Genomic DNA, 115343 nt, shown 5'->3' on the forward strand with positions numbered 1-115343 from the left:
TAGAAAATAATGGCTATCGAGTTGTTGATTTGGGAAAAGATGTGGATCCTACAGACATTGTGGCAGCGGTTGAACGTGAAAACGCATCGGTAGTAGGAATTTGCTCTTTGATGACGACGACTATGCCTATGATTGATGTCACAATACAGGCTATTCGTGACGCTGGTTTATCATCAAAAGTTATCGTTGGGGGCGCTGTTTTAACTCAGGAATATGCTGATAAAGCAGGCGCTGATAGCTACGCTAAAGATGGAATTAGTGCTGTTAATATTGTTAAACATCTATTAGGTGATGCTTAATTACAAGACGTTGATAGTGGCTTACAGTCTAGTTAGTTTAGATTTGATGGTTAGCTATAACTAAATTAATAGAGTAATAATAGGATAATTTTAGTGAATTAATAATAATTGTAGTAAAGATATAGTTAGAGAGAGTTGGGGATAGAATGGTAGTATCATTACGAGATAAACATAAAGCAGGTCAATTTACGATTACGGTGGAATTGGATCCACCTAAAAGTGCATCAGTAACAAAAACATTTAAAGAAGCGGCCCAATTAATGGACAGAGTCGATGCTATTAATATTGCAGATTGCCCTATGGCAAAATTGCGGATGAGTCCTATAGCTTTAGCACATTTAATTAAATATCGGGCACAAATAGATACAATTTTTCATTTGACTTGTCGTGATCGTAATATTTTAGGGTTACAAGCTGAGTTGCTAGGCGCAGCAGCGTTAGGAGTAGATAATATTCTAACACTTACCGGTGATGAACCAGCTCGTGGTGATCATCCAAAGGCACAGCCTGTATTTGAAGTAGATTCTATGGGTTTATTGAAAATTGCTCATACTTTAAATTCTGGCTTTGATTTAGCGGGAAATCCATTAGATGAAGCTACTAATTTTTATATTGGTACCACAGGAAATCCTGGTGCAGATGATTTAGAGGCTGAAAAGGGAAAAATTATTCGTAAAGTAGAAGCTGGCGCTAATTTTATTCAAACTCAGCCAATTTACAATTTAGAAAAAGCTAAACGATTTATTGATATGGTGGCCCCATTAGGTTTGCCTGTCATGTTAGGTTTGATTCCTCTGAAAAGTTTTAAAATGGCCAATTACTTACATACAAAAGTACCAGGTATTTCTTTAACAGATGATATTTTAAAGCGAATGGAGCTAGGTGGTAAAGAAGCCGGGTTAGAAATTGCCTTAGAGACTCTATGGGAGATTAAAAAAATCGCTCATGGTGTTCATATTATGCCTCTTAATGACATTCAGACAGTGCTCTATTTAATCGATCATATTTAGGTTTTAACTAAATAAATTAAAGCATCTCTTAAAGATTGCTCTTTGAGAGATGCTTTTGTTTGATTTAGTTTTGTTTTAGTTATAATAGTGGTAGAAGCTGATGTATTACTATGTTTCACGTGAAACATTTTTATTAAAAGTGTGAAATTATTGGAATTTACAAGTTTTTATCTGGTGAGTATGGTATAATATTTTGTGTATTTAATATTAAGAAACTGAGGTGAGCCTGTGGGAAAAATTATTGCCATTACAAATCAAAAAGGTGGCGTAGGAAAGACAACAACATCTGTTAATCTAAGTGCGTGCATTGCTAAATTAGGCAAAAAAGTATTGCTTATAGATATGGATCCACAGGGGAATGCTTCCAGTGGTCTTGGTATTGATAAAGATAATTTAGATTCGTGTATTTACGATGTACTTATTAATGATATGGCTGTAGAGGATGTAATTGTTCCTACAGCTATTAAAAAGCTTAAAATTGCGCCAGCATCAATTGATTTAGCCGGTGCTAGTGTTGAATTAGTTGGTCTATCTAAACGAGAATATATACTAAAAAAAGCATTAAAGTCGATTAAAGATGAATTTGATTATATATTTATCGATTGTCCACCATCATTAGATTTGCTGACTTTAAATGCATTAGTAGCCGCTAATGGCGTATTGATTCCCATTCAAAGTGAATTTTATGCGTTAGAAGGGGTTAGTCAGTTAATGAACACGATTAATCTAGTGAAAAAATCATTGAATGAAAAATTAGATGTAGAAGGTGTTCTTTTGACTATGTTTGATGGACGGACTAATTTATCAATTCAAGTAGCGGATGAAGTAAAAAAATATTTTACTACAAAAGTATATAAGACGATTATTCCACGAAATGTTCGTTTAAGCGAAGCGCCTAGTTATGGGGAGCCCATCATTATTTATGATCCAAAATCAAAGGGAGCCGAAGTCTATATGAAGTTAGCGAAGGAGGTTTTGAAAAATGCCTAGAGATAGTAAGAAAAAAGGTGGTCTAGGTAGAGGTGTTCTTTCGCTAATGCTACAGGAGACAGCTAACGAAGCGCTAGAGGAAACAAAAAATAAAACTACAAAACAGAATAATGGTCTAGTAGAACTTGCTTTGACAGAGATTGAGGCGAATCCTAATCAGCCACGTCGTCATTTTTTAGAAGATGAAATGGCTACGTTGGTAGAATCTTTGAAACAACACGGCTTAATTCAACCGATTGTAGTGAGTAAACAAGGCGAGAAATATCAAATTGTAGCTGGTGAACGACGTTGGCGAGCAGCTCAATTGGCTGGCTTTAAAACAATTCCTGTAGTGATAAAAGATTATAGTACGGAACAAATTACAGAAATTGCTTTAGTAGAAAACTTACAACGTCAAGATTTGGATCCTGTAGAAGAAGCATATGCTTATAAACGGCTAATGGATACCTTTAAAAAGACACAGGAAGATATTGCCAGTCGTCTTGGCCGGAGTCGTTCTCATATAGCTAATATGATTCGCTTGTTACAGTTACCGGATTTTATTTTGACCGATTTATCGGTGGGAGATATTACAATTGGACAAGCAAGACCTTTATTAGCTTTGAAAAATAAAGAACTACAAAAAGAAGCTTGGCAATTGATTAAAGAAAAAGAGTTAACAGCGCGACAAGTAGAAGTTTTAGTAAAACAGTTATTAGAGGGGAAGGATAAAGCAACTAAAGCGGTTAAAACTAATCCCCATAATACAGCAGAATTACGAGCCATTATGGATCGTTTAAAAGTAAGTTTAGGTATGCCAGTAGATATCAAAGTAAGAGCTGGTAAGAAGGTACAAGGGAAGATGGAGATTGCCTTTAAGAATGAAGAAGAATTGGCATATCTTATTGAATATTTAGAGGCCCAACGTATGGGTGAAGTTAAGGGAGCTTCCCCTGCACAAACAGAATCTGAAGATACAGATTCAATTTCATTTCACGTTTAACACGTATAATAGAGGCAGGTAAGTAAGAAGCTATGACAACAATGGAACAAACACCAAAAGCAAATCGAGTTCATATCGGCTTTTTTGGTCGCTGTAATGCAGGTAAATCAACACTGATTAATATGTTAACAGGGCAACCAATTGCTCTTGTTTCTGATGTAGCAGGGACAACAACAGACCCAGTAAGTAAGGCTATGGAGATTTTACCGCTAGGACCAGTGGTTATTACTGATACGGCAGGCGTAGATGATACGTCTGAACTAGGGCCTTTGCGCATTGGTAAAACAAAAGAGTTACTACCTCGCATGAATATGGCTGTATATGTATTGAAAACAGAGGATGCACCATCTGAAGACGATATAACGTGGCTTAGTTTGTTACAACAAAAAAAAGTGACAACCTTATTAGTTCTTAATGAAGTTGAAGGGTATGAAGCTGAGGCCTATATGGCTAAATATGCTAATGAATTAAGTAGCTTTAAATTACCTTATATAGGGGCTAATTTGTTGAGTAATGACAAGCAAAGTGCTATTTTGAAGCAGTTGGGTACTATGAAACCAAAGGATCAAGAAGACGAACAGAGTTTACTTGCTGGTCTAGTAGAACCTCATGATCTTATTTTATTAGTGTGTCCCATTGATTCAGCAGCACCGAAAGGTCGACTTATTTTACCGCAAGTACAAATGATTCGTGAAATTTTAGATACCCATGGAATGAGTTTGGTCGTACAGACAGAAGAAGTGGCTACGGCTTTAACAAAATTAAGTGTTAAACCTAAATTAGTCATTACCGATTCTCAGGCTTTTGATGCGGTAGCGGCGCAGGTGCCAGAAGATATACCTTTAACATCTTTTTCTATCTTAATGGCTCGTTTTAAAGGGGATTTAAAGACCTTAGCAGCTGGTGTAAAAGCTGTTAAAAATTTAAAATCGGGGGCGAAAGTTCTTATTAGTGAAGGATGTACACATCATCGTCAATGTGACGATATTGGCAGCGTAAAAATTCCTCGTTGGCTTAAACAGGCCGGTTATGAAAACTTAGATTTACAATGGACTAGTGGTGGCGCTTTTCCTGATGATGTGCGCACCTTTGATTTAATTATTCATTGTGGTGCTTGTATGTTGACTCGTCGTGAAGTTTTGCGCCGTTTGGACGTTTCACAGGAACAAGGTGTTCCTATTGTAAATTATGGCGTGCTAATTGCGTCATTACATGGTATACTAGACCGTGCACTCAGTCCGTTTGTGGCTGAATTATAAGAGTGTAAATTCATTATATCCGTATAATTTAAAATAGAAAGGCAAATCATGCTAGAAAATATGCAACTTTGGATCGTCATTGGGGGCGGTTTATTACTTATTGTATTATTTCTCTATTGCCTCGTATTGCAGAGTAAAATAAATTCGCTTAATAAACGATATGAATATTTTATGCGCGGTGAAAACGGCAGTAGCTTAGAACGAAAATTATCCGTAGAAGTGAAAGAATTACGGGATGCAGCAGAGTCTATTGAAAACTTATTTCAACAACAACAAGCTATTCAGACGACGCAGCATAATACGTTTCAAAAAATTGGCTTTGTTAAATACAATGCCTTTGAAAATATTGGGAATGACTTGTCTTTTTCCGTTACTTTATTAGATGGTAATAATAATGGGATTTGTATTTCCAGTGTATATGGTCGTAGTGAATCTCGAATTTTTAGTAAACCAATTGTGAAAGGGAAAAGTTTGGCGAGTCTTTCACAAGAAGAAATGGAAAGTTTACAAGAAGCACTAGGCAGTAAAAGTAATGAAGAAGCTTTAATTAGTGCATCTGTGGTAAAATAATAAGATAGGGTATTTATTAGATTATGATGTAAGGTTTGATGAGAAATAGTTTAATATATACTGTATGGTTAATTGTTAGTTAGATAGTAGTTGTAAGATAGGATGTGGTGACAGTATGAAAATACCAGACTTTCTGGCACAACAAGTGCAAAGTCAGGGAGATTCGTACACGTTGCAAATGACTAAAAAACAATTGCGTTTAGTTGTGGGCATTATTGTTGCTATTATAGTGGTGACCCTTATTTTTGGTATTTGGGGCATTACACGACAAGCAGAAGTTATGCAACTTAGACAACAAACACAATTACAAACAGAACAATTAAAGTTATTGCAGCAAAAGACAGAAATTTTAGACAAAAAAATGGAATCGCTTGATCAATTGGATAAAGAGATTCGTCAGATGGTAAAAGGTTCTGAAAGTGGAACTATACCACAAGGTGGTGGCGAAGCACAGACACCAACAGCCAATACGGATAAAGAGGAGCCTGGCGGTGTTAATAAGGCGCAAACCAATGCTAGCGCGACGTCAGTTACAAGTTTGTCAGCTAAATTATCAAGACTCGATAGACTAGCTCAACAGCGTATGGCTTCGTTTTATATGTTACGTAATATTTTACGTGACGGTGCAGGGCAAAATATTCGTGATTTACAGTCTGTTGCCTTTGCTTCTAATAATCCAGGTTCATCTACGACAATGCCATCCATTTGGCCAACAAAAGGGGTAATTACTTCTAATTTTGGTGGCCGTGTGGATCCTGTATATGGTGGCTCTGCCAGTCATGAAGGGTTAGATATTGCCAATGATTATGGTACGCCAATTATAGCGACCGCGGCTGGTACGGTTACGTTTGCTGGTAGCACCAGTGGTGGTTATGGCAATTTAGTTGAAATTGATCATGGTAATGGCTTTGTCACGCGGTATGGACATACATCTGTCGTATTAGTTCATGAAGGTATGCAAGTAAAACAAGGTGACACAGTTGCTCTTATGGGAAGTACTGGTAAGAGTACGGGGAGTCACTTACATTACGAAGTTAATATTAATGGTGTAGCTGTAGATCCTATGCTATTCTTACCAATTCAATAAAATAGATATAGAATAGAGATATAGCTATTTAGGGATTTTATGATTTAAATCAGTCTCATTTAATGCTGGTGTCATGTGAAATGGACATGACGCCAGCATTATTTTTTTGAAATATACACTTTTTATATAACGAGAAACAAACAGATGTGGTAAAATAATACTATAGCATGATGTAAAGGAGGTCTATGATGAATACGTATGTGCAAGTCTATACGGGTGATGGTAAAGGTAAAACGACAGCAGCCATGGGTCTTGCTATTCGCGCTTTAGGTGCTGGCAAAAAAGTATTATTTTTACAATTTATGAAATCTAAAGTATATAGTGAGCATAATATTTTACCAACCTTGCCAAATATGACCTTAGAAACAGTGGGTAAGCCATTTTTTATTATCCAAGAAGGGGTAAAATCAAAAGAAGAATTAGCGCGTTGGGGTGACGAAGTTGTTGTGTTCCCCGTAGGTAAACCACCAGCTGATTATGTAGCCTTAATTGCTAAAGGGATGGAGCGGGCTAAGGCCGCCGTTGCTTCTGGTGAGTATGATTTAGTCGTTCTGGACGAATATGTAATGGCCTTATTCTTTGGCTTAATTACACGCGAAGAAACAGAAGCATTATTAGCACATCGTTCGGCCAATACAGAAGTTGTATTTACCGGTCGTGGGGCCCCCGATTGGTTAATCGAACAAGCTGATTTAGTTACTTCTATGGATGAAGTAAAACATTATTACCAACAAGGTGTATTAGCACGATTAGGTATTGAAAACTAAAAATATAATTAATTTTGATAAAATAAAGGATTTTCTTATTGTTATGGAGAATACTTAGAAGAATGCCTTTTTGAGGACTCAAAAGGTTAGCGGATATATAGAAAACCGCAAGAATTATATTAGGAGGGTAGGTGTTGCCTGTGACCGGATTAGCCATAGTGCTACTGGTTATTTTTATTCTGATACTTGTTGCTATCTTTAATCCTATCAGCTATGCTGTGGAAGTGGTAACTCGCAAACCGTATAAATTCCGCTTTTATATTCAGTGGTGGGGAAAGATATTCCGCATACACTTCGTATATGAACAGGGAAAACCGTTTTTTAAAGAAGTATACATTTTACGGAAAGCTAAATTGGGTGCCGTACGAGATTATGAAGATTGGCTATCTCGTCGTGTAGCAGAAGAAACGGAAGATCCTGAAGAATCTAAAGTATATGAAGAGGAATTAGAGCCTTATCGAACACCAGTAGAAGAAAAGCCTATGGAAACGGTAAAAGTGGTGAAACAAGTTCGTTTTGATGCGGAAGGAAATCCGATTGAACGAATTGAAGAAACCATGGAAAAACCAATAGAATCTACTTTTGGTAGTGGCACAACCAAAGAGGCCACTAATGGTTCTGATACAGCGAAAGACACTGATACTACTGATACTGAAACGGCAACTAAGACAGAAGCAAAAGCTAAAAAAGAAGAAGACCCTCATAAACGTTGGTGGTTAAAACATGTAACGAATGGTGCTTTATATGAAAAGCTATTATTGGTAACAAAGCGTTGCTATAACCATTCAAAACCAAGATATTGCCATATTGAAGGTCAATTTGGTACGGGTGATCCTTATAAAATGGGATTAACAGCAGCTGCCTTATATTCTATTTGGCCTGAAAAAATGACCCATGTAGAGTTAAGTTATGTAGAACCTATTTGTAAAGGTAGTTTTGAAATTCGTGGACACATTAGTCCTGGTGTACTTGCTTGGTATGGTACATTATTTGCTGTTTCAAAACCAGTTAGAGCCTTGCTAGTTGATGCTGTAAAAGCCGGTTTACGTTATCGTAAAGCTCAAAAAGCGAAGAAACAGGCAGAGGTTAATAGTGAATCTAAAGATAATACTATGGTAGCATAGTATTTAGAATAGAATGACATTGGAATTAATGAGTGTGAAGTACACAGGCACTAAGGAGGATACTCATGGAAAATAAATGCACGTTTATTAAGGATAATTTAGAACCTATTTTTGAAAAATTTAAAGATATGATTAAAGTGGAAACAGTTGTTGGTGAAGCCATTCAGATTGGCGATGCAACACTCGTTCCTTTTGTAGATGTTACTATGGGTTTTGGTAGCGGTGGCGCTGGTAAAGCTGATTGTGGTGGCGCTGGCGGTGGTGCTAAATTAGAACCAACGGCGATTCTTGTTATTAAGGGCGAACGTGTTGAATTATTTAACATTAAAGGTTCTGCTAAGTATAGTGGCTTTGATCGTCTTATTGGTATGGTTCCTGAAGTTATCTCCAAGTTAAAGAAAGATAAATATATTTACATCAATGAAAATGATGCGAAATAAGAAATAATCGTTATATTTGACTTAAATAGTCTAAAATTAGTAACTTCATGTGAGATTCATTATCAATAGGTAAGATGTATACATAGACAAAATAAATGTCATAGAAAAGAGAATTTGTTTTGTCATGTATTGTAGTTTACTCACATTTTTGTTACTATAAAGGATATAGAGTAATGTAAGCTCTAGATTTGTAAGGAGGTCTTTGGGACATGAATTTTAAAAAGAATCTTGCTGCTTTAGCAGTTATTGGAACAATTGGTTTAGGTGCAGCTAGCGCTGCTAACGTTGGTGTAGTTAACATGAGTCAGGTTATGCAATCCTATCCTGGTTATGGTGCTATCCAAATGCAAGCTCAGAAAGTTCAACAGGAATATGCGCCTAAACTTCAGAAATTAGAAACTGAAATTAATGGCATTAAAGATGAAAAAGCTAAACAGGAAGCTATTGATAAAAAATATGCACCAGTAGCTCAAAAATTCAACGAAGAAATGAATAAAATCTTCGCTCCTGTAGATAGCAAAATCCAAGAAAAATTGGATCAAGTACGTGCTCAGAAAAACTTACCGTTCATCGTAGCTAACCCTACTGTAATCGTAAGCATTGAGCCAAACTCTACTGCTGAAAACGTTACTGATGATGTAATTGCATTGTTAAAATAATAACAGTTAATTAAACGCAGTATAGGGGCTATCAATATTGATAGCCCCCTATTTAAAAAGGCGAGTCAAGGATAATCTTGGCTCGCCTTTTGGGTTATATAGTTATAGGTTATATAGCTATATTTGGGGTATTTTTGCTCTATACCTTTATTTTTATTCTGGTTTATTAATTAAGGTAACAACAAATTCGCTATCGTCCACTAAGGTAGCTTGAATAAAATTATCACCATTAAATTGAAGTACAGTCCCTGGTGTTAAGATATGGTGCTCTTCTTGGTTAAGCTGTACATCGACTTTGCCTTTTACGACTGTAAATACAACATTTGCTTCAGGGTGGTTATGGTTTTCTACTTTTTCCCCAGCTTTGCCACCTTTTTTGACAACGATAAAGTTAGGACCTTGGAATAATAGACCAAGCTCTTTTTTTTCAGTACCTATCATGGTTAACCTCCTTTGATACATTGTTAGAAATCTTGCCGACAGTACGTTGCGTTTCACACCATAAGGGAAAGGTAGTTAGTGAGAAAGCAATGGAACACCTGCCGGCAAGGGATATATAATTATTAGCTTATAGAGTGACTTTAAAATAGAGGGGGTTTAAGCATGTACAATTTTGTACTGAGGAAACTCCCCATCAATAAGTTCAACAGCAAATTTAAAATGAGGGTCCGCAGCGCTAATAAACCCTTGGAACCAAGCTTGGTAAGCGGCCATCATAAAGGTTTGATCTACACCTGCTTTAGCCCAGTTTGCTTTTTGATTAGCATGACTACCTTCCCATACAAATTCAGTATCTGTATCAGCTAATACCGTATCACCACCATCGCAAGGCATACCATTTAAATAATAATTTTGCATGATTTGATAAATTTCTTGAGGGCGATGCTCACCCTGAGCAAGCTCATCAGCAGCTACTTTACCACAAGCGGCACCTTGGGTTACAAAAGCGGTTAAAATAGCTTCTTCCACTTCGGTGCCCGCACAATCTAATAAATCTTTAATAAAGTTAGCTTCACGTACTGTAGCAATTTCAATTTGATTTTGTAACCAGCCGTGAATATTATTATGGTCAATAATCATCTGTAGATTACGATCGGCAGGGATTGGCTTGCCATATAAATCAAGAGCTACAAAGTGCAATTCATCGGCTAAATCACCAACGGCTTTTTGAGCTTCTTCATAGACTAATTGTTCGCGCTCAATAACCAGGCGGATTTTTTTATATAACCAAAAATGGATGTGACCTAATACTGCTGACATATTTATGCTCCTTTGCGAATTTTTTCTAAACGAGTTACTAATTCATTTACATCAAAACCATGGATAGCGGCAGCTTGCGATAATGGTTCGGAGGTAGCTGATGGACAGCCAAGACAGCCCATACCAATTTCTTGTAGGGCAGGAATGGTATTTGGATAGACTTCAATAATTTCACGAATGATTGAATTTTCAGTAATAGGGTCACCTAGATTTAAGCCTTGTGTGCCATTAGCCCCTAGGCCAGGTAGATTTACAAGTGGTTCGTTAGCATTTGGATTAGCGGCAGTAGCGCTAATATTCACTGGTGTTGCGCTAGGTTCAGCCACCGTTTCAATATCACCTAATACGGCTTCTTTAAAAGCATCAAGACCAATGCGGTCAATGAAGGCACCAATGCGTTCAATATGAGCATTTTCTTTATAGAAAGTAATCATGCGATCGACTAAGGCGAGTACTTCTTTTTCTGTAGCTACTTCAGCAATTAAATCACCAAAGCGAGGATGAGCGCCAGCACTGCCACCAGCGTATACTTGCCAGCCATTGGCTGTACCGATGACCCCGATATCTTTAGTAATTGATTCAGAACAAGAATTAGGGCAACCTGATACGCCCATTTTCATTTTAGAAGGCATTTCTTGCGATACATACAATTTATCGAGTTTCATGCCAAGGCTTACGCTATCTTGCTTTGCACGTTTACAGAAGGTGGTGCCAGGGCAAATTTTTACGCTGCGCACACGGTTGGATGTAGTGTAAGCCGGCGCCATACCTAACATATCCCAAGCTTTGTCTACATCTTCTTGTTTTAAATTGGTAATCATGATGCGTTGACCGCCCGTGATTTTAAGTGTTGCTTTGAATGTATTGGCTACATCAATAAATTTTTGAAGCATTGCTGGTTGTACGAAACCACCAGGAATGCGGGGTGTAATAGCGTAACGGCGTTGTCCGTTACGAATGCGTTGTAAGTTACCTGCTACTTGAGCCATATTCATCGTCCTTTCCCTTGACGGCACTTCTTTACGAGTGCGTTACTTCTACGTATAATTAAAGAGTAGTGACTCGCACAACTTTGTGAGTCACCACTTCGTGTTTACATGTTCATTATAGGCTATGTGACATGATTTGTATGTAGCCAGTGCTACATTTTTATTTTTTTAGATATATTTTTAAAATGATTCGTAATTGCAGTTTAGTCATATATGTTTGATAAACTCAGGAACGTCCATACTTAGCTAGTAAAGACGTATGGGGCGTTGATATATGATTAACTGGCAGCTAGTGATATATATTGAGGCAATCATGAAGCAATTATATGAAAAAGTTCTTACAGGGCGTTTTGTGACAAGACCTAATCGGTTTGTAGTCCATTTGGCCATGGATCACTTAGACGGTGAGGTCGTGGCGGCTCATCTACCAAATCCTGGGCGTATGTGGGAACTTTTATATCCTAATGTAAAATTTTATGTAGTTCATCACCCAAAGGCTGGTGCTAAAACACAGTATCGAGTGATTGGCATTGAGCGTGATGGCGTTCCTATTATGTTAGATACAAATTACAGTAATGATGTGGCGGAGTATCTAATTAGTACGAAACAGATCCCTGGTTGGGAACAGTGGGGCGTCGTGCGCCGTGAATATACGGTCGGGCAAAGTCGCTTTGATCTCCTTTTAACTAACGATAAGGGAGCCTCTTTTTTACTTGAAGTTAAATCTTGTACGCTTTTTAGTCGTCATGGCGCTATGTTTCCTGATGCCATTACGGAACGAGGGCGGAAACATTTATTACATTTGCAACACTTGCAATCGGAAGGCTATCATACGGGGGTGTTATTTCTTGTACAATGGGAATATGCTCAGTGGTTTTTGCCTGATTATCATACGGATTTAGCCTTTGCTCAGACATTTGCTGAAGTGGCTGGCGATTTGGACTGGAAGGCGATAGCCCTTCGTTGGACTGCTGAGTTTACAATGCCGACAGTGATTCGTGAGTGCTATTATGAGAAGGCTTTGGTAGAGCAGGAAGGTCAGGATCGAGGCGATTACTTAGTTGTGCTACAATTGCCTGAAACGAGGGAGTTAGATATTGGCAGTAAAGGGCCTATGCATTTTGAAGCGGGATATTACACCTATGTAGGTTCGGCGAAAGCAAATTTATCAAAACGATTAGAACGGCATAAACGAAAACGTAAAAAATTACATTGGCATTTAGATTATTTCCGTTCTCATTGTGACATCATTGCTACGGTGCCAATTCGTAGTAGTGCTGATTTAGAATGTGAGTTAGCAAAGGCTATGAAACAGCTTGATACTTGGGAAGTAAAGGGCTTTGGTTGCAGTGATTGTGACTGTACGAGCCACCTCTTTGGTACAAGCTATAATCCGATTCATAATAAAGACTTTATGGATATGGTAGAAGATTTTCGTATGAATCGACTTGATGCACGGTTTGAAATTCGTGAAGGTTTCATTGAACCATGAATTAAAGTGTGTATTTTTCAGGTAAAGCCTTAAGAAGTAGCATTATACCGCTAAAAATGCTATAATATAAGTTGCTAATAAAATAAATTAATAGATTATACTTACGATTAGTTATTATTAAATGAGGTGAGACTGTGGAGGAAACGACCTGGAGTCATGGGAAAATTGAGCCTATCCAGATTGATAAAGAAATGAAGAGCTCCTATATCGATTATGCTATGAGTGTAATCGTTATGCGTGCCTTGCCGGATGTTCGTGATGGTCTTAAACCAGTGCATCGTCGCATTTTGTATGCTATGCATGAAACAGGCATGGCCCCAAATAAGCCCTATAAGAAATCGGCCCGTATCGTCGGGGACGTACTAGGTAAATATCATCCTCATGGGGATAGTTCAGTATATGATGCAACTGTGCGCTTAGCACAAGATTTTAATACGCGCTACCTCTTGGTAGATGGTCATGGTAACTTTGGTTCTATTGATGGTGACTCAGCAGCAGCTATGCGTTACACTGAAGTTCGTATGGCTCGTATTACCACAGAAATGTTGGCAGATATTGACAAAGATACCGTTGATTTCATGCCAAACTATGATGAGTCCTTACAAGAACCGACGGTGTTACCAGCAAAGATTCCTAATTTATTGATTAATGGTTCCGCTGGTATTGCCGTAGGGATGGCTACGAATATTCCACCGCATAACTTAAATGAAGTAGCAGATGGCTTAATTATGCTTATTGATAATCCGGATGCTGATGTAGCGGATTTAATGACGGCGATTAAAGGGCCTGATTTCCCAACGGGGGCTTTGATTCTTGGTCGTGAAGGCATTAAAAAGGCCTATACGACAGGTCGTGGTAGCATTAAGATGCGTGCCCGTGCTACCATTGAAGAAATGAATAAAGGGAAGCACCGTATCGTTGTCACAGAGATTCCATATCAGGTTAACAAAGCGCGGGTTATTGAAAATATTGCGGAATTAAGCCGTGATAAAGTCATTGATGGCATTACAGCGCTTCGCGATGAAAGTGACCGTCGTGGGTTACGCATTGTAGTAGAACTACGTGCTGATGTACAACCAGATATCGTGCTTAATAAATTATATAAACATACGCAATTGCAAGATACCTTTGGCGTTATTATGTTAGCTTTGGTAGATGGTCATCCAAAAGTGTTGACACTCAAAGAAGTGTTGACTCATTATTTGAATCATCGGTTAGGTGTTATTGTACGCCGTACGCAATTCGAATTAGCTAAAGCTGAAGCCCGTGCTCATATTTTAGAAGGGTTACTCATTGCTCTTGACCATATTGATGAAGTTATCGCCACAATTCGTGCTTCTGAAACAGATGATATTGCGAAAAAGGCGTTAATTGAAAAATTTGGTTTATCTGAAAAACAAGCTGTTGCTATTTTGGATATGCGTTTACGCCGTTTAACTGGCTTAGAACGTGAAAAAATCGAAGACGAATATAAACAACTTGAAATTCTTATTGCTGACTTGAAAGCGATTTTAGCGAGTGAAGACCGTCAACGTGGCATCATCAAAGATGAATTGACGGAAATGAAGCAAAAATACGGTGATGAACGTCGCAGTGAAATTACGATTGATACGTCAGAACTTGATGTAGAAGATTTAATTGCTGACGAAGAAATGGTAATTACCTTAACGCGCCAAGGTTACATTAAACGCATGAATGCTAATGTATATCGCAACCAGCATAAAGGTGGCGTTGGTGTAGTTGGTATGAAGACTAAAGAAGATGATTATGTCGTACAGATTTCTCATGTACGGACTCATAATACGCTTTTATTCTTCACAACAGCTGGTCGGGCCTATCGCTTGAAAGGCTATGAAGTGCCAGAAGCATCGAGTCGTAATTCACGAGGTACTGCCATTATTAATGTGTTACCACTTAATGTAGGGGAAGCGGTGACGACGATGATTGATATGGAAACGGTAAATCATGACTTGAATCTGTTCTTAGTGACGAAACAAGGCGTGGTGAAACGTACGTCCATTGAAGAATATCGCAATATTCGTCGTAGTGGCCTCAATGCGATTTCCTTAGGTGAAGAAGATCGTTTAATTGCCGTTTGCTTAACGACCGGTGGTCAAGACATTCTCTTAGGAACTCGCAAAGGTATGGCGATTCGTTTCAATGAAGAAGATGCACGTCTTATGAAACGTTCGGCACAAGGTGTTCGTGGTATTAAGCTCAACGCTGGTGACGAAGTAGTCGGTGCTGGTGTTATTACGGAGTCTGGTGAAGCTTGTCAAGTATTTACTATCAGTGAAGAAGGGTTTGGTAAACGCAATAGTGAAGATGCCTATAGCCTTCAAAAACGTGGTGGTAAAGGAACGAAAAACTTCCGTATTACCGATAAGACAGGTGATGTAGTTGCCGTTGAAATTGTAACGGATAATGATGAAGTAATGTTAATTTCAGAACAAGGCAAGATTATTCGCTTTGATATGAAAGACATTGCGATTAAGAAAGGCAAAGCGATTTCTGGTGTGAAGACACAAAGTCTTGATGCTGGTGATAAAGTCGCCTCGGTTGCGATTATCGCTAAGGAAGAACTAGAAAACGAAGAAAATAGTTTATTCTAATAAACTAGGGGTGTACTCATATTAATGGTGCCCCAATATAAGAAAGGCTATAACCAAATGCAGGGTTACTATCCAGCATCTAAGTTATAGCCTTTTTGTTATAACATACTATATACACATTCGAGTAAGGTTAATGCAAGCAGTATATTAATTAAGCGAAAATGACGAGTATAAATTCGCTGCAATGCTAATCCGGCAGCAATCCAAGAACCTGTAGCAATACAACCCATGGACGCAATGAAGATATTAGCTGCTATAAGCCAAAATAATTCGGTTGTGACAGGTACTATATAGCCTGTAAGGGCTGTAATACCGAAGATATAGATTTTTACATTGACAAATTGTAGTAGAAATCCTTTTAAAAATGAGGCAGATTGCGTGTCTGTCGTTGTTTGTGGCTTGCTCGTGGCAATCATAAAAGCGAGCCATAAAATATAGAGAATGCCTATATATTTTATGATGGTTAGTAGGTTTGGAAAGTGGCTACCCAAAAAGAAGACGAAGAGACCACAAATAATTTGGACAATGAAATACCCTGCAAAGATTCCAAAAAATAGGGGCTTGCCTTTTAACCAGCCATATACATTGGTCGTATTAAGGGCTAAAATATTACCTGGGCCAGGTGTAAACGCATTAATCATACAATATAAGATAAAATTACCAATCACATATGTTGACATGATACCCTCCTAATTAATGTAAAGTGTGCGAGTGAATTGCATGTAAAATTTAGAATTAGTACTTAGTAGTTAGTAGTTAATAGTTAGCACTTAGTACTTAGCACTTTTTAAACACGCGATTGTTAAATATTATATTAGTTAAGAGAATATCATAAAATAGATTTTAATAGGTAATACATTAAAAATGAGGCTAAACATAGTTTTAAACTATGGATAGCCTCTAGTACATCTTCATAAGATATAGTATGTTTCATAACCCTATATTTTAAATAGGGCCGCTTATAATGTTTCGTATTGTTTTAAGGCTTCTACATAGTAAGTCGCTAGGGGTGATAGTTTTTGATTGGCTAATTGAATATAGCCAATTGTCATGGTTTCTTCAACAGCTAACGGAATGGCTATTAGGGCATCACCTTGTAAATAACTAGGCATAATACCACTGGAAATTGTATAGCCATCTAGGCCTATTAATAAATTGACTACAGAGGCACGATCACTAACGCGAACAATTTTATCGTTTGGTAAGGTACTGAGAATTTCTTCAGCATAATATTCTGATTCATAGGCTCCTTGGAGAAAATTAAGGCGCGCATAGGGTTTTAGATCTTCTAGGGTTACGAATTCTTTATGGGCGAGTGGATGATGGCGTCGTAAAAACACATGAGGTTTAGTAGTGAATAAAGGGGTAAAGGTTAGTTGGCGTTGCGTAATCTCTTTACGAAGTACCGTCTCATTATTAGCACTCAAATATAGAATGCCTAAGTCACTGAAGCGATTTTTTACATCTTCTAATATTTGATAGGTTCTCGTTTCATTTAAAATAAATTCAAAACGATCATCACCAAATTGTTTAACCATATCTACAAAGGCATTGGCCGTAAAGGTATAATGTTGTGTAGATACAGAGAAGCGAATTTTTTCAGGTTGATTATTAATAAATTTATCTTCTAGTAAGTCCATTTGTTGACAGACAGAGCGGGCATAGCCAATAAATTGTTGACCAAATTGGGTAAGGACAACACCACTATGTTGCCGGATGAATAAAGTTTCTTGGAGTGTTTTTTCAATTTCGTGCAGTGCATTTGATAGACTCGGTTGCGAGATATATAAACGCCGAGCTGCTTCTGTAATTGAGGCTGTTTCTGCAATCATAAGAATATATTTTAATTGTTGTAATGTCATAATAGCTCCTTAAATCATAGGCAGATTGGGTAATGGCACTAGGTGTTAATACTGTATTTTATACGCTAGTAATCAATAATAGTGAATTTATTTATAATATGATAGTACCAAAGAATTCTCTTTTGCACAATTTTATGGTACAATACATATATATAGAATGAGATATATAGATATAGTTTGTTTTACAAAGTAGTATTATGTAGTATAATAAAAGAGTTCGCCCTTATAAGGGGAGGCTTGGGAAATTTGAATATATAGTATTGTAGGAGGCGAGTCCTATTTTAGAATTTAAACGTTTTGAATTAAAAGATAAACCAGTAATTGATGATTATTTTGCAGAACATCATTATGAAGCTTCGGATTGTTGCTTCACAACTTTATTTATGTGGCAGGATGCTTATGGCATTCAGTGGGCAGAGGAAGATGGCGTACTCTTTATTAAAGGGGGCGGCAAGCGTGAACCATTTATGCTACCACCTTTTGCCGGTAAAGATGCTAAATTTGTAGATGGCCTTGAAATGGCTAAAGAGTGGTTTAAGGTTAATAATTTGCCATTCCGTTTAAAAGGGGTTAATCCTATTATGATGGAACGGATGAATACCTTATGCCCTGATTGTTATGAATTTACACCGGACAGAGATAATTTTGAATATATTTATAAGACTCAGGATTTGATTTCCTTGTCTGGTAAAAAGTTACGTCAGAAGAAAAATCATTTGAATCAGTTCCGCATGCAATATACCAATTATGAATATATGCCGTTGACGGATGATATTTTTGCTGATTGTATTGCTACGGCAGAGTCTTGGGTGGAAACTCATCATGAAGAAGGCATTGAAGACGAATTAGAAGCTATTAAACTGTTATTCCAGCATTGGGATGAATTAGGTCTTGTAGGTGGTGCGATTAAATTGTTTGGTCGTATTGAAGCCTTTACCATTGGGCAGATGCTCAATGACCGTATGGCTTTAATTCATATTGAAAAGGCAAACCCTACGATTCGTGGGCTTTATCAGGCCATTAATAATGAATTTATTCGTCATGAATTTGCAGAAACAGAATTTGTAAATCGTGAAGAAGATATGGGCTTACCAGGTCTTCGCAAAGCGAAAGAATCGTATAATCCAGATCATTTTGCAGAAAAATATGATGCAGTGTATGCTGACCAATGTCCCGTTGAGGCATAAAGGCTAGAGGAGTCCGAGGGGACTCCTCTTTTTGCATATATGTTTTTGTATATTGTAAATATAAAAGTTAGTATGAGGTGACGTATGGAATTTAGAATAGCAACTGCGCAGGATACAGAGGCGGTTAAAAATTTGTGGGCCTACTGCTTTGAAACAGCGGACGACCCATTTTTTCAATATTATTTTTCAAAAGCATATGAGCCAGAACATACAATGGTAGGTTATGAGGGCGATTTATTAGCCAGTATGGTTCATTTGCGCCAATACACCTTAGCTGTGCGTGGTGCTCAGTTACCAGTGAGTTATATGGTAGGTGTAGCTACTGATCCTGTGGCTCGTCGAGGTGGTATTGGGGGCCAGCTTTTGTTATCTTCTTTAGAAGAATTAAAACAGAGAGGCCAAGGACTGACGATTCTTATGCCATCAAAAGCTGCTTTTTATCAGCAATATGGCTGGGAATTATATGCGCACCAATGGGTGCAAACTTTGCCTTTAGAAGAACTACGACCTTTGACGGATAAGACGTTGCATTTTGGTTTAGTGCATTCAGACGATGAGTGGTCAAAGCTTGCACCGGTATATGAGACCTATACGAAAGGGGTATCTGGGTATGCTATCCGTGGTGAAAAAGAATGGCGCCGTTTGTTAGGCAGCTTTTTTGCAGAAGGCGTACGTGTAGCTTATGTAGCTGATGAAGCTGGGCATATTGAAGGCTATGCGGTGTATCGCTTAGGGGCTGAAGAGATTCCCGTTACGGAGTTTGTGTATACCTCTCGTCGAGCTCAGAAAGGTCTTCTTAATTATTTGTATAATCATCGTTCGCAAGGGAGTTCCATTCGTTGGAATGAAGGAATGCAAGATGAATCATATATTTTCCATCCTAATGGCAAAACAGGCCATACGACTATGCCTTACATGATGAGTCGTATTGTGGATGTAGTGACGGCTATGGCTAGTGTACCAGCCCATATTGATGGCCATTGGTCACGCATTTCAGCTGTTTCAGAAGGAGGCACGTATACATTCATATTAGGCGTGAAGGATTCGTTAGCTTCTTGGAATGAGGGAACCTATGAGGTGACAGTTCAGCACCAAGGTACTGTACAGGCGAAGAAGGTAGCGGATGTTGTAAATAATGATGTTGATGTAGTGATGGCAGTGGGCGCTTTAAGTTTAATTCTTATGGGCCGCATGACAGCTAGTGAATTAGCCTTTGAAGGAAAAGTGAGTGGTAACGACACTGTATTGGCTATGTTAGATCGAATATATCCAAAGCAAAAAACATATATTAATGAATGGTGGTAATGTAGACGTATTCGCTAGTGGTATGATACCCCTTAAAATGTCCACTGTGTTGCCGAATTGAAAACCTTAGCGTTCATAAAGACGTGTTATAATGGACGTATGATTTAATACATTAAAAAGCATGGAGGACCAAATGAAAGATTTATATTGTATGTTAGAGAGAGAGGTACTACCTGCTTTTGGTTGTACAGAACCGATTGCTTTGGCGTTTGCAGCGGCTAAAGCAGTAGAGGTTTTGGGGACATTTCCAACGAGTTTACATGCTGATTGTAGTGGCAATATTATTAAGAATGCTAAAAGTGTGACCATTCCTAATGCAGAGGGGCGCACTGGGTTTTATTATAGTTTGATTCTAGGGGCTATCGTAGGTGATGCGTCTAAAGAATTAGAAGTGCTAGAAGGCTTAACCAGTGCTGATGTAGCAAGGGCTGATGATTTATTTAATAGCAATTTCTGTACCGTTTCATTAGCAGAAGGCGTTGCTAATTTATATATTCAGGTAAGGGCTAGCACAGAAGAACATGAAGTCATAGTGACGGTACAGCAGAAGCATACGAATATTACTCATATTGAAAAAGATGGGGTTGTATTATTAGACATTCCTATGGAGCAAGTGCTGGCTGATGAGTTACAAATGACTTTTGATGATTGCTACGAATTCGCAGAAGAAGCGGATTTGAATCGGTTGAAAGAACTATTGAGTCGTCAATTTTCATATAATATGGCGATTGCCGAAGAAGGTATGAAAAATGCATATGGTTCAAATATTGGTAAATTAATCATTGAAGAATCAGCATCTATTGCAGATAAAGCACGGGCCTATGCGGCTGCTGGCTCAGATGCGCGTATGGGTGGTTGTAGCATGCCAGTGATGATAAACTGTGGCAGTGGTAATCAAGGTATCACTTTGTCTGTGCCTATTTTGGTATATGCTGAAGAATATAATGTGTCTGAAGAACGTCGATATCGTGCGTTAGCATTGGCTAATGTATTGGCTCTTTATATTAAACATGATATTGGGCGTTTGAGTGCTTATTGTGGTGTAGTAAGTGCGGCCTCTGCAACAGCAGCGGGCATTGCTTATATGCTAGAAGAATCAAAGGACGTTGTTTGGGAAACGTTATCCAATGCGCTAGTAGGGACGTCGGGTGTTGTGTGTGATGGTGCTAAAGCATCTTGTGCTATGAAGATTGGCATGTCCTTAGGTAATGCGTTATTATCCTATCGTCAGGCGAAAACAAATAATAGTTTCAAAAATGGCGATGGTATTGTAAAGGGTTCTATTGATGAAACAGTGCATACGGTAGGGCGTATTGCTCGTGATGGGATGCGTGAAACGGACATTGTTATTTGTGGCAAGTAGAGTATTAAGTATTTGGTGGAGAGGATGAGAGTTATGAGCAAAACAGTATTTATTACAGGTGCTACCTCTGGGATTGGGCGAGCTACAGCAGAAGCCTTTGCTAAAGCAGGGTACAACTTATTGTTGTGTGCTCGTCGTTTAGATGTGTTAGATAATCTAAAAGCTGAGTTTGAACCAGAATTTAAAATCAAGGTCACTACGTTTGCCCTAGATGTGACAGATCGTCAGGCGGTTAGTACCATAGTACCTAAGCAGATTGAAGCGGTGGGAGGCGTAGATATTCTCGTGAATAATGCAGGGCTTGCTCAAGGGTTAGATTCTTTTGAAACGAGCTCTATTGATGATATGGAAACCATGATTGATACCAATGTAAAAGGGTTGCTCTACGTATCACGCACAGTATTGCCATTTATGATTGAAAAAAATCAAGGACATATTATTAATTTAGGGTCAACAGCGGGTATTTATGCCTATGCTAAAGGCGCTGTATATTGTGCGACTAAGGCGGCGGTTAAGACACTAAGCGATGGTATCCGTATTGATACGATTGAAACGGATATTAAAGTAACGACGATTCAACCAGGGATTGTAGAAACGCCATTTAGCGAAGTTCGTTTTCATGGAGACAAAGATAAGGCGGCTGCGGTATATGCTGGCGTAGAAGCTTTGCAGGCTGAAGATATTGCTGAAATTATTGTATTTGCTGCTACACAGCCAAAACGTGTACAGATTTCAGATATTACGATTATGGCCAATCAGCAAGCTACAGGCTTTATGATTGCGAAGAAGTAAGCTAATTTTATGTATAGACGCCTACTAGACCCTAAATTTGGTATAGTTGGCGTCTTTTTATAAGGAGGCTGTAGCTATGAGTTCATTGTCGATTGTAGAGAACTTTAAGATGTGTATGACTAAAAAATACATGACTTTTCAAGGTAGGGCTAGTCGTGGTGAATATTGGAAGTTCGTTTTAGTACAATTTATTATTATGTTAATTGTAGGTATTGTGGTCTGGGTGTTTACTTTTGATGAAGATACGATTGATACGATTAGTACAATTGCCGCATTGCCATTTTTATTACCGTCTTTGGCAGTTCAAACACGACGTTTGCACGATCTAGGTCGCAGTGCATGGTGGTTATTACTTCATTTAGTGCCATATGCAGGATCCTTTGTATTATTTATTTTCTCTATTATGAAAGGTAAACCAGAGACTAATGAATATGGGCCTGTGCCAGATTATTCTAATTATTTTTAAATATTCTGAAAAATATGGAAATTAAAAAAATCTCTTGACAAAGTATATGTGTTTATGAGAGAATAACACACATCAAATGAAATAAGCGATGAACAGGTATAAAGAGCTATTGAGTTGCTTACAGAGAGTTGCCGGTTGGTGCGAGGCAATAGAACAAATAGTATCGAAACTCCCCTGTGAGCTTTGTGGTTGAATATTAGTAAGCCATGACGGTAGTTCCGTTATAACTACAAGAGAACCAACTAGGGTGGTACCGTGTTATAGTTTATGATGCCCCTGGAACACAGTAATGTGATTCCAGGGGCTTTTTTGATACTTTCATTTTTTATTTTATGATGACTTTGTATCAATCGTATCAGCTATATGTATCAACTTATGACGCCCCTGGACGTGCAGTTAGTCTGTGCATCCAGGGGTATTTTTTATTGAGTGAGAAGAGAGATTGGTGCTATGAAGGAGAGAGCATAGCACCTGCATTGAGAAAGATGAGAGGTAATTTTATGAGCCAAGTACAAAAAGCAACTAATCAGCAAGATGTGAACCGGGTGTATTTCTTTGATACTACCTTGCGGGATGGGGAGCAAAGTCCTGGCGTATCTTTGCAGACCCCTGAAAAAATTGAAATTGCACAAAATTTAGTAAGACTAGGTGTTGATGTTATTGAAGCAGGCTTTCCAGCAGCTTCACCAGGGGATTTTGAAGCGGTAAAAACTATTGCTGAAAACGTAAAAGGAGTTATCATTTGTGGTTTAGCAAGAGCTAATAAGGCAGATATTGAGCGGACGGCAGAAGCTTTACAAGGAGCGGAACGAAGTCGTCTCCATGTATTTATTGCCACCAGTGATATTCATTTGGAATATAAATTGAAGAAAACGCGTGAAGAAGTTCTTGCTATTGTGAAAGAATGTTTGGCTTTGGCTAAAGGGAAATTTGATGAAATCGAATTTTCAGCGGAAGATGCTTCGAGGACGGATTTGGAATATTTGTGTGAAGTCTTTTCAGTAGCTATTGCTGGCGGTGCTACCATACTTAATGTACCGGATACAGTCGGTTATATGACCCCTGATGAATTTGCTTATAAGATTCGTTATATTAAAGAACATGTGCAAGATATAGATAAGGCCATTATTAGTGTCCATTGCCATGACGACTTGGGGATGGCCAATGCTAATACGTTGGCAGCGATTCAAGCTGGGGCTCGTCAAGTAGAAGGAACGATTAATGGACTTGGTGAACGAGCGGGTAATGTAGGGATTGAAGAAGTGACGATGGCACTTAAAACAAGGCAAGATGTGTATGGAGTAACTACAGCTATTGATACGAAGCAATTTACTCGTGTAAGTAAATTAGTGAGTAAGTTAACGGGCATGGCGGTACCACCAAATAAAGCGATTGTAGGTCGCAATGCTTTTGCTCATGAGTCTGGAATTCATCAACATGGTATGCTAAATAATCCCACGACCTACGAAATCATGACACCAGAAAGTGTAGGTGCTGAAAAAACAAGTATCGTTCTTGGTAAACATTCGGGTTGTCATGCCTTTGAAAGTCATTTAGAAACAATGGGCTTCCATTTTACCGCTGAAAAAGTAAATGATTTATTTGTAAAATTTAAAGCGCTAGCGGATCGGAAGAAAGAGATTTTTGATGAAGATATTTTGGCTCTTGTTATTGATAATATTGACCATGTAAAAGCCATTGAACTCGTGCATCATCATTATAAATCTAATGAACGTGGTTATGCTTATGCAGATGTACGGCTTAAAACACCACAAGGTATCCGCGAAGATGCGGCCGTTGGTGATGGTTCGGTTGATGCCTCACTTAAAGCAGCACAGCGTGTTATTGGCTTACCGATTGAGCTTAAGGATTATCAGGTACGCTCCGTCACAGCCGGCCAAGATGCACTAGGTGAAGTGCAGGTAACGATTGAATATAAAGGGCGTCAATATAATGGGCGTGGTGTAAGCACGGACGTAATTTCATCCAGTGTATTAGCCTATATTAATGCTGTTAACTATGTATATTTAACTGAAGAAATTGAAAAAGAATTTGAATAGTCAGTGTAGTAGAAAGTATTAAATGGATTAATAGAAATAGTGAGAATTGAGAATAAGGAGGCATTCGTTATGGGGATGACGATGACAGAGAAGAACATGGCTCGCCATGCAGGGGTGGCTACGGTAAGAGCCGGTGAGATTATAGAATGTAAAGTAGATGCCGTATTGATGAACGATATTACTTTTCCACCAGCCTTAAAAGAGTTTAGAAAAATTGGTAAACCTGTATTTGATCGAGCGAAAATTTATTTGGTGCCCGATCATTTCACACCGAATAAAGATATTAAATCGGCTGAACAAGCGAAGATAATGCGTGATTTTGTCCGGCAAGAACAAATTACTCATTATTTTGAAGTAGGCCGTATGGGGATTGAACATGTGTTATTGCCAGAACAAGGCTTAGTAGCACCAGGGGATATGATTATCGGTGCCGATTCTCATACGTGTACCTATGGAGCACTCGGTGCCTTTGCTACGGGGGTAGGTTCCACTGATGCAGGGGTTGCTATGGCAATGGGACAGACTTGGTTTAAAGTGCCAGAAGCGATTAAAGTGGAACTTACGGGTATGCCGAATCGTTGGGTAACCGGTAAGGATATTGTGCTTGAACTGATTGGTCAAATTGGCGTAGATGGAGCGCGGTATAAAGCGATTGAATTCTGTGGTGATGGTATTGCTCATTTAACCATGGCTGATCGTTTGACGATTTGTAATATGGCGATCGAAGCAGGTGGTAAATGTGGCGTGTTCCCTTATGATGAGGTGACTAAGGCGTATGTAACTGGTCGTGTGAAACGTGAATATACACCTGTGGTAGCTGATGAAGATGCGGTATATAGTGAAACGGTAGTCATCGATTTAGCGACGTTGAAGCCAGTCGTGGCTTTCCCTCATTTGCCGTCTAATACGCATTATATTACGGACATTGCTAAGGATATTACCATTGACCAAGTGGTGATTGGTTCTTGTACCAACGGGCGCTATGAAGATTTAGAAGCGGCTGCCTCTATTTTTAAAGATAGAAAAGTAGCGGACTTTGTTCGTTGCATTGTAGTGCCAGGTAGCCAAGCTGTATATGATCAAGCTATTAAAGCAGGCTTGATAGATATTTTTATTGATGCGGGTTGTGCGGTGAGTACGCCTACCTGTGGGCCTTGTTTAGGTGGTTACATGGGGATTATGGCAGCTGGTGAACGGACTGTTTCCACCACAAATCGTAATTTTAGAGGGCGCATGGGCCATGTAGATAGTGAAGTGTATTTAGCTAGTCCGTATGTGGCGGCGGCCAGTGCTGTACTTGGACGCATTGCAGGACCAGAGGAGGTATAATATGGATTTTCAAGGTAAAATTTGGCGTTATGGCGACAATGTAGATACAGATGTAATTATTCCTGCTCGGTATTTAGCTATTGCTGATATGGCAGAACTTGCGACACATGCCATGGAAGATATTGACACGACCTTTGCAGCTAAGGTACAGCCTGGTGACTTGATGGTGGCTGGTAAGAATTTTGGTTGTGGTTCCTCTCGTGAACATGCGCCAGCGGTTATTAAAGCTAGTGGTGTGCCTTGTATTATTGCCCATAGTTTTGCACGGATATTTTTCCGCAATGCGATTAATATTGGGTTACCAGTGATTGAAATTGGTGATGCCGTTGAAAAAATACAAGTGAATCATGAAATTGGCATCGATATGAGTACTGGTGAGGTACATAATATAACGACTGGTGAAACCTATCAGGGGACAGCCTTGCCACCCTTTGTGCAGGCCATTGCTAAAGCAGGCGGGCTGGTAAATTTTGCTAAACAACGAGGTTAAGAGGCTTTGTAGTCATTAAAAGTGAAATATGAATTACCTATTTTGAGAGGTAGGTAATATATAGAGAAAGAGAGTTAGAACATGAGTATAGAGAAAACGGTAGTAGCCATTAATGGGGATGGCATAGGTCGTGAAATTGTAGAGGCAGCACGTCGTGTGGTAGATAAAGCGGTAGTTAAAGATAATATCGTTATTTGTTGGGCTGAGCATAAGGCAGGTGGTGAAGCCATTGATGCGTATGGAAAGCCGCTACCACAAAGTACGATTGATGCCTGTAAAAAAGCGGAGGCAGTTCTCCTTGGTGCCGTAGGCGGGCCTAAATGGGATTCTGTTGCGCCAGCGATTCGCCCTGAAAAAGCAATTTTAGGACTTCGTAAGGAGTTAGGCTTATTTTGTAATTTACGTCCGGTTCGTATTTTTAAAGCCTTGCAAGAGTATTCGCCGCTAAAGCCAGAATTGGTACAGGATGTAGATTTTGTCATTGTTCGTGAACTTACAGGTGGTATTTATTTTGGTGAACGGTCAGAAGCGAGCGGTGAAGGCCCTAATGAAAAAGCTTGGGATAAGGAAACATATCATCGTTATGAAATTGAACGAATTATAGACATCGCCATTGATACAGCGAAGAAACGTAAAGGCAAAGTAACGAGCGTAGATAAAGCCAATGTACTAGCTTCATCACGCTTATGGCGCACTGTGGCACAAGAAAAAGCCACTGCCAATTCGGCAGTGACTTTTGATTACTTATATGTAGATAATACAGCCATGCAATTAGTTGTTAACCCCGGTCAATTTGATGTAATTGTAACGACGAATTTATTTGGTGACATTCTAAGTGACGAAGGGGCCGTTGTTTCAGGCTCTCTTGGTCTATTACCGTCTGCCTCCATTGGTACTGGTACAGCCTTGTATGAACCAATTCATGGCTCAGCGCCTGATATTGCTGGCAAGGGCATCGCCAACCCATTGGGGACAATATTGTCAGCGGCTATGATGTGTCGTTATTCCTTGGGCGCTTCTAAGGCAGCCGACGCTATTGAAGCAGCCGTGGAAGCGGCCTTGACTGCTGGCTATCGTACAGGCGATATTTACAAGGATGGCATGAAACGAGTGAATACAGAAGGCATGACGGAAGCCGTGTTACAATATATCTAATAACGATTTAATAGAGCTTTTCTAACACAGAATCATCGATTTTAAAGGTGTGTTCTGGAGCAGGAAAGCTTCTTTCTTTTACGTCTTTAATGTAGTCTTTGACAGCATTGACGGTAATGTCATGAAGATTGGCGTATTGTTTTACAAATTTTGGGGTGAAACCAGTGCTAATCCCCAGTAAATCGTTGCACACTAATACTTGACCATCACAGCCATTACCAGCGCCAATTCCAATGGTTGCCATGGTTATTAGTTCATCGGTCACCTTTTTAGCAAGGGCCGCCGGTACGCATTCTAGGACACAGGCAAAGGCACCTGCTGCTTCAAGGGCTTTGGCATCGGCCAGTAGTTGTTGTGCTGCCGCTACTTCTTTACCTTGTACTTTAAAACCACCTAATTGATTGACTGATTGTGGTGTTAAACCAATATGGGCCACTACAGGAATTCCAGCTGTTGTTAATTTATGGACTAATTCGCAGACTTCTTGACCGCCTTCGAGTTTTACAGCGGTGCAGCCCGTTTCTTTTAGTAAGCGACCGGCATTATATAGGCCATCGGTTAGACTCGCTTGATAACTCATAAAGGGCATATCCGCTACGACTAGGGCCGTGCTGTTACCGCGTACAACGGCTTTTGTATGATGAATCATTTCCTCCATGGTTACAGGAATCGTTGATTGGTAACCGAGGATTACATTGCCAAGCGAATCGCCTACAAGTATCATGTCAATACCTGCTTCGTTAACATTACGGGCCATGGCGACATCATAGGCTGTAATCATAGTAATAGGTTCACCTTTTTGTTTCATATCTTTAATAGTTGTAATAGTAACTGGTTTCTTCGGTGTCGTAGTAGTAGCTGTATTAGTTACTGCATTAGTTGTTGTATTAGTCGCTGTACTAGTTGCTTCATTAGTCGCTGCATTAGTTGCTGTATTTGTTGTAGTATTCATGGTAAGACTCCTTTTGGGATGTTTTCCGTTTTAAAAAGTAAAAATAATTAATAGACGTTATTTGAGGCAATACAATCAGGCGATTTTAAAGACTCTTTAATAGCTCCTTGATACTGTTAATCTATTCCTTAGTTAGTAATTCACGTAATTCCTTGGCTTGTGCCATAGAAATAGTGCCATTTTGTAAGGCTAACTGTGTAGTTAAGCGACCTAAACTGCAATAGCTAGGAAGGTATTCAGAGGGTAAGGTTGCCAGATGCTGTTTTATGGTTGCTACATCACCTCGTGCAATAGGGCCTGTTAGGACTGTTCGTGGTTCTGTAGTGTGGCTTACATTTTGAACTGTACCCTGAAATAAAGGTAATAAGGCTTGCCAGGCAGCGTTAGATGGTAACCAATGGCTGATTAATTGTTGAGCAAGTGCTTGCAAGGTTACGGTATAATTGGAACAGATACAGGCTGCTGCATGATAGATAGCTCGTTCTTCTGGTGGCACATGAAAGGCCTGTCCTCCTAGTCTAGTTACAATAGACTGTGCTATAGAAAGGGCCGTGCTATCACCATCGATGGCCATGTACACTCCGCTTAAAGGCGTGTGGGTATGTGCAAAGGTTTGTAGTGGATGCAGACTGCCAGTGGCAGCGCCTAATTTGGTTAGGGGTTCCAATGGTTCTAGGCCTAAACTACCACTGCAATGCAAGAAAGTTTTGCCAGTTAAGGTTAAGCTCGGTTGATTTAGGGCCGTTAAGTTTGAGGTTACGGCTGTTGCTACCGCACCAATTAATCGATCTGGTACCGTCAGAAAAATAACATCACTTTGCTGTAGTAACTCGACTTGCGTGTAGGGCGGTGTTTGAAATTGTTGCGCCAATTGGGTTGTTGTTTTAGGAGAAGACCCTATAATCCCTACGATGTCGTTGGCGAGGGCGGAGGCTAAGCTTTGCCCTACTTTGCCACCACCGATAATACCGATTTTCATAGTTTCATAGAACTCCTTTCTGGAGACTTGGCGCAAAAAAGGCGCACTTCGACCACGAAATGCGCCTAAATATCCTATGTTGCGTCTCGTCCCGGTCTTATAGATCCAAGCGAATATGACAATGTACTGTTATTTCATGGACGGCAACTAAGCCTAGCGATAGGTTTGCTCTAGCAGTGATGAATTGATATGGTTCGTTGCAGATACCATTCAACAGACTGACGAGCCAAGAAAATGCCTAAGTCCTGAAATGATAGTATATGTCCATAGTAGTATAGGGGGTGGGGGTTGTCAACTGCATATTAGTTAAAAGGTGTATTTAGTTGCTGACACCTTTATTTTACTGAAAAATTTATATTGACTTCTCTTTCCTACCTGTGTATAATTGAGAAAAACATAAAGATATCGTCGACGAACAGGAAGAGTAATTATAAAAGTTCGGCTACAGCGAGTCGGGAATGGTGGGAGCCTGATGCAAGAATTTATAATGAATGGACCTGGGAGACGTGGCCCGAACTTTGGTAGGCGCCACCGGTCATCTCCGACCGTTAACAAAGGAGCGCGTATCGCCTGTGGGTAGGCCGTACGTAGTGAGCCGGGTCTTTATGACCAATTGGGGTGGCACCGCGGATAACCTTCGTCCCTAGATTTTTGGGATTGGAAGGTTTTTTTTATACCCATTTTTAGGAGGAAAGAAGTATGGAGCGAATTCAAGATGTTTCAAAATTAGTATATACACATGTGCAAGGCGGTCAGTTTCGTTGGGTTACTGTGAGCACCTTAATGTTGGCCCTTGGCACTATTTTACACTTAGTAAGTCCCAGTGTAGCGGGGATTACGCCAAACTGGATGATTGCCACTTATTGTGTAGCTATTCATTTGACACGGCCTAATTATCGTCAGTCCTTAGGGATTGGTTTAGTGGCAGCGCTTATCAATTTGATGACTTCTAAGTCGGCCTTTCCTTATGCCAACTTATTAAGTGAACCAGCCGGGGCATTGACTTGTGCTTTTGTAGTACATATATTTAGCAAAGTAAAATTAGGTAGTCATATGGTTCCACCTGTTGTATCAGGCTTTTTCAGTACCTTAGTATCTGGTGCGATTTTTGTAACGATTTTATTTTATGTATTAGCATTACCGCTTGATGTATATCTTAAAGGGATGTGGCCGTTAGTTCTAATCATATCTCTTTGTAATGCCGTTGTTACCCCTTTACTTTATGTACCAGCACAACGTTTATTTGCTCGTCGTGGCTATTTACCAAATGCTGATGAGGTTATTTCGAGTGATCATAGTCAATATGAATTAGTACCTGCCACAGATGCTAAAATTTCCATTGAACATTTCTCATATTATTATGGTAGTCAAACAAAACCAGCCATTAAAGATGTGAATTTAGTGGTTAATGATGGTGATTTCTTAGTTATTACAGGGCCGGCTGGTTGTGGTAAATCCACTTTATGTATGGCTATGATTGGGGCGGTGCCTAAATTCTACGGTGGTCGTATGGAAGGTATGGTGTATGTTAACGGCAAGGCTACAACGCAAGCGGAAATTTCAGAATTGGCCACTGAAATTGGTGTTGTATTAGCTGATTATGATACACAACTTGTAACGATGACAGTAGCCGAAGAAGTGGCCTTTGCCATGGAAAACCGAGGCTATACACCAGAACAGATTAAAGAACGCAGTGCCATTGTGTTTAAGCAAGTGGGCCTTGAAGGAAAAGAAGATCGTAAGATTACAAGCCTTTCTGGGGGACAACGTCAACGTTTAGCCATTGCTTCTGTATTGGCTACGAATCCTTCTATTTTAGTGTTAGATGAACCGACCAGTTCGCTCGATCCAGAAGGGACGGAAGAACTATATCGCTTAGTTGGTTCTTTAAATAAGGAATATGGTATTACGGTAGTTGTAATTGACCATGATTTACATGCTGTATTACCATATGCCAATCGGATGGCGCTTATGGTGGATGGTGAACTTCGCTGTGATGATGTGCCTGAAAAAACATTGCGCTATATGTACATCAATGATATTTATGTAGATGCATTACCTTCCATCTTTACAACCTATATGCGGTTAGAAGCGGCCGGTTACCAATTTGAAGCGCCATGGCTTAGCGTTGAGGCTGCAAAAACTGGTTTGAAGGTATCCTAAGGAGGCTATTATGCTAGAAGTTAAAGGCTTGCGCTTTGGGTATGTCCTAGGGCAAGATATTATAGATAATGTAGATTTTACAATTGGTGAAGGGGAATTTATTGCTGTCGGTGGTCGTAATGGTTGTGGTAAAACAACGGTGACTCGTTTGTTGATGGGACTTGAAAAGCCACGCGGCGGTAAGATGTTCTATGATGGGGAAGATATTACTAACTTATCACCGGCTGATCGTGGTCGTTTTATTGGCTATGTATTTCAACAGCCAGATCGGCAGATGTTCCGCCCTACGGTAGCTGAAGAAGTAGGCTTTGGGCCTGAACAATTAGGTTATACCAAAGCAGAGGTAGCCGATATTACATCTAAAGCATTGGCGGCTACAGGGATTAGTCATTTGCGTGATGCTTATCCGCCAACGCTTCGCCGAGGAGAAAAACAACGAGTGGCTATTGCATCGGCCTTGGCTATGAAGTCTAAGATTTTAATTTTAGATGAACCGACCAGTGGTCAAGACGGCAAAGAAACTCGTGAATTATTAGAATTATTGGAAACATTGCGAGCTACAGGGCTTACGATTTTGTTAGTGACTCATGATATGGAAATTATGGCCGCTCATTGTACACGGGCTATTATTATTGGCTATGGTACCAAAGCGTTTGATGGTACACCCGAAGAATTATTTACAGCCCGCGATGATTTATTTGATTTGGGTCTTACCAAGCCACCGTGTGTGGCACTAGCAGAAACGGTATCTGGTCTTGGGTATTGTAAGTCTATGGAAGAATTTGAAGCTAAAATGCTAGCCCGTAAGGGTCGCAGTTAGGAGGAACCTCATGAAACGATTAGTACCTTTTACCAAAATATTGATGACTATTGCGTTTTCCGTGTGGGCTGTTCTCTTCCAAACCCCTTACGAATTAACGTTACTATTAGCGTTAGAGCTCATTATTTTATTAGCAACCGGTCTCTTGAGTAAACAGTTAAAAGCCGTATTAGTATTGGCCACTTTTGCCGTGTTTTTGGCTGTGGTGCAATACATTGGGGGTGGCACTTTGGAATCAGCCTACGTAACTGGTTTGCGCATGCTTTGTATGACTATGGTCTTTATTATGCTCTTGGCGACTACTAAATTGCAGGATTTAACAGCGGCGCTAGTTACACAATGTAAAATTCCCTACGAATATGCGTTTATGTTCACCGCAGCCCTTCGTTTTGTACCTGATTTTATTGCCGAAAGTAAAGCGGTACAAGAAGCACAGGCCTGTCGTGGCCTTGCCTTAGAAGGTAATATTTTTAAACGATTTGCGTCTTATGGTTCGGTTATTCAACCGCTATTGTTGAAGTCTTTAGGTCGTTCTGAAACGATGGCTTTATCGTTGGAACTACGTGGTTTTGGTAATAAAAATCACAGTTTTGTAGCCACAGTAGGGATGCGTAGTTTAGATTATGCTGTAGTAGCTGTATTGGCTCTTGTAACGGTAGCCATTATTTTGTATGTACGTGGCGCAATTTAAGATATTGTTGTAAACTATAGATAAGTATTAATTCTGGATTGTTTCTGTTAGCAGTGAGAAATCACGGGTATTTTCAGTGTTAGGTACTAGTTAGATACTAGTGTTTTGGGTTATTAGTTACTAGTAGGTGTCTATGAGTAAACAATATTCAATCGTAGGTCATAACCAGTATGAAGGACAATTGGTAGATGGCCATTTGCACACAGAACTATGTCCTCATGGGACAGGGGAAAAAGTCGCCCTTTTAATTGAAAAAGCCATTGACTTAGGGTTTTACAAGCTATGTTTAACAGAACATGCGCCTTTACCTAGTGGCTTTGTGCGCCGTTATAAAGGTGACAAAGAGGCCTATGACACAGCGGCTATTCGCACAGATCAAGTGGAACCATATTTAGCATTAGGAACAGAATTACAAAAGGAATATGGCCAATATATTAATCTATCGGTAGGCTTTGAAGTTGATTATTTGCCGGGGTTTGAAGAATCTACGCGAGAGTTCCTTACTTTGGTAGGGCCTTATACGGGTGATAATCTACTATCGGTTCATTTTATGTTAGGTGTTGACGATGGTTTTTGGTGTGTTGATTATAGCGAAGCGGAATTTCAGCGTGGCTTTGGTCCATGGTTAACTAAGCAAGATGTATTGTATCGGCGCTATTTTCAATCAGTATTAGAAGGGGTACAAACAGATTTTGGGCCTCATACGCCTGTGCGAATTGGGCATTTAGATTTGATTAAGAAATATCAGCATCATTTTAATTTTAAATCGTCCTATGATAAAGCGACGCAACAAGTGATTCGCGAGATTTTACAGACTTTGAGATTTCAGAATCGCACTCTTGATTACAATATAGCAGGTCTATATAAGTCGAATTGTCGTGAAATGTATCCGAGTTCTTTTATTCAAGGTATGGCCTATGCTATAGGAGTACCGTATATGATAGGCTCTGATTCTCACGGTGTTAGTGCTTTTGAAAACGCATGGACTCCAGAATAAGTATAGGTTGTAATTGATAAGACTATATAAAAAGAAATAAGTAAAAACATCCTTTGGGTATGATAGTGATGATTCAATATGAATTCAATGGCTACCATTTCTAAAGGATGTTTTTTTATAGATGAGATTAATGCATAGAATATATGCACAATCATATATTGACGAAGTAATGGATACGGTGTATTATAGCTTTAATGCTTTAGCAAGATAAAGAGATGAAGAATTAGATTTGATAATTTACAGGGAATCAATAAGAGCGTGATTTGAGAAATAGGAGATAGTGAGGGCTAGACATATGAAACAGAAACGATTGCCTCAAGGATTTCGAGATGAGTTTGGTGAAGAAGCACAGAAAAAAGCACTTCTAAGCAATTTAATGTCGAAATGTTTTTATAAGCGAGGCTATACCAAAATTATAACACCCTTAATTGAATATAAAAATGTGTTTGATGATTATGATTTAGCGATTCAGCAGAAACTCTATGAATTAGTAGATAATTCACAAGATCGTTTAGTGGTGCGACCTGATTTAACGCTACCAATTGCTCGATTCTTAGCGAATATACAGGTGAGTTTACCTAAGAAATTTTATTATATTGGTGATGTACTGGCTATGAATCAAGCTCATCGTGGTTGGGCTAATCAGGTGACACAAGCAGGTATTGAATTAGTAGGCTATGAGTCGAATCGGGCTGAATTAGAATGTTTGCTGGTGATTAATCAAGTTAATCGTTTGTTGCTTAATAATCAATTGTATTTAGAGTTAAGTGATGCTCGGTTTGCACCTACTATTGTAGATGCATTGGGGCTAACAGTGGCTGAAGAAGAAGTTTTGTTTGAAGCTTTATTTAATAAAAACGTACCACAATATGAACGAATTATTGAGGGGTACGCAGAAAATGCTTTATATCCTTTATTAGTTGTATGGCCACGATTATTTGGCTCTGTTGAAGAAGTTCAGCAAGAATTAAATCAAGTCATTTTGCCAATGGCAGCACAACGTATTGTCAATGGATTGATGGAATTGGCAAAAACAGTGCAATATATGTCGAATCAACAAGTGCGGTTAGATTTAAGTAGCCGTCCACCTCAACCTTATTATACAGGGCTTACCTTTAGGGGGTATGTAGATGAAGTGGCGAGCTATATTGTAAGCGGTGGTCGCTATGACCAGTTGTTAGCGAATTTTCAAAAAGAACCAACATGTGCTGTTGGTATGGCGTTTGATTTAGATGTATTAAGTGATGTGGCGCAGATGGAAGTGCCTAAGGCAAAACCTATATTGGTATATTATGAAAAAGAGGCGTGGGCCAAAGCAACCGCTTATTTAGTGAACCATCCAGCTTATAGTTTAGTGCTGGCAGATACGTTGGAAGAGGCTAGAGAACAAGCTATACGAGAAAATGCCGTTTTATATGTGGTAAGTCAAGAAGGAGTGAGTGAAGATGCTTAGCATAGCGTTAACGAAAGGTCGTGTAGAGGAACAAGTCATACCCCTTCTTGAAACTTGTGGGATTGATTGTGAACCCTTGCGCAATAAAAAACGTAAATTGGTCATTCCATTAGGTGATAGTTTAGAAGTGATTTTAGTAAAAGGTGGCGACGTATTAACGTACCTTAATCATGGAGTCGTTGACATTGGGATTGTAGGTAGCGATATTTTAGAAGAACAGCAAAACACGAGTTATGAATTATTGGATTTACAAACGGGGCGTTGCCAATTTATTTTAGCTTCATTAGCTGGTTATGATTTAAATGAACCACGACGACATACGATAGGAACTAAATACCCTAATATTACCAAAGCATACTTTGCCAGTCGTGGTAAAGATGTAGAGATTATAAAGATTGAAGGATCGGTTGAGTTGGCGCCATTGATTGGGTTAGCTGATGCGATTGTAGATATTACAGAAACGGGCACTACATTGCGAGAAAATAATTTACAGGTGTTTGATTGGTTGATGCCGATTTCTACACGGTTAGTGGCCAATCCATTAGCATTAAAGCAAAAACGTAGTGAAATTTTTAGTTTAGTGGATCGCTTGAAGACGATGAGGAGAACATTATGAAAATATATAGAGAACCGTTAGCGACTATGCTTGACTTAGTCAATAAATATACAGCACAAACCGTTGATATAGACATTGAACAACAAGTTCGCACGATTATTGAAACGGTAATGGCTGAAGGGGATGAGGCACTTCGTAAGTATAGTCATCAATTTGATGGGGTAGCTGTAGAGGCGTTAGAGGTATCGAAGGCTGAAATAGAGGACGCCTATAATCAATTACCAGCAGAGTTATTAAAAGCCCTAGAAGTGGCTAAGGCAAATATAGAGGCGTTTCATAAACGGGAAATTGATCAGAGCTTTATTGATTTAGATACGACGGGGATATTGCGTGGTCAAAAAGTAACCCCTCTTAAACGTGTCGGTATTTATGTACCTGGTGGTACGGCGGCTTATCCATCAACGATTTTAATGTGTGCCTTACCAGCTAAAATTGCAGGCGTTAAAGAAGTTATTATGGTGACGCCTCCACAAAAAGAGGGTATTGCGCCTATCGTGCTAGGGGCGGCTAAATTGGCGGGCGTTGATGCGGTATACCAAGTAGGTGGGGCACAAGCGGTGGCAGCACTTGCCTATGGTACAGAGTCCATTCCTAAAGTGGATAAAATTGTGGGCCCTGGTAACATTTATGTAGCTACGGCGAAGCGCCAAGTGTTTGGGCAAGTTTCTATTGATATGATTGCAGGGCCTTCGGAAATTGGAATTTTAGCTGATGAAACGGCGAATCCTGTTCATATTGCTGCTGATTTACTATCACAAGCAGAGCATGATAAACGGGCGCGTTCTATTTTAATAACCAATAGTGAAGTATTGGCGAATGCAGTAGCTACAGAAGTAGAACGTCAACTTAATGAGTTACCGCGTAAGGAGATTGCAAAGGTGGCAATTGAAGAGCGAAGTTTTATCGCTATTATTGACTCTATTGAAGATATGTTTACGTTAATGAATGAAGTGGCACCAGAACATTTAGAGATTCAACTAACCAATGCTGTGGAATATATGAGTTTAGTAGAAAATGCAGGGTCTGTATTTTTAGGACCTTATACGGCTGAACCGGTAGGGGATTATATGGGGGGCCCTAACCATGTATTGCCGACCAGTGGTACGGCGCGTTTTTCTTCGCCATTAGGGGTATACGACTTTGTGAAACGCACTTCTTTTATGCAATTCTCCAAAGCTCGTTTACAAGAGTTGGCGCCTCATATTGCAGTATTAGCCCGGACAGAAGGATTAGAAGGACATGCTCGGTCCATTGAGATTCGTTTTGATGAAAAAGCTGATCAGTTTACATTTGATAATGAGGAAGTGAATGGTTTGTATGGACACTAAGAATAGAGTGTTAACGTTAGGGGCTACTAAAGAAGGCATTACCTCGGATAGTTCTTTACTACAGGCTAAAGGCCGTTGTGGTAAGGTGACACGGGTAACGGGAGAAACGAATATTACCGTTAGTTTGTCATTAGATGCACAGACGGGTGTCATGGTTGATACGGGTATTGGTTTCCTTGATCACATGCTAAGCTTATTGGCTAAGCATGGCCGTTTTGGTTTAACCGTGGACGCTAAAGGCGATACTTATATTGATGCGCATCATACGGTTGAAGATGTAGCTCTGGCCCTAGGTCAGGCTTTAACACAAGCGTTAGGTGCTAAAGAACAAATTGAACGGTATGGTCAGGCTTGGGCACCTATGGATGAAGCCTTGACTCAAGTGGTTATAGATTTAAGTGGTCGGCCGTATTTAGTGTATAAGGCGGAGCTTACCACACCTGTACTTGGTGGAAATTTTGAAACCGAATTGGTAGAAGACTTCTTTCAAGCTTTGGCAATGAATGGTTTAATGAATCTTCATGTTCGCAATGAATATGGTCGTAATACGCATCACATCATTGAAAGCATGTTTAAGGCTACAGGCCGTGCTTTGCGACAAGCTGTCACCATTAATACTGAGATTGAAGGCATTAATTCTACCAAAGGAAGTTTGACTGTTTAAGAAAAGAATTAAAAAAGAGTTTCAATAAAAGAATTAAAAACGAATGATTAAAAAGAGAAAGAATAAGGATGAAATATGATTGCAATCGTTGATTATGATGCAGGTAATACATTTAATGTGCAAAAAGCCTTTGCTTATTTGGGGATTCCTACTGTATTAACAGCCGATAGAGATAAAATTCTAGGCGCTGCTGGTGTAGTGGTACCAGGGGTAGGTGCCTTTAAACAAGCTATGGAAACTTTGTCGGCCCGTGGCTTAGTTTCTGTGTTACAGGACGTAGCGAACCAAGAAAAACCCTTATTAGGTATTTGTTTAGGCATGCAGATTCTATTTGAGTCATCTACTGAATATGGTAAGACTGCTGGGTTAGGGCTTATACCTGGCACCGTAGAGCCTCTTCCAGCTGATTTAGGCCTTTTGGTCCCTCATACCGGTTGGAATCAAAATCAGGTATATAAGAAACAGAGTCCATTTGCATTAGTTAATGAAGAATATACGTATTTTGTTCATTCGTATTATGCTTGTTGTGATGCACAATATATAACGGCCGTTGCAGAGTATGGTGTGAAAGTGCCTGCTATTGTAGAGCGCGGTTCTGTGTATGGCATGCAGTTTCACCCTGAAAAAAGTGCGGCTGTAGGCCTTCGCCTGTTGAATCAGTTTGGCGTTTTGTGTGGAGCCGTATAAGGACTAATTAATAGCTTTAGTATGTGACATAATTCTTAGGAGGTTTTATGATATTTCCTGCCATTGATATACAAAATAAACGAAGTGTGCGTCTTTTTAAAGGCGATTTTAACCAAGAAATCGTGATTAATCCCGACCCGGTGGCACAAGCGAGTACTTATGAAACTGCCGGGATTAAAGCGCTTCATGTGGTTGACTTAGATGGGGCTAAAGCAGGGAAACCTGTAAATTATGATAGCATTGTAGGGATACGCCAGGTCTTTCGTGGTGTCATTGAAGTGGGGGGCGGTATTCGTGATGAGGCGACTATTAAAGCATATTTAGAAGCAGGGGTTAATCGTGTTATTTTAGGTTCTGTAGCGTTAAAACAGGCTGAATTTACGAAACGGATGTTAGCTACTTACGGGGCTGAACGTATTGTGATTGGTGTTGATGGTCTTGAAGGGAACGTAGCGACGGAAGGTTGGCTAGAGCAGTCGGAAGTGACTATGGCGACATTGATTCGTGAAATGGTGATGGCTGGGGCCCAATATTTTATTGTTACCGATATTAGCCGTGATGGGACTATGTCAGGTGCTAATGAAATTTTGCTTAGTCAGTTGCAGGCCCAGTTTCCAGAGGCTACTATTATTGCGTCTGGCGGTATCCGCCATAGAGAGGATATTGTGAGTCTTCGTAAAAAAGGAATTACTCATTGCATTGTGGGCAAGGCACTTTATGAAGGGCCCTTAACCTTGGCCGATGTGGTAGCGTTAGAGGAGGAGCTATGTTAGCTAAACGAATTATTCCTTGTTTGGATGTGGACAATGGGCGCGTAAAAAAGGGTGTTAATTTTGTAAATCTAGTAGATGTAGGGGACCCTGTTGCCATTGCTGCTTCCTATGAAACGCAAGGGGCTGATGAACAAGTCTTTTTAGATATTACAGCGACGACAGAAGGGCGAGGCACCTTTAGTGATGTTATATCCGCTATTTCTGAAAAAGTATTTATGCCACTCACGGTAGGTGGCGGGATTCGAAGTGTTGAGGATATGCAGCGGTTATTGCAAGCAGGGGCTGATAAGATTTCATTGAATTCAGCGGCGTTAGCTAATCCAGAGCTTATTCGGGCTGGGGCAGAAAAATTTGGCAATCAGTGTATGGTAGTGGCCATTGATGTAAAGCAGGATCCTCATACTGGTGTGCGGTACGCCTATACACATGGGGGGCGTAAGAAAACAGATTGGTTAGCTTATGAATGGGCCCAAGAGGCTGTACGCCTAGGGGCTGGTGAATTACTAGTAACTAGCATGGATAAAGATGGGACTAAATCTGGTTTTGATATTGATTTATATGAGCAGTTGTGTGAATTAGTACAAGTGCCGATTATTGCCTCTGGTGGCGCGGGAACGGTGGAACATTTTGTAGAGGTGTTTCAGGCAACCAATGTGACAGGTGCTTTAGCAGCGTCTATTTTTCACTTTGGTGAAGTAACAATTGAAGACGTAAAAAAAGCCTTACGGGCTCATAATATTCCCGTTCGATAAAGGAGGCACTAATATGGATTTAGTACAGCGTGTACAGCCTGATTTTGTAAAAGGGCAAGGTTTATTACCTACTGTTGTAGTTGATGCGAATACGAAAGACGTACTTATGGTAGCGTGGATGAATGAGGAAAGCTATAAACGGACATTAGCAACCAAAGAAACGTGGTTCTGGTCGCGTTCACGGCAAGAATTATGGCATAAGGGTGGTACGAGTGGTCACACACAGCAGGTGGTACGAGCTACGCTTGATTGTGATGGTGATACATTACTGTTAGAAGTTATTCCTAAAGGCCCTGCTTGTCATACAGGGGCGAGCAGTTGCTTTTTTAATGAAATAGAGTTGTTATAATTTAGTTCACATGTATTGCGGTTTATATGAGGAGAACACATGACACAAGCATTAATTGAATTATATAAGGTGATTCAAGACCGTAAAGACAGTCCCAAAGAAGGATCGTATACAAATTATTTATTTACCAAAGGCCTTGATAAAATTTTGAAAAAGGTGGGGGAAGAAGCCACTGAAGTAGTGATTGCCGCTAAGAATGAAGATTCGGCTGAGTTAGTCTATGAAACGGCTGATTTACTCTATCATGTATGGGTGTTACTAGTTGAAAAAGGGATTCCCTATGAAGCAATTACTGAAGAATTAGCACGGCGCGAAGGACTGATTAGCAAGACTACAGAACGTCCTGAAATTAAGAATTTATAAAGATATCTATGTAGGGGCTTTGTTAGCACTAGAAAGGACTCCTTATGAAAGAGAGTATTCAACAATTAAAACCATATATTCCAGAGGAACCGATTAGTCGTTTAAAAGAACGACTCGGCTTAACACATTTGGTTCGATTATCAGCTAATGAAAATCCGTATGGCACTTCGCCAAAGGTAAAAAAAGCGGTTATGGAATATGTTGAGGCTCATGATAGTAGTCAATACCCTGATGGTTATTCCACTTCTTTGCGTAAGGCGATTGCTGACTTTATAAAAGTGCCAGATGAATCGTTAGTGATTGGTGTAGGACTTGATGAGGTAATTACGTTATTAAGTCGTGCTTTTTTAACAGCAGGAGACTCTATTGTTATTAGTACACCTACTTTTTCAGAATATGCCCTAAATGGGCAACTAGAAGGAGCTAAGATTAAGGGTGTTCCTTGTAATGCTATGACAGGGGCTACGGATTTAGACGGGATGGTAGCGGCCATTGATGAAACAACAAAATTAGTATGGCTCTGCAATCCTAATAATCCGACCGGTACGTATGTAAGTGTTGAAGCTATTCGCGCGTTTATGAAACGAGTACCTAGGGATATCCTCGTACTCATTGATGAGGCGTATATTGAGTTTGTTACATCGTGTGATAGAACAAGTGCGCTTCCTTTACTGGCAGAATTTAGTAATATAGGCATTATGAGAACCTTTTCTAAAGCCTATGGGTTAGCGAATTACCGTGTAGGCTATTTAGTAATAGGCGATGATTGGGTGAACTATGTACAAACTATTCGCTTGCCTTATAATTTAAATAGCCTTTCACAAGTGGCGGCTCAGGTTGCTTTAGAAGATCAAGAATTTATTCGCTATGTAGTAACGGCTAATGCTGTGGCTCGTGATAGTTGGGAAGTTTGTCTTAATCAATGGGGGCTTCATTATTATAAAAGTGAAGCAAATTTTTTATTTGTAGAATTTAATTCACCGGAAGAAGCTAAGGCTGTTGCGGATATATGGTTGAGGGCTGGTTATCAGGTGCGTGTGGGATTAGCCCCTCATTGGCTTCGCATTACTATAGGCCAAGCGAAAGATTGTGAACGAATGCAACAAATCTTGGGCGATTATTTAAACGGGCGATAAAAGCGGAGTCATTTGTTAGTGCTACAGTAGTAGTTAATTTTTAACCATGAGACTTGCGTTATATGATATGATAATAAGAGAGTTATGGATAAGGGCAATCAATAGGATTGGCCCTTATTTTGAGTGTATATATCAATAGAAAGGATGTCTTTATGAAAGCGATTGTTTTATCTAGTGGTGGCGTTGATTCTACGACCTGTTTAGCGTTAGCTGTTGATCAGTTAGGCAGAGAGAATGTGGCGGCAGTGTCAATTTTTTATGGACAAAAACATGATAAAGAATTACAATGCGCTCGTAAGATAGCCGATTACTATGAAGTACCACATTATGAACTTGATTTGTCGCAGATTTTAAAATATTCTAATTGTTCGTTACTACAAGGGTCTACGGAAGATATTATTCATAAGAGTTATGCAGAGCAAATTGAGGAACAAGGGGAAGGGATGGTAAATACATATGTGCCGTTCCGCAATGGTTTAATGTTATCGGCTGTGGCTAGTCTAGGTATGAGTGTATTCCCTGATGATACGGTGCAGATTTATTTAGGCGCTCATGCGGATGATGCGGCTGGCAACGCGTATGCAGATTGTAGCGAAGCATTTGTTAATACTATGGCAAAAGCGATTTCTTTAGGAACCTATGACAAAGTGCAAGTAGTGGCGCCATTTGCTACTAACAATAAAGCACAATTGGTTAAAGTAGGATTAGATCTTAACGTACCATATGAATTGACTTGGAGTTGCTATGAAGGTGGCGATGTACCTTGTGGTACTTGTGGTACTTGTATTGATCGCATTAAAGCCTTTGAATTGAATGGCGCAGTCGATCCTTTGTTAGAAGGCTAAGAGTTATGAGGTAGGTGGCCTATGAACGTATTATGTATTGGTGATAGTTTAACTCGTGGTTATGATGTACCCTATGGACAAGGTTGGGTAGAGTTGTTGCAGGCTCAGTTAGGGGCATCGATTAAAATTGTGAATGCTGGTGTCGATGGGGCTACGTTGCAAGCTATTTTTAACAATGTAGACCGCGCCTTAGATGAACAAACATATGATATCGTTTGTATTATGGGGGGAACGAATGATATTTTACATGGTCGCTTAGCTGAGGATTGCTATTTTAATATGTTGCGGTCTGTGAAACGCATTCAAAAGGTGGGCGCTGAAGTAGTGATTGGGTTAGCGCCGCAAATTGATTGTGACCCGGATGGGGATGATGCTGTATTAGTAAGTTACAATCATTTGTTAAAGATGTACTGCCAGGATCATGGGCTTACATATATAGATTTTTATGCGACGATTGCTGAAGCGGATCAACGAGGTGAGATTTTATATGCTGGCGATGTACATCCGAATGAATTAGGGTATCGCTATATGTATGAAACGGCGTTAGACGTGTTAAGGCCCAAGCTGAAATAATTACGAACTTTTTGTAAAGACATTAAAAGAAGGCTTTGTTTGGCCATTTAATGGGATTTAAGTCTTTGTAAATTGAAAAAAATAAATTAAATCGAAAAAAATAAATTTTATGTATTGAACTTTTTAGATTTACATGTTATAATGGGTTCATAACAAGGGAACAGTAACTAAAAGTTATTCAGAACTGGCGTTACAGCTCTAAGTAATTCTTTATCCCGGAAGTGCTTATGAGTGAGTCCACTTGTTAAACCTCTAAATACCTATACCTAATCGTGAGTACAGATATGTACGAACAACTTGCCGTTGCCTCCTCCCTAAGGGCAACGGCACTTTTCTTTTTATTATTCAATACATAGAAGAGATTACTAATGAAATTGTATAGGAAGTCAAGAATAGTATGAGTTTTAGTAATATATGTGTATTGATAGCTGAACTCTTATGTGACGATCAATGAAGGGGGAGTTTATTTTAATAATTCATCTAAAATTAACATAATAAAAAGTGTTGAAAAATCAAGGGTTTTGACATTTTTAGGACGTTTTAGTCCCTTTTTAATTACACGAAATGATGAATTATAGACTTTGTGAGGAAATAGAGCCTATTCGGTAGTTGAAAGGTAATTGAGAATGTATGTCGTAATATTGTTAAAAATACAAGATTTTTGACGTTTATTATGCAGAATTGATACGGCTATTTATGTTGAAAATTCATTTTATATATTCCTTATACACAAAAGGTTTGCTATAATTAATATAGATTTCAAGGCTATCATTTTTAGTATTAGACCAGCACGAATAGGAGATAGGTAAGACTATTACGGAGAGTGTAATACAGCATACAAAGTATGTTATAGGATAGCATGTAGTGAGGCTTTGGCCTGTGAAGAGCCAATAGATAAGGGACTCTATTGACCGGTAATTACAGGCCCTGTAGTCTTACTTACTTTCTTTATGTATGTTAAAAGGATACATAAAGATATATTTACTAATGATTGGTTATACCGAGCAAAATTTATATATGTATAACAGGAAAGCAGTCTATGAAAATAGACTGTTCTTTCTTAAATAGACGATTTATGGTACACTATACGGGACGGTCAACGTAAAATTAATGACGATTTTTAGTTAATATGACAATAAAATCAAAAAGTTACATTTCACAGTTGACACTTTTAATTCATAGTGTTATAGTAGGCATATGATTTGAATAGGAATCATAGTGAGGAAGAGAAAAGTACATATATTGATTTGTGTGCAGCGAGCCCGGATGGTGAAAGCGGGTCATAAAAGATATATGGAAGTGCATCTCGGAGCTATAAGGGCAAAGCTAATATTAGGGGAGTCCTTTTCGGGTGTCGCCCGTTACAGCGAATCTGTATACAGTTGAATGATGAGAGGGAAACCTCTGGAGAACATTATTTAGCCTGTACAGTAGAGGTTTGGTTGTGCGCACGATCAAATGAAACAAGGTGGAACCGCGATATATCGCCCTTGGTCACAAAGTGACCAAGGGCTTTTTTTTATTAGAGAAGAGAGATACTCTAACTGAAAGGAACGATGATTAATATGAGTATAAAACCTGTAAATGACACATTACAATTAATTGGCAATACCCCTGTATATCAGATTGGGGATTCTAATGTATTTGTAAAATTAGAAAAATACAATGCTGGTGGTAGCGTTAAAGACCGTGCTGTATATGGTATGTTGCGTGATACACAGGCAAAAGGTTTGATTAAACCAGATACAATTTTAGTAGAAGCCACTTCTGGCAACACAGGAATCGCTCTTGCTATGTTAGGTGCTGTATTGGGGATTAAAGTAGTAATCTTGATGCCTGAAAGCATGAGTAAAGAACGTCGTGAATTAGTAAAAGCCTATGGCGCTCAACTTATTTTGACACCTAAAGCAACAGGTATGAAAGGGGCATTGGCAAAAGCACAAGAAATTTTAGATGCCAACCCAAGTGCCGTAACCTTAGGACAGTTTGTTAACCCAGCTAATCCTGGTATTCACTATGAAACAACGGCTACTGAAATTATTGAACAAGTACCTAATGTAGGTATTGTAGTGGCTGGTGTTGGTACAGGCGGTACTTTCACAGGGGTAGCGCGTAAATTAAAAGAACATAATGCGAATGTGAAAGCTGTTGCTGTTGAACCCGCTGGATCCCCAATGATTTCTGAAGGTAAAGGTGGCGCACATAAAATTCAAGGTATTGGCGCTGGTTTCATTCCAGAAAACTTTGATCAAGCGCTTATGGATGAAGTTGTGACGGTAACCGATGATGATGCTATCGCTCAAGTGCAGACATTTATGCGTGAAAGTGGAATTAGCATTGGTATTTCTGCTGGCGCAGCCATTAAAGCGGCTAAAGATTTAGCAGCTAAAAATCCAGGTGTACCAGTAGTAGCGATTGCTCCAGATGGAGTTGAAAAATACTTATCCATGTTAGAATTTGATGATGTAGAACATGTAAAAGCGTAAGTATAGGTCTGAAAAGAGAGAGTAAGGCATACGATTATGTATAGTTTTAGGGGCTAGGGGCTTTACTAGCTAGGAGGATATATGAAAGAAGTTTGGCAATCAATTCGCTATAATATTAAGCGTGTAATGGAGTCAGATCCGGCAGCTACATCGGTGTTGATGGTGTTGTGGACCTATCCTCATATTACGGCCTTATTTTGGCATTTCTTTGCTCATCGTCTGTATAAGCGAGGTTATAAATTACTAGCGCGACGGATTGCTTTGCATTCTCGCCATGTTACAGGCATTGAAATACATCCAGGAGCACAGATTGGTAAAGGCTTATTTATTGATCATGGTATGGGTGTTGTAATTGGTGAAACCGCTATTGTAGGGGATAATGTAACTTTGTTTCATGGTGTAACTCTTGGCGGTATGAGCTCTAAGCGAGTGAAACGACATCCTACAGTGGGCAATGATGTGCTGATTGGTGCAGGGACTAAAGTGTTAGGTGACATTATGGTCGGCAGTGGTAGTCGTATTGGGTGTAATCTTGTCATTAAACGAGATGTACCTGAGAATGTGGTTATTTATGAAACGGAACCTGAAAATATTGTAGTTCGTAAAGTACGTTCAACAATTCATTTGGTAGACGGTCATACGCGTAAGCATATGCCACGTCATAAAGTAGCCTTCACACCAAAAAATATGACGGATGACATGGCTTGGTTTATTTAAGCAAATATATTTTATGTTATTATGTGGATGTGACAATCTAAATTTAATGACAATCAAGATATGAAATCGTTTTATTTTGGGTGAAATCTCCTCAGTATTAACGGGGGTTAGTGCTGGGGAATTGATAAAAAAGAGAAGAGAACAATAGAATAGATATAGAGAACTGCAACTTTGCATGCTTGGCAAAATTGCAGTTTTTATTTTATATGCTTTGATTGAGTATAAAAAGAGACCATGATTCAAATAAGATGAATTTATCTTTATCATTTGAATCATAGTCTCTTTAATTTTGTTGTATTACATTTTATTTTTTTCTATAAGTATTTACTAGATAATCAATCGCTTGACAATAGCCAGCCACGCCTTGGCCCATAATAACTTTCTCCGCATATTCACTTACATAGGAATAATGACGGAACGTTTCACGCTCTTTAGGATTGGAGATATGAACTTCAACTGTAGGGAGATGTACTGCTTTCAAGGCATCTAAAATAGCTATCGATGTATGACTGTAAGCGGCAGGATTGATAATGATGGCATCAATGTCAAAACGAGCGGCTTGAATGCGATCTACCAGACTTCCTTCGTGGTTGCTTTGATATAAGCTGACCGAAATATCTAGAGATTCTGCATATTCTCTAAGTTGATGAACTAAATCTTCGTAGGTTTCAGAGCCATAAATATCAGGTTCGCGTAAGCCTAATAGATTAATATTTGGCCCATTAAGAATTAAAATGTGCATGATATTCCTCCTCTATATAATTGGCCCCTTCGTCGGGGGTAGTAAAATTGACACAAACCTGTGAAAACGCCGTATAGAGTGGTTGGCGAATTGTATAGAGTGTTTCTAATCGTTGTAAGCCACCTTGTGAAAGGGGACGATTGTCTGTAGCTAATGCAGTTAAGGGGCGTTGAAGCCAATAGATACGGCCATTTTGACGAAGACTGGCATAGTTTTCAGGTCGTGTAACTACACCGCCGCCAGTGGCGATAATAGCACCGGTGGTTTTACACAGTTCTTGGAGTAGCACCGTTTCTTTTTCGCGGAAGTCGGCTTCCCCATGAGTAGCAATATATTCACCTGGATGACAATATCGTTTTTCGAATTCGTCATCACAATCGATGAGAGGGCGTTTGAAACGATTTGCTAACGCTTCGCCAACTGTGGTTTTACCAACACCAGGCATGCCAATAAGGATTATATTTTCTTGTTCTTGGCGCAGTTGGGTAATAATGCGTTCAGCCTCTTCTTTGGTAAAGGTTTTCTTTTGAAATAAAGTCGCGGCAGCTACAGCTTGTCCAACGAGCATGGGAAGACCATCGCTATAAGGGATGCCTTTTTGCTCTGCTTCGATAAGGAGGGCTGTGCGATAAGGATTGTATATTACATCAACGACACCCGTGAGATTGGTGAAATCAGCTAATGAAATGAGTTGATTCGGGCAGTTTGGGTACATACCTACCGGTGTCGTGTTAATGATAACTTCGGTGTCATGCGCATGCTGGGGTGCTTCTTCATAAAATGGAGCCGTTTTACGAGATAGATGAATAATTTCACGGGCCCCTAAATCTTCTAAGGCAATATGAACTGTGTGAGAGGTGGCGCCATCGCCAAGAACAAGCACTTTTTTACCTGTAATAGTAATATTGGCTCGTTGTAACATGAAGATGAATCCATCATAGTCCGTATTATGGCCATACCAACTATTATCGGCTTGACGAACCATTGTATTTACACAGCCAATGCGTTTAGCTGCATCGGATAGGCTCTGACAAGCGCTCATTACCGTTTGTTTATACGGAATGGTTACGTTGAGACCCTTTAAATCAGGCTGTGCTAGAAATTGTGCTAATTCATGAGGCGCTCGTTCAAAGAGCGCATAGGCTGGATTACCAAGGGCCTTATGAATGGCAGGCGAATAGCTGTGCCCCAAAGTCTTACCAAGCAGACCATAGGGACTGAGTACAGGCGTTTGACTCATAGTTAGTTCCTTTCTATAGGGTTAGTTAAATTGTATATTATGATCAAGTAAAAAATCTAATAAAACTAAGGCAGTGACCGCTTCAACAACAGGAACAGCGCGTACAGCGATACAAGGGTCGTGGCGTCCTTTGATTTGTAATTCTACATTTTTTTGCTGTTCATAACTGAAACTTGGCTGTACGGCAGCAATAGAGGCGGTAGGTTTCATACCGACTTGGAGAACTAATGGCATGCCATTAGTAATACCACCTTGAATGCCGCCGCTATTATTATTTAAGGTGCGGACAGTGCCATTTTCTAATAGGAAGGGGTCATTTTGTTCTGCACCGGTACTGAGACAACCTTCAAAGCCACTACCAAAAGCAACGCCTTTTACTCCAGGGATACCAAATAGCGCCGTGGTTAAGCGATTTTCAATGCCGTCAAAATTTGGGTTGCCAAGTCCGGCAGGAAGTCCGGTGGCAAACACTTCGATAATCCCACCGGTGGAATTACCAGTTTGGCGTAATTCATCGATGTAGGTAATAGCACGGAGTCGTTCTTGTGGTGAAACCATAGCCACTGTTTCAAAGCCTGCTTTTTGTAAGTCGGCCATAGCTGGTTCCGTGAAACTGATACTTTTATCCTTAACGGCCCCAATTTGACGCAGATGAGCGGCGATTTCAATACCACGGGCTTTTAAGATTTGTAGGGCTATGCCACCAGCACAGCAAAGTGGTGCTGTTAAGCGACCTGAAAAGTGGCCGCCGCCACGCATATCTACCGCATCACCATAGCGTACTCGAGCGGTGTAATCAGCGTGAGATGGTCGTGGTACATCTCGAAGATTATTATAATCCTTTGAATGTTGATTTGTGTTTTCGATATAAAAAGAAAGTGGTGAACCACTGAGTTGTCCATTAACCAGGCCTGCTAAGAAGTGTGGTTGATCGGCTTCTTTGCGTTGTGTCGTTACTAAGCTTTGTCCTGGCGCACGACGTTTCATAAAGCGTAGTAGCGCTGTCTCATCAATGGTGAAACCACAAGGCAACCCATCTACGACAGCACCAATAGTCGTGCCATGAGAAGCGCCAAACACAGAGATTTTGAGATTTTTACCAAAACTAGAGCTCATATAGGCCTCCGAGTATGAAATGAAAATATGCAAAATGCGTAATGTATGAATAGCATAGATATAGATATGCTATATATAATCTAGTATCCGTTATGTATAGTCGATATAGTCTTGCATCCGTTATGTATGGTCGATATAGTCTGGTAGTTATATATAGTCTAATATCTATTAATAGTATATACTATGTTAGTGATTAGTGATTAGTGATTAGTGATTAGTGATTAGTGATTAGTAAGTAGTTAGTATCGCTTACAGTGTATGTTGGGCCTGGCCACCTAATTGATTCCAATGTTTAAAGAATAGGGGGTAGGATTTATTAATCGCATCACTATCTGTAATGATAACGGGTTCTTCACTGATGAGGGCCATTAAGGTAGCCGCCATGACAAGGCGGTGATCTTTATGAGAATGAACGGCACCACCGAGTAGTTGGCCTGTGCCAGTAATATAGAGATTATCCCCTTCAACACGAGCTTGACCACCTAAGGTAGCTACGAGTTCTTCTACGGCGGCTAGTCGGTCAGATTCTTTTAAACGAAGTCGTTCACCATTCATAAACCAACTTTCCCCCTCAATACTACAAGCTAAGGCGGCTAAGACTGGTAATAGATCTGGACATTGTTCAAGATCGACTGTAATGGGGGTATGCGCACGGCCTGTGCAGTGTAAAACAGATGGAATGGTAGCTATTGACTCGGTATGGCTAGAGGTTGTTGCTGACGTAAGATTTGCTTTCGTATGAGTCAGCGTAGCGCTAAGCCATTCGACGCGAGTGCCAGCGGCTTTAATAATCTCTATGATTCGTTTGTCTGCCTGCGTAGAATCACCTTGAAGATTAGTAATAGTCATAGGTTGACCAGTCATAGCGGCCGCTACGAGCCAAATAGCGCTATTTGACCAATCCCCTTCGATAGGGTACTGCTCACGACCTTCATACTGTTGTTGTGTGGGGACGGTGAAGGTGTTACCATCGTCACTTATCGTAGTAGTTACACCAAAGTCAGCCATTACTTTACGCGTAAGTTCAACATAGTCACGCGATTGTAAGGGCGTAGTGCTATGAATTGTTACCGCATTGTTTGCTAGGCTGTTTTTATAAGACGTAGGAGCGATAGTTTCATCTGAATTTGCTTGTGAAGCGGTAGAGGCTACTTTTTCTGCCGGTGCCATGTTAGGTGCCGCTAATAGTAAGCCAGAGAAGAATTGACTACTCACATTCCCTACCATTTCAAACGTGCCACCAGTGAGTTGGCCTGTCATAGTAAAGGGCGGTTTAGGATTAGAAAAAGCAACACCATGAGCCTCTAATTGACTTTTGAGTGGTTCTAAAGGGCGTTCTGGCAAGCGACCAGCCGCTGTAACTTGGGTAATAGGGCTTATGGCTGAACTTACTGGTAAAAGAAGCCGTAAGGTAGTGCCTGATTCATGGGCGTTAATGGAACGAGCTTTTTCAAGCTGTGTAGAGGGCGTTTCAGAAATAGCTGTTACATTTGATGCAATTGTGGGAGACGCCAATATGGGTTGTTGCGGAATTGGCTTTATGGTCACACCCGTTGCTGTTTTAGTAATGGTAGCACCTAAACCTTGCAAGGAAGCGATGGTAGCATCAATATCTTCTGAATAATGAGCAATAATCAGGGTTGATGGGCTATGAGCCAAGGCTGCTGCAATTAGGGCTCGATGGGCATGTGCTTTGGCTGGAATAGCGGCTATGGTTCCCGTAGGAATCGCTGCTGTTATGGTTGTGGATGTAGGCATAATTATACCTCCTTAACTACATAATGGGGTAAATCTGCATGAGGAATGGTAAGTAACTCACAGGATCCCCATTTGGTAGGTCGAATAATCGTAATGGTGTTTCCTTGGCTCTTTTTATCATGCAATGCAACGTGACAAAGGTCAGTTGCTGTAAATTCAGTATGAATGGGTAGTTTATGATTCGTTAGTAATTGTAAAAAGGCTGTTAATTCTGTGTGGTCTATAGCCCCTTGTTGGTAGGCCGCACGCATCATAAGTGCCATGCCGATACTAACAGCCATGCCATGTTTTATAGCGAAATGGCTTAATTGTTCAATACTGTGCCCAAAGGTATGACCGAAGTTAAGTAAAGCTCTTAGGCCAGACTCGTGTTCATCTTGGCTGACAATGTTGGCTTTTGCTTTGACACAAAGGGCAATGACCGCTTCGATATGAGGTAAATCATCTTGTTGTAAGGGGTTGGTTTGTAAATCTTGTAATAGTTCAGGATAACCTAACATTCCATATTTGATGATTTCACCACAGCCATTGGCAAATTCTTCAGCCGGCAAAGTTTTGATTGTAGTAGGATCACAAAGCACTAGAATTGGTTGTTTAAAAGCGCCCCATAGATTTTTACCAGCTGATAAATTCACCGCCGTTTTACCACCAACGGAAGAATCTACGGCAGCTAATAAAGAGGTAGGGATTTGTATATAGTCAATCCCTCGTAAGTAAGTCGCCGCTGCAAAGCCTGCCAGATCACCGACAACACCGCCACCTAGGGCAATTAATAAATCCTTGCGTGTTAAGGCTTTTTGCGCCATATATTCTACTAAATCGAGAAGGCGGTGCGCATTTTTTTCGGTTTCACCATGTGGAAATATATAGGTATACACGGTGTAGCCGGCCATTTCTAATTGCTCTTTGATGCGTGTTATATAGAGAGGCGCTACTTGGTCATCACTTACGATGATAGTAGGGCGAGGGCTTTTTAGTGGTTGGATATATTGAACTATATGGTGCAAAGCCTGTTCTTCGATGATAACCTTATAAGAGGTAGAGGCCTCAATGTGAATTCGTTCCATTGGCAATCCTTTCTCAGATAATCGTATATTTATCTATTCTGAGTATACAATGATTGATGTAAAAAAGCCACGAGTTGCCAGCGTTAGGCTATCGTGGCTTAGGTGAAATAATCGGTATATCTGTATTTTACGTATGTAATCTATCTAAAGCTTTTAGTTAGCTAATACGTCACGAAGAGCAAATACCTCTTTCGTTAGGGAGGCAAATTGATCAGGGCGTAATGCCTGTGGGCCATCGCAAAGTGCTTTAGCTGGATCAATGTGAACTTCAATCATGAGCCCATCAGCGCCGCCACCAGTAGAAGCAAGGGATAATGGACGCACCATACGACTCATGCCGGCCGCATGGCTAGGATCCATGATGATTGGTAAATGACTGAGTTCGTGAATCATCGGAATGGCTGTTACATCAAGAGTATTACGGGTTTTCGTTTCAAAGGTACGGATACCGCGTTCGCAAAGAACAATTTGCGTATTGCCTTCGCTCATGATGTATTCGGCAGCCATTAACCATTCTTCGTAGGTAGCACTAAGGCCACGTTTCAAAAGAACCGGTTTATTCAATTTACCTACTTCTTTGAGTAGGGTAAAGTTTTGCATGTTGCGAGCGCCGATTTGAAGCATATCTACTTCATCGAAGTATTGGAGTTGGGATGGATCCATGACTTCGGAAACGATTGGCAAGCCCGTTTCCTTCTTGGCCATGACTAAGAGTTCTAGTCCTTCTGGCCCCATACCTTGGAAAGAGTATGGGGAGGTACGAGGTTTGAAGGCGCCGCCACGAAGGATGGTAGCACCTGCTTCTTTTACGGCTTTGGCTGTGGCAATTACTTGTTCAGGTGTTTCAACGGAACAAGGCCCAGCCATGATAGCGAAGTGGCCGCCCCCAATTTTAACGCCACTTACATCAACGATAGTATCTTCAGGATGGAATTTACGATTAGCTTTTTTGAATGGCTCTTGAATACGAGTTACTTTTTCTACAATATCAAGGGATTCAATTTGGCGTTTGTCGAGTAAAGACGTATCGCCAATTAAACCAATTAGAGAGTAATTGCTCCCTTGTACAGGATGCAAGATAATGCCTTGTGCCTCTAATTTGGCAGATAACTCTTGAATTTTCTCAGCTGTTGCATGTTCCTTCAATGTGATAATCATAGTAATCTCTCCTCTTTTTTCTGTAATGAATATTTGAAACACTTTTTCTTCCATAATATTGTCCTTCTAATTGTCAAACATCATACTATTATCAAGTATATAAAAAGGGAGCTACCCGCGTGCACTACGGGTAGCTCCCTAACTATATCAAGCCATCAATGATACTTAATCAGCGTAGCCCAAATAGTCCTTTACCCGTAGACTGGATAAAGAACCCAAAATAGAAGTATTGGCTATGTAATGTGCTGATTTGCGTACTCATTATATTGGCTCCTTTCTAAAAGTGATTGCCAACATTATAAACCTATGGTTTTTATTTGGCAAGTCTTTTTTTACAAAACATTTGCAGAATGTATGTAAACGTTCTTATTCCAAGTCATCAAAATCGAAGGCCGCAGCCTTGGTATAGTTTGTAACTTTTGCTTCAAAGAAATCAGTTTTTGTGCTATTAAGGTTGGAGAAACTTTCAATCCAAGCCATTGGATTTTCTTTAATTTCAGGATATAGCGGTTTGAGACCAATGGCATCTAAGCGAAGGTTGGCTAAGTATTTAATATAACGTTCGATGAGAACATTATTAATACCAAGGATTTTATCATCGGTAATGTATTGCCCCCAAGCAATTTCATTTTCAGTTCCTTGGCGAAGCATATCGGTTAGTTCTGCTTCTAGTTCTGGTGTGAACAGTTCAGGGCGTTCTAGACGAAGTTCACGAATAATATTTTGGAATAACACCAAGTGCGTTACTTCATCGCGGTTGATGTATTTGAAGATTGTACTCGTCGCTGTCATTTTACCTTGACGTGCTAAGGTATAGAAGAAGCTGAAACCAGAATAGAAGTAAATGCCTTCTAAGATATAATTTGCCATAATCGTGCGAATTAAGTTGTGTTCTGACGGATCATCGCTGAAACGTTGGTAAATGTCGGCAATGAAACGATTACGAGCTAATAAATGTTCGTCAGTACGCCATTCGTCATAAATTCGGTCACGAGTGATAGGGTTAGTTACCGTGTCCAAAATATAAGAATAACTTTGGGCATGAATTTCTTCCTGAAAGGCTTGAATATTTAGCAAAGAGGCGACTTCTGCAGCCGTTACATAACGACTTAAGTTGGGTAAATTTTCACTTTGAATGGAATCAAGGAAATTGAGGAAAGAAATAATTTTATCGAAAGCGCGGCGTTCACTATCGGTAAGGAATGGGAACTGCTTAATATCTTCGTTGAGGGAGATTTCTTCTGGAATCCAGAAGTTATTGAGCATGGTGCGATAGAGAGTCGTGGCCCAGTCATATTTGATACGGTTCCATTCACGCAAATTTGTTGTGTTACCACCAATCATGCTTTCCGTACCACGTTCGCCGTGTTCGTTAAAAATTAATTTTTTTTCCATAATGGTATTCACCCTTTCTATATTCAGTGATAGGCCCTCATGAAGAGGGCCTTTTCTTTAGTATATCATGATTATTTCTGAAACGTCTGCTAGATTTTCATCAAGAGGAACAACTTGTGCATTCATCCATTTCAAGGGATTGGTTACGAATATAATAAATGGTTTTAACCCCTTGTTTATAGGCTTCCACATATAAGTTAAGAATCTCTTTGGCTTTCATTTGTGGCGTAATGTACAAGTTGAAAGATTGTGCTTGGTCAATGTGACGTTGACGAGCGGCACAGGCCCGAATACTCCACTGTTGGTCGATGGTATGGGCCTCTTTGTAGAGCCAGAAGGTGGAGTTATCAAGATCTGGCGCTGTTTTAGGGGTGAAGCTACCTTTCTTTTCTTCAATGAAGAATTTTTTGAAAATAGGGTCAATGCCAGCTGTTGTGTTGGCAATATTGGAAGTGCTACCCGTTGGGGCAATGGCCATGAGATAGCCGTTGCGAAGACCATATTTAGCCACATCTTTGCGAAGTTGTTGCCAACGTTCTGAGGTGTAACCACGGCGTTCGAAGTAAGCCCCGGTTTCCCATTCAGACCCTTTAAAAGCAGGGTAAGCGCCTTTTTCTTTGGCTAGTTCCATAGAAGCTTTGATAGCGTAGTAGGCAATATTTTCAAATAATTTGTCCGCTGCTTCGATGTGTTCTTCAGTTTCCCATTGAATTTGATGACGTACTAAGTAGTGGTGATAACCGCTGGTACCAAGGCCGATGGCCCGGTATTTCTCACTAGTCATTTTAGCTTCGGGTACAGGGAATTGATTAATAGAAATAACATTGTCCAACATGCGAATCTGAAGGGCTACGTTTTCTTCTAATTCTTCGTCAGTAATTTTACCAAGATTAATAGAGTTTAAGTTACACGTTACCATATCACCGGTGATTGTTTTAGTGGTAATAGAACCATCAGGATGAATCGTTTCATCAGAAAGGTTGGTGAAACCTACGTTTTGAGCGATTTCGTGGCATAAGTTAGATGCATAAATCATACCAGCATGTTTATTAGGGTTGGTACGGTTAGCGGTGTCACGGAAGAAAATGAATGGTGTGCCTGTTTCAACAGCACTGCGCATGATTTTTTTCATCATGTCGAGGGCGCTGACCTGAATAGAATGTAATTCGGGATTGTTTTCGCAGAGTAAGTAGTGTTCGGTGAACGCTTTTTTATCATCGTCATCATAGAAATCTTCTAAGTTAAAGCCCATTACTTGTTGCACTTCATGCGGGTCGAATAAGGTGAAGTTTTCACGAGCTAAGAGACGTTCCATGAAGATATCTGGAATGGCCACAGCTGGGAAAATGTCGTGTGCTTTACGGCGATCATCACCATTATTGGTGCGAAGTTCTACGAATTCATAGAAGTCTTTGTGCCAAATATCAAGGGTTACGGTAGCGCCTCCCTTACGTTTCCCTAATTGGTCAACGGCAACGGCCGTATCATTGTACAAACGAATCCAAGGAATCACGCCACCGGAAGAGTTTTTGTAACCACGAATATCACTATTTAAAGCTCGTACGCGGCCCATGTAAATACCAAGGGCACCACCGTGTTTAGATACGCGGGAGAATTTGCTGTTCACATCATAAATAGACCATAAGTTATCATCTACACCTGAGATAAAGCAGCTGCTGAGTTGATGAAATGGTGTACCTGCATTGGCTAAGGTTGGTGTAGCCGTTGTCATTTTTAAAGTACTCATTAAATCGTAGAATTTTTTGGCAAATTCTACTTTACGGTCTCCCTCGATAAGCGCTAAGTGCATAGCAATCGCCATGAAACGTTCTTGTGGCAATTCGTAGACTTCTTTATTGTAACCTTTTACGAGGTAACGATCAGCTAATAACTTAATCCCTTCGTAGTTAAATAAATAGTCGCGTTTTGGTTTAATATAGTCACCTAATTCTTCCAGTTCTTCTGGGGTATATTTGGTGAGGAAGAAATCAGCATAGCGATTCGCATCTACTAAGGTTTTAACTAAGGCTGGGAAATTGCCATAGCCAAAGGCTTTGTATTTGCGTTGAATAGCTGCTTCTTTATATAAATCGAAAAGGAAGAGACGGGCCGCTACATATTGCCAGTCTTGGTTCATGCGATTTACCATGTTGCCAAAGCCGTCGTCTGCCTTTTGGATTACTTTTTCAATGGCTGTTTGCACGAGAATTTTTTGAATTTCTTTGGTGCTCATGCCATCAACGAATTGAAGTTTGGAGTCCATTTCAAGTTCAATAGGATCGCAACTGTCGAGGCCTAAGCAGGCAAAAGCAATCATCTTTTTGGTTTTTTCTACGGAGAGCGGTTCATAATGGCCGTCTCGTTTTTTAATCATAATAGCCATGAAATACGGTTCCTTCCCTTTACAAAGTGTTACATAATCAGTTTAAAAAATTTGTTTCCTCTAAATCCATTGATTATTGTTGAGATATATTTAAAGTTTTATAAATCAATATCTTGTATATGATATTACTTATCATATACAAGATACACCTCATTATACTATTTTTGGGGTTAGAAAAGATAGAGGTAAATTGAAATGTAAATTGAAAATTTTGCATATGGACATTGCGTGGACATTTATTTTCGTTTTTTTGACTTGACACTTGGCTTGTTGTGGAATGTATAGGGGTGTAAGCGGGTTTACGAAATACTGTAAGTTGCTTATGGCGTTTGCAAGCGTTCAATGAGAATATTGAGAAACTCAGAGTACATGTACTTTTTAAATATTGTGAGTTTTATTTTAATGAGGTAAGTATATGCTTTTTAGTTATGGATAACTAAAAAAGCGTAGATTTAGGAGGCAATTATGGCAACAGGTACTGTAAATATTTTAAAACATGAATTACAACTTGTATTTTTAGATGAAGATGGTAAAGAAACGGCTGTACGTATTGGTGTACCAAAAGCTGATGTAACGTTAAGTGCAGCAAAAGCAGTGGGTGATATGGTGTTAGCTAAGCATTTGATGAGAAGCGCCAAAGGCAAACTTTTAACAGGGTTTAAAGGGGCGTATATGGTAGAAAATACGAGTGCACCTATTACTGATTAGTAGTTTTAAAGTTTGTTTATAATAGAGTCAATTAAAAAGTGTATATTAGGAGGTCAATTATGGCAGACGTAGCAGTCAAAGAAGTGGTAAAAATTCAGATTCGTTTAGATTTAGGGGATAAGAAAGTTAAAAATATTAGCATTGGTATCGTGAATCCAGAACTTACGAATGATGATTTTGAAGAAGTAGGGCAAGCGGTGGCCACACTTTGTGCGTTCCCTTATAAGGATGTAGTCCGCATTGAAACAACGACAGTAGCGCCTCAGGCGTAAGAGCGAAGAATATAATAAAATCATAGTTTAGATGTAAAGGCGTTGCATACTCGTTTGAAAGAAACGAGTATGCAACGCCTTTTTGGGTTATTAAAACTTTACAAATTAGGAGTAAATCGGTAAGATGTATCTAATTAGATATGTAAGATAGAATTAAATAATATTAATGGTATATTTTGATTATTAACAGTATTTTAGTTATCTTTTTATAATTGACTTTATGCTTTGATAAGGAGGTATTATTTTGACGCCAACAGAAATGAAAATTTTAATTGGATTACATCGGAATGTAAATACATTGGATAAAAAAACGGCTGATTTAGCGGCTGAATATGGTATCACATTTAGTCAATTTATGGTATTAGAAGCTTTATATAGTAAGGGGGATATGACTGTTGGTGAAGTGCGAGAGCGTATTTTAAGTACGGTAGGTACGATTTCATTAATAGTCAATAATTTAGTAAAACTGAATTATATTGAACGATTAGCTGATCCAAAGGATCGACGAGTGTGTATTTTACATTTGACGAAAGCTGGTTATGATATAATCAGTGAACTGGCACCTCGTAATGTGCGTGCCATTCAAGAGAGTATGTCTAAATTGGAGGCTACCGAACAAGATACATTATTAGCATTGTTAAAAAAATTAAGTGAAGATGTTAAATAATATGTGTAAGTTTGCATAATGCGAGTTAGTTTATTGAAATAAAACAGTTTTGTAAAGAATGGAGCATACATATTGAGCAAAAACTGGTAAAATAATATGTAGAGATTGTAAGTAGATAAATATAGTTTTTGTCATCAGTAAATTGGATATATATATTGAGTGAAAGTAGAAGGAGGTTATGTAGTATGTTTGTAAATTTGGTTCGTAAAAAATGGGTATTGGCTTTGGTGGGGTCAGCGTTTGTTTCAGGGAGCGCTATGGCAGCTACTATGCCCGCTAGTGGCTTGCAGGATGTGGTAAATTACTCGAAGAGTGAGTCGGTGTCTGCAGGCTCGGCGATAGCAGAACGCGGCGTGCCTAAACAGATGCTAGAAGCCTATTTGCCGGCTTCAACTGTGAAAACAGAAGTAACGAATAGTAGTAATTCCTTATATCGTCAACAGGCTTTAAAAGTAGCACTACCAATGACAGATGTGACGCAATACAAGCAAATTCCAGCGTTTGATGGCTTCCCTAAGGAAATACCAAGTTTTGCTAAAGACACCCAAGTATTTTATGTGCCCCAATTTATGAAGGCCGGTGGTGAAGCACAAGTCACTTTTAAAGGGACGGCAGAGGAATTAGCACCGTATAGAGCTGAAGCTATGAAACTTGCCATTATGCAGACAAATTTAACAGACAGCCGTTCGGTATATATTAAAATGGAACCTAATTCAGATATGCGTTATGCGCCTAGTTTACGAGAATTGTTGCCTGATTATCGGTTTAATGTGTCTAAGGAGTTAAGTAACTTAGGGCCATGGCGCGACTTTTGGAGTGACAGTATTGATGGTAAGAAACAGGCCTTGAATGGTCAGTCTAAGACACAATTTTTTGATGAAACTACTAATAAAGAGTTACAACAAAACTTGCTAGGTTATTATTCGTATACCTATACATCCCAGCCGTTGGGTAGTGAGTATGAATATTACATTTTTAAAGTAGGCACCACCTTTGAACATCCATATGTAACAGGCGCTGCCTTTGATAAGACGGGAACAGAGGTTATTTATTTCTATCGTCAATTGTAAAAAGTAAATTCGAACGTTATTTAACCATAGGTTTTTAATGTTCGGTAATTTATATTGACCCCTTATAGGTCCTATGATAGAATGAAATAAGAATATTCAGTCATTTTCATGGAGGTTTAATACACATGATTCAACGGTATACAAGAGAAAAAATGGGCCACATTTGGAGCGAACGTAATGAATTTGAACAAATGTTGGAAGTTGAAATTTTAGCGTGTGAAGCACAGGCCGAATTGGGAACGATTCCTAAAGAAGCGGCTAAAGTGATTCGTGAAAAAGCAAATTTTGATGTAGAACGAATTCACGAAATCGAAAAAGAAACAAATCATGATATTATTTCTTTCGTAACAGCAGTTGGCGAATATGTTGGGGAAGAAGCTAAATATATTCATCTTGGTTTAACTTCGACAGACGTAAAAGATACGGCTCTTGGCGCTATGATGAAACAGGCTTGTGACATCATTTTAGAAGATTTACATACTTTACGTGATGTGCTTCGTCGTCGTGCCGCTGAATTCAAATATACGCCAATGGTTGGTCGTACACATGGGATTCATGGTGAACCGACTACTTTTGGGTTGAAACTTTGCCTTTGGATGGCTGAAATTGAACGTGATATTGAACGGTTAGAACATGCTAAGAAAAATGTAGCCGTTGGTAAAATGTCTGGTGCTGTTGGTACGTATTCTGTTAATGATCCATATATTGAAAAATACGTTTGTGAAAAATTGGGGTTAGAACCAGTTAAAATTGCTACACAGGTTATTCAACGTGATCGTCATGCAGAACTTTGTAGTACCTTAGCCATTATCGCTAGTACATTAGACAAAATCGCTTTAGAAATTCGTCATTTACAACGTACTGAAGTACGTGAAGCAGAAGAATATTTCAGCCCTAAACAAAAAGGCTCTTCCGCTATGCCTCACAAACGTAATCCAATTACCTGTGAACGCATTTGTGGTTTAGCTCGTGTCGTACGAGGGAATGCTCAAGCTGCTATGGAAGATGTAGCCTTGTGGCATGAACGTGATATTTCTCATAGCTCTGTAGAGCGTGTTATTTTACCAGATAGCACAATTACCGTAGACTACATGTTGTCCTTAACAATTAAAGTGATTGATAAATTGTTAGTATATCCAGACAATATGATGAAAAACTTGGAATTAACCGGTGGTTTAATTTTCAGTCAGCAAATTTTAACAGCCTTAGTTGATAAAGGGGCGGTTCGTGACCAAGCGTATCGTTGGGTACAACGCCATGCTATGGCTCGCTGGTTAGAAGGTAAAGACTTCAAAGCTGGTTTAAAAGGTGATGAAGACATTAAGAAATATCTAACTGATGAAGAAATCGATCATTTATTTGATCCACATCGCATGCTTCGCCATGTAGATACGATTATGGCTCGTTTTGGATTATAAGCACACAATAATAAAGATTATATAGTATATAAGGTCACGTCATAATGGCGTGACCTTATTTTTGATAAATGCATGTGTTAAATCTCTATATCCATAACTCCCTAATGCACGCTTTTCAAAGGTATGCTATAATGAGGTGTATGAATGCTCTGATTTAGAGCAGGCCATACCAACAACTGACACTATGTGAGATAAATGGAGGTTTAATATTATGGCAACCAGTATGGTTATCGGCACCCAATGGGGCGACGAAGGAAAAGGTAAAATCGTAGATTATTTAGCAGAACAGGCAGACGTGGTAGTACGCAGTCAAGGTGGCAATAATGCTGGACATACCGTAGTGGTTGACGATAAAGCATTTGCCCTTCGTTTATTGCCTAGTGGGATTTTGTATGATAACAAAATCAATGTTGTCGGTACAGGGACTGTTATCGATCCTAAAGTATTACTCGGTGAAATTGAAAACTTAGAACGAGAAGGTAAAAGCGCCAAAACGTTGCAGATTTCCAATCGTGCTCATGTAATTTTGCCATACCACAATCGTTTGGATGAAGCAGAAGAAGCTTCTAAAGGTGCTCTTTCTATTGGTACGACTAAAAATGGTATTGGCCCATGCTATGCGGATAAAGTGAATCGTATTGGTATTCGCATTTGCGATTTGATGAATGAAGAAGTTTTCAAAGAAAAATTAACATATAATGTAAAACTTAAAAATAAAATTTTACGTGATGTATATGGTGCAGAACCAGTAGATTACTATGAAATTCTTAAAGATTACTTAGGCTATGCAGACCGTTTGCGCCAATATGTAACTGACACAAATTACAACGTAGTGTCCTATATTAAAGATGGCAAAAAAGTATTGTTTGAAGGGGCGCAAGCTACGATGCTTGACCTTGATCATGGTACGTATCCATTCGTAACTAGTTCTCATCCAATTTCTGGTGGTGCTTCTGTGGGTGCTGGTGTAGGCCCTAACTACTTGAAAAATATCGTAGGGGTTGTTAAAGCCTATGCCACTCGTGTAGGGGCTGGCCCATTCCCATCTGAACTATTAGATGAAACAGGGGATTTACTTCGTGAAACAGGTCGCGAATTTGGTACTGTAACAGGTCGTCCTCGCCGTTGTGGTTGGTTAGACTTAGCCGTAGTTAGCTATGCGGCTGACTTGAATAGCCTTGATTATTTAGCGATTACTCGTCTTGATATTTTAGATAAATTGCCAGAATTAAAAATCTGCGTAGGCTATACCTTAAATGGCGAACCAGTGAAAGGCTTCCCAGCTGATTTACAAGAATTAGAAAAATGTGAACCAGTGTATGAAACAATGCCTGGTTGGCAAACTGATATTAGTCATATTCGCAATTACGAAGATTTACCAGAAAATGCACGTCGTTATGTAGAACGTATTTCCGAAGTAACGGGTGTTCGTATTGGCATTGTATCGGTTGGTCCTAATCGTAAACAGACTATCGTATTGCAAGAGGTTTTTGGCGCATAAGCGTTAATGTAGAGTCGTAAAGCAGAATTGCTTTGCGACTCTTTTTGCGTTTATCTTCTGTTAATAGACAGGTTAAGGAAGATTTATGTCTAAAAGGGGCTATTTATATTAATTTTCATTAAAATATGGTAAAATAAAATTTAGTGTAATATATAATTTGTAAAATATATATTTATTTTTATGAGCGTACAGTATCTAGTAGTGATTCGACGAAGTAGTCCATTCATAGTGGAAACTATGTTGACACTGCAGGCTCATAGGAATGAATAGACAATTATTTGTATGCGTTTGCAAAGGAGACTATAAAAGGTGGAATATTTAATTTCTTTTTTAGAAACTTATGGCTATGCGGCCATGTTTATTGCTATGGTATTGGAAAATGCGAACATACCCATTCCCAGTGAAATTGTGCTAGGGTTTTCTGGTTATCTCATTGCACAAGGTGTTTTTGAAATGAATATGACAATGATTGTAGCTACCGCTGCAGGTGTAGTGGGCTCCATTTTGTCGTATTGGATGGGTGAACATGGTGGGCGCCCATTGTTGAAGCGGTATGGAAAGTATATTTTCTTCAATGAGCATAAATTTGAAATGGCTGAAAAAATGTTTAATAAATATGGGGGCGCCGCTGTATTTTTTGGTCGTTTACTGCCTGGTATTCGTACCTTTATTTCTTTTCCGGCCGGCATTGCGCGTTATCCAATGGGGCGCTTTGTGATTTGGACTTTATTAGGAACGATTCCTTGGACAATTCTTCTCGTATGGCTTGGTGTTAAACTCGGTGAACATTGGCAAGATTTGATTGAATATAATCATGAATTTTTAGTTATTATGATTGCCGTTTTTGCTGTGATTGCCTTGTTCTTTGGCATTCGTTATTATCGCAATAAGAAGAAAAAAGTAGCCACTACATCTTCTGAGAAGCAAGATACTCAGAACGATTAAGGAGGGATTTGATGCGGCTTCATCGTTTGACCGTTATTTGCTTCCTCATTGCATTAGCTATGTATGCTATCGGCAATGGTGGTTTGCCGGTGACAGATCCGGTAGAGTCTAATTATGCATTGACGGCAAAAGAAATGGTACTTTCTGGTGATTGGTTGTCACCACAAATTTACCACAATTACTGGTATGATAAACCAATTATGATTTATTGGCTCATTGGTTTAAGTTATAAATTATTTGGCTTTACTGATTTTGCAGCCCGATTCCCAGCAGCTTTATTTGGGGCGTTAGCAGTGGGCCTATTTTATCAAGTTGTGCGCAGTATTTCAGGGCGTCGCTTGTTATCTTTGTGGAGTGCCATGATTTTAGGCTCCTCGTTAGAGTTTTGGCTATTGGCGCGAGGTATTGTGACCGATATGGTCTTACTTTGGGCGACTATTGGCACATTTACTTATGCGTATCGTGGTTTGACGGAAGGCAAGACTCGGTATATGGTATGGGCCTATCTGTTTGCTGGTGTAGGTGTGCTTACTAAAGGGCCGGTCGCATTGGTATTGCCGGGCATTTTATTATTGGTGTATGCGTTAGTTATGCGTTCATGGAGTATGCTTCGTTATATTTTTGCCTGGCAAGGTATTTTGGCGTTTATCCTTGTCGTTTTACCTTGGTATGGTTATATGTATTTAATACATGGCCAAGATTTTATTAATGGTTTCTTAGGACTTCACAATGTAGTTCGGGCAACTCAATCAGAACATCCAGACGTAAACTATTGGTGGTATTATTTAGCAATGTTCCCTGTAGCATCGTTACCTTGGACTGGTGCGATTATATATGGTATGTACTATGGGTGGCGTCTTAAACAGTCGTTCTATGTATTTTCTATGGTTATGGGTTGGGGCACCTTGTTGTTCTATTCGCTCATGGCTACTAAATATCCGACCTATACGTTCATTAGTTTGATTCCATTTAGTTTTTTAGGTGCTTTTGGGGTGGTTAAATTATTGCGTCCTGGAACTCCTTGTAAACGTTGGTGGATTCTTATGGGGCCAGCCTTTTTCTTGTGGATTTTGTTTGGCGTAGCCAGTTTCTTTGTGCCTTGGGGCTTTTGGTATTTGCTTTACGTCTTTATCGTAGTTGGCATTATTTTAACAGTCCTTATGTATATGAATAGAAAACGGTATATGTTGCCAGTTGTGATTGCCTTTACTACGATGGCGATTGCTGGTTTAGTAATTCATGAAGGGGTGCAGCCACTGATTGAACAACGGTCGTCGGAAGCGTATGCTCCGATTGTAGCAAACTATGAAGGCAATATTTATTTTTATGGCAATTATAGTGCTTCTTTGGTGTATTATACTGACAAGGAAATTACAAAGATTGAAGATGAGGCTATTCCGTCGATTCGTGAACAGCGTAGTGCGGCTTGGGAAGGTAAGGATACTATGCCGACGAAGTCTGTCGATGAAGTGGTTAAGCAATTTGAGGTAACACAGTATAATGAAGAACGAATTTTACGTTCTATTACTAATAATCAAGGGCGACCAACTCGATTGCCGATGGGTGAAACGCCGACGGCTCCTATGCCGATAGATAATCCTGTGCCATTACAAGCGATGATTATTGTTCCAGAAAAATTGCAACCGTATTTTGCAGCAACACCACTCTATCAGATGGTGCAATTGAAACAGGCGATTAATAAAGTATTGATTTATGAAACGCCTTGAGTGTTAAAGTAGGAGGTCTATCATAGTGGATATGATTGATAAGCGGATGGTACTAGAGACTAAGGTTAATCAGTTTATTGAACGGTTGGCTTCCTATGAAGGGTCCGATATAGTATTTAATCCTTGGCGTGACTATGAGCCTATGTTGGACATAAGTCCAGAAGCACCGGCTATTCGTCGCGACCAATTACGACAGTATTTGTTGGCTCGGTTAGACGGTTGTCCCTATGTGATTATTGCGGAGGCTATGGGGTATCAAGGTGGGCGATTTTCAGGGATTGCCATTACTTGTGAACGAATGCTCTTAGGGTTTCATGATGACATTGAGGCAGCCATGATTCTACCCAGTGGATTAGGGCTGCGTACGAGTTTAGCGTCTAGTCCATTAATCACCAAAGCCAAAGTGCGTAAAGAAGGATTTAATGAACCAACCGATACGGTTGTGTGGTCTACCTTGTTAGATAATGATATAGATACATATACAGCTTTATTATGGAATATTTTTCCGTTTCATCCGCATGAAGCAGGTAATCTACTATCTAATAGGACACCAACAGACGCCGAATTAGCCGTGGGTGGCACGTTTGCTAAGGAATTATTAGTACTAAATAATTTAGCGTTGCATGGGGATGAAGCATTAGCACAGGCGTTAATGCAAGAAGCATCAGGTGAAATGCCTAATGCTAGTGTTTTCGCGGTAGGCCGTAAGTCCTATGGGGTGCTAGAGACACAACATATTTTTTCGTATCCGTTGCGTCATCCTGCTAATGGTGGTGCTCAACAATATCGCGATCAGTTTGCTGAGATTTATTCGTTTTTACCAAATCGTAAATAATAAAACAAGATAAGAACCTCCAAGCTTTGCTTGGGGGTTCTTTAAGTTTTTTGGTAAATATGATATACTAGATTTAAGATATTCGTTCGGCTTTGGGCAATGATTTCATAGCTATGTTTATATAGAAGCTTGTGAAGCGCTATATACTTAGCCTTATAAGTGAAAGGCCCTTTAACTTTACAAGTAGCAACATGCATAGGGAGAGGTGTATCTAGCTATCGACCGTCCTTTTATTTGTGATGCATGGATAGGCTCATATATTGACAAGTTAATAATGAACGAGTTCCCTTGGTTGCATTACTGGGATAAGACAGAATGAGGACTGGCTTGGCAGTAATAGCTTTTATAAGGGAATTTTGTTTATATGCTGACAATACATTGATAAGTCGTTATGGGTAGCGCTAGGCGCTCGCGATTTATGTAGGTACATATAGGTGAATCATATGTTAAGTAAGATTTAGGAGGAGTATTGGACTCATGTTGAAAGAATTATTTAATAAAGTAACAGGGCAAAGTAATGAACAAGTTGCTAATGCGCCTAAGAATACAGCTACGACAGTAGCTACAATGGATACAAATGCTGTAGTTGAGGATGCAATGAAGGAAGGAAGTCCACGTCGTAATACCCGTCGTACGACTAATCGTAATGAAACAGGTCGCAATGAAGCAACTCGTGGAGAAACGAAGCGCACAACACCACGTCGTACAACTAATGCAGCCGGTGAAGGGACTAAGACGGGCACCTCTCGTCGTAGAACAACCAATGTAGCCGCTACGAATGAAGGGGCTGCCAAACCACAACGTACGACCAACCGTAATAGCAACAATGGTAAAAATAACAATCGTTTTAACTCACGAAATGGCAATGAAGGCACTAAAAATACGCGCTATACGAACACGGCTAATAGTAGTAGTGAAGCGGTTAAAGCCAATGCTCGTCATACGGCCAATAAAAAAGATAAGCTCATGATTATTCCTTTGGGCGGTCTTGGTGAAATTGGTAAAAATATGACGGTGTTCCAATATGGCGATGATATTATCGTATTGGATGCGGGGCTTGCTTTTCCAGAAAATGATATGCCAGGGGTAGATATTGTAATTCCTGACATGAGCTATTTAATTGAAAATAAGGATAAAGTACGGGCGGTTGTTATTACCCATGGCCACGAAGACCATATTGGTTCTTTAGCGTACTTATTAAAAGAAATTAATGTGCCTGTATATGCCACTAATTTAGTATGTGGTTTAATTGAAGGTAAATTAAAAGAAAATAAAGTGGGTGGCGTGAAACTTAATGTGGTTAAAGCGGGTGATGAAATTCGCATTGGCACCTTTAAGGTAGGCTTTATCCAAACTAACCATTCTATTCCTGATGCTTGTGCAGTGTATTTTGAAACACCAGTGGGGATCGTTGTGCATACTGGTGACTTTAAGGTGGATCAAACTCCAGTAGATGGCAAATTGATGGATGTTCATAAATTTGCAGAACTTGGTAATAAAGGTGTATTAGCACTTATGTCTGACTCTACCAATGTTGAAAAACCAGGCTTTACCCCATCTGAAAGTACCGTAGGGCCAGCTTTGTTACGGGCTGTAGGGGAAGCTAGAGGTCGTGTTGTCTTGGCTACGTTTGCATCTAATGTATCTCGTTTACAACAGGCTGTAGATGCCGCCGTTGCCTTTAAACGTAAAGTTATCGTTCTTGGTCGCAGTATGGTCAACGTTTCAGAAATTGCACAAGAGCGAGGCTATTTAAATGTACCAGAAGGTACGATGATTGACGTAGATGAAATGAATCGTTATCGTGATGATGAAATTATGATTTTAACGACGGGGAGTCAGGGGGAACCTATGGCCGGCTTATCCCGCATGGCTACGAATAATCATCGCACAATTGAAATTACGCCTAATGATACAATTATTATTTCCGCTACGCCAATTCCAGGCAATGAAGCGGCGGTAGGTCGTACAATTGATAACTTATTACGCTTAGGGGCTGATGTTATCTATGGTCGTGACCGTGGCATTCATGTATCAGGTCATGGTAGTCAAGAAGACTTGAAGACGATGCTTAACTTAGTCCGTCCTAAATTCTTTATTCCTGTGCATGGTGAATACCGTATGCTCAAGAAACATGGTGAATTAGCGGTATCCATGGGGATTGTGAAACCAAATCATGTATTGGTTGGCGATAATGGTCAAATCTTTGAATTTACAAGTCGTACAGCTCGTAAAGGCGGCCATGTGACGGCTGGTAAAGTCTTTGTAGATGGACTTGGTGTTGGTGACGTTGGTAATATTGTAATTCGCGATCGTCAGCAATTAGCTCAAGAAGGTATGGTCATTGTAGTTATGGCTATGGATCGGGCTAGCGGTCAAATTGTGGCTGGTCCAGACATTGTATCTCGTGGTTTTGTGTATGTTCGTGATGCAGAAGATCTTATGAATGAAGCACAAAAACGAATTGAGCAGGTTATTGAGAAATGTGAAGCCAGTCAGATGAAAGATTGGGCTACGATTAAATCACAAGTACGTGATACGCTTGGTAAATTCTTGTATGAAAAGACGCGTCGTCGTCCAATGATTTTGCCAATTATTCAGGACGTGTAATTAAATAGAGACTTCTGATAGCTCTTTTGGCTAGTATTTATGGGCAGGATTGCGTAATTGCTACCGCCTATTTAGTGGTTAATGATATTCAAAAGTAATACAAAATGATATAATAGTCGTGTGGCTTCGGCCATGCGACTATTTTTTTAGGAGTTAATTACATATGAAATATTCAGAGACGCGGGCCGTTGTAGAAACAGGATTTTTAACGGCTCTCATTATGGTATTTACGTTTATTGGTTTAACTGTGCCAGCTATGGGCGTATTTGCGTCTATCTTAATGCCCGCTGTTTTGGTTGTATTAGGGGCAAGGCATGGTATAAAATGGAGTATTTTGGCAACGATTACATCAGGTGTAGTTATGAGTATTGTCATCACTCCGTTAATGGCTTTTATGCAAGTCCTTACCTCTGGCGTGCCGGGGATTGTATTAGCTTATGGTTATGAACGTCGTTGGCCAACGGCTCGTTTACTAACTTTACCGGCGCTTACTATGATGGTTATGATTGCTGTCCAATTAGGGATTGGGCAATATATCATGCAGGTTGACTTAGTGCAAACTTGGCAACAATTTCAGCAGGAAACTTTAGTCAATATGGAAGAAGCTTATCGTGCGCAAGGGCTATTGGATGATCAGATTAAATCTATGGTAGATAGCATGGCGACTCTATTTAAGCAGATGGCCTATGTTGCGATTGCCGCTCTTTTTATGTCATCCGTGATTATTAGTTATGCTATTTGTAAAGTAGCCAATGTTATAGTCCGTCGTACGGGCGGTCAAGGAGTTACCTTGCCGACTATGGACCAATGGCGTGTGCCACAGTGGGCTGTATATATCTTTGCTTTAGGTATTTTATTAACCTATTGGGGTGACCAGTATCAGTCTGAAGTTATTAATGTTATTGCCTATAACTTATATGCTTTAGGCTCGTATATGTTAGTTTTGCAGGGCCTTGGCTGTATGTGGTCTATTTTTAAAAGCTATGGTTTATCAGCTGGGTTTCGTTTAGTTCTAATATTTTTAACCTTATTAATGAATTTTGCCACTCTTTGGATTGGCATGTTAGATTTAATTTTTAACCTTCGTCGACGGTTATCTAAACGGTCAGACGACGAAGAATAAAGGGATAGGGAGCGAGATTATGAAAGGGAATCAGGGCTTTTTAGGGGCCTTTGAAAAGACCGCCATTGTCGTTATCATTGTACTGTTGTTGGTCATTGCGTGGTTGAACTGGCAATTAGCACTGTTTGGTCTGCTGTTTGTACTCGTAGCTTATTTATATAGTAGTCGAGCCATTCAAAAACAACGTCGCCAACTTTATGAACAATTTGATACGATTGCTAAAGGGATTACACAGGCATCTAATTTTGCCTTACAAAACTTACCAACCGCTATGGTTATTATTGACAGTAAAGCACGTGTTTGTTGGTGCAATAGTGTATTTCGTGATTGGATGCCACAAGATCCAGATAAAACGCAACGATTGAATGGGTTTATTCCTAGTTTGCGTTTAGATAAAATCTGGGGGAAGTCTGGTTATTTCAATGAAAAAATTGAAAATAAATATTATCGTGTCATTTACAAATTTATTGAAGGGGCCGAACGAAAAGAGCCCGATGCTAGCGAAGTGGAGTCCTATATGGCGTTTTACTTTGATGATGTAACGGAATCAGAGCAATTACGTCATGAAGCGGAAGCTATGGCACCGGCCTTTGGTTTTCTTATGATGGATAATATTGAAGATGTAACTAAAGGGTTAAGTGATGTGGAATACACAAACTTATGGGCGGAGATTAACAATGCCATCGTGGAAGAAATTGACCGTTATGATGGTTTTGTTCGTAACTATGCAGAAGATTCTTACATTTTCTGTATTTCTAAAAAAGCCTTAATGGATATGATTCAGCAGAACTTCCCATTGTTAGCTCGGGTCCATAATATTCCTACAAGCCGCCGCATTCCTGCTACCATTAGTATTGGTATTGCAGCAGGCGAGGAGAATATTAAGGAACAATCTGAACGGGCTCGTTCTGGTTTGGAACTAGCCTTAGGGCGTGGTGGTGACCAGGCGACAGTATATATTGGTGAAGAACTGAAGTTTTATGGTGGTAAAACTCAGGGGGCTGAAAAGAATACTCGCGTCCGTGCCCGTGTAGTCGCTCAGGCGATTAAAGAACTTATGGATGATGCAGATAATGTTATTGTCATGGGCCATGAGCGCGAAGATTATGATAGTATTGGTGGTGCTATCGGGGTGGCCGCCATGGCTCGTGGTGCTGGTAAATCGGTTCACATTGCCGTGAGTGATCAGACGGTGGCAATTAAAAAATTGTCTGATTTATTTCCGACAGAACCAGGGTTTGAAAGTTTATTAATTACCCCTCAAGCGGCAGAAGATTTTGTTACTGATTCTACCTTGGTATTTGTAGTCGATGTGCATCGACCTGATATGGTAGCAGCACCAAAAGCTTTGCAAAAAGCTAAACGGCGGGTTGTTATTGATCATCATCGCCGGGCATCTGACTTTATTGAAAAACCATTATTAACGTATTTAGAACCGGCTTCCTCATCAACGAGTGAGTTAGTGACGGAGTTAATTCAATATTTTGTTGATCCTATTTCCCTAAACGTAGTAGAAGCGAGTGCATTGTATGCAGGGATTGTAGTTGATACAAAGAATTTTGTTGTGCAAACAGGCTCACGTACCTTTGATGCGGCTTCATTCTTGCGCCGTTCAGGGGCGGATTTATCCATTGTACGTCATCTTTTCATGGAAAGCTTTGATGGGGTACAATTACGAGCTAAGATGTTGGCTGAAGCTGAACGCTTTGATGGACTGGCGATAACGATTTGTCCTGACGGCGTACAAAATGCTTCGATTTTATCAGCACAAACGGCGGATACTTTAATTACTATTGAAGGCATTGAAGCTAGTTTTGTACTATATATGATGGCTGATGGTGGCATTGGTGTTAGTGCCCGTTCACAAGGAGCCATTAATGTTCAGCTTATTATGGAGGCCTTAGGTGGTGGCGGTCATCGTACCGTTGCTGGTGGCCAATTATATGATATGACCATGGAAGAGGCGATTGAAGCTGTTAAGAAAGCAGCGAAAGACCGTGCTACTACCATGAAGAAGGAGGAAGACTCAGAATGAAAGTAATTTTGTTAGAAGATGTAAAAAAAGTAGGTAAAAAAGGTGAAATTATTGAAGTGAGTGAAGGCTATGGTCGTAATGTATTAATTAAAAAAGGCCAAGCATTAGAAGGGACACCGGCTAACTTAAATAATGCAAAACAACAACAGGCATCAGCGGCGCATAAAAAACAAGTTAATGCGGATGAAGCTAAAATTTTAGCTAGCCAATTAGCTAAAGTAGAAGTGACGATTCCTGTAAAAATGGGCGATGCAGGCCGTGTATTTGGTTCTGTAACTGGCAAAGATATTGCCGATGCGTTGGCTAAACAATTTGATGTAGCGGTAGATAAAAAGAAAATTGAATTAAAAGAACCATTAAAAACATTAGGCGTACATGATGTTTTAATTCGTGTACATCCTGAAATTACTACGACCATTAAAGTTGAATTAGTGGAAGGTTAATTATGGCAGAACCACGGATTCCTCCCCATAGTATAGAGGCTGAACGAGCCGTGCTAGGAGCTTTGCTTACGGGAGAGAATGTATATGACTCGATTAGTAGCATTGTTACTCGTAGTGATTTTTACCGTGATGCCCATCGGATTATGTATGAAGCCATTGAGAATATTCAACATTCGCATCAACGGCCTGACATGATTCTATTAGTAGAAGAGTTAAATCGTCTTAATAAGCTTGAAGAAGTAGGTGGCATTAACTATATTACAGATATTACCAATGCCTCGTCGGCTGTTTATAATGTAGAGGAACATGCCCGCATTGTAGCTGAAAAGTCGCAATTACGTCGTTTAATTGATGCCGGTAATAAAATTGTAGGGGAAAGTTATGCTGCGACGAAGACAGTACCTGAGATTCTTAATGATGCTGAAGTAGGAATCCTTGGTGTAACCGGACAACTAAAAGCGGAAACATCGTTTGTTAGCTTGGGGAATGTGCTTCCTAATTTTATTACCCGTTTAGGAGAATTGCAAAATCATGGCGATACCTTAACGGGTCTTTCTACTGGTTTTAAAGATTTAGATGATATGACAAATGGGTTACAACGGTCTGATCTTATTTTGGTAGCAGCGCGTCCTTCCATGGGTAAGACAGCGTTTACTCTTAATTTAGCCTATAATGTAGCGGTAAAGGGTAAAGGATCGGTGGCATTTTTCTCACTAGAAATGTCTGCTGAACAGTTGGTAGGGCGTATTTTATCGTCAGCTACAGAAGTGTCATCTTCAAAGTTACGCACGGGGCAGTTACAACCTGCTGACTGGGATAAAGTAGCCAATCAGATGGATAATTTAATGTCGTCTAAGTTATATATTGATGATACACCTGGCCTTACCGTGCAGATGATGCGCTCTAAACTGCGTCGTTTAAAAGTAGAAAAAGGGTTGGATTTAATTATTGTCGATTATGTGCAGTTGATGACGGGCCGTAATGGGGGCAATAGTGACAATCGTCAGCAGGAGATTTCAGAGATTTCTCGAAATCTTAAATTAATAGCCCGTGAAATGAATGTACCATTGATTGCTTTGTCTCAGTTAAGTCGTGGTGTTGAATCGCGTACTGATAAGCGCCCTGTATTGAGTGACTTGCGTGAGTCTGGCTCTTTGGAACAGGATGCGGATATTGTTGTCTTTTTGTATCGTGACAAGTATTATAGTAAAGATGATACGCAAGAAGACATAACGGAAGTTATTATTCGTAAACATCGTAATGGTGCGTTGGGGACGATTAATCTCTTATTCCAAGGCGAGTTAACACGGTTCAGAGATACGACTTCACGTACAGAAGAGGATGGCATGTAGGGAGGTAAAACTATGAAACGTTGGCGTCAAACATTAGGAGCAACTACTTTAGGTGTATTACTAGCTGGGGGCGTAGGTTTTGCAGGACCTAGCGTGGAAGCGGGGCTGTTCGATGTATTACTAGGCGGTGCTGTAGGCATGGTAGAAGTTAATACAGAAATCTCTAATTTAGATGATACGGAACAAGGACAGGAATATATGCTTGAACAGCGGATACAACAGGTAGGCTATTATAATAATTATGCGTATCAAGATCGGGCTAAACGGATCTTTGAAGCACTCACCAGTTCGCCTGATGTAAAACGGACGTATGTAGTTTTTGTCAATCCTCAAACAGACGCCAATGCGAGTATGGGCGTCGGTCGTGTTATGACCATTAATAAAGGCCTTATGGATATGTTAGATGATGATGCGTTGGCCTCTGTAGTAGGTCATGAAATCGGTCATGGTGAAAATAAGGATATTGTAAGAGGTTTGCGTAAAAGTGTTGCTTTGCAAACAGCCGTAGGAGCGGCTACGAACAATGCAGGTGGTCTTAGTGTATTATTAGGTAATGCAGCCGGCAATTATTTAAATGAACAAGTATTTAGCGTAGGCCAAGAAAAGAATGCGGATGAATGGGGCTTTAAGTTATTGGCGGATAGTCATTTTAATGTAGGGGCAGCGGCTGTATCAATGGCGGTAATACGTGATAAATATGGCGAGTTATATACAGATGGCTTAGGTCAGATTATTAATCCTAATAACCATCCTAAAATGAGCCAGCGTATTTTAGATCATTTAAAACGACTACATACTTTTTCTAATAAACATGTAGAGGTTAAAGACGATGTAGTGTATGTAAATAATCAGGCTGTATATACTGGCGAAGCGGCTGGTAATTATACAGGGGCTATGCGTGCGTATTTGGTAGCTGGCAAATTGGCCCGTTACTATCATGATAATCAAGTGGGTGAACCCGTCGTGCAGGGAAATCAAGTTTGGATGAATGGGGCCTCTTTGGTTACTTTGAGTTCAGCAGATAAAGCGAATACGATGCGTGATACCTTATCAAAAGCAATGGCGCTTAAAAATAGTAAATCAGACACATCTGATAAAGCAGATAAGAATAAAAAGAAATAGATAATAGGTCAAAACACTCTTGTTGATTTTGTAGAAATTAGCAAGAGTGTTTTTTGGTAATAGGCGTATATTTTTTCTAAATTTACATATATTATACAAAAAAATATATGTCTTTTTGAGGTAATCAAGTAAAAATTGACATAATTTTTTAAAAATTGAATGGCAACTATTAGTAAAATGCATTCATGGAAAAAACAAGTGATAACTAGTGGTTATGGCCTCTCATACCGTCAATTATTCGTCAAAAATGGCTTGACTATGCAGATTTAGTAATGGTTTTTGGACGTTTTTCGGGCTTTGGAGTATTTAACATTCAAAGACCCTGTGCTATAATGAACTTGTCTTCAAAAGGAAATAAGCGATTTGAGAAGGGGACCAAAAAACGTCAGTAATTAGGATTAGGAATTTCTTGAAGAGCTTGTTCCAGGTATATGTTTTCGGAAAAGAGGATTAGACAAATGGGAAACGTAGTAAAATTTAAGTATGAACAACTTGACCAACTTTGCGTAGATGCTTTCGTAAAATTTGGTTTCTCTGAAAAAGATGCTAAGATTATTCGTGACGTATTATTGATGTCTGATATGTATGGTATCCAGAGTCATGGTATGCAACGTCTTGTTCGTTACCACAAAGGTATCGAAAAAGGAACTATCAAAGTTGATGCACAACCAGAAGTTGTTTTCGAAACTCCAGTATCTGCAGTAATCGATGGTCATGATGGCATGGGCCAATTGAATGGTCATTATGCAATGGAATTGGCTATTAAAAAAGCTAAAGAATCTGGTGTAGGTATCGTTTCTGTACGTAACTCCAACCATTATGGTATTGCTGGTTACTACGCTAACATGGCTGTAGAAGAAGGCTTAATTGGTTTCTCCTGCACAAACTCTGAAGCTATCATGGTTCCTACATATGCTCGTAAAGCAATGTTGGGTTCTAACCCTCAAGCTTGGGCAGCACCTGCTGAACCTTACAATTTCTTCTTCGATGCTTCTACTACCGTAGTAACTCGTGGTAAATTAGAAATGTACAACAAATTAGGTAAACAATTACCTGATGGTTGGGCTTTGAATAAAGATGGTAACCCATCCACTGATGCAGCTGATGTATTGAAAAATATCTCTGCTCACGTAGGTGGTGGCATTATGCCACTTGGTGGTAACACTGAACAATTAGGTTCCCACAAAGGGTATGGTAATGGTATGGTTGTAGAATTATTCGCAGCTATCCTTTCCATGGGTGGTACTTCTAACCACTGCATGAAAGATGGTAAATCCAACATTTGCCACGGTTTCATGGCTATTAACCCAGCATTCTTCGGTGATGCTGATGCTATCAAAAAACATTTCTCCACTTTCTTAACTGAACTTCGTGAAGCTCCTAAAGCTGAAGGCGAACCTCGTATTTACACTCATGGTGAAAAAGAAGTGGAAGCAGTAAAAGACCGCGAAGAAAATGGCATCCCTGTAATTGATAAAACAATGACAGAAGTTTATGAACTTTGCGAATACTTAGGTCTTGATTTCTCCAAATACTTTGGTGATTACAAACCACCAGTAGCTGGCGATATGTTCACTGGTAACTATTAATACTAGTACATTTAACAAATAATGCACCTAGCACATATGTCGCAATGTTTATGTTGCGCAGTTTAATAGGAATGGCATAGCCTGTTAAGCAGAATGAACAGCAGCCCACGCTCAGTAGAGTGTGGGCTGTTTTGTATATTCTTAAAATAAGTCCTCAACAGGAATCTAGCAACATGATACAATAAAAAAGATATAGTAGCTATTTTAAGTGTTAACTATTTAAAGGTCCTGATTAAATATATAATAGCAAAAAGTTGAGATAAAGGAGTCAATAGTATGACAAGACGAGAGATTAATGCAGTATGCCCTTACGATTGCCCCGATGCTTGTGGGCTCGTCGTAACCACTGAAGATGGGAAAGTAACTAAGGTTGTGGGGAACCCTAAGCATGCATTTACAAGAGGTATGCTTTGCCCTAAAATGGCTCATTATGAAGAAACCGTCCATTCGCCTGAGCGGTTAACGACACCGCTAAAACGGGTGGGGCCTAAAGGGTCTGGTGAGTTTACACCAATTAGTTGGGACGAAGCAGTGGCTACCATTGCTGAACGCTTTAAAGCTAGTATTGAAGAATATGGTGGTCAAAGTATTATGCCTTACTCTTATGCAGGGACTATGGGGCTTATTCAGAAAGCAGCGGGGTTTCCATTGTTTGCTCGTTTAGGCGCGGTGCGACATAATCGTGGCATTTGTTCCCCAGCTAAAACGTATGGTTGGCAGATGATTATGGGCAATACGTTTGGTACGCGGCCACAAGAATTGAGCCATAGCGATTGTGTTATTTTATGGAGCTTAAATGCGTTGGCCACTGATATCCATATTATGCATGATGTAAAGGCAGCTAAAGCTCGAGGGGCTAAGGTCTGGGTTATTGATATTTATAGTTCGATTACTTGTGATCAAGCGGATGAAGTGATTCTTACAAAACCAGGTACTGATGGTGCCTTAGCTTTAGGAATTTTATATATTTTAGAGCGAGATCATTTAGTTAATCGTGATTTTATTGCTAATCATGTAATTGGTTACGATAAATTAGTAGGGGAAGTTTTACCTGATTTTACACCTGAGCATGTAGCGGCGATTACAGGCGTGCCAGTGGCACAACTGGAAGCATTAGCTAACGCTTATGGCACAGCCAAAGCACCGTTTATTCGCTTGGGTAGTGGTTTATCGCGCTATGGTAATGGGGGAATGACGGTACGAACTATTGCTTGTTTGCCAGCCGTGGTAGGTGCTTATGAACATCTTGGTGGTGGCATGTTGAGTGATGCTAAAGGAAGTTATTATATTAATGATCGTCTCATGTCTTGGGATGTTCATGCTGGTAAAGTGGTGCCTACGGTGCCTATGGTAAAATTAGGTGACATTTTAAATCAAACAGAAAGTCCGATTCGTTGCCTTTACATTTACTCTTCGAATCCAGCTATAACAGCACCTGATCAAAACCAAGTGCGACGAGGGTTACTACGTGACGATTTATTTACAGTCGTGCATGAACGCTTTTTAACGGATACGGCTAATTATGCAGATATTGTGTTGCCAGCGACGTCTTCGGTAGAAGCCGATGATATTTATAATTCATATGGTCATTATACGAGCGCTATTGGGTATAAAGCGATTGAACCTATTGGTGAAAGTAAGTCTAATTGGGATACCATTTGTTTGATTGCTAAAGCGATGGGGATTACTGATCCCTTCTTTGATAAAACGGCTTTAGACTTAATTCATGATATTTTGGCAGCCGCTACTCATGTGAGTGAGGCGGATAAGGCCAAGTTACTATCTGGCGAACCTGTTGAAATGCCTGTTCCTGAGGATTATAAGCTCCGCTTTAAAACTAAGTCGGGCAAAATTGAAATGTATAATCCGCAAGAAACCCCTGCATTGCCTACGTATATGGCGCCGCATAATGCGACGATTGCCAAAGGGGCCTTTCATCTGATTAATGCACCAGATATTCGAATTTTAGACTCTTCGTTCTGTGAACGCGTGTTTGATCAACAAAAACCCCTTATGAGTGCTTGGTTACATCCTGAAGATGGTAAGGCATTAGGTCTTGTAGAAGGGGAACGGATTGAATTATACAATGAACAAGGAACTTTACAGTTGCCTGTGTTCTTTGATGAAAGAGTGCGTCCTAAGACGGTCGTTTCCTATGGAGTATGGTGGCAACGATATTCTTCGGATGAAACACATGGAATCAATGCCTTAACCTCATCAAGGCTGACTGATTTTGCCGAAGGTAGTACTTTTTATGATGTAAAAGTAGATATTCGAAGTGTATCTTGAAATTTAATGTATAATTAATAAAAAATTTTGATGATTTATGGTTTCTTTTATCAATTCTTGTATACGTTGTAAAAGGCTGTAAAAGTAGTGAAAATACGCATTCTACATGGTTAGTGTGATGCGTATTTTTATAGAGTTTTCTAATTAGGGTAACAAGTATGCGAAAATGTAATAAATAAAATTGAAGAATATTTCAAAATACATTTGTCCAATTCTTAAAAACGTTGTATAATCATAGGCAAACCTTAATTTAATGAGAGAGGATGGGGATTATGAATACGGAAAATGTTAAATTAAGCAATCGAGCCTACATAGCTATTGGCTTGATGTTGTTTGCTCTATTCTTTGGAGCTGGTAATCTAATTTTCCCTGCGTCCTTAGGACAACAAGCGGGTGAAAATATTTGGTGGGCTGTTTTAGGCTTCATCGTCACAGGGGTAGGTTTGCCATTGCTTGGTGTTATGGCTATGGGCTACTCTGGATCGAAGGACGTACAGGCATTAGCAAGTCGAGTACATCCTGTGTATGGTTTTATTTATACGGTATTATTATATTTGACAATTGGACCAGCGTTCGCTATTCCGCGTACAGGTACAGTATCCTATGAAATTGCAGTAAAACCATTTTTAGGTAGTGGCGCTACTGATATGTCACAGACGATTTTTTTAATGGTGTTCTTCTTACTTACTCTTTGGTTGTCAATTAATCCGGCTAAATTAGTCGATCGTATTGGTAAAGTCTTAACGCCATTGTTGTTACTTAGTATTTGTGCATTGATTATTAAATCATTGGTAACGCCAATGGGGTCTTATCAAGCTCCAACGGATGCGTATGCTACTTCGGGGATTGCTGTTGTACAAGGTATTTTAGATGGCTATAATACGATGGATGCGTTAGCTTCTTTAGTATTTGCTATTCTTGTTATTGATTTTGTTAAATTATCTGGGGCACAAACGAAAGAGGAAGTTACTTCAGCTACGTTTAAGGCTGGTTTAATTGCGGTAGCTTGGCTTGGTTTTGTATATATTTTTGTGGCTAATATCGGTGCGACCAGTGTAAGTCAACTAGGGATTTTAGATACAGGAGCGCCTGTTTTAGCAGAAAGTGCTAAGTTATTATTTGGTAGTATTGGTGCCCTTATCTTGGCGGTTATTGTATTGTTAGCGTGTTTAACAACTAGTATCGGTCTTGTTACTTCCTGTTCAAAATACTTCTATCGTGTATTCCCAGGGATTAATTACAAATTATATGCTGTTATTTTCTCAGTTGTATCTTTCTTTATTGGGATGTATGGTTTGAAAACTATTATTTCAGCCGCTATCCCTGTGTTAATGTTCTTATATCCATTGACAATTGCTATTATTGCCTTAGCATTTTTGAATAATACATTCCAAGGTCGTCAGTGTGTCTACGTTTGGACTATTGGTTTAACTTTGATTAGTGCATTTGTAAGTGGTTGTGAAACGGCTGAAGTTAATCTTGGTGCCTTTGGTCAATGGTTTGCTACTTATGTACCATTCCATGATGTTGGCATGGGTTGGGTAACATTTACGGTAGCTGGTTTAATTATTGGTTTCATTCATAAAACGCTTGTGTCTAAACCACAAGTCCATGGTGAAGAAGAAAAATCAGTGGCATAAGCAACTGAGAGGCCGTCAATCTGTTAGTTGTAGTTTGGCTTGAGCCTTAAAATATTGTGAAGTAATGAATGAGTAGTTCTCTTGAGAACTACTCATTTTTATATGTCGAAAAAAGGAAAGAATAGTGTATAATGGATAAGTAAAACAGTAGCTTAAGTAGTATAGGAGGATTTTTGTGAGTTGGTTGCGTAGGAAGCCGTTGGCTGATTTAACAGCCGTGGCGGAGGAGAAAAAATTATCAAAAGCGCTTAGTGCCTTTGATGTGACGTTACTAGGTCTTGGTGTTATTATTGGAACTGGTATTTTTGTTTTAACTGGTATTGGGGCCGCCAATTATGCAGGGCCTGGTCTCATGTTATCGTTTGTATTAGCTGCTGTCACATGTGCCTTTGTTTGCTTGGCATATAGTGAGCTGGTGGCGATGTTACCTGTATCAGGCAGTGCGTATACATATACCTATGCATCGTTAGGTGAGTTTTTTGGCTGGTGGGTCGGCTGGGGCCTTGTTCTGGAATATTCCGTTGGAGCTAGTGCAGTAGCCGGTGGTTGGTCGGCTTATTTAGTGGGGATATTACATGCAGCAGGCATTGATTTACCACATGCTTTAACGGCCGTCCCTCATGATGGTGGTATCATTAATTTACCAGCTGTGTTGGTAGTCCTTTTTGCTACGAGTCTGCTTGTATTAGGGATTCGTGAAAGTGCAAAAGTAAATCGTGTATTGGTATTGATTAAAGTAGGGACAATTTTTCTATTTTTATTTTTAGCGGCGCCTCATGTTGATCCAGCTAATTGGGATCCATTCTTACCTTATGGGTGGCAAGGGGTGACAGCTGGTACAGCCATTCTTTTCTTTGCGTATTTAGGAGTAGACTCCTTAGCTACGGCCGCTGAAGAAACCAAGAATCCTAAGGTGGATATGCCGATAGGGATTATTGCGTCCCTTGTGATTTGTACGATTTTATATATTGCCGTAAGTGTTGTTATGACAGGTGTAGTACCTTATCCACAATTAGATACGGCAGCGCCCGCTTCGTATGTATTAGAGTATGTAGGGATGAGGGCTGGCTCAGCGATTGTAGGAACAGGTGCTCTTTGTGGGCTATCGACAGTATTGTTGGTTATGATTTATGCACAGACACGCGCTTTCTATGCTATGAGCCGTGATGGGTTAATCCCTCATAGTTTGTGTCGGATTCATAAAAAATATCGTACGCCACATATTATAACCATGATTGTAGGGGTAGTGGTGGCGTTGATTTCAGGATTTACACCTATTCATATAGTCGCTGAAATGTGTTCGGCCGGGACCTTATTCGCTTTTATGTGTTCGGCTTTAGGCATTATGGTGTTACGCCGTGTATATCCTGATGTGAAACGAGATTTTCGCTGTCCTGCTGTATATGTGGTAGCACCGTTGGCGATTATCTTTTGTGGTTTTGTATTTTCTCAGTTATCAGCTCATACTATCGAGCTCTTTGTGGGGTGGAGTCTGTTAGGGTTCTTAATTTATATGGGCTACAGCCGTAAACATAGTGTGTTAGGGCAAACGAACGTGACTAATGAGAGTGTATCAGAATAGATTGGTTGAGGTTAGTTAGCATTAACGGGTTATGTTGAATTAATACTTGATATGCACTGCGAGTGAATATATGCTTGCAGTGCATTTTTTTATTGTGCAATGAATATGGATATTTGTTTGTAAAATTTGAAAAAAATAAAATTAGTACTTGCTATTTTAGAAATAGAGTGCTAATATAATGTACATCGATACACACACAGTGGATGCATCGAGAGATTTAATTTGAGTTTACGTGCTACATAGCACATTTGTATACAGTGGAAAGGAGGACATGTCATGTTAGGTTTTGTGGTAGTCATTATTAGCTTGCTCATTATTATTGACATTATCGTCATTAGCCATGAAAACAACTTAACAGACATCGTCTTGAAAGTTTCCACAAATCATGTGCCTGAGCTTACCTCACAGCGAGGTTTTGCAAGCTAATAAGAAATAGCTTAGGCCATGTAGTACATTTTTATACTTGTGAGAGACAATACGAATAGTTTATGCGGTACTTTTAAGACGATTCTTCGGAATCGTCTTTTTTTATTACATCATCTGGTGATGGCAAAGGAGAGAAGAACATGCGTAGTGATAATTTTTCGAAAGGCGTAGCGAGAGCGCCTCATCGGTCCTTACTAAAAGCGTTAGGATTTGTGAATGAAGAGATTGGTAAACCTGTTATTGGCATTGCCAATTCCTTTAATGAAATTATTCCTGGCCATATGCATTTGCGCAATCTGGTACAAGCTGTAAAAGACGGCATTCGCGAAGCGGGCGGTATTCCTATGGAATTTAATACGATTGGGATTTGTGATGGGACAGCCATGAATCACATAGGCATGAAATACTCCTTAGTAACACGGCAGATTGTAGCTGATTCAATTGAAGCTACGGCCATGGCAACACCCTTTGATGGGCTCGTATTCATTCCGAATTGTGACAAGATTGTACCTGGTATGTTAATGGCCGCAGCTAGACTAAATCTCCCGTCTATCTTCGTTAGTGGTGGGGCGATGTTAGCCGGTACACATAAAGGCAAGCGGGTAGGACTTAGTGATGTTTTTGAAGCGGTTGGTAAAGTAGAAGCAGGTCTTATGAGTGAAGCGGAATTAGCGGAGCTTGAAGAGACAGCGTGCCCTACTTGTGGATCTTGCTCCGGTATGTATACGGCAAACACGATGAACTGTTTAACCGAAGCTTTGGGGATGGCGCTCCCTGGTAATGGAACTATTCCTGCTGTATATTCGGAGCGACTTCGATTAGCTAAACGGGCAGGGCTTCAAATTATGGACGTGCTTAAAGCTGATTTACGACCTCGTGATATTTTGACTCGTGAAGCCTTTGAAAATGCTGTGGCTGTTGATATGGTGCTCGGTGGCTCATCCAATACAGCGCTCCATTTACCAGCAGTCGCTTATGAAGCAGACGTGCCCCTTACATTGGCTGATTTTGATACGATTGCGCAGACTACGCCACAGTTAGCAAAATTGTCACCATCAGGTTCTTACTTTATTGAAGATTTATATGCGGCTGGCGGTATTAGTGCCGTGCTCCATCGATTGCAAGAAGCAAAGAAACTTCATGAAGCGGCTAAGACGGTAGCTTTAGTTACACAAGGTGAACTGGCACAAGTAGCTAAGGTGCTTGATGAAGATGTGATTCATCCTTGGCATGAACCAGTATATCCAACAGGGGGGATTGCTGTACTAACTGGTAATTTAGCACCAGATGGTTCTGTGGTTAAAGCAGGGGCTGTAGATTCTGAAATGCTTGTTCATAGCGGACCGGCGCGTGTCTTTAACAGCGAAGAAGACGCTTGCGCTGCCATTACAGGCAATCAGATTAAGAAAGGGGATGTAGTTGTAATCCGTTATGCAGGGCCTAAGGGTGGTCCTGGGATGCCAGAGATGTTAACACCTACCTCTACGATTACTGGTATGGGCTTAGGTAAAGAAGTAGCACTTATTACTGATGGTCGGTTTTCAGGGGCTACACGTGGAGCTTCGATTGGTCACATTTCACCAGAAGCAGCGGCTGGGGGCCGATTGCACTGGTTGAAGAAGGTGACATTATCGAAATTGACATTCCAAATCGTAAATTGGCCGTACAGTTAAGTGAAACAGAATTGGCACAGCGTAAAGCTAAATTAGTCCCTCATGATTCGGGGGCTAAGGGATATTTGAGAAAATATGCGACTCATGTATCCTCCGCAGCGGAAGGCGCTGTTGAGAAATATTAAAGAGGCTTATGAGGCGTGAGAATAGAGTAGAGAGAACTTAATATAGATTTGAGAGTATAAAAGAAACGTTGAGAGAGCGTTTAATTTAAAACTTGAGAGTGAGAGAATCGAATAGAGAGAACTTGAGTATAGATAGAACTAAAAGAGATATTAAGAGGAGTAAAGGATTGGTACGATGTTAACACTTTATGATTTTATAGAAGCACGCGAGCGATTAAGTACTGTGACGGTTAAAACAAAATTGATTCACAGTACTGTATTTTCCGAAGAGTCAGGGAATGATGTATATATTAAACCGGAAAATTTACAGCGTACAGGATCCTTTAAATTACGGGGCGCTTATAATAAGATTGCCAAATTGACTAAAGAGGAAAAGGCTTGTGGTGTTATTGCTTCTTCAGCAGGCAATCACGCGCAGGGCGTTGCGTTAGGAGCACAAAAATTAGGCACGAAAGCAGTAATTGTTATGCCTAAGCCAAGTCCGCTTATCAAAGTAGAGGCTACACGGCAGTATGGGGCTGAGGTAGTATTAGCTGGTGAAGTATATGATGAAGCCTATGCGGAAGCGGTTCGATTACAACAAGAACATGGCTATGTATTTGTTCATCCTTTTAATGATGAAGATGTTATTGAAGGTCAAGGAACAATTGCGTTAGAGGTGTTAGAAGAGTTGCCTGATGCCGATATTTTATTAGTGCCGATTGGTGGTGGTGGTTTGGTAGCTGGGGTAGCGGCCGCTGCTAAATTAAAAAATCCATCCATAAAAATTGTGGGGGTTGAGCCAGAAGGGGCGGCCAGTGCTGTGGCTGCTTTACAGGCCGATGTACCGGTCGCTTTAGATAGTGTCAGTACCATCGCTGATGGGGCGGCCGTGAAACAAATCGGTGATGTGACTTTGGGATATATTAAAGAATATGTCGATGAAATCGTGACAGTATCTGATTATGAATTAATGGAAGCATTTTTATTACTGGCTGAAAAGCATAAAATTGTTGGTGAAAATGCAGGGCTTTTATCAGTAGCAGGGCTTAAAAAACTGAAAGAAAAAGGGAAAAAGGTAGTATCTATTTTAAGTGGCGGTAATATTGATGTATTAACAATTGCGTCTATGATTAACAAAGGGCTTGTACTGCGTGGACGTATTTTCACCTTCTCCGTTAATTTACCGGATAAACCGGGACAATTGGTGGCCGTTTCACAAATTGTAGCGGGACAAAATGCTAATGTAATCAAACTAGAACATAATCAATTTAAAAATTTAGATCGCTTCCATGAAGTGGAATTGCAAGTAACAGTGGAAACGAATGGGGAAGACCATATTCAGCGGATTACGGAAGTGTTTGCAGAGCATGGCTATACTATCCATCGCATTAATACGAGCGAAGTCAATGAGTAGAGGGGCGTGATTCGCTGATGTGTGTATTGGTAAGGAATCTGATGCATATAAATAGTTAGCAGTAATATGATACATTGAGAGTAGGAGAGATGAGAGAGGATGTGAACACATGAGTAGCGATACCATCAATGGGGCACGTATAGTACTGGAAACGCTGCACCGTATAGGAATTAGAGATTTCTTTGGTTATCCTGGTGGCGCCGTTATCCCAATTTATGATGAAATCTATAAATATAAGGGGTTAAATCACTATTTTGCGCGTCACGAGCAAGGGGCGGCGCATGAAGCTGATGGGTATGCACGAGCTACTGGTCAGTGCGGTGTTTGTTTGGCTACCTCAGGGCCAGGCGCTACGAATTTAGTGACTGGTTTAATGACGGCTCATATGGACTCTGTCCCTATATTAGCTATTACGGGACAAGTAGGCCGGTCTTTATTGGGGAAAGATGCCTTTCAAGAATCAGATATTGTAGGAATAACAATGCCAATTACTAAAAATAATTACTTGGTGAAGTCTATTTATGATTTACCGCGTATTTTACGGGAAGCGCATTATATTGCTACGACAGGGCGACCAGGCCCTGTATTAGTGGATATTCCTAAAGATGTACAGTTGGCAAGTATTTCAAGGGCCGAATTTGAGCGACTTTGTGAAGAGCCTTTTACATTGGAAGGGTATGAGCCAAATTATAAAGGTCATCCATTGCAGATAAAAAAAGCAGTTAAATTATTACAAGAAGCTAAGCGGCCTTTAATTATTGCAGGGGCTGGTATTTTAAAAGGACAGGCTTCGGAGGCGTTATATGAATTAGCCACAAAAACACAGATACCGGTAACCAATACTTTGCTAGGGCTAGGCTCTTTCCCTGGGGGGCATGAATTATTTCTCGGTATGCTCGGTATGCATGGCACTGCAGCCGCCAATTTTGCCACTGAGGAAGCGGATGTGGTCTTGGCGGCGGGTATTCGTTTTGATGATCGTATTGCTGGCAATCCAGAGGCTTTTTGCAAGCAGGCTAAGATTATTCATATTGATATTGATCCTGCGGAAATTGAAAAAAATCGCAGTGTAGATGTACCGATTGTAGGCGATGTGAAACAAGTGCTACAAGCGATGAATGCAGTGTTACCAGAAAGTACGCATGAAGCGTGGTGTAAGCAGACGAAAGCGTGGAAAGAGGCGTATGCGCTTCGATATCGCCAGGTTGCGGCAGACCGATTGGTGCCACAAAAAGTATTAGCGACTTTGAATGAATTACTACAAGGTGAAGCCATTATCGTAACGGACGTGGGACAGCATCAAATGTGGGCGGCGCAATATTTTACTTATCGAGCCCCGAATAGTATTGTTACTTCTGGCGGTGCGGGCACCATGGGATTTGGCTTACCGGCGGCCATTGGGGCGCAAGTGGGTCAACCGAATAAAAAAGTAGTGCTCATTGTTGGTGATGGGGGCTTACAAATGACGGCCCATGAATTGATGTTACTTAAACAATATCAGTTGCCTGTGAAAGTAGTATTACTTAATAATTCGTATTTAGGTATGGTTCGGCAATGGCAGGAATTGTTTAATGATAAACGATATTCTTTTGTTGATTTGTCGGTTAATCCTGATTTTCAAACATTGGCGGCGGCTTATGGCGTGCGCAGTGTAAAAATTGAAGGCCAACACGATTTAAAGGCTAAATTAGAAGCTGAATTAGCCTCGGATGAAGGCGTTTTGATTGAATGTGTTGTTGAGCGAGAAGAGAATGTATATCCTATGATTCCCGCCGGCATGACCGTGGCGGCGATGCGTGGTGCCAAGGGGGTGGCTGATGATGAGTAATGAACACCAAATCTTAGTGATTACAAAAAATACCCCAGGCATTGGGGCACGGGTATTAGCTTTATTTAATCGTCGCGGCTATTCAGTGAAAAAAATGACCTCTGGTGTTACGGTTCAATCAGGATATGCGCGGATGACACTGACGGTGGATGCAGATAGCAATACGTTAGATCAGATTCAAAAACAGATCTATAAAATCATCGATGTTGTCAAAGTGAAAGTCTTTCCCAAAATGGATGTGGTACGACGTGAACTGATGCTTATTAAAGTGAAGGCTGATGATCAAACGCGGTCACAAATTGTACAAATTGCCACGATTTATCGTGGTAATGTACTGGACGTAGCGCCCACATCACTCATTATTGAATTGACTGGCGATGAAGAAAAACTCCGTGGTTTTATTGATATTATGAAACCATATGGCGTATTAGAAATGGCTAAAACGGGCGTAACGGCTATGAGCCGTGGCGAACGATTATAAGCATATATTTTATTTGGAGGTATTCTACAGCGAATGTAGTGTATATACAAAATTCGTTGGGGGTATTGGTTAGCTAGGTAACTAGCAGAGAGAGAGGTATTATTATGGCAGGAACAATCTATGGTGCAACAGTATATTATGACGCAGATTGCAATTTGGACGCATTAAAAGGTAAGAAAATCACAGTTCTTGGCTATGGTTCGCAAGGGCATGCCCATGCGCTTAATTTAAAAGAGAGCGGTATGGATGTAACGGTAGGTCTTCGTGACGGTTCTAAATCTTGGCAAGTCGCTGAAAAAGATGGCCTTCCTGTTAAAACAACAGCGGAAGCGGTTAAAGGGGCCGATGTAGTGATGGTGTTGATTCCTGATGAGTTGCAAGCTGAAACGTATGAAAAAGATATTGCGCCCAATCTTAAAAAAGGGGCGTATCTTGGCTTTGCTCATGGCTTTAATGTTCATTATAAGAAAATCGTACCACCAGCTGATGCAAATGTATTTATGGTAGCCCCTAAAGGGCCGGGCCATTTGGTACGCCGTACATTCCAAGAAGGTAGTGGTGTGCCTAGTTTATATGCGGTTGAAAAAGATCCATCCGGTGATACAAAGGAACTTGCTTTGGCTTGGGCCGCGGGCATTGGTGCTGGCCGTGCAGGTATCTTGGGGACAACCTTCCGTGAAGAAACAGAGACCGATTTATTTGGCGAACAAGCTGTTCTTTGCGGTGGGATCTGTGAATTAATGCAGGCTGGGTTTGAAACGTTGACCAAAGCAGGATACCATCCAGTTAATGCGTATTTTGAATGTGTTCATGAAATGAAATTAATTGTAGATCTTATCTATGAAGGTGGTTTTCATACTATGCGTAGCTCTATTTCAAATACCGCTGAATATGGTGATTATGCGACGGGTACTAAATTAATTACAGCAGAAACGCGTAAGGAAATGGAACAAGTATTGGCTGATATTCAATCGGGTGCGTTTGCTGATGAATTCTTGGCAGATTATAAAGATGGTTTCAAAAAATTGTATGCTCGTCGTGAAAAAGCAGCTAATCATGAATCCGAAAAAGTTGGTGCAGAACTTCGAGGCTTGATGTCTTGGATTAAGAAGTAAACAATCAATCCTGAAGAGGTTATACGCAATAAAACGAAAATAGAATATCCCCTGTTAACATGGAACGCAAATGATACATACAATTTGCGTTCCATTTGTGTTTGGTATAAAGCTAAAATTAAGAGACATAGTAGATAAATATAGATGATAAATAATTAGTCAAGACCTCTTTTAGTAGGCCGTTTTTATGTGTTACAATAAAAAGCGATGAAAGCTGATTTCGTTCGTAACAACATGATTTGTTGGAGGTTATATGCAAGAAATAGTGGTTGGTGGCTTATATCGTCACTTTAAAGGGATGTATTACTATGTAAAAGACATTGCGGTTCATTCGGAAACAGGAGAACCCTTTGTAGTGTATCAACAATTATATGGTGAACGAAAAACTTATATTCGCCCCCTTGGTATGTTTGCTAGTCCTGTGGATCATGAGAAATATCCAGAGGTAACGCAAAAGGAACGTTTCAAATTGATGTCGGGGCGTGATAACGGATAGGAGGTATGGATGAAAAAGAAATTTTTCTTTTTTGACATTGATAATACGCTAGCAGTTTGGCCAGATGGTATTATTCCAGCGAGTGCGCAAGAAACTTTGGATACGTTGAAAGCTAATGGTCATCGAGTGGCGTTAGCGACCGGGCGCTTACAAAAAGATGCTAAACGCTTTGCTGATTTAGCCAATGTAACAGATTTTGTAGCGGATGGTGGCAAGAGCGTAACTATCAATAATGAGATTATATTTATGGAAGGTATGGATCGCGAGGCCTGTGTTCGTTATATAACACATTTAGAAGAACGTGGTTTGCATTGGGCTGTGACGGATGTGAATGAACTCGTGCGGGTTACGCCGTATGAAACGGTGCTACAATGGCATCCTGATTGGGATGTATTTAAGACCGTGTATGATCCAACCTTTGATTATCGACAAGTTGAGCATTTTTATAAGATTTATGCCTTTATGACACCGGAACAAGAAGAACGCAAACAAGTTGTTCATATGACGACGGATTTGATTCGCTATGGTGAAAACTGCATTTTGTTTGAACCTATGGTAAAGGCAGAAGGGGTACGTCGTATGATTGCCCATTATGGCATGAAACCAGAAGATGTTGTTGTCTTTGGTGATGGCTATAATGATTTATCGATGTTCAGTCCGGAGTGGCTTAATATTGCCATGGGCAATGGTCGTGAAGAATTGAAAGCAGCCGCCGATTATATTACATCTGATTGTAAACGAGATGGGATTTATGAAGCGTGCAAAAATTTTGGCTGGATTTAAGAGAGTCTTACTAGCATAATTTAATAGTCTATGTTATAATGAAATGTCAAAAGTACCGCTCATATTGTTTGTGAGCGGTTTTTCATATATAGGAGATACGAATGAAACTAATGAAACGATACGGAAATTGGCGACGTTTGTGTACCGCAGGGCTACTGGGGGTAGCGTTATTAGTGACTAGTGCTTGTGGTGCTAGTCAAAGTAGTAGTGCTGATAGTGCGGCTCAAGGCTCAACTGAGCCTGCAACAACTCAATTACAGGCACCTACGTTGGATGCTACGCCAGTTAAAGATCACTATGCTGTATTTGAAACGTCGGAAGGTACGTTTAAAGTCCGCCTATATGGCACTAAAACACCAATTACGGTTAAAAACTTTGATTATTTAGTTAACCAAGGCTATTATAAAGATTTAACATTCCATCGCGTTATTGATGATTTTATGATTCAAGGTGGCGATGATGGTAAAGGTGGCCCGGGCTATACGATTCCTGATGAATTTGTGAATGACTTACATTTTAATAAAATGGGATTGTTAGCCATGGCGAATCGTGGCCCTGATACGGGGGGCGCGCAGTTCTTTATTACCTTAGGCCCCACACCGTGGTTAGACAATAAACACACTATTTTTGGTGTCGTGACCCAAGGTATGGATGTGGTGGCCAAAATTGGTAAAGTAGCAACCGATAAAAAAGATAAACCGATAGAACCCGTTGTGATTAAGTCCATTACATTGGAACCGATTACCGATACACAAGGTAGCGCTAAATGAGGTACTTATGAGTAAAGAAGGGTTTTACACGTATATGGTTGAGTGTTCAGATGGATCGCTGTATACGGGGTGGACTACGGATTTGGTGCAGCGAGTAGCTAAGCATAATGGCCAGTTGCCTGGGGGTGCTAAGTATACAAGGGCTAGGCGCCCTGTGAAATTAGTATGGTATACGTCGTTTCAGCGAAAACAAGAGGCCCAATCCATGGAATATCAAGTGAAACGGATGCCTAGGGAACAAAAGCGCGCTTTAGTGGCTGCCTTTGTAAAGGCTCATCCGACGGCTATTGATAATTTGCTGGCGAGTCAAAAGTGCACGTTTCAAGATAGCTCTACGAAGGAAGTAGAGAGGGCTGATTAAGCGAGTATATCTGTAAATAAATTTCTTAAAATTCCCTGTTTTCTATGGTATAATGAACTGATGTATAGTTTATAAAAATAAACTATGAAGTGGGATATAAAAACGCGGAAGGAGGACTTCGATGAAGCGCGTTTTAGTTGGCGTGAAAAGCACGCAGCGTGATGCTGACGGGAAAGACACGGTCATTGAAATGGTTTCTCCCGGTGAATATCACGAGAAAAATGATACAAAATATATTATGTATAGTGAAACCGAATTATCTGGTATGGATGGTTCCCATACAACGATTAAATTAAAACCGCATTCTATTGTATTGATTCGCAATGGTAAGGTTTCTATGCGTCATGAATATGTGCTGGGTGAGACACGACAGACGGTGTATGAAACACCTTTTGGTGAACTGCATATGGCTTTTAAGACGCATGAATTAGATGCATCGTTACATGATGGTGTCGGTTCGATTCATTTAGGCTATGACATTTCTGTTGGTGGTGAGTGGCAATATTACAACCAACTTGATATTAACTTACAGGAGGACTTAGAGTATGGAACTAAAGGACAAGCTCAAGCAAGGAATTGAGGCTGCATTAGCAAAAGCGTTGGCTGCGGGCACATTGCCAGAAGGGACATACCCTGAAGTAGTGCTAGAAGTACCACCACAGAAAGAATTTGGTGATTTTTCTACCAATATTGCTATGCAATCGGCACGGGTGGCGCGTATGAATCCAGCGGCTATTGCAGATATTATCATTGCTAATATGGATTATGATTGGTTAGATAAAGCGGAAAAAGCAGGCGCTGGCTTTATTAATTTCTTCTTAAAAAATGATATGGTCTATGACACTTTGAAAAATGTGCTAGAACAAGGTGTTTGCTATGGTACACAACCAATTCGTCAAGAAGATACTGTCCAAGTAGAATATGTAAGTGCCAATCCAACGGGCCCTCTTCATGTAGGTCATGGTCGTGGGGCTGCGTATGGGAGTGCTCTTGTTAATTTGTTGCGCGCAGCTGGCTATAATGTAGAAGCTGAATATTATATCAATGATGCAGGTAACCAAATTGACAATTTAGCCAAATCTATCAATGCTCGTTATTTAGAATTGTTGGATATGAAGAGCGAATTTCCTGAAAATGGCTATCATGGTCAGGATATTGTAGAAACGGCGCAGAGCATTATTAATTGGCGTGGTGATTTCTTTGCCATTTTATCTGATGAAGAACGGTTACCATTCTTTAAAGAATTTGGTTTAACAGAAAAATTAAATGGCTTGCGTGTAAGTCTTCGTAATTTTAATGTAGAATTTGATCGTTGGTTTAGCGAACGTTCTTTACATAAGAGTGGTGAAGTCAATAAAGCGATTCAGTTCTTAAAAGATACAGGCGATGTGTATGAAAAAGACGGGGCTTTATGGTTTGCTTCCACTCGATATGGCGATGACAAAGATCGTGTCGTTATTCGTGAAAATGGAGAGCCTACATATTTAGCATCAGATATTGCATATCATCGCAATAAATTTGAACGTGGATTCCAGAAGATGATTAACATTTGGGGTGCTGACCATCATGGGTATGTGACTCGTGTAAAAGCGTCTATGGAAGCGCTTGGTTATAATCCTAATCGATTAGAAATCCTCTTGCTTCAGATGGTAGCTTTATACCGTGATGGAGAACTTGTTAAAATGTCAAAACGTACAGGTCAGTCTGTAACTCTTGATGAATTGATTGAAGAAGTAGGCGTAGATGCAGCTCGTTATTTCTTCCTCATGCGTTCGTTAGATAGTCAGTTAGATTTTGATATTAATTTAGCGGCCTCTAAGAGCAATGACAATCCAGTGTATTATATTCAATATGCTCATGCGCGTATTCACAGTATTTTTAACCAAGTTAAAGAAGCAGGGATTAAATATGGTGACTGGGCAGGCGTTAAATTTGATACCTTAACTAGTGAATTAGAGTTAGATATTATTAAAAAATTAGGCGCATATCCAGAAGAAATTCGCTTGGCTGCCGAACATCGGGCGCCACATCGTATTGCTCGTTACCTTTATGACTTGGCTAGCTTGTTCCATTCGTTCTACAAACAAGGCCGTATTATGGGCGTAGATAGTGAATTGCAACAAGCGCGTTTAGGATTAATTACTGGGATTGCCGCTGTATTACGCAATGGTCTTGGAATCTTAGGTATTTCAGCACCTGAAAAGATGTAAGCCGTTGGGGCAATGTGTTTTAAAAGCAACGAATCGTTGCATCAATTAGTTTTTAATAACTATCGCAGTGCGGCGGTAGTGTGTATATACCATTCATAGCTTTGGGAGGAATCATGGCAACAAAGTATATTTTCGTAACGGGTGGGGTTGTTTCATCGTTAGGTAAAGGGATTACGGCAGCGTCCTTAGGTCGTTTGCTTAAGAATCGTGGCTTAAATGTAACGATTCAAAAATTTGATCCTTATATCAACATTGACCCAGGTACGATGAGTCCGTATCAACACGGGGAAGTATTCGTTACTGATGATGGCGCTGAAACAGACCTTGACCTTGGTCACTACGAACGTTTCATCGACATTAACTTAGGGAAACGCTCCAATGTAACAGCTGGTAAAGTATATTGGTCTGTTATTAACAAAGAACGTAAAGGGGATTATTTAGGCGGTACTGTTCAGGTTATCCCTCATATTACGAACGAAATTAAACAAAACGTATATCGTGTAGGTAAAGAAGACAATGCTGATGTAGTTATCACTGAAATTGGTGGTACAGTTGGTGATATTGAAAGCTTGCCATTCTTAGAAGCCATTCGTCAGGTTAAAAAAGAAGTAGGCCGTAATGATGTATTGTATATTCATGTAACATTAGTGCCTTACATCAGTGCTGCTGGGGAATTGAAAACAAAACCAACCCAACATAGTGTTAAAGAATTGCGCAGTATTGGTATTCAGCCAGATATTATCGTATGCCGTACGGAAAAACATATTTCAGATGAAATGAAAGAAAAATTAGCTTTATTCTGCGATATTGATCCTGAGGCTGTTATTGAAAACCGCACTTGCAATACGATTTACGAAGTGCCTTTGATGATGCAAGAAGAGGGCCTTGATGATATTGTAGTTAAGAAATTACAATTGCCAGAAGTGGCAGCCGATATGGAAGCTTGGAAAGAAATGGTAGCCAAGATTCTACATCCAAACAAGGAAATTACAGTTGCTTTGGTTGGTAAATACGTAGCCCTTCATGATGCGTATCTAAGTGTAGCGGAAGCCTTGACCCATGCAGGAATTGCTACAGATACGAAAGTAAACATCAAATGGGTAGATGCTGAAGAGTTGGAAGAAAATGATTGTGATGTAACGGATATTTACAAAGATGTTGATGGGATTGTAGTACCTGGTGGCTTTGGCTATCGTGGTGTGGAAGGTAAAATCCGTACCATCCAGTATGCCCGTGAAAATAAGGTGCCATATCTTGGCTTATGTCTTGGGATGCAGACAGCGGTTATGGAATTTGCTCGTCACGTAGCTGGCTTAGCTGAGGCTAACTCTACGGAATTTGATGAAGGGGTAGCCAATCCTGTTATTGACTTGATGCCAGATCAAGTGGATGTAGACCAGAAAGGTGGCACTATGCGTCTTGGCGTATATCCATGTAAAACTGTGGAAGGCACTAAAGTACGCGAAGCCTATGGTGAAGATTTAATTTACGAACGTCATCGTCATCGTTATGAATTTAACAATGCGTTCCGTCAATTATTGACAGAAAAAGGATTGGTGATTAGTGGGACATCTCCTGATAATCGTTTAGTAGAATGTGTGGAAGTGGCGGATCATCCTTGGTTTGTAGGGGTTCAATTCCACCCTGAATTAAAATCTCGTCCGACTAAAGCACATCCACTATTTAAAGGTTTTGTGGATGCTATTTTGAAACTCAAAGGTATGTAACAGTGCGTAAAACGGTACGCACGGCTCGATATCAACAAATTGCTGCTGATGTAGCTGGTAAAATTGTTTCTGGTGGCTATAAGGAAGGGGAGCGAATTTTTGCTCGCTCTGCCTTATCCGTTCATTATGGCGTATCCCCTGAAACGTCACGACGCGCGATTGCATTGCTAGCTGATTTAGGTATTGTAGAAGTGACTAAGGGGAGCGGTTGTACAGTGCTTTCTAAAGAGAAAGCAGAACAATTTCGGATGCAGTTTAATGATTTTGATTCGGTTGATTCGTTGCGCCAAGATTTGGCACGGCAAATTGAAGAACAAACAAAATCGATGCAGACCTTAAAGAACACAATCCAGAAATTAAGTGAATCAGTAGGGCATTACCAGTATAAAAATCCATTGCAACCCATGAAGATGGCGATTACTGAGGCGTGTCATTATATAGGGCAGTCAATAGGCTCCATCCAGTTGTGGCAGCATACGGGGGTAACCATTGTAGCAATTGAGTCACAGGATAAAACCATGATTATATCGCCAGGGCCGTATGCAACTTTTACAGCTGGGGAAGAGATATATTTTATTGGACCTGCTGATAGTTGGCCACGATTGGAACGCTTTTTATATGGTGCTAATGAAACAGACGAGTAGTAGGTAACTAGCTTTATCGTAGGCTATAGTTTTGTTTCACTTATAATTTAATATTTATTTTATACAACATAACGCAAAAGGGCGCTCAACACTAGTTGGGTGCCTTTTTTTGTATGCTAGTTTAGCATTTATAAGCGACAATTATGCGATTAGGTAATCTACAATATTCTATATTTATAAAAGTCGATATTTGACCTAAGTAACAACTTGATGATATAATTAAGTTGTTACTTTAGGGAGGTATTACATGATAGAAATAAAAAATGTAAAAAAACGATATGGTAAAAAAGAAGTATTACATGATATTACCTTATCCATTCCTGATGGTGAGATTGTTTCACTTATCGGTGGTAGTGGTTGTGGTAAATCAACATTACTTAAAATGATTAATCGCCTAATTCCTATTACAGGTGGCGATATTTTTGTGAATGGTGAAAACGTTCACGATATAGAACCAGTAGCGTTACGTCGCAAAATTGGTTACGTTATTCAACAGACTGGTTTATTCCCTCATATGACAATTCGTAGAAATTTAGAATTAGTCATGGATCTTCATAAGATGCCACAAGAAGGGCGTACAGAAAAGATTAAGGAAATGATGGATTTAGTTGATTTATCTCATGATTTGCTTGAGCGGTACCCCGTGGAGTTATCTGGTGGTCAACAGCAGCGTGTAGGCGTGGCTCGGGCCCTTATTGTGGATCCTGATGTTATTTTGATGGATGAACCATTCTCGGCGATTGACCCGATTACGCGTGTATCTTTGCAGGATGAATTACGTAGTTTGCAAGAAACGTTAAAGAAAACAATTGTCTTTGTTACTCATGATATGGATGAGGCTATTAAGATTTCTGACCGCATTTGTTTAATGCGTGAAGGTCACGTGGAACAATACGATACACCGGAACAAATTTTACGCAACCCCGCTACACCTTATGTAGAAAGTTTTATCGGTAAAAACCGGATTTGGAACTCGCCAGAATTTATTAAAGCAGAAGATATTATGATTGAAGCAACTAATATTGGCTATCCTAGTGATAGTTTATTGCGTTGTATGAAGAAAATTAAGGATATTCCGCAAGATTTCCTTATTATTGTAGATCGTGGTACTCGTCGTTTCAGAGGGCTTGTCAATGCCCGCATGATTCGTGAGCAAGATAGTTTGCAAGGGCCAGTAAGTGAAATTATGGCACAGCCGCAAACCGTAGCTCATATTGGGGATTCTTTGTTAGACGTAGTAGAGACAATTCAGACCCTACACCGTCCGTATATGCTTGTATTAGACGATTCCGAACGCCTTGCTGGCGTTATTACACAAAGTAGTTTAATTACTACCTTAGGGAGTCAGTATGTCGATGATGCGGAGGTAATATAATTGGGTATATTTAGTTATATGTTTGAAAATACAGATCAGATTATGCGTCTTTTATTAGAGCATATTCAGTTAACGGCTATTGCCGTAGGTTTAGCGATTATAGTGGGCTTGCCACTAGGCATTTTGATTAGTTATGTGAAACCCTTAAATAAGCCAATCATGGGGGCCACTAATTTAATTCAAGCTGTACCGAGTATGGCCTTATTGGGTTTCGCCATTCCTCTACTCGGGATTGGTACATTGCCATCGGTTATTGTCGTATTTTTATATTCGTTACTACCGATTGTTAAAAATACCTACATTGGGATTAGCCAGATTTCATCGGGAACGATTGAAGCGGCCCGTGGTATTGGTTTAACTCGTCAGCAGATTTTATGGAAAGTGCAGTTACCGTTGACATTGCCTATGTTAATGGCCGGGGTACGAATTTCAGCGGTTACCGCCGTTGGTCTTATGACAATTGCGGCCTTTATCGGTGCAGGTGGTCTTGGCTTCTTGGTATTTAGTGGTATTAGTTCGGTTAATAATGGCATGATTTTAGCTGGTGCTATTCCGGCGTGTATCTTGGCCCTTGCGATTGATTGGATATTATCACAAGTAGAGTCCTTAGTAACACCCGTTAGTTTGCAACCTGAGTTGTTGAAAACACGGGCAACGCTTACAGCTAGACGACGTCGCCAAAAATGGAGCGTGGGCATTGTAGTCGTTCTATTGGCGGTTATGTTTGGTAATAATGTGTATAGTAGTTTTGTAAAAGATCCAAATACAATTCGCATTGGTAGTAAGCAATTTACTGAGCAGTTAGTTCTTGGTAATATGTTATCTGAAATGATTGAAAAAAATACAGATATTAAAGTAGAAAGTCATCTAGGCGCTGGTGGTACACAAGTATTATTTAGTGCCATGGAAAAAGGCGATTTAGATGCGTATATTGACTATACGGGTACAGCGTATGTAGACATTTTGAAACATGAGCCCGTGAGTGATGCTAATCAAGTGTATAACACGACTAAGCAAGAATTAGCAGACAAGTATAACATTGCATTATTAGCAGCCGCGCCTTTTAGTAATACGTATACATTAGCAGTAGATCCGAAGATTGCTACAGAGTATAACTTGCACACTATGAGCGAGTTAAGCCAAGTAGCAAGTTCGTTAAATGCAGGGACTACTCTTGAATTTTTGAATCGTCAAGATGGCTTACTAGGCGTACAGAAAGAGTATGGCTTTACCTTTAAAGATGCTAAAGGGATTGACGGAGCCACTCGTTATGTTGCGTTAAGCAGTGGTGATGTGCAGGTAGTCGATGCGTTCTCTACGGATGGTTTGTTGAAGAAATATAACTTAACAGTGCTAGAAGACGATAAAGGATTCTTCCCGCCATATTATGGCGTGCCATTGGTTCGTGAAGATACTTTAGAAGCCCATCCTGAGTTACAAGGTGTTATCGATCGTATGATGGCTACTTTGGATACAGATACAATGCGTGAGTTAAATTATCAAGTAGACGTAGAGCATAAGAGTCCTAAAGAAGTGGCTCATAACTTCTTAGTGGCGAAAGGCTTAGTAAAATAGAATAGTAAATTAATTATTATGAACTTAAGTAACGATTACTAGGGCTCATAGATAATAGAGTGCGTATTATTGTAATATATAGCACTATAAAGGCGGCATGATTGCAAAATTGTGTCGCCTTATTTCATAGATTGCATAAGAGAATTTCGAATTTAGATTGATTTTTTTCGTTGTGTAGTGTATGATAAATACATAATCGATAGAGATTATTTGTTGTTAATATCTATCAATTAATAATGATTGATAGTTTATCGTCGTATAGTAGCTAATAAGGAGTGACTCACACATGGCAATTATTGGTAAAGAACTTCCAGAATTTTCCTTACAGGGTTTTAGAAATCCAGATGTAGTAACCGTAACTAAAGCAGATGTAGTTGGTAAATGGAGCGTATTCGTATTTTATCCAGCTGACTTTACATTTGTTTGTCCTACAGAACTTGAAGATTTGCAATCTCATTATGCAGAATTACAGGATATGGGTGTAGAAGTATTCTCCGTATCTGTTGACTCTGAATTCGTACATAAAGCATGGGCTGACGCCTCTCCTAACATTGCTAAAATTCAGTACACTATGTTAGCAGACCAGAAGCATGAATTAGCTGATTTCTTTGAAACATTCTCTGAGGCTGAAGGGCGTGCATATCGTGGTTCTTTCGTAGTTAACCCAGAAGGTAAAGTAGAAACTGCTGAAATTCATAATATGGGCATTGGCCGTTCTGCTGACGAATTGGTTCGTAAAGTACAGGCGGCCCAGTTTGTAGCAAAACATGGTGATCAAGTTTGTCCAGCAAAATGGAAACCAGGTGCAGATACATTGAAACCAGGTTTGGATTTAGTAGGTAAGCTATAATATAAATAAGTCATGAGTGCGTCCCTCCCCCTTTGCACGATTGACTGTCATAGATTAGTTTAATCCCTTTTCCTCAAAAACCGGCGGTACGAGAGAGTCTCGACCGCTGGTTTTTTCTATCCTAATAGTAACGATTAGTGAAAAACCAATTAATATAGTATGATATTCAAAATATTGATAATAATGTTCATCATAAGCGAAAAAAGTAGCTTGTATAAGTATTTATAAGTTAACATTTTTATTCATGATTATTATCGAAAACTTGGTGGATTGAAATTATTAGATTTATTGGAGAATATAGTATATAATAGATAGCATAGAATAAAGGTTAAGGAATGAAAGGCTAGGGTTAAGTAAAAGGAGTATTGGGTATGGAAGTATCATACGAGAGATTGGCGAGTATTTTTAAGGCGTTAAGTGATGAGACTAGATTGCATATAATCGACATGTTGTCATGTAATGAATTATGTGCTTGTGACATTTTAGCAAGTTTTAATCTGTCTCAATCCACGTTGAGCTATCATATGAAAATTCTCATTGATGCCGGTGTTGTTAATTCACAGCGTAATGGTTTATGGACACGGTATTCAATTAATGAAACCACATTTGATGAGTTGGTAAAAATTTTGCCTGAATTGTATAAAACTAAAGATGAATGTATTTGTGCTCAGATTAAATACTGTCGCTTAGAAGACAAGCCAGAATAATAGGAGTCATTATGAGACGTTGGATTATGCATGTCGATATGGATGCTTTTTATGCATCGGTGGAACAACGTGATAATCCTGAGTATAGAGGCCGCCCGGTAATCGTTGGCGGCCTTTCTTCGCGTGGGGTCGTAGCAACCGCTTCCTATGAGGCCCGTAAATTAGGGGTTCACTCTGCCATGAGTATAGTTAAAGCTAAAGAGTTGTGTCCTGATGGGATTTATCTAAGGCCTCGTTTTGCTGTGTATCATGCAATTTCTGAACAAGTCCATGAAATTATGCACCGTTATACACCTTATATTGAACCTTTGTCTTTAGATGAGGCCTTTTTAGATGTAACAGGTCTTCATGGCCAATTTACGGGTCCGTATGCGTTAGGTAAAGCGATTAAAGACGATATATGGAAGGCTACCGGTCTCATAGCTTCGGTAGGGGTGGCACCTAATAAATACTTAGCAAAACTAGCTTCTGATATTAAAAAGCCCAATGGTCTTGTGGTGATACCCTATGGGCAGGAAGCTCAGTTTGTAGCACCTTTACCAGTGAAACGACTGTGGGGTGTGGGACGCCATATGGAGAAACGTTTACAGGCTGCTGGCTTTTATACAATTGGTCAATTGGCAGCATTACCTCATGAAGGGGCCTTAAAATCGATTGTTGGGAATCAAGCTAAACGCTTATACGATATGGCCCGTGGTATCGATGAACGACCGGTTGAATATGAGCGACAAATTCATTCGATTGGTAATGAATTGACTTATGAGCATGATTTGGAGGATTCAGAAGTAATTGACCGTGAATGGTATTATTTTGCTCATAAAGTGGCTAAACGGCTACGTCAACATAATTTAAAGGGCAGAACTATTGCTATTAAGGTTCGTTTTAATGATTTTGAAACGATTAGTCGGCAGAAACGGATTGAGATTGCAACAGATAGTGAAGAAACACTATACCGTGTAGGTATGATGTTGTATAATAAACTCAATATTAATAAACCAATCCGCTTATTAGGGCTAACTGTCAGCGATTTTGCTGAAACATGGGGGCAGACATCTCTATTTGAGGAAGAGACGTCTCAGGAAGACCTAGCAAAGGCAGTAGATGGCCTAGAAGCAAAATTTGGTGAAGGTATTGTTATGAAGGGGGCGCTTTGGGAACGAGCGAACCAGCAAAAGAGAGAGGAAGAGAATCACAATGAAACAATTTAAACTAAAGTATGGTCGTGGCTATGTAGAATTTGATCTACCAACGCAGGAAGTATTGAATGTAGTAGAGGGAGCTGAATATCCGGCGATTGAGGATATGGGTACGGCACTAGTAGAGTCTTTGAACAATCCTACAGGAACAGCGCCTTTAAATGAAATCGTTCAGCCTAATGAATCTGTATGCATCGTTGTATCGGATATTACGCGTGCTTGGATTGGTTATCATACGTTCTTACCAACCTTGTTAAATTACTTAAATGAAGCGGGTGTACCGGATGAAAAAATCTTTTTATTGATTGCTTATGGTGCTCATCGTTTACAAACGGAAGCAGAATCGCGTGCTGAGTTTGGTGATGAAGTGGTAGATCGCGTACGTATTGAACATAGTAGTGGCATTAATTCAGAGAGTAAATTCCGCCACTTAGGTGAAACGACTCATGGCGTGCCGATCGAAGTCAATGAATTGGCACTCGATGCGGATCGTTTGATTTTAACGGGTGGCATTGTATATCACTTGATGGCTGGTTTTGGTGGCGGGCGTAAAGCCATTTTACCAGGGATTTCTTCCTATCAAACGATTCAGAAGAATCATTGCTTATGTTTATTGGATAATGTGGGTGATGGTACAAACCCTGATATTGTGAGTGGTAATATTTCTCATAATATTATGCATGACGATCAAATGGAACATGGCCGTGCCGTTGAAGCAGATTTCTTAATTAATAGTGTAGCGAATACAGAAGGAAAAGTCGCTAAGTTTGTTTGTGGTCATTGGGAAGATGCTTGGTTAGAAGGTACGAAGCTAGTTGAAAAAATTTATGGTGTTGAAATCAGTGCTTTAGCTGATTGTGTTATTGCTACGGCTGGAGGTTATCCAAAAGATATTAACTTGTATCAAGGGGTTAAGACACAGGTTAATGCTGTAGGTGCTTGTAAACCGGGTGGCGTTGTTATTATGCTTATGGAATTAGATGACATTGCTGAACCAGCGGAATTTATTGATTGGTTTGAAACACGTGACCTTCGTGAACGTGAAATCAAACTTCGTAATGGTTTTACTGTGCCTGGGTTTATTTCTTTACATTTAGGAGAAGATTTCCAAAAATATCACCATATTTTAGTAACAAAACCTGAAAATAAACCAACATGTGATCGCGTAGGGATTGATGTAGTCACATCCATTGATGAGGCTCTAACACATGCGGCTAAGCTTTTAGGCCGTGAAGATTACACTGTTAACATAATGCCGTTAGCAAGTAATACGGTACCTATGTTGAAAAAATAGAATTATAAATGGTAGTCGTTGTAAGCATGAGTAACACGAGGTAGCACGATTTTCTTGTAGAAGATAGGAGCTGGGAATATGCATAATCGTCATGGCATTATTGGCAAGTCTGTTATTGATTCGGTTCGTCGTTCATTACAACATAAATATGCAGAGGATCGTCACATTCAGCAGATGATTGAAGAGCTGGATGCAGCTGATGATTTAACATATGAGGAATTACATATTACAAAGCAAGCCTACGAAGAAGTAAAGTCGCGCTTGTTTTATACAGCCTTATTAGATAGTTTATGGCAGGAAATTGGTGAAACACAAGATTTGTTAGCACAACTTCATGTATATGACTCGTTGGAAGAAGAGTTTCAGAGTCAAGGTGAAGAGTTGACGAATGAAGAATTGGCTATTGATCAAGTTGATTTGGCAGATGTCGATGTGTCGGAACGTCCTTTAGCGGTACGGCAAACGAGTGCTATTGCGGAACGCCAACGTGGTACTGTAACAGCTAGGCAAGAGGGTGCTGTAGTGGCCCGCCCTGATGGTGAGGTAGTGAGTCGTACAGAGGGGCCATTGGTTAATGCTGTTGACTCCATAGCCAATGAAACGAAGCCTAACTTAACTAATTCTAAGTCGGCTACTTCGGGAGTTACTGCAACAGGACAGACTCGGGATACAGAAGTTCCTTGGGCTCCTTTAACGCAAGGAACTTCTGAAACGAATGTTTTGGCCGAAGAAAATTCAGCGGTAGCTATGAATGCGGTGTTGAATACAAAGGCGGCTATTGCCAGTTCAGCAGCTGATTCTGAAACGACTGTGCCAGCAGCGATTAAAGGAGAAACAGCACTTAAAGGGGAAACTGTACCTAAAGGGGAAGCTCAAGCTGTAGAACGAGAGGATGATAGGGACGCTGATGAATTTCCAACAGGTGAAATCTTTTTACAAGATATTTTCAATATGTTAAGCAAGGGTCTGACTAAAGGCGATGAAAGTCAACTTACCGTAGAAGATCTTATGCAGCATACCGAATGGAAAGAATTCAAAAAATTAGCAAAACAAGCTAAAAAATCGATTAAAAAAGCACAAAAAACGGCTAAAAAAGAAGCTAAGAAATTAGCAAAAGAGGCTAAAAAAGAAAGTAAAAAGGCATTAAAAAAGGCAAAACATACTAAGCAGGATGTAGAGTCTTTGAGTGAAGAATGGTATCAAGATTTTGAAACTGCCAGTGGCACGTTGACGAAAGAAGCGCAACAGAAAAAGGAAAAAATAAAAAACAAAGCTTGTGATAACTTAGACGCGACAAAGGAAAAGGCTGCTGATATATTAGCTAAAGCTGATGAAAAAAAGAGTGACGTTGTGGCTAAAGCTAATGAAACTGCCAGTCAAGTTATGGAACAAGCTAAATCAACCGTGCAAACCGTATCAGAAAAAGCCAGTGATGTGAAGGATACGATGCAAGATTTGGGCCGTTCAGCAGTGCTTCAAGTATTAGATATTGTAGAGTCAGCGATTCAAAAAAAGCCAAAAAAGTAGCTAACCTTGGTGGATCTAATAAACATCACACTGAATCGACCAAGGGAGATTCTTTAGATGCCCCGTTGACTGATAAAAACGGTCGTTGTCAGGTGTGCGGTAATCATTGTAGACCTATTAGAAAAAATTGTAAAAAACGGCAACGCGCATTGGAAAAACGGGGATATACAGATTGAAGTGTTATTATTTATTGTAATAATATATAAAAATCTAAATTATAGTTGCGAAAAATGCAAATAAAGAATTAAAAAAATATTAATTCAGTTATAAAAATTTTTGAACTTTACAGTTTTAATAAAATGTTATAACACCTATAGAAAATATAGATAAAACAATGAATTCTTTTGAATTTTAAAGAATTGAAATTATTTATCAATATTTTTCTATAGGTGTTTTTTATTTTGAGAGTTAGAAATGTGTAATTTCGAATAACGAATGGCTCTTTGTCAAATTTTGGGGCGCTAAAGAGATTATGCACTCTTGGAAAGGACATGCGACACAGTTGTTGCGTGTCCTTTTTTAGCATTAATGAATAAAATCCGGTTACGAAATCGTTCAAAGTTTTGTAAACCAAACGAACACCGCTTTAGTACTTTTATTTTGTTGTTACAACCTTCTGTAAAGCCATTGGAATAGGGTAATGTTAAGGCATTAATAATTTCGGTTCTCCAAAATGTAAATGTTTTTAAGAGTGATTGAAACTCAGGTAATTCAGAAGCCTCAACTAAGGATAGCCATTGATCAATGGCCCATTGAATATTTTCTTTATCTTTGAATTTTAAAACATGAGAAAAGGATTGTTTTAGTGTATAGGCACGATGTAATCGGGGCGAATAATGAAACATATCCATAAGCTTAGTGAACTCTTTGTCTGTTAATGATTCAAAGCGTTTAGTTAATACTCGTTTATTGGCTTTAAAGGTACGACTTACATTGCATAATAGATTTTGCTCTACTTTGCGTACCCGTTCTAAGGCAAAGGTAACTAGCCGTATTAAGTGAAATCTATCAACTACAATTTCAGCTTGAGGGAACCAAGTTTTCATAACCGAACGAAATTGAAGTGACATATCCATTGTGATGTATTTTACATTATTTCGTATATATCTAGGGAATTGAGCAAAGTATTTCGCTAGTTCCGTAGTATCTCGTTTAGGCAGAATATCTAGTATTTTATGCGTTTCTGGATCAGTAAGAATGACTTGGTATTTTTGACCAGCTGCATTGCCTTTGAATTCATCAATAGATAGTACAGGTGGTAGTGTTGAGGGGCGACTATAGTTAATTTCGTTAAAGACTCTTAGTACTTGGTTTACGCTTACATGGCAATGCTTAGCCACAGCTTTGTAAGATGTTACTTCAGAGAGTTGTTGACATATTACTTCACGAAGTCTTGGGGTTGTTCTAAGATAGCGAGAAGAAAACTCTGTTTTTTCATTGAAAGTGCGTCCGCACGTGCATATATAACGACGTTGACGATATAAGAGAAGAATGGTTTTTTCATTGGTTGTAGTATGCTGAATTTTTCGGTTAGTATAGCCTTTTATTCGTGTAGTTTGTGAATGGCAATTAGGGCATCTATGAGGACGTACAGGACTTTCTACGTAAAGTAAGTATTCTGAGCTAGTTTCACGCATATTTTTTATATATTCTGCTTTGATTCCGAGTAAATTTCCTATATAATTAAGTGTAGACATATTGAGTAAACATCCTTTCATAATGGTTTCGTCGCTTTTATTGTAACGGATTTTATTCAATATGTCTTTTTTTATATAAAAAAGTAGGCGCCAAGAGGACACGCAGTTTGCGTTTCTCTTTAGCGCCCCAAAATAAATTATAGAACCTAACGAATTGTTAATTATTGATGAAAAAATAACACAAAATTAACATTATATTTCAAAAATGATATACGTCGTGATATAGATTCTTGATAATTTATTAAGTATAATAAAATGGATTTTTATTAAAATAAGATGAAAGGAGAAGTTATTAAAGTTAATATATATTTATATGGCCTAATAAATTATTAAGTTTATTTTAAGAGTAAAAAATAAATATATATGATGTATTAGGTTATTATATTAGTTATTTTAAAATCTATGTAAAGGGTAAATGTTGTAGTTGTATAAGTTTTAGTAAGGAGACTGTTATGAAACAAAAGCGGGCGTTAAGTGTGTTAGTATTAGCTGCTATTTCAGTATCGGCAGGTGTTGTACAAGGGGCTGAAACAGGGGCTAAATTTATAGGAATAGGTCCAACGAATCCAGAAGTGACTACAGGGAGTAATATTGATGGAAGCGGGGCAACAGGAGCTAATGCGTTGGCCATTGGAGTAGCTGCACAGGCTAAAGCAATTAATGGCACGGCTATTGGAGTAAACGCACAGGCTGATACAACGAATGCTACGGCTATTGGTAACGGGGCTAAGGTAAATAATGAGGGAGGCAGTGCTATTGGCGGGATTGCTATTGGTACGAATGCTCACTCTCATAATATGAGTAATGGGAATCATGAGAGTATTATTACATTTGGACGTGATAGGACAGCCCTTACTGGTGGGATTGCTATTGGCCAAGATACACATGCGCGGATTGGTAATGTAGAGCTAGGCAATCGAGATTATCGTGGCCAGATTGGTGATTTTGATTTTTCAGCAACGGATGGAAAAATTGGTGGTACCGCAATTGCTAATAGTGGTAAATTAAAGAATTCTGATGTAACGACTGGTGTAGGCTCTACCACCGTTGGTGACAATTCATTTAATATGGGGAATTTTTCGAGTATTAATGGTTCTTATAATGTAATATCAAAAGCGTATGATAAACCAACGGCATCTTGGGTAGGAAATCAGCTAACCCGTGGTATGAATGCTCTTCATAATGCAGGGGCCGCCATTCAAGGCTTTGGGTCTAGTATTAGTGGCTCTTTAAATAGTATTGAAGGCAATGAACCATTAAATGCCAATATATCTTCTTTGCTTGGCGTTGCTAGTGATCCTGTAAATGGTCTTATGTATTCGGGAACAGCTTCTAATATTGTAGGTACAGCCAACCGCATTAGTAAAAGTAATGGGGCTTTAATTTTTGGCACGGGCAACGAAATTACTAATTCGTATATTACACCAAATAGTCCAATTATTATGGACTCTTTGTCTACGAACGTTCCCTTTTTGGGTACGTTATCATTAAAACCAACGGTTGCCAGTAATTCAATTAAAGAATTAGCTGACACACTTCGTAAGTATTCACAAGACAATCGGATGGGCTCAGTCGGGATTATGGGTGGTGCTAATAAAGCTGATTATGCCTTATTTTCTACTATTTCCGGGGTAGGGAATACATTGACTGGTGCTGGCGCGACTAACAATGTTAATTTAAATTCAGGAAATACTAAATTAGCTAATGTTATTGATGGAAATACATTTGCTACTTTTAATGCAATAACTGGTTATGAGAATACGGGTAAAGTTGTCTCTCATAGTTATATTAATGGTTCTTACAATAACCTTGAAAATGCAACAGAAAATATTGTTATAGGTAATAACCAAACACTTAAAGGGACAGAAGGCTCAAAAGCTAAGGGGAATATTATATTAGGTTTTAGAGATAAGAAAGATGAGACAGCCTTGAAAAATACACTGTTGAATGCAGTGGCTATAGGCAATGATAGTTCTATTGCTGGAGATAATGCTATTGCCATTGGCTATAAGGCAAGTAGTGGTGTAGAGAATGGGGTAGCTTTAGGTTCACAAGCTGTAGCAGGAACTGGTGCGGGTATATCTGGCTATGATCCAGTTAAAAATCAAGCATCTACTGAAACAGATAAAATTTGGAAGTCCACTTTAGGGGCTGTATCTGTAGGGAATGATGCTAATACGCGTCAAATCACTAATTTAGCAGCTGGTATGGCTCCAACTGACGCAGTTAATGTGGCCCAATTACAAGCTGTTAGTGGCATGATTGTGAAGCCTACTATTTCTATTCTTAGTAAAGGTAGAAAAAGTGATACTACCTATGTAGGTGGAAGTGCAGTTGTGACAAATCACGATGTCAATGGGATGATATTTGACTTTGGCGATGGTTTATATGCGGAAAAGCAGAAAAATACTGATGGCAAAGATGTTATTTTAGTAGGTGTTGATAAAAACGTTATTAAGCCAGGTGTTGATGGAGCTCCTGGCACTCCTGGTATTCCAGGCAAAGATGGAACTGTAGTAGAAGTATCAAAAAATGAAGAAACTGGAGAAACTACTATTACCACTAATCCGGATACGGCTGAGAAAAATTCTGTCGTTGTAAAAGATGGAAAAAATGGAAAAGACGGCATAGATGGCAAAGATGGTGTATTTGACTTCTCCATCATAGCAGATAAAACAGTAACACCAATCACTGTGGCAAAAGATAGTCCTCTAGTTGAAGTGCATGGGGATAGTAACATTCAGACAATCGCTAATGGTAATACGTTAACCGTTAGTCTTAATAAGGACATAACAGTTAATTCAGTGACAACAAAGACAATACAGGCAGAATCTTACAAAGTAGGAGATGCCACGTATATTAATGAACAAGGTCTTAATGCTAATAATAAGGTAATTAAGAATGTAGCGGCTGGAGAAGATATGACTGATGCGGCGAATGTAGGACAGTTACGTGAATTAAATAATACAGTGAGCCAGTCTATTCACAAACTGCAAAAAGATAGCAACCGTGCTGATGCGATGGGGGCGGCGTTAGCAGCTCTTAGTCCACTTCAGTATGACCCACTAGAGCCGACACAAATTATGGCAGGTTATGGCTATTATGGTGGTGAAAATGCGTTTGCGTTAGGTCTTGCTCATTATAAGCATGAATCCTTGTTATTCCGTGCAGGGGTAGCTATGAATGGTGGCAATAGTAAGTTAATGGCTAATGCAGGGGTAACTTGGAAGTTTGGGGATAGCAAAAAGGAACGAGCGCTTGTAGAAGAATATCGCCAAGGCCCAATTTCTTCTAGTTATGTATTACAAGATAAATTGGCAATCTTAGAAGCTGAAAATATTCAGATAAAAGCAATGCATGAAAAATTAGTAGCTGATTATTCACAATTAGAAAAAGATAATGCGGAAATGAAAGCTAAAATTGACGTGTTAATGCAACGTATGGGGCTATAATTGCCAGTGAATTTTAGTAATACTGACATTGGATTTTAATGCACTAAGAGGAGTTTGTAGATGGGAAAGTTGCAAAAAAAGCAAAATCATTTGAATAAATTAATGGTAGCTAGTTTGGTATGTGGCGTATTTGGCGCATACTTTGGCTCTACTGTATGGGGTGCTACTATTACCTATGATGAGACTAAAAAGAATATCATTTTAGGCAATCAAATTTCTGATGCTGGTGGGGAAGGCAATACTTCGGTATCTGGAGCATATAATTTTATTCATGGCAATGGCAGAGCTGATAGTAGTAATAATTATGCTGGTCGGATAAGTGGTGATTTCAATACTATAATAGGAAGTCAAGTAGGCCGAGATAGAAGTGGGAATTATAATGTGAGTATAGGTGACTATGTGCATGAAGTTGCTAGTGGTGACTATAAATTTGCTATGGGCTATAAAGCAGGCATGACATCTAAAGGCAATTATAATTTTGCCTTTGGTTCAGAAGCTGGTCACAATGTAAAGGGGAATAATAATATTGCCTTAATGGATGGTGCTGGTAGTGACCTACAAAGTGTTACAACCGTTGAAAATGGCGTAGAAAAAATTGAAGATAGTAATTATAACTTAGCTATAGGTTATCAAGCGGGCTCAGATTTAAAGGGCAGTTTTAACTATGCCTTTGGTTCACAAGCTGGTAAGGTAGTGAGGGGCAATGATAACGTAGCCTTTGGTGCGAAGGCAGGTCAAAATGTTGTGGGAACAACAAATTATGCTTTTGGCACAAGTGCCGGTCAAAATGTACAAGGTGATGGTAACTATGCTTTAGGTACTAATGCAGGTCAATATATCCAAAAATTTGTTAAGGCAACCGGTGAACTAGGGCAATCTGTAGGTAACAATAATATAGCTCTAGGAAAATTTTCAGGATCTAATATTGTAGGTAATTTCAATGTGGGCATTGGTGAAAACGCAGGACGTTATGTAGGTTATGAAGCTAGCAGTTATGATGTGTCTAATGTAGATAATTTCGGTGAGCCTCAAGTAAATGTGAAGGGGACTACTCTGGTTGATGGGGCAGAGCATAATATAGCATTAGGTTTTTCCTCAGGGAATTATGTAGCTGGTCAAGATAATTTCTCTGTAGGGGTTGCTGCTGGCAGTTATATTGAAGGTGACAGTAATGTGGCCTTAGGCAAACACAGTGGTCAATTTGTTACTGGCGGCGAAAATATGACTTTTGGTGCTCGCGCTGGCGTATTTGTAACGGGTGATGATAATGTAGCCATCGGTGTGGAGTCTGGTCGATATATTCAGGGCGATAAAAATATAAGCATTGGTAGTCGTGCAGGTATTAGTGACAATACAAATCATACTGCTTTGGCGAATAAATCTAACACCATATCTATTGGGAATAATTCTAACTCTGAAATTGCAACAGGTATCGCTATAGGTTCTGAGGCAAAATCTAAAAAAGTGGGTGCTAGTGCTTTGGGTGTAAAAGCTAAGGCTATTGAAGAGAATACATTAGCGCTTGGTGCTGAAGCGGAAGCAAATGTAGTAAATTCAGTAGCTTTGGGAAGTAAATCTAGTGTAGAGGCTAATAAAAATACTAACACAGCAGGTAATACAGAATATACAACAGCTACCGTAAATTCGTTAGAATTGACTTTTGCAGGGGGGAAAAGTAATGGCATTATCAGTGTAGGTACTGTGGGTAATGAACGACGTATTCAAAATGTAGCAGCTGGTCTTGTTTCAGCAACATCAACAGATGCGATTAATGGATCTCAGCTGTATAGCGTAATTAATTCAGTAACAACGCCTACTATATCCTTACGTTCTGCAGGTATAAATGTTAATAAGAATATAGCTTCTAGTTATACGGCAGGGACAAACATAGTAACTAGTAAACCCCTTCATGGTATGACTTTTGATTTTGGGGATGGGCTGTATGCGGAAGAAAAAGAAGGTAGTGATGGTAAGAAAGTTATTTTAGTAGGTGTTGATAAGAGTCTTATCAAACCTGGAGAACCTGGGATTCCAGGTAAAGATGGTGTTACCATTAAGAGTATTGAGTCAGATGGCAGCGGCAATACTACAGTAACATTTACTGATGACCAAAGCTTTGTTATTAAAGATGGAGCACCAGGTAAGAATGGCACAGATGGTAAAACAGGGCCTAAAGGTGATACCGGAGAGAGAGGTCCGCAAGGCCCAGACGGTAAACAAGGGGCTAAAGGTGATACCGGAGAGAGAGGTCCACAAGGCCCAGAAGGTAAAGATGGCATAGATGGTAAACCGGGTCTTCCAGGTAAAGATGGAACTATAGTGGAAGTATCTAGAAATGAAAACACTGGGGAAACTATAATTAAGACTATAGATCCTACTACCAAAAATAGTGAGTCAGTGATTATAAAAGACGGTAAGCAAGGTTTGCAAGGTGAACCAGGGCCTAAAGGAGATCCTGGAGAGACAGGTCCACAAGGTCCAGAAGGTAAAGATGGCACAGATGGTAAACCAGGTCTTCCAGGCACAGATGGCAAAGATGGTGTATTTGATTTCTCCATCATAGCAGATAAAACAGTAACACCAATAACTGTGGCAAAAGATAGTCCTCTAGTTGAAGTGCATGGGGATAGTAACATTCAGACAATCGCTAATGGTAATACGTTAACCGTTAGTCTTAATAAGGACATAACAGTTAATTCAGTGACAACAAAGACAATACAGGCAGAATCTTACAAAGTAGGAGATGCCACGTATATTAATGAACAAGGTCTTAATGCTAATAATAAGGTAATTAAGAATGTAGCGGCTGGAGAAGATATGACTGATGCGGCGAATGTAGGACAGTTACGTGAATTAAATAATACAGTGAGCCAGTCTATTCACAAACTGCAAAAAGATAGCAACCGTGCTGATGCGATGGGGGCGGCGTTAGCAGCTCTTAGTCCACTTCAGTATGACCCACTAGAGCCGACACAAATTATGGCAGGTTATGGCTATTATGGTGGTGAAAATGCGTTTGCGTTAGGTCTTGCTCATTATAAGCATGAATCCTTGTTATTCCGTGCAGGGGTAGCTATGAATGGTGGCAATAGTAAGTTAATGGCTAATGCAGGGGTAACTTGGAAGTTTGGGGATAGCAAAAAGGAACGAGCGCTTGTAGAAGAATATCGCCAAGGCCCAATTTCTTCTAGTTATGTATTACAAGATAAGGTCGATTATTTAGAAAATTTAGTAGAAAAACAGCAAGAGCAATTGATTTTACAAGAAGAGCGTTTGAAGTTACAGGAAGCGAAGCTAAACGAGTTAATGCAACAATTTGCGAAGTAGTAACAAAAAATAATAACAAAGGGGTTTATATAGGGGAATTAAGATAAAAAAGCTCCGACACTTTAAAATTAAGGTGTCGGAGTTTTATATATAAATTATTATAGTGAAGTTGTATTTGCAAGTTGTGAAATTTCCGTATGTGCTGATGTTTGTTCAATTACATGAGAGCGGAAATAATTCACCCATAAACGAATGGCGGGTACAATCATGGAGCGTTCATTCCAAATCATACCAAGAACCCAGTTGATGCGTGGCTCAATAGGAATTGATACGAGATGCTTACGATCAAGGCGTTCACAAATTGTTTGTGGTAGAATGGCCGTACCTAAGCCACTTTTTACAAGTTCTGTAATAAAATCCCAGTTATTACTTTGAGCTACAATTTGAGGCACTACACCGATTTCTTGAAAACGGCCTAAGATAATATCATACAAAGAAAAGGATGGATGGAAAAAGACCAATGGTTCTTTGCGAATTTCTTGTAAGGTAATGGACTCATAATTAGCAAATGGTGAGTCAGGTTGCATTACATAATATAATGGTTGATGATTAAAAATATAGGTTTGTGTATCAGGATTCGTAAAATCTGATACGGGCAAGGTAACAAAGCCTACTTGAAGCTGTCCATCTTGAACTAATTGAGCAATTTGTGGAGAGCCATGCTCGCTTACTTTAAGCGAAATTTGTGGGTAGGCGGCCATGAAGTCGCGAATAATTGGGGATAAGAATGAAGAACCAATCATCGGGGGAATACCGAGGCTTAATTCGCCTGACTCCATATCGTTTGTATGATGCATTTGATGTTCCAGTACTTCAAATTGACGTACTAAGGCTTCAATCTGTGGAAGCACCGCGCAGGCTTCGTTGGTGAGCTCTATGCGATGGCCACGACGACGGAATAATTGTTTGTTCCATTCCCCTTCTAAGAGGCGTACTGCCTTGCTGAGGGAAGGTTGACTGACATGTAAGGTTTGAGCCGCTTTGGTAAAACTTTTTTGACGAGCGACTTCTACAAAATATTTTAAATGGGTAATATCCATAATTTCCTCCTGCTATATATTTCTTTATTTATTATAACTAAAAAGAATATTGTCGTATAGGGAAAAAATATTATTTTTTTTATAAAAAATGAGATACAATAGGTCATGCCAAAGAGGATATCGAAAAATTCCTATTTGAGTAAACTTTTCGTTTCACATGCATTTGAAGAATGAATACTCATAGATAGATTATTCTGTAAAGAGTCAAAAAGTCGATTGGATGATGTGATAGATGTAGGGGAGGCAATGACGAATGAAACGTGTGGCGACTGTAGTAGGTCAGATTCTATTGCTCGCCTTGATTGGAGTATTAGGCGGGTACATTAAAGAATGGTTTAACTTGCCATTACCAGGTACATTGGTAGGTATGATTTTATTATTCTTGTTGCTTTGTTCAGGAATTATTAAATTGAACTGGGTAGAACAAGGCGCTGCTGTATTAATTGGTGAACTATTATTGTTCTTTATTCCATCCGCTATTGGGATTATCCAATACACACAACTTTTTGGAAGTACAGGTGCTATGTTGTTAGGTGTTATCGTAACGAGCATTATTACATTGTTAGTGTCTGTTACTGTTATTACCTT

99 protein-coding genes, 1 pseudogene and 3 other annotated features (2 of these 103 only partly in view) are annotated in these 115343 nt (G+C 39.7%); of the genes and pseudogenes, 83 read left to right on the forward strand and 17 right to left on the reverse strand.

Annotated features, from left to right (window positions below):
- The 11 genes from DYE54_RS07025 to DYE54_RS07075 all read left to right on the forward strand — a co-directional run.
- On the forward strand, positions 1-299 hold the 3' portion of the coding sequence (locus DYE54_RS07025) for a homocysteine S-methyltransferase family protein (protein ID WP_115310566.1). The gene continues 2131 nt to the left of window position 1, outside the view; only the last 299 of its 2430 coding nucleotides appear in the window; its start codon lies beyond the left edge, outside the window; it ends in the stop codon at positions 297-299.
- Between the two features lie 146 nt (positions 300-445).
- Positions 446-1309, forward strand: a complete 864-nt coding sequence (locus tag DYE54_RS07030; protein ID WP_115310567.1) for a methylenetetrahydrofolate reductase — start codon at positions 446-448, stop codon at positions 1307-1309.
- A gap of 228 nt (positions 1310-1537) precedes the next feature.
- Positions 1538-2299, forward strand: a complete 762-nt coding sequence (locus DYE54_RS07035) for a ParA family protein (RefSeq protein ID WP_115310568.1) — start codon at positions 1538-1540, stop codon at positions 2297-2299.
- Entirely contained in the window at positions 2292-3281 is a 990-nt protein-coding gene (locus tag DYE54_RS07040; protein ID WP_115310569.1) for a ParB/RepB/Spo0J family partition protein, read from the forward strand. The genes DYE54_RS07035 and DYE54_RS07040 overlap by 8 nt, the downstream gene beginning before the upstream one ends.
- A gap of 41 nt (positions 3282-3322) precedes the next feature.
- Entirely contained in the window at positions 3323-4540 is a 1218-nt protein-coding gene (gene hydF, locus DYE54_RS07045; RefSeq protein ID WP_115310570.1) for a [FeFe] hydrogenase H-cluster maturation GTPase HydF, read from the forward strand.
- Between the two features lie 48 nt (positions 4541-4588).
- Positions 4589-5110 (forward strand): DUF4446 family protein, encoded by a 522-nt coding sequence (locus tag DYE54_RS07050; protein WP_115310571.1) that lies wholly within the window; start codon positions 4589-4591, stop codon positions 5108-5110.
- Positions 5111-5225: 115 nt separating this feature from the next.
- The gene (locus DYE54_RS07055) at positions 5226-6197 is read left to right on the forward strand and encodes a M23 family metallopeptidase (protein WP_115310572.1); all 972 of its coding nucleotides are present in this window, start codon (positions 5226-5228) and stop codon (positions 6195-6197) included.
- A gap of 188 nt (positions 6198-6385) precedes the next feature.
- Positions 6386-6964 carry a cob(I)yrinic acid a,c-diamide adenosyltransferase gene (locus DYE54_RS07060; RefSeq protein WP_115310573.1) on the forward strand — a complete coding sequence of 193 codons (579 nt, stop codon included), beginning with the start codon at positions 6386-6388 and terminating at the stop codon, positions 6962-6964.
- 140 nt (positions 6965-7104) lie between these two features.
- On the forward strand, positions 7105-8088 hold the full coding sequence (locus DYE54_RS07065; protein ID WP_147285266.1) for a hypothetical protein: 984 nt from the start codon (positions 7105-7107) through the stop codon (positions 8086-8088).
- 65 nt (positions 8089-8153) lie between these two features.
- Positions 8154-8528, forward strand: a complete 375-nt coding sequence (locus DYE54_RS07070) for a GerW family sporulation protein (protein WP_115310575.1) — start codon at positions 8154-8156, stop codon at positions 8526-8528.
- Between the two features lie 209 nt (positions 8529-8737).
- Entirely contained in the window at positions 8738-9187 is a 450-nt protein-coding gene (locus DYE54_RS07075; RefSeq protein WP_115310576.1) for an OmpH/Skp family outer membrane protein, read from the forward strand.
- Between the two features lie 153 nt (positions 9188-9340).
- Here DYE54_RS07075 and DYE54_RS07080 read toward each other — a convergent pair whose 3' ends face one another.
- The 3 genes from DYE54_RS07080 to DYE54_RS07090 form a co-directional block, all read right to left on the reverse strand.
- Entirely contained in the window at positions 9341-9628 is a 288-nt protein-coding gene (locus DYE54_RS07080; protein ID WP_115310577.1) for a cupin domain-containing protein, read from the reverse strand.
- Positions 9629-9784: 156 nt separating this feature from the next.
- Positions 9785-10447, reverse strand: coding sequence for a hypothetical protein (locus DYE54_RS07085; RefSeq protein ID WP_115310578.1), 663 nt, complete (start codon positions 10445-10447; stop codon positions 9785-9787).
- 2 nt (positions 10448-10449) lie between these two features.
- Positions 10450-11436: a DUF1858 domain-containing protein gene (locus DYE54_RS07090; RefSeq protein ID WP_115310579.1), complete on the reverse strand. Its 987-nt coding sequence runs from the start codon at positions 11434-11436 to the stop codon at positions 10450-10452.
- 313 nt (positions 11437-11749) lie between these two features.
- On the opposite strand from DYE54_RS07090, the gene sfsA reads away from it, so the two are divergent.
- Positions 11750-12928, forward strand: coding sequence for a DNA/RNA nuclease SfsA (gene sfsA, locus DYE54_RS07095; protein ID WP_115310580.1), 1179 nt, complete (start codon positions 11750-11752; stop codon positions 12926-12928).
- Between the two features lie 134 nt (positions 12929-13062).
- Positions 13063-15540 (forward strand): DNA gyrase subunit A, encoded by a 2478-nt coding sequence (gene gyrA / locus DYE54_RS07100; protein ID WP_115310581.1) that lies wholly within the window; start codon positions 13063-13065, stop codon positions 15538-15540.
- Positions 15541-15638: 98 nt separating this feature from the next.
- Here the strand turns inward: gyrA and DYE54_RS07105 are convergent, their stop codons facing one another.
- Positions 15639-16220, reverse strand: a complete 582-nt coding sequence (locus tag DYE54_RS07105) for a LysE family transporter (RefSeq protein ID WP_115310582.1) — start codon at positions 16218-16220, stop codon at positions 15639-15641.
- A gap of 279 nt (positions 16221-16499) precedes the next feature.
- Positions 16500-17402, reverse strand: coding sequence for a LysR family transcriptional regulator (locus DYE54_RS07110; RefSeq protein ID WP_115310583.1), 903 nt, complete (start codon positions 17400-17402; stop codon positions 16500-16502).
- 278 nt (positions 17403-17680) lie between these two features.
- Between DYE54_RS07110 and DYE54_RS07115 the strand changes: the two genes are divergently transcribed.
- From DYE54_RS07115 to leuB, 9 genes are all read left to right on the forward strand, one after another.
- A complete protein-coding gene (locus DYE54_RS07115; protein ID WP_115310584.1) occupies positions 17681-18589 on the forward strand; it encodes a DUF2156 domain-containing protein in 909 nt (302 codons plus the stop codon).
- Positions 18590-18673: 84 nt separating this feature from the next.
- Complete coding sequence (locus DYE54_RS07120; RefSeq protein WP_115310585.1) at positions 18674-19894, forward strand: GNAT family N-acetyltransferase; 1221 nt, start codon at positions 18674-18676, stop codon at positions 19892-19894.
- 133 nt (positions 19895-20027) lie between these two features.
- Positions 20028-21257, forward strand: a complete 1230-nt coding sequence (locus tag DYE54_RS07125) for an L-cysteine desulfidase family protein (protein ID WP_115310586.1) — start codon at positions 20028-20030, stop codon at positions 21255-21257.
- A 33-nt stretch (positions 21258-21290) separates the two neighbouring features.
- Positions 21291-22049: an SDR family NAD(P)-dependent oxidoreductase gene (locus DYE54_RS07130; protein ID WP_115310587.1), complete on the forward strand. Its 759-nt coding sequence runs from the start codon at positions 21291-21293 to the stop codon at positions 22047-22049.
- Between the two features lie 76 nt (positions 22050-22125).
- Positions 22126-22515, forward strand: coding sequence for a DUF805 domain-containing protein (locus tag DYE54_RS07135; protein WP_115310588.1), 390 nt, complete (start codon positions 22126-22128; stop codon positions 22513-22515).
- A gap of 79 nt (positions 22516-22594) precedes the next feature.
- Positions 22595-22796: a binding site (T-box leader), on the forward strand.
- Between the two features lie 219 nt (positions 22797-23015).
- Complete coding sequence (locus DYE54_RS07140) at positions 23016-24575, forward strand: 2-isopropylmalate synthase (RefSeq protein ID WP_115310589.1); 1560 nt, start codon at positions 23016-23018, stop codon at positions 24573-24575.
- 69 nt (positions 24576-24644) lie between these two features.
- Positions 24645-25904, forward strand: coding sequence for a 3-isopropylmalate dehydratase large subunit (leuC, locus tag DYE54_RS07145; protein ID WP_115310590.1), 1260 nt, complete (start codon positions 24645-24647; stop codon positions 25902-25904).
- A gap of 1 nt (position 25905) precedes the next feature.
- Positions 25906-26394, forward strand: a complete 489-nt coding sequence (locus DYE54_RS07150) for a 3-isopropylmalate dehydratase small subunit (protein WP_115310591.1) — start codon at positions 25906-25908, stop codon at positions 26392-26394.
- Between the two features lie 81 nt (positions 26395-26475).
- Positions 26476-27549 carry a 3-isopropylmalate dehydrogenase gene (leuB, locus tag DYE54_RS07155; protein ID WP_115310592.1) on the forward strand — a complete coding sequence of 358 codons (1074 nt, stop codon included), beginning with the start codon at positions 26476-26478 and terminating at the stop codon, positions 27547-27549.
- Between the two features lie 7 nt (positions 27550-27556).
- Here the strand turns inward: leuB and panB are convergent, their stop codons facing one another.
- Positions 27557-28501: a 3-methyl-2-oxobutanoate hydroxymethyltransferase gene (panB, locus tag DYE54_RS07160; protein WP_115310593.1), complete on the reverse strand. Its 945-nt coding sequence runs from the start codon at positions 28499-28501 to the stop codon at positions 27557-27559.
- A 121-nt stretch (positions 28502-28622) separates the two neighbouring features.
- Positions 28623-29480 (reverse strand): Rossmann-like and DUF2520 domain-containing protein, encoded by an 858-nt coding sequence (locus tag DYE54_RS07165; protein ID WP_115310594.1) that lies wholly within the window; start codon positions 29478-29480, stop codon positions 28623-28625.
- 402 nt (positions 29481-29882) lie between these two features.
- Positions 29883-30128 (forward strand) — a binding site (T-box leader).
- Between the two features lie 51 nt (positions 30129-30179).
- On the opposite strand from DYE54_RS07165, the gene DYE54_RS07170 reads away from it, so the two are divergent.
- The 18 genes from DYE54_RS07170 (at position 30180) to epsC (ending at position 46893) form a co-directional block, all read left to right on the forward strand.
- Entirely contained in the window at positions 30180-31643 is a 1464-nt protein-coding gene (locus DYE54_RS07170; RefSeq protein WP_115310595.1) for an energy-coupling factor ABC transporter ATP-binding protein, read from the forward strand.
- Between the two features lie 10 nt (positions 31644-31653).
- Positions 31654-32463 carry an energy-coupling factor ABC transporter ATP-binding protein gene (locus DYE54_RS07175; protein WP_115310596.1) on the forward strand — a complete coding sequence of 270 codons (810 nt, stop codon included), beginning with the start codon at positions 31654-31656 and terminating at the stop codon, positions 32461-32463.
- A 10-nt stretch (positions 32464-32473) separates the two neighbouring features.
- Positions 32474-33154, forward strand: a complete 681-nt coding sequence (locus DYE54_RS07180) for an energy-coupling factor transporter transmembrane component T family protein (RefSeq protein ID WP_115310597.1) — start codon at positions 32474-32476, stop codon at positions 33152-33154.
- 133 nt (positions 33155-33287) lie between these two features.
- Positions 33288-34151, forward strand: a complete 864-nt coding sequence (hisJ, locus tag DYE54_RS07185; RefSeq protein WP_115310598.1) for a histidinol-phosphatase HisJ — start codon at positions 33288-33290, stop codon at positions 34149-34151.
- Positions 34152-34446: 295 nt separating this feature from the next.
- Positions 34447-35604, forward strand: coding sequence for an ATP phosphoribosyltransferase regulatory subunit (locus tag DYE54_RS07190; RefSeq protein ID WP_115310599.1), 1158 nt, complete (start codon positions 34447-34449; stop codon positions 35602-35604).
- On the forward strand, positions 35597-36220 hold the full coding sequence (hisG, locus tag DYE54_RS07195; RefSeq protein ID WP_115310600.1) for an ATP phosphoribosyltransferase: 624 nt from the start codon (positions 35597-35599) through the stop codon (positions 36218-36220). Before DYE54_RS07190 ends, hisG begins: the two co-directional genes overlap by 8 nt.
- Positions 36217-37548, forward strand: coding sequence for a histidinol dehydrogenase (gene hisD, locus DYE54_RS07200; RefSeq protein ID WP_115310601.1), 1332 nt, complete (start codon positions 36217-36219; stop codon positions 37546-37548). Before hisG ends, hisD begins: the two co-directional genes overlap by 4 nt.
- The gene (hisB, locus tag DYE54_RS07205; protein WP_115311108.1) at positions 37538-38212 is read left to right on the forward strand and encodes an imidazoleglycerol-phosphate dehydratase HisB; all 675 of its coding nucleotides are present in this window, start codon (positions 37538-37540) and stop codon (positions 38210-38212) included. The genes hisD and hisB overlap by 11 nt, the downstream gene beginning before the upstream one ends.
- Before the next feature lie 75 nt (positions 38213-38287).
- A complete protein-coding gene (hisH, locus tag DYE54_RS07210) occupies positions 38288-38899 on the forward strand; it encodes an imidazole glycerol phosphate synthase subunit HisH (protein ID WP_115310602.1) in 612 nt (203 codons plus the stop codon).
- A 47-nt stretch (positions 38900-38946) separates the two neighbouring features.
- On the forward strand, positions 38947-39672 hold the full coding sequence (gene hisA, locus DYE54_RS07215) for a 1-(5-phosphoribosyl)-5-[(5-phosphoribosylamino)methylideneamino]imidazole-4-carboxamide isomerase (protein ID WP_115310603.1): 726 nt from the start codon (positions 38947-38949) through the stop codon (positions 39670-39672).
- A complete protein-coding gene (gene hisF, locus DYE54_RS07220; protein WP_115310604.1) occupies positions 39666-40424 on the forward strand; it encodes an imidazole glycerol phosphate synthase subunit HisF in 759 nt (252 codons plus the stop codon). Before hisA ends, hisF begins: the two co-directional genes overlap by 7 nt.
- Positions 40425-40437: 13 nt before the next feature.
- On the forward strand, positions 40438-40773 hold the full coding sequence (gene hisI / locus DYE54_RS07225; RefSeq protein ID WP_115310605.1) for a phosphoribosyl-AMP cyclohydrolase: 336 nt from the start codon (positions 40438-40440) through the stop codon (positions 40771-40773).
- Between the two features lie 39 nt (positions 40774-40812).
- Positions 40813-41136: a phosphoribosyl-ATP diphosphatase gene (gene hisE, locus DYE54_RS07230; RefSeq protein ID WP_115310606.1), complete on the forward strand. Its 324-nt coding sequence runs from the start codon at positions 40813-40815 to the stop codon at positions 41134-41136.
- Positions 41137-41180: 44 nt separating this feature from the next.
- Positions 41181-42272, forward strand: a complete 1092-nt coding sequence (gene hisC, locus DYE54_RS07235) for a histidinol-phosphate transaminase (RefSeq protein WP_115310607.1) — start codon at positions 41181-41183, stop codon at positions 42270-42272.
- A gap of 131 nt (positions 42273-42403) precedes the next feature.
- Positions 42404-43117, forward strand: coding sequence for a 7-cyano-7-deazaguanine synthase QueC (gene queC / locus DYE54_RS07240; RefSeq protein WP_281267712.1), 714 nt, complete (start codon positions 42404-42406; stop codon positions 43115-43117).
- Between the two features lie 21 nt (positions 43118-43138).
- On the forward strand, positions 43139-43690 hold the full coding sequence (locus DYE54_RS07245; RefSeq protein WP_115310609.1) for an SGNH/GDSL hydrolase family protein: 552 nt from the start codon (positions 43139-43141) through the stop codon (positions 43688-43690).
- Between the two features lie 1212 nt (positions 43691-44902).
- Positions 44903-45185 (forward strand) — a binding site (T-box leader).
- A gap of 70 nt (positions 45186-45255) precedes the next feature.
- Positions 45256-46176, forward strand: coding sequence for a PLP-dependent cysteine synthase family protein (locus DYE54_RS07250; protein ID WP_115311109.1), 921 nt, complete (start codon positions 45256-45258; stop codon positions 46174-46176).
- A gap of 81 nt (positions 46177-46257) precedes the next feature.
- Positions 46258-46893 carry a serine O-acetyltransferase EpsC gene (gene epsC, locus DYE54_RS07255; protein ID WP_115310610.1) on the forward strand — a complete coding sequence of 212 codons (636 nt, stop codon included), beginning with the start codon at positions 46258-46260 and terminating at the stop codon, positions 46891-46893.
- Between the two features lie 304 nt (positions 46894-47197).
- On the opposite strand, the gene aroQ is transcribed toward epsC, so the two are convergent.
- From aroQ to DYE54_RS07295, 8 genes are all read right to left on the reverse strand, one after another.
- Positions 47198-47635, reverse strand: coding sequence for a type II 3-dehydroquinate dehydratase (gene aroQ / locus DYE54_RS07260; RefSeq protein WP_115310611.1), 438 nt, complete (start codon positions 47633-47635; stop codon positions 47198-47200).
- Complete coding sequence (locus DYE54_RS07265; RefSeq protein ID WP_115310612.1) at positions 47616-48875, reverse strand: shikimate kinase; 1260 nt, start codon at positions 48873-48875, stop codon at positions 47616-47618. The genes aroQ and DYE54_RS07265 overlap by 20 nt, the downstream gene beginning before the upstream one ends.
- Positions 48876-48896: 21 nt before the next feature.
- Positions 48897-49991, reverse strand: coding sequence for a chorismate synthase (gene aroC / locus DYE54_RS07270; protein WP_115310613.1), 1095 nt, complete (start codon positions 49989-49991; stop codon positions 48897-48899).
- A gap of 249 nt (positions 49992-50240) precedes the next feature.
- Entirely contained in the window at positions 50241-51749 is a 1509-nt protein-coding gene (locus tag DYE54_RS07275; RefSeq protein WP_115310614.1) for a 3-phosphoshikimate 1-carboxyvinyltransferase, read from the reverse strand.
- Positions 51750-51751: 2 nt separating this feature from the next.
- Positions 51752-52816: a 3-dehydroquinate synthase gene (gene aroB, locus DYE54_RS07280; RefSeq protein WP_115310615.1), complete on the reverse strand. Its 1065-nt coding sequence runs from the start codon at positions 52814-52816 to the stop codon at positions 51752-51754.
- Between the two features lie 153 nt (positions 52817-52969).
- Positions 52970-53974: a 3-deoxy-7-phosphoheptulonate synthase gene (gene aroF / locus DYE54_RS07285; RefSeq protein WP_115311110.1), complete on the reverse strand. Its 1005-nt coding sequence runs from the start codon at positions 53972-53974 to the stop codon at positions 52970-52972.
- Between the two features lie 366 nt (positions 53975-54340).
- On the reverse strand, positions 54341-55369 hold the full coding sequence (locus tag DYE54_RS07290; RefSeq protein ID WP_115310616.1) for a ribonucleotide-diphosphate reductase subunit beta: 1029 nt from the start codon (positions 55367-55369) through the stop codon (positions 54341-54343).
- Positions 55370-55469: 100 nt separating this feature from the next.
- A complete protein-coding gene (locus tag DYE54_RS07295) occupies positions 55470-57752 on the reverse strand; it encodes a ribonucleoside-diphosphate reductase subunit alpha (RefSeq protein WP_115310617.1) in 2283 nt (760 codons plus the stop codon).
- Positions 57753-58217: 465 nt separating this feature from the next.
- On the opposite strand from DYE54_RS07295, the gene DYE54_RS07300 reads away from it, so the two are divergent.
- The 40 genes and pseudogenes from DYE54_RS07300 to DYE54_RS07490 all read left to right on the forward strand — a co-directional run bounded on the left by DYE54_RS07300 (position 58218) and on the right by DYE54_RS07490 (position 105239).
- The gene (locus DYE54_RS07300) at positions 58218-58460 is read left to right on the forward strand and encodes a DUF2922 domain-containing protein (RefSeq protein ID WP_115310618.1); all 243 of its coding nucleotides are present in this window, start codon (positions 58218-58220) and stop codon (positions 58458-58460) included.
- 59 nt (positions 58461-58519) lie between these two features.
- Positions 58520-58732 carry a DUF1659 domain-containing protein gene (locus DYE54_RS07305; protein WP_115310619.1) on the forward strand — a complete coding sequence of 71 codons (213 nt, stop codon included), beginning with the start codon at positions 58520-58522 and terminating at the stop codon, positions 58730-58732.
- 244 nt (positions 58733-58976) lie between these two features.
- Entirely contained in the window at positions 58977-59399 is a 423-nt protein-coding gene (locus DYE54_RS07310; protein WP_115310620.1) for a MarR family winged helix-turn-helix transcriptional regulator, read from the forward strand.
- A gap of 185 nt (positions 59400-59584) precedes the next feature.
- Positions 59585-60469 (forward strand): hypothetical protein, encoded by an 885-nt coding sequence (locus DYE54_RS07315; RefSeq protein ID WP_115310621.1) that lies wholly within the window; start codon positions 59585-59587, stop codon positions 60467-60469.
- 125 nt (positions 60470-60594) lie between these two features.
- Entirely contained in the window at positions 60595-61887 is a 1293-nt protein-coding gene (gene purB / locus DYE54_RS07320; protein ID WP_115310622.1) for an adenylosuccinate lyase, read from the forward strand.
- A 211-nt stretch (positions 61888-62098) separates the two neighbouring features.
- Positions 62099-63388, forward strand: a complete 1290-nt coding sequence (locus DYE54_RS07325) for an adenylosuccinate synthase (RefSeq protein ID WP_115310623.1) — start codon at positions 62099-62101, stop codon at positions 63386-63388.
- 309 nt (positions 63389-63697) lie between these two features.
- The gene (locus DYE54_RS07330) at positions 63698-64333 is read left to right on the forward strand and encodes a DedA family protein (protein WP_115310624.1); all 636 of its coding nucleotides are present in this window, start codon (positions 63698-63700) and stop codon (positions 64331-64333) included.
- 11 nt (positions 64334-64344) lie between these two features.
- Complete coding sequence (locus DYE54_RS07335; protein ID WP_115310625.1) at positions 64345-66060, forward strand: ArnT family glycosyltransferase; 1716 nt, start codon at positions 64345-64347, stop codon at positions 66058-66060.
- Between the two features lie 31 nt (positions 66061-66091).
- Positions 66092-66895 (forward strand): uracil-DNA glycosylase, encoded by an 804-nt coding sequence (locus tag DYE54_RS07340; protein ID WP_245935735.1) that lies wholly within the window; start codon positions 66092-66094, stop codon positions 66893-66895.
- Between the two features lie 477 nt (positions 66896-67372).
- The gene (locus DYE54_RS07345; protein ID WP_115310626.1) at positions 67373-69505 is read left to right on the forward strand and encodes a ribonuclease J; all 2133 of its coding nucleotides are present in this window, start codon (positions 67373-67375) and stop codon (positions 69503-69505) included.
- 163 nt (positions 69506-69668) lie between these two features.
- Positions 69669-70628 carry a YybS family protein gene (locus DYE54_RS07350; protein WP_115310627.1) on the forward strand — a complete coding sequence of 320 codons (960 nt, stop codon included), beginning with the start codon at positions 69669-69671 and terminating at the stop codon, positions 70626-70628.
- Between the two features lie 19 nt (positions 70629-70647).
- On the forward strand, positions 70648-72663 hold the full coding sequence (locus DYE54_RS07355; protein WP_115310628.1) for a DHH family phosphoesterase: 2016 nt from the start codon (positions 70648-70650) through the stop codon (positions 72661-72663).
- The gene (rplI, locus tag DYE54_RS07360) at positions 72660-73106 is read left to right on the forward strand and encodes a 50S ribosomal protein L9 (RefSeq protein ID WP_115310629.1); all 447 of its coding nucleotides are present in this window, start codon (positions 72660-72662) and stop codon (positions 73104-73106) included. Before DYE54_RS07355 ends, rplI begins: the two co-directional genes overlap by 4 nt.
- Positions 73107-73108: 2 nt before the next feature.
- Complete coding sequence (dnaB, locus tag DYE54_RS07365; RefSeq protein WP_115310630.1) at positions 73109-74458, forward strand: replicative DNA helicase; 1350 nt, start codon at positions 73109-73111, stop codon at positions 74456-74458.
- A 12-nt stretch (positions 74459-74470) separates the two neighbouring features.
- Positions 74471-75580: a M48 family metalloprotease gene (locus tag DYE54_RS07370; protein ID WP_115310631.1), complete on the forward strand. Its 1110-nt coding sequence runs from the start codon at positions 74471-74473 to the stop codon at positions 75578-75580.
- Positions 75581-76029: 449 nt separating this feature from the next.
- Entirely contained in the window at positions 76030-77169 is a 1140-nt protein-coding gene (locus DYE54_RS07375) for an Ldh family oxidoreductase (RefSeq protein WP_422822101.1), read from the forward strand.
- Positions 77170-77445: 276 nt separating this feature from the next.
- Entirely contained in the window at positions 77446-79458 is a 2013-nt protein-coding gene (locus DYE54_RS07380) for a molybdopterin-containing oxidoreductase family protein (RefSeq protein ID WP_115310633.1), read from the forward strand.
- A gap of 272 nt (positions 79459-79730) precedes the next feature.
- Positions 79731-81098 carry a branched-chain amino acid transport system II carrier protein gene (brnQ, locus tag DYE54_RS07385; protein WP_115310634.1) on the forward strand — a complete coding sequence of 456 codons (1368 nt, stop codon included), beginning with the start codon at positions 79731-79733 and terminating at the stop codon, positions 81096-81098.
- Positions 81099-81273: 175 nt separating this feature from the next.
- Positions 81274-82680: an amino acid permease gene (locus DYE54_RS07390; RefSeq protein ID WP_115310635.1), complete on the forward strand. Its 1407-nt coding sequence runs from the start codon at positions 81274-81276 to the stop codon at positions 82678-82680.
- Positions 82681-82956: 276 nt separating this feature from the next.
- On the forward strand, positions 82957-83106 hold the full coding sequence (locus tag DYE54_RS10155) for a hypothetical protein (RefSeq protein WP_172460576.1): 150 nt from the start codon (positions 82957-82959) through the stop codon (positions 83104-83106).
- 140 nt (positions 83107-83246) lie between these two features.
- A pseudogene (gene ilvD, locus DYE54_RS07395) lies at positions 83247-84904 on the forward strand (dihydroxy-acid dehydratase).
- A gap of 175 nt (positions 84905-85079) precedes the next feature.
- Positions 85080-86300 (forward strand): threonine ammonia-lyase, encoded by a 1221-nt coding sequence (gene ilvA / locus DYE54_RS07400; protein WP_115310636.1) that lies wholly within the window; start codon positions 85080-85082, stop codon positions 86298-86300.
- A 109-nt stretch (positions 86301-86409) separates the two neighbouring features.
- Positions 86410-88128, forward strand: a complete 1719-nt coding sequence (gene ilvB / locus DYE54_RS07405) for a biosynthetic-type acetolactate synthase large subunit (RefSeq protein WP_115310637.1) — start codon at positions 86410-86412, stop codon at positions 88126-88128.
- Positions 88121-88609 (forward strand): acetolactate synthase small subunit, encoded by a 489-nt coding sequence (ilvN, locus tag DYE54_RS07410; protein WP_115311112.1) that lies wholly within the window; start codon positions 88121-88123, stop codon positions 88607-88609. The genes ilvB and ilvN overlap by 8 nt, the downstream gene beginning before the upstream one ends.
- A 104-nt stretch (positions 88610-88713) precedes the next feature.
- On the forward strand, positions 88714-89724 hold the full coding sequence (ilvC, locus tag DYE54_RS07415; protein WP_115310638.1) for a ketol-acid reductoisomerase: 1011 nt from the start codon (positions 88714-88716) through the stop codon (positions 89722-89724).
- A gap of 253 nt (positions 89725-89977) precedes the next feature.
- The gene (locus tag DYE54_RS07420) at positions 89978-90220 is read left to right on the forward strand and encodes a DUF1653 domain-containing protein (RefSeq protein WP_115310639.1); all 243 of its coding nucleotides are present in this window, start codon (positions 89978-89980) and stop codon (positions 90218-90220) included.
- Positions 90221-90229: 9 nt separating this feature from the next.
- Positions 90230-91003 carry an HAD family hydrolase gene (locus DYE54_RS07425; protein ID WP_115310640.1) on the forward strand — a complete coding sequence of 258 codons (774 nt, stop codon included), beginning with the start codon at positions 90230-90232 and terminating at the stop codon, positions 91001-91003.
- A gap of 101 nt (positions 91004-91104) precedes the next feature.
- Positions 91105-91773 carry a peptidylprolyl isomerase gene (locus tag DYE54_RS07430; RefSeq protein WP_422822091.1) on the forward strand — a complete coding sequence of 223 codons (669 nt, stop codon included), beginning with the start codon at positions 91105-91107 and terminating at the stop codon, positions 91771-91773.
- A gap of 7 nt (positions 91774-91780) precedes the next feature.
- A complete protein-coding gene (locus DYE54_RS07435; protein ID WP_115310641.1) occupies positions 91781-92134 on the forward strand; it encodes a GIY-YIG nuclease family protein in 354 nt (117 codons plus the stop codon).
- Between the two features lie 121 nt (positions 92135-92255).
- On the forward strand, positions 92256-92714 hold the full coding sequence (locus DYE54_RS07440) for a YwiB family protein (RefSeq protein ID WP_115310642.1): 459 nt from the start codon (positions 92256-92258) through the stop codon (positions 92712-92714).
- Positions 92680-94344 carry an arginine--tRNA ligase gene (argS, locus tag DYE54_RS07445; RefSeq protein WP_115310643.1) on the forward strand — a complete coding sequence of 555 codons (1665 nt, stop codon included), beginning with the start codon at positions 92680-92682 and terminating at the stop codon, positions 94342-94344. Before DYE54_RS07440 ends, argS begins: the two co-directional genes overlap by 35 nt.
- 113 nt (positions 94345-94457) lie before the next feature.
- A complete protein-coding gene (locus tag DYE54_RS07450; protein WP_115310644.1) occupies positions 94458-96071 on the forward strand; it encodes a CTP synthase in 1614 nt (537 codons plus the stop codon).
- Positions 96072-96073: 2 nt separating this feature from the next.
- Entirely contained in the window at positions 96074-96715 is a 642-nt protein-coding gene (locus tag DYE54_RS07455) for a GntR family transcriptional regulator (RefSeq protein WP_115310645.1), read from the forward strand.
- Between the two features lie 247 nt (positions 96716-96962).
- Entirely contained in the window at positions 96963-98090 is a 1128-nt protein-coding gene (locus DYE54_RS07460; RefSeq protein ID WP_115310646.1) for an ABC transporter ATP-binding protein, read from the forward strand.
- Complete coding sequence (locus tag DYE54_RS07465) at positions 98091-99665, forward strand: ABC transporter permease/substrate-binding protein (protein ID WP_218564763.1); 1575 nt, start codon at positions 98091-98093, stop codon at positions 99663-99665.
- 286 nt (positions 99666-99951) lie between these two features.
- Positions 99952-100515, forward strand: a complete 564-nt coding sequence (gene ahpC / locus DYE54_RS07470; RefSeq protein WP_115310647.1) for an alkyl hydroperoxide reductase subunit C — start codon at positions 99952-99954, stop codon at positions 100513-100515.
- 371 nt (positions 100516-100886) lie between these two features.
- Positions 100887-101222 carry an ArsR/SmtB family transcription factor gene (locus DYE54_RS07475; RefSeq protein WP_115310648.1) on the forward strand — a complete coding sequence of 112 codons (336 nt, stop codon included), beginning with the start codon at positions 100887-100889 and terminating at the stop codon, positions 101220-101222.
- A gap of 11 nt (positions 101223-101233) precedes the next feature.
- On the forward strand, positions 101234-102430 hold the full coding sequence (locus DYE54_RS07480; protein WP_115310649.1) for a DNA polymerase IV: 1197 nt from the start codon (positions 101234-101236) through the stop codon (positions 102428-102430).
- The gene (gene larAH10 / locus DYE54_RS07485; RefSeq protein WP_115310650.1) at positions 102417-103712 is read left to right on the forward strand and encodes an NPN-dependent 2-hydroxyacid racemase, LarAH10 family; all 1296 of its coding nucleotides are present in this window, start codon (positions 102417-102419) and stop codon (positions 103710-103712) included. Before DYE54_RS07480 ends, larAH10 begins: the two co-directional genes overlap by 14 nt.
- A 78-nt stretch (positions 103713-103790) precedes the next feature.
- Positions 103791-105239 (forward strand): ATP synthase subunit B family protein, encoded by a 1449-nt coding sequence (locus DYE54_RS07490; RefSeq protein WP_115310651.1) that lies wholly within the window; start codon positions 103791-103793, stop codon positions 105237-105239.
- A gap of 470 nt (positions 105240-105709) precedes the next feature.
- On the opposite strand, the gene DYE54_RS07495 is transcribed toward DYE54_RS07490, so the two are convergent.
- Positions 105710-106936 (reverse strand): ISL3 family transposase, encoded by a 1227-nt coding sequence (locus tag DYE54_RS07495; RefSeq protein ID WP_115309476.1) that lies wholly within the window; start codon positions 106934-106936, stop codon positions 105710-105712.
- Between the two features lie 452 nt (positions 106937-107388).
- Here DYE54_RS07495 and DYE54_RS07500 point away from each other — a divergent pair, with 452 nt between their 5' ends.
- Together DYE54_RS07500 and DYE54_RS10375 are read left to right on the forward strand one after the other, a co-directional pair.
- Entirely contained in the window at positions 107389-110388 is a 3000-nt protein-coding gene (locus tag DYE54_RS07500) for a YadA-like family protein (protein ID WP_115310652.1), read from the forward strand.
- Between the two features lie 60 nt (positions 110389-110448).
- Positions 110449-113715 carry a YadA-like family protein gene (locus DYE54_RS10375; protein ID WP_115310653.1) on the forward strand — a complete coding sequence of 1089 codons (3267 nt, stop codon included), beginning with the start codon at positions 110449-110451 and terminating at the stop codon, positions 113713-113715.
- 98 nt (positions 113716-113813) lie between these two features.
- Here DYE54_RS10375 and DYE54_RS07510 read toward each other — a convergent pair whose 3' ends face one another.
- Positions 113814-114755, reverse strand: coding sequence for a LysR family transcriptional regulator (locus DYE54_RS07510; protein WP_115310654.1), 942 nt, complete (start codon positions 114753-114755; stop codon positions 113814-113816).
- 253 nt (positions 114756-115008) lie between these two features.
- Between DYE54_RS07510 and DYE54_RS07515 the strand changes: the two genes are divergently transcribed.
- Positions 115009-115343, forward strand: partial view of a CidA/LrgA family protein gene (locus DYE54_RS07515; protein ID WP_115310655.1) — the 5' portion only. The gene runs 43 nt beyond the window's last position; the window shows 335 of its 378 coding nt (coding positions 1-335); its start codon is at positions 115009-115011; the stop codon falls past the right edge of the window.

This window comes from Veillonella criceti, from assembly GCF_900460315.1.
GTDB classification, from domain to species: domain Bacteria; phylum Bacillota; class Negativicutes; order Veillonellales; family Veillonellaceae; genus Veillonella_A; species Veillonella_A criceti.

Coding starts and splice junctions, on each gene's coding strand:
- DYE54_RS07030 (WP_115310567.1), top strand. CDS start 446: ATGGTAGTATCATTACGAGATAAACATAAAGCAGGTCAATTTACGATT.
- DYE54_RS07040 (WP_115310569.1), top strand. CDS start 2,292: ATGCCTAGAGATAGTAAGAAAAAAGGTGGTCTAGGTAGAGGTGTTCTT.
- hydF (WP_115310570.1), top strand. CDS start 3,323: ATGGAACAAACACCAAAAGCAAATCGAGTTCATATCGGCTTTTTTGGT.
- DYE54_RS07050 (WP_115310571.1), top strand. CDS start 4,589: ATGCTAGAAAATATGCAACTTTGGATCGTCATTGGGGGCGGTTTATTA.
- DYE54_RS07055 (WP_115310572.1), top strand. CDS start 5,226: ATGAAAATACCAGACTTTCTGGCACAACAAGTGCAAAGTCAGGGAGAT.
- DYE54_RS07060 (WP_115310573.1), top strand. CDS start 6,386: ATGAATACGTATGTGCAAGTCTATACGGGTGATGGTAAAGGTAAAACG.
- DYE54_RS07070 (WP_115310575.1), top strand. CDS start 8,154: ATGGAAAATAAATGCACGTTTATTAAGGATAATTTAGAACCTATTTTT.
- DYE54_RS07075 (WP_115310576.1), top strand. CDS start 8,738: ATGAATTTTAAAAAGAATCTTGCTGCTTTAGCAGTTATTGGAACAATT.
- DYE54_RS07080 (WP_115310577.1), bottom strand. CDS start 9,628: ATGATAGGTACTGAAAAAAAAGAGCTTGGTCTATTATTCCAAGGTCCT.
- DYE54_RS07085 (WP_115310578.1), bottom strand. CDS start 10,447: ATGTCAGCAGTATTAGGTCACATCCATTTTTGGTTATATAAAAAAATC.
- DYE54_RS07090 (WP_115310579.1), bottom strand. CDS start 11,436: ATGGCTCAAGTAGCAGGTAACTTACAACGCATTCGTAACGGACAACGC.
- sfsA (WP_115310580.1), top strand. CDS start 11,750: ATGAAGCAATTATATGAAAAAGTTCTTACAGGGCGTTTTGTGACAAGA.
- DYE54_RS07105 (WP_115310582.1), bottom strand. CDS start 16,220: ATGTCAACATATGTGATTGGTAATTTTATCTTATATTGTATGATTAAT.
- DYE54_RS07110 (WP_115310583.1), bottom strand. CDS start 17,402: ATGACATTACAACAATTAAAATATATTCTTATGATTGCAGAAACAGCC.
- DYE54_RS07120 (WP_115310585.1), top strand. CDS start 18,674: ATGGAATTTAGAATAGCAACTGCGCAGGATACAGAGGCGGTTAAAAAT.
- DYE54_RS07125 (WP_115310586.1), top strand. CDS start 20,028: ATGAAAGATTTATATTGTATGTTAGAGAGAGAGGTACTACCTGCTTTT.
- DYE54_RS07130 (WP_115310587.1), top strand. CDS start 21,291: ATGAGCAAAACAGTATTTATTACAGGTGCTACCTCTGGGATTGGGCGA.
- DYE54_RS07135 (WP_115310588.1), top strand. CDS start 22,126: ATGAGTTCATTGTCGATTGTAGAGAACTTTAAGATGTGTATGACTAAA.
- DYE54_RS07140 (WP_115310589.1), top strand. CDS start 23,016: ATGAGCCAAGTACAAAAAGCAACTAATCAGCAAGATGTGAACCGGGTG.
- leuC (WP_115310590.1), top strand. CDS start 24,645: ATGGGGATGACGATGACAGAGAAGAACATGGCTCGCCATGCAGGGGTG.
- DYE54_RS07150 (WP_115310591.1), top strand. CDS start 25,906: ATGGATTTTCAAGGTAAAATTTGGCGTTATGGCGACAATGTAGATACA.
- leuB (WP_115310592.1), top strand. CDS start 26,476: ATGAGTATAGAGAAAACGGTAGTAGCCATTAATGGGGATGGCATAGGT.
- panB (WP_115310593.1), bottom strand. CDS start 28,501: ATGAATACTACAACAAATACAGCAACTAATGCAGCGACTAATGAAGCA.
- DYE54_RS07165 (WP_115310594.1), bottom strand. CDS start 29,480: ATGAAAATCGGTATTATCGGTGGTGGCAAAGTAGGGCAAAGCTTAGCC.
- DYE54_RS07170 (WP_115310595.1), top strand. CDS start 30,180: ATGGAGCGAATTCAAGATGTTTCAAAATTAGTATATACACATGTGCAA.
- DYE54_RS07175 (WP_115310596.1), top strand. CDS start 31,654: ATGCTAGAAGTTAAAGGCTTGCGCTTTGGGTATGTCCTAGGGCAAGAT.
- DYE54_RS07180 (WP_115310597.1), top strand. CDS start 32,474: ATGAAACGATTAGTACCTTTTACCAAAATATTGATGACTATTGCGTTT.
- hisJ (WP_115310598.1), top strand. CDS start 33,288: ATGAGTAAACAATATTCAATCGTAGGTCATAACCAGTATGAAGGACAA.
- DYE54_RS07190 (WP_115310599.1), top strand. CDS start 34,447: ATGAAACAGAAACGATTGCCTCAAGGATTTCGAGATGAGTTTGGTGAA.
- hisG (WP_115310600.1), top strand. CDS start 35,597: ATGCTTAGCATAGCGTTAACGAAAGGTCGTGTAGAGGAACAAGTCATA.
- hisD (WP_115310601.1), top strand. CDS start 36,217: ATGAAAATATATAGAGAACCGTTAGCGACTATGCTTGACTTAGTCAAT.
- hisB (WP_115311108.1), top strand. CDS start 37,538: ATGGACACTAAGAATAGAGTGTTAACGTTAGGGGCTACTAAAGAAGGC.
- hisH (WP_115310602.1), top strand. CDS start 38,288: ATGATTGCAATCGTTGATTATGATGCAGGTAATACATTTAATGTGCAA.
- hisA (WP_115310603.1), top strand. CDS start 38,947: ATGATATTTCCTGCCATTGATATACAAAATAAACGAAGTGTGCGTCTT.
- hisF (WP_115310604.1), top strand. CDS start 39,666: ATGTTAGCTAAACGAATTATTCCTTGTTTGGATGTGGACAATGGGCGC.
- hisI (WP_115310605.1), top strand. CDS start 40,438: ATGGATTTAGTACAGCGTGTACAGCCTGATTTTGTAAAAGGGCAAGGT.
- hisE (WP_115310606.1), top strand. CDS start 40,813: ATGACACAAGCATTAATTGAATTATATAAGGTGATTCAAGACCGTAAA.
- hisC (WP_115310607.1), top strand. CDS start 41,181: ATGAAAGAGAGTATTCAACAATTAAAACCATATATTCCAGAGGAACCG.
- DYE54_RS07245 (WP_115310609.1), top strand. CDS start 43,139: ATGAACGTATTATGTATTGGTGATAGTTTAACTCGTGGTTATGATGTA.
- DYE54_RS07250 (WP_115311109.1), top strand. CDS start 45,256: ATGAGTATAAAACCTGTAAATGACACATTACAATTAATTGGCAATACC.
- epsC (WP_115310610.1), top strand. CDS start 46,258: ATGAAAGAAGTTTGGCAATCAATTCGCTATAATATTAAGCGTGTAATG.
- aroQ (WP_115310611.1), bottom strand. CDS start 47,635: ATGCACATTTTAATTCTTAATGGGCCAAATATTAATCTATTAGGCTTA.
- DYE54_RS07265 (WP_115310612.1), bottom strand. CDS start 48,875: ATGAGTCAAACGCCTGTACTCAGTCCCTATGGTCTGCTTGGTAAGACT.
- aroC (WP_115310613.1), bottom strand. CDS start 49,991: ATGAGCTCTAGTTTTGGTAAAAATCTCAAAATCTCTGTGTTTGGCGCT.
- DYE54_RS07275 (WP_115310614.1), bottom strand. CDS start 51,749: ATGCCTACATCCACAACCATAACAGCAGCGATTCCTACGGGAACCATA.
- aroB (WP_115310615.1), bottom strand. CDS start 52,816: ATGGAACGAATTCACATTGAGGCCTCTACCTCTTATAAGGTTATCATC.
- aroF (WP_115311110.1), bottom strand. CDS start 53,974: ATGATTATCACATTGAAGGAACATGCAACAGCTGAGAAAATTCAAGAG.
- DYE54_RS07290 (WP_115310616.1), bottom strand. CDS start 55,369: ATGGAAAAAAAATTAATTTTTAACGAACACGGCGAACGTGGTACGGAA.
- DYE54_RS07295 (WP_115310617.1), bottom strand. CDS start 57,752: ATGGCTATTATGATTAAAAAACGAGACGGCCATTATGAACCGCTCTCC.
- DYE54_RS07300 (WP_115310618.1), top strand. CDS start 58,218: ATGGCAACAGGTACTGTAAATATTTTAAAACATGAATTACAACTTGTA.
- DYE54_RS07305 (WP_115310619.1), top strand. CDS start 58,520: ATGGCAGACGTAGCAGTCAAAGAAGTGGTAAAAATTCAGATTCGTTTA.
- DYE54_RS07315 (WP_115310621.1), top strand. CDS start 59,585: ATGTTTGTAAATTTGGTTCGTAAAAAATGGGTATTGGCTTTGGTGGGG.
- purB (WP_115310622.1), top strand. CDS start 60,595: ATGATTCAACGGTATACAAGAGAAAAAATGGGCCACATTTGGAGCGAA.
- DYE54_RS07325 (WP_115310623.1), top strand. CDS start 62,099: ATGGCAACCAGTATGGTTATCGGCACCCAATGGGGCGACGAAGGAAAA.
- DYE54_RS07335 (WP_115310625.1), top strand. CDS start 64,345: ATGCGGCTTCATCGTTTGACCGTTATTTGCTTCCTCATTGCATTAGCT.
- DYE54_RS07340 (WP_245935735.1), top strand. CDS start 66,092: ATGATTGATAAGCGGATGGTACTAGAGACTAAGGTTAATCAGTTTATT.
- DYE54_RS07345 (WP_115310626.1), top strand. CDS start 67,373: ATGTTGAAAGAATTATTTAATAAAGTAACAGGGCAAAGTAATGAACAA.
- DYE54_RS07350 (WP_115310627.1), top strand. CDS start 69,669: ATGAAATATTCAGAGACGCGGGCCGTTGTAGAAACAGGATTTTTAACG.
- DYE54_RS07355 (WP_115310628.1), top strand. CDS start 70,648: ATGAAAGGGAATCAGGGCTTTTTAGGGGCCTTTGAAAAGACCGCCATT.
- rplI (WP_115310629.1), top strand. CDS start 72,660: ATGAAAGTAATTTTGTTAGAAGATGTAAAAAAAGTAGGTAAAAAAGGT.
- dnaB (WP_115310630.1), top strand. CDS start 73,109: ATGGCAGAACCACGGATTCCTCCCCATAGTATAGAGGCTGAACGAGCC.
- DYE54_RS07370 (WP_115310631.1), top strand. CDS start 74,471: ATGAAACGTTGGCGTCAAACATTAGGAGCAACTACTTTAGGTGTATTA.
- DYE54_RS07380 (WP_115310633.1), top strand. CDS start 77,446: ATGACAAGACGAGAGATTAATGCAGTATGCCCTTACGATTGCCCCGAT.
- brnQ (WP_115310634.1), top strand. CDS start 79,731: ATGAATACGGAAAATGTTAAATTAAGCAATCGAGCCTACATAGCTATT.
- DYE54_RS10155 (WP_172460576.1), top strand. CDS start 82,957: ATGTTAGGTTTTGTGGTAGTCATTATTAGCTTGCTCATTATTATTGAC.
- ilvA (WP_115310636.1), top strand. CDS start 85,080: ATGTTAACACTTTATGATTTTATAGAAGCACGCGAGCGATTAAGTACT.
- ilvB (WP_115310637.1), top strand. CDS start 86,410: ATGAGTAGCGATACCATCAATGGGGCACGTATAGTACTGGAAACGCTG.
- ilvN (WP_115311112.1), top strand. CDS start 88,121: ATGAGTAATGAACACCAAATCTTAGTGATTACAAAAAATACCCCAGGC.
- ilvC (WP_115310638.1), top strand. CDS start 88,714: ATGGCAGGAACAATCTATGGTGCAACAGTATATTATGACGCAGATTGC.
- DYE54_RS07420 (WP_115310639.1), top strand. CDS start 89,978: ATGCAAGAAATAGTGGTTGGTGGCTTATATCGTCACTTTAAAGGGATG.
- DYE54_RS07425 (WP_115310640.1), top strand. CDS start 90,230: ATGAAAAAGAAATTTTTCTTTTTTGACATTGATAATACGCTAGCAGTT.
- DYE54_RS07430 (WP_422822091.1), top strand. CDS start 91,105: ATGAAACTAATGAAACGATACGGAAATTGGCGACGTTTGTGTACCGCA.
- DYE54_RS07435 (WP_115310641.1), top strand. CDS start 91,781: ATGAGTAAAGAAGGGTTTTACACGTATATGGTTGAGTGTTCAGATGGA.
- DYE54_RS07440 (WP_115310642.1), top strand. CDS start 92,256: ATGAAGCGCGTTTTAGTTGGCGTGAAAAGCACGCAGCGTGATGCTGAC.
- argS (WP_115310643.1), top strand. CDS start 92,680: ATGGAACTAAAGGACAAGCTCAAGCAAGGAATTGAGGCTGCATTAGCA.
- DYE54_RS07450 (WP_115310644.1), top strand. CDS start 94,458: ATGGCAACAAAGTATATTTTCGTAACGGGTGGGGTTGTTTCATCGTTA.
- DYE54_RS07460 (WP_115310646.1), top strand. CDS start 96,963: ATGATAGAAATAAAAAATGTAAAAAAACGATATGGTAAAAAAGAAGTA.
- ahpC (WP_115310647.1), top strand. CDS start 99,952: ATGGCAATTATTGGTAAAGAACTTCCAGAATTTTCCTTACAGGGTTTT.
- DYE54_RS07475 (WP_115310648.1), top strand. CDS start 100,887: ATGGAAGTATCATACGAGAGATTGGCGAGTATTTTTAAGGCGTTAAGT.
- DYE54_RS07480 (WP_115310649.1), top strand. CDS start 101,234: ATGAGACGTTGGATTATGCATGTCGATATGGATGCTTTTTATGCATCG.
- larAH10 (WP_115310650.1), top strand. CDS start 102,417: ATGAAACAATTTAAACTAAAGTATGGTCGTGGCTATGTAGAATTTGAT.
- DYE54_RS07490 (WP_115310651.1), top strand. CDS start 103,791: ATGCATAATCGTCATGGCATTATTGGCAAGTCTGTTATTGATTCGGTT.
- DYE54_RS07495 (WP_115309476.1), bottom strand. CDS start 106,936: ATGTCTACACTTAATTATATAGGAAATTTACTCGGAATCAAAGCAGAA.
- DYE54_RS07500 (WP_115310652.1), top strand. CDS start 107,389: ATGAAACAAAAGCGGGCGTTAAGTGTGTTAGTATTAGCTGCTATTTCA.
- DYE54_RS10375 (WP_115310653.1), top strand. CDS start 110,449: ATGGGAAAGTTGCAAAAAAAGCAAAATCATTTGAATAAATTAATGGTA.
- DYE54_RS07510 (WP_115310654.1), bottom strand. CDS start 114,755: ATGGATATTACCCATTTAAAATATTTTGTAGAAGTCGCTCGTCAAAAA.